At 71.7% G+C, this 92,722-nt stretch carries 76 protein-coding genes, 1 other RNA gene and 1 pseudogene; 41 read left to right on the plus strand and 37 right to left on the minus strand.

Translation table 11 applies throughout. The features are described 5' to 3' along the window. Positions 1 to 210: 210 nt before the first annotated feature. From ACIBM5_RS38475 to ACIBM5_RS38485, 3 genes are all read left to right on the plus strand, one after another. Positions 211 to 858 (plus strand): amino acid ABC transporter permease, encoded by a 648-nt coding sequence (locus ACIBM5_RS38475; RefSeq protein WP_391581609.1) that lies wholly within the window; start codon positions 211 to 213, stop codon positions 856 to 858. Then, positions 855 to 1,736, plus strand: coding sequence for an amino acid ABC transporter permease (locus ACIBM5_RS38480; protein WP_391581608.1), 882 nt, complete (start codon positions 855 to 857; stop codon positions 1,734 to 1,736). Before ACIBM5_RS38475 ends, ACIBM5_RS38480 begins: the two co-directional genes overlap by 4 nt. A 150-nt stretch (positions 1,737 to 1,886) precedes the next feature. After that, on the plus strand, positions 1,887 to 3,596 hold the full coding sequence (locus ACIBM5_RS38485; protein ID WP_396011373.1) for an FAD-dependent monooxygenase: 1,710 nt from the start codon (positions 1,887 to 1,889) through the stop codon (positions 3,594 to 3,596). Positions 3,597 to 3,680: 84 nt separating this feature from the next. Here the strand turns inward: ACIBM5_RS38485 and ACIBM5_RS38490 are convergent, their stop codons facing one another. Continuing rightward, positions 3,681 to 4,895, minus strand: coding sequence for a hypothetical protein (locus ACIBM5_RS38490; protein WP_396011374.1), 1,215 nt, complete (start codon positions 4,893 to 4,895; stop codon positions 3,681 to 3,683). A 171-nt stretch (positions 4,896 to 5,066) separates the two neighbouring features. On the opposite strand from ACIBM5_RS38490, the gene ACIBM5_RS38495 reads away from it, so the two are divergent. Further along, the gene (locus ACIBM5_RS38495) at positions 5,067 to 6,029 is read left to right on the plus strand and encodes an alpha/beta hydrolase (RefSeq protein ID WP_391581604.1); all 963 of its coding nucleotides are present in this window, start codon (positions 5,067 to 5,069) and stop codon (positions 6,027 to 6,029) included. 264 nt (positions 6,030 to 6,293) lie between these two features. On the opposite strand, the gene ACIBM5_RS38500 is transcribed toward ACIBM5_RS38495, so the two are convergent. From ACIBM5_RS38500 to ACIBM5_RS38520, 5 genes are all read right to left on the minus strand, one after another. Then, positions 6,294 to 6,671 carry an STAS domain-containing protein gene (locus ACIBM5_RS38500; protein WP_391581603.1) on the minus strand — a complete coding sequence of 126 codons (378 nt, stop codon included), beginning with the start codon at positions 6,669 to 6,671 and terminating at the stop codon, positions 6,294 to 6,296. Positions 6,672 to 6,804: 133 nt separating this feature from the next. After that, a complete protein-coding gene (locus ACIBM5_RS38505) occupies positions 6,805 to 8,172 on the minus strand; it encodes an L-serine ammonia-lyase (RefSeq protein WP_396011375.1) in 1,368 nt (455 codons plus the stop codon). A gap of 149 nt (positions 8,173 to 8,321) precedes the next feature. Continuing rightward, on the minus strand, positions 8,322 to 9,257 hold the full coding sequence (locus tag ACIBM5_RS38510) for a RecX family transcriptional regulator (protein WP_396011376.1): 936 nt from the start codon (positions 9,255 to 9,257) through the stop codon (positions 8,322 to 8,324). Positions 9,258 to 9,261: 4 nt separating this feature from the next. Next, positions 9,262 to 10,296, minus strand: a complete 1,035-nt coding sequence (recA, locus tag ACIBM5_RS38515; RefSeq protein ID WP_396011428.1) for a recombinase RecA — start codon at positions 10,294 to 10,296, stop codon at positions 9,262 to 9,264. A 206-nt stretch (positions 10,297 to 10,502) separates the two neighbouring features. Beyond that, positions 10,503 to 10,694, minus strand: coding sequence for a hypothetical protein (locus tag ACIBM5_RS38520; RefSeq protein WP_391581599.1), 192 nt, complete (start codon positions 10,692 to 10,694; stop codon positions 10,503 to 10,505). Between the two features lie 230 nt (positions 10,695 to 10,924). On the opposite strand from ACIBM5_RS38520, the gene ACIBM5_RS38525 reads away from it, so the two are divergent. Further along, complete coding sequence (locus ACIBM5_RS38525; RefSeq protein WP_396011377.1) at positions 10,925 to 11,533, plus strand: NADPH-dependent FMN reductase; 609 nt, start codon at positions 10,925 to 10,927, stop codon at positions 11,531 to 11,533. A gap of 116 nt (positions 11,534 to 11,649) precedes the next feature. Here the strand turns inward: ACIBM5_RS38525 and npdG are convergent, their stop codons facing one another. After that, on the minus strand, positions 11,650 to 12,342 hold the full coding sequence (npdG, locus tag ACIBM5_RS38530; protein ID WP_396011378.1) for an NADPH-dependent F420 reductase: 693 nt from the start codon (positions 12,340 to 12,342) through the stop codon (positions 11,650 to 11,652). A gap of 142 nt (positions 12,343 to 12,484) precedes the next feature. On the opposite strand from npdG, the gene ACIBM5_RS38535 reads away from it, so the two are divergent. Both ACIBM5_RS38535 and ACIBM5_RS38540 read left to right on the plus strand, forming a co-directional pair. Further along, the gene (locus ACIBM5_RS38535) at positions 12,485 to 13,045 is read left to right on the plus strand and encodes a DUF1508 domain-containing protein (protein WP_396011379.1); all 561 of its coding nucleotides are present in this window, start codon (positions 12,485 to 12,487) and stop codon (positions 13,043 to 13,045) included. 216 nt (positions 13,046 to 13,261) lie between these two features. Next, complete coding sequence (locus ACIBM5_RS38540; RefSeq protein ID WP_396011429.1) at positions 13,262 to 13,954, plus strand: MgtC/SapB family protein; 693 nt, start codon at positions 13,262 to 13,264, stop codon at positions 13,952 to 13,954. A gap of 78 nt (positions 13,955 to 14,032) precedes the next feature. On the opposite strand, the gene ACIBM5_RS38545 is transcribed toward ACIBM5_RS38540, so the two are convergent. Further along, positions 14,033 to 14,251: a hypothetical protein gene (locus ACIBM5_RS38545; protein ID WP_391581595.1), complete on the minus strand. Its 219-nt coding sequence runs from the start codon at positions 14,249 to 14,251 to the stop codon at positions 14,033 to 14,035. A 99-nt stretch (positions 14,252 to 14,350) separates the two neighbouring features. On the opposite strand from ACIBM5_RS38545, the gene map reads away from it, so the two are divergent. Beyond that, entirely contained in the window at positions 14,351 to 15,199 is an 849-nt protein-coding gene (gene map / locus ACIBM5_RS38550) for a type I methionyl aminopeptidase (protein ID WP_391581594.1), read from the plus strand. A 117-nt stretch (positions 15,200 to 15,316) separates the two neighbouring features. After that, the gene (locus ACIBM5_RS38555; RefSeq protein WP_396011380.1) at positions 15,317 to 16,276 is read left to right on the plus strand and encodes a hypothetical protein; all 960 of its coding nucleotides are present in this window, start codon (positions 15,317 to 15,319) and stop codon (positions 16,274 to 16,276) included. Positions 16,277 to 16,307: 31 nt separating this feature from the next. Here the strand turns inward: ACIBM5_RS38555 and ACIBM5_RS38560 are convergent, their stop codons facing one another. The 3 genes from ACIBM5_RS38560 to yaaA form a co-directional block, all read right to left on the minus strand. Beyond that, positions 16,308 to 16,997, minus strand: a complete 690-nt coding sequence (locus ACIBM5_RS38560; RefSeq protein ID WP_391581592.1) for a bifunctional DNA primase/polymerase — start codon at positions 16,995 to 16,997, stop codon at positions 16,308 to 16,310. A gap of 285 nt (positions 16,998 to 17,282) precedes the next feature. After that, positions 17,283 to 17,990: a DUF732 domain-containing protein gene (locus ACIBM5_RS38565; RefSeq protein WP_396011381.1), complete on the minus strand. Its 708-nt coding sequence runs from the start codon at positions 17,988 to 17,990 to the stop codon at positions 17,283 to 17,285. Positions 17,991 to 18,165: 175 nt separating this feature from the next. Then, positions 18,166 to 18,963 (minus strand): peroxide stress protein YaaA, encoded by a 798-nt coding sequence (gene yaaA, locus ACIBM5_RS38570; RefSeq protein WP_396011382.1) that lies wholly within the window; start codon positions 18,961 to 18,963, stop codon positions 18,166 to 18,168. Between the two features lie 285 nt (positions 18,964 to 19,248). Between yaaA and ACIBM5_RS38575 the strand changes: the two are divergent. Together ACIBM5_RS38575 and rnpB are read left to right on the plus strand one after the other, a co-directional pair. Then, positions 19,249 to 20,556, plus strand: a pseudogene (locus tag ACIBM5_RS38575) (RNB domain-containing ribonuclease); the annotation flags it as partial. 32 nt (positions 20,557 to 20,588) lie between these two features. Then, an RNA gene (gene rnpB, locus ACIBM5_RS38580) (RNase P RNA component class A) lies at positions 20,589 to 20,998 on the plus strand. 344 nt (positions 20,999 to 21,342) lie between these two features. On the opposite strand, the gene ACIBM5_RS38585 is transcribed toward rnpB, so the two are convergent. The 3 genes from ACIBM5_RS38585 to ACIBM5_RS38595 all read right to left on the minus strand — a co-directional run bounded on the left by ACIBM5_RS38585 (position 21,343) and on the right by ACIBM5_RS38595 (position 24,195). After that, a complete protein-coding gene (locus ACIBM5_RS38585) occupies positions 21,343 to 22,494 on the minus strand; it encodes a bifunctional RNase H/acid phosphatase (RefSeq protein ID WP_391581589.1) in 1,152 nt (383 codons plus the stop codon). Next, entirely contained in the window at positions 22,491 to 23,234 is a 744-nt protein-coding gene (locus ACIBM5_RS38590) for a zinc ribbon domain-containing protein (protein WP_396011430.1), read from the minus strand. Before ACIBM5_RS38590 ends, ACIBM5_RS38585 begins: the two co-directional genes overlap by 4 nt. A 133-nt stretch (positions 23,235 to 23,367) precedes the next feature. Beyond that, positions 23,368 to 24,195 carry a Nif3-like dinuclear metal center hexameric protein gene (locus ACIBM5_RS38595; protein ID WP_396011383.1) on the minus strand — a complete coding sequence of 276 codons (828 nt, stop codon included), beginning with the start codon at positions 24,193 to 24,195 and terminating at the stop codon, positions 23,368 to 23,370. A gap of 167 nt (positions 24,196 to 24,362) precedes the next feature. On the opposite strand from ACIBM5_RS38595, the gene ACIBM5_RS38600 reads away from it, so the two are divergent. The 9 genes from ACIBM5_RS38600 (at position 24,363) to ACIBM5_RS38640 (ending at position 41,761) form a co-directional block, all read left to right on the plus strand. Then, on the plus strand, positions 24,363 to 25,679 hold the full coding sequence (locus ACIBM5_RS38600) for a PASTA domain-containing protein (protein WP_396011384.1): 1,317 nt from the start codon (positions 24,363 to 24,365) through the stop codon (positions 25,677 to 25,679). A 228-nt stretch (positions 25,680 to 25,907) separates the two neighbouring features. Next, the gene (locus tag ACIBM5_RS38605) at positions 25,908 to 26,672 is read left to right on the plus strand and encodes an SDR family NAD(P)-dependent oxidoreductase (protein WP_396011385.1); all 765 of its coding nucleotides are present in this window, start codon (positions 25,908 to 25,910) and stop codon (positions 26,670 to 26,672) included. Positions 26,673 to 26,758: 86 nt separating this feature from the next. Further along, positions 26,759 to 28,021 carry a sensor histidine kinase gene (locus ACIBM5_RS38610; protein ID WP_391581585.1) on the plus strand — a complete coding sequence of 421 codons (1,263 nt, stop codon included), beginning with the start codon at positions 26,759 to 26,761 and terminating at the stop codon, positions 28,019 to 28,021. Next, positions 28,018 to 28,689: a response regulator gene (locus tag ACIBM5_RS38615; protein WP_391581584.1), complete on the plus strand. Its 672-nt coding sequence runs from the start codon at positions 28,018 to 28,020 to the stop codon at positions 28,687 to 28,689. The genes ACIBM5_RS38610 and ACIBM5_RS38615 overlap by 4 nt, the downstream gene beginning before the upstream one ends. Before the next feature lie 336 nt (positions 28,690 to 29,025). Beyond that, on the plus strand, positions 29,026 to 32,088 hold the full coding sequence (gene lanL, locus ACIBM5_RS38620) for a class IV lanthionine synthetase LanL (RefSeq protein WP_396011386.1): 3,063 nt from the start codon (positions 29,026 to 29,028) through the stop codon (positions 32,086 to 32,088). Beyond that, positions 32,085 to 33,911: an alpha/beta fold hydrolase gene (locus ACIBM5_RS38625; protein WP_396011387.1), complete on the plus strand. Its 1,827-nt coding sequence runs from the start codon at positions 32,085 to 32,087 to the stop codon at positions 33,909 to 33,911. Before lanL ends, ACIBM5_RS38625 begins: the two co-directional genes overlap by 4 nt. A gap of 79 nt (positions 33,912 to 33,990) precedes the next feature. After that, positions 33,991 to 34,128: a VenA family class IV lanthipeptide gene (locus tag ACIBM5_RS38630; protein WP_020549100.1), complete on the plus strand. Its 138-nt coding sequence runs from the start codon at positions 33,991 to 33,993 to the stop codon at positions 34,126 to 34,128. A gap of 511 nt (positions 34,129 to 34,639) precedes the next feature. Continuing rightward, the gene (locus tag ACIBM5_RS38635) at positions 34,640 to 36,409 is read left to right on the plus strand and encodes an ATP-binding cassette domain-containing protein (protein WP_396011388.1); all 1,770 of its coding nucleotides are present in this window, start codon (positions 34,640 to 34,642) and stop codon (positions 36,407 to 36,409) included. A 3,420-nt stretch (positions 36,410 to 39,829) separates the two neighbouring features. Further along, positions 39,830 to 41,761 carry an ATP-binding cassette domain-containing protein gene (locus tag ACIBM5_RS38640; protein ID WP_396011389.1) on the plus strand — a complete coding sequence of 644 codons (1,932 nt, stop codon included), beginning with the start codon at positions 39,830 to 39,832 and terminating at the stop codon, positions 41,759 to 41,761. 195 nt (positions 41,762 to 41,956) lie between these two features. Here the strand turns inward: ACIBM5_RS38640 and ACIBM5_RS38645 are convergent, their stop codons facing one another. From ACIBM5_RS38645 to ACIBM5_RS38655, 3 genes are all read right to left on the minus strand, one after another. After that, positions 41,957 to 43,105: a hypothetical protein gene (locus tag ACIBM5_RS38645; RefSeq protein WP_396011390.1), complete on the minus strand. Its 1,149-nt coding sequence runs from the start codon at positions 43,103 to 43,105 to the stop codon at positions 41,957 to 41,959. 182 nt (positions 43,106 to 43,287) lie between these two features. After that, complete coding sequence (locus ACIBM5_RS38650) at positions 43,288 to 44,217, minus strand: 3-oxoacyl-ACP reductase (protein WP_396011391.1); 930 nt, start codon at positions 44,215 to 44,217, stop codon at positions 43,288 to 43,290. Positions 44,218 to 44,367: 150 nt separating this feature from the next. Continuing rightward, the gene (locus ACIBM5_RS38655) at positions 44,368 to 45,444 is read right to left on the minus strand and encodes a Zn-dependent alcohol dehydrogenase (protein ID WP_396011392.1); all 1,077 of its coding nucleotides are present in this window, start codon (positions 45,442 to 45,444) and stop codon (positions 44,368 to 44,370) included. Positions 45,445 to 45,646: 202 nt separating this feature from the next. Between ACIBM5_RS38655 and ACIBM5_RS38660 the strand changes: the two genes are divergently transcribed. After that, entirely contained in the window at positions 45,647 to 46,246 is a 600-nt protein-coding gene (locus ACIBM5_RS38660; protein WP_396011393.1) for a sigma factor, read from the plus strand. Between the two features lie 192 nt (positions 46,247 to 46,438). Here ACIBM5_RS38660 and ACIBM5_RS38665 read toward each other — a convergent pair whose 3' ends face one another. Next, a complete protein-coding gene (locus ACIBM5_RS38665; RefSeq protein WP_396011394.1) occupies positions 46,439 to 47,299 on the minus strand; it encodes a MaoC/PaaZ C-terminal domain-containing protein in 861 nt (286 codons plus the stop codon). Positions 47,300 to 47,446: 147 nt separating this feature from the next. Between ACIBM5_RS38665 and ACIBM5_RS38670 the strand changes: the two genes are divergently transcribed. Further along, entirely contained in the window at positions 47,447 to 48,148 is a 702-nt protein-coding gene (locus ACIBM5_RS38670; RefSeq protein ID WP_396011395.1) for a PaaI family thioesterase, read from the plus strand. Between the two features lie 156 nt (positions 48,149 to 48,304). Here ACIBM5_RS38670 and ACIBM5_RS38675 read toward each other — a convergent pair whose 3' ends face one another. The 4 genes from ACIBM5_RS38675 to ACIBM5_RS38690 form a co-directional block, all read right to left on the minus strand. Next, a complete protein-coding gene (locus ACIBM5_RS38675) occupies positions 48,305 to 49,870 on the minus strand; it encodes an ABC transporter substrate-binding protein (RefSeq protein ID WP_396011396.1) in 1,566 nt (521 codons plus the stop codon). Positions 49,871 to 50,672: 802 nt separating this feature from the next. After that, the gene (locus tag ACIBM5_RS38680; protein ID WP_396011431.1) at positions 50,673 to 50,777 is read right to left on the minus strand and encodes a DUF397 domain-containing protein; all 105 of its coding nucleotides are present in this window, start codon (positions 50,775 to 50,777) and stop codon (positions 50,673 to 50,675) included. Beyond that, entirely contained in the window at positions 50,756 to 51,769 is a 1,014-nt protein-coding gene (locus ACIBM5_RS38685) for a DUF5753 domain-containing protein (RefSeq protein WP_396011397.1), read from the minus strand. The genes ACIBM5_RS38680 and ACIBM5_RS38685 overlap by 22 nt, the downstream gene beginning before the upstream one ends. Before the next feature lie 114 nt (positions 51,770 to 51,883). Continuing rightward, the gene (locus ACIBM5_RS38690; RefSeq protein ID WP_396011398.1) at positions 51,884 to 52,543 is read right to left on the minus strand and encodes a TetR/AcrR family transcriptional regulator; all 660 of its coding nucleotides are present in this window, start codon (positions 52,541 to 52,543) and stop codon (positions 51,884 to 51,886) included. Between the two features lie 148 nt (positions 52,544 to 52,691). Here ACIBM5_RS38690 and ACIBM5_RS38695 point away from each other — a divergent pair, with 148 nt between their 5' ends. From ACIBM5_RS38695 to ACIBM5_RS38715, 5 genes are all read left to right on the plus strand, one after another. Then, positions 52,692 to 52,952 carry a hypothetical protein gene (locus ACIBM5_RS38695; protein ID WP_396011399.1) on the plus strand — a complete coding sequence of 87 codons (261 nt, stop codon included), beginning with the start codon at positions 52,692 to 52,694 and terminating at the stop codon, positions 52,950 to 52,952. 124 nt (positions 52,953 to 53,076) lie between these two features. Then, the gene (locus tag ACIBM5_RS38700) at positions 53,077 to 54,036 is read left to right on the plus strand and encodes an SDR family NAD(P)-dependent oxidoreductase (protein ID WP_396011400.1); all 960 of its coding nucleotides are present in this window, start codon (positions 53,077 to 53,079) and stop codon (positions 54,034 to 54,036) included. An 87-nt stretch (positions 54,037 to 54,123) separates the two neighbouring features. After that, complete coding sequence (gene rarD, locus ACIBM5_RS38705) at positions 54,124 to 55,104, plus strand: EamA family transporter RarD (RefSeq protein WP_396011401.1); 981 nt, start codon at positions 54,124 to 54,126, stop codon at positions 55,102 to 55,104. Next, positions 55,101 to 55,751: an organomercurial lyase gene (merB, locus tag ACIBM5_RS38710; RefSeq protein WP_396011402.1), complete on the plus strand. Its 651-nt coding sequence runs from the start codon at positions 55,101 to 55,103 to the stop codon at positions 55,749 to 55,751. The genes rarD and merB overlap by 4 nt, the downstream gene beginning before the upstream one ends. A 612-nt stretch (positions 55,752 to 56,363) precedes the next feature. Further along, positions 56,364 to 57,017, plus strand: a complete 654-nt coding sequence (locus tag ACIBM5_RS38715; RefSeq protein ID WP_396011403.1) for a LysE family translocator — start codon at positions 56,364 to 56,366, stop codon at positions 57,015 to 57,017. A 34-nt stretch (positions 57,018 to 57,051) separates the two neighbouring features. On the opposite strand, the gene ACIBM5_RS38720 is transcribed toward ACIBM5_RS38715, so the two are convergent. Then, positions 57,052 to 58,728, minus strand: coding sequence for a long-chain-fatty-acid--CoA ligase (locus ACIBM5_RS38720; protein WP_396011404.1), 1,677 nt, complete (start codon positions 58,726 to 58,728; stop codon positions 57,052 to 57,054). A 193-nt stretch (positions 58,729 to 58,921) separates the two neighbouring features. Between ACIBM5_RS38720 and ACIBM5_RS38725 the strand changes: the two genes are divergently transcribed. Further along, positions 58,922 to 60,211 carry an NYN domain-containing protein gene (locus ACIBM5_RS38725; protein ID WP_396011432.1) on the plus strand — a complete coding sequence of 430 codons (1,290 nt, stop codon included), beginning with the start codon at positions 58,922 to 58,924 and terminating at the stop codon, positions 60,209 to 60,211. 158 nt (positions 60,212 to 60,369) lie between these two features. On the opposite strand, the gene ACIBM5_RS38730 is transcribed toward ACIBM5_RS38725, so the two are convergent. The 6 genes from ACIBM5_RS38730 to ACIBM5_RS38755 form a co-directional block, all read right to left on the minus strand. Continuing rightward, positions 60,370 to 60,810: a hypothetical protein gene (locus ACIBM5_RS38730; protein WP_396011405.1), complete on the minus strand. Its 441-nt coding sequence runs from the start codon at positions 60,808 to 60,810 to the stop codon at positions 60,370 to 60,372. A gap of 131 nt (positions 60,811 to 60,941) precedes the next feature. Further along, positions 60,942 to 61,379 (minus strand): hypothetical protein, encoded by a 438-nt coding sequence (locus ACIBM5_RS38735; RefSeq protein ID WP_396011406.1) that lies wholly within the window; start codon positions 61,377 to 61,379, stop codon positions 60,942 to 60,944. Between the two features lie 116 nt (positions 61,380 to 61,495). After that, complete coding sequence (locus tag ACIBM5_RS38740; RefSeq protein ID WP_396011407.1) at positions 61,496 to 63,241, minus strand: alpha/beta hydrolase; 1,746 nt, start codon at positions 63,239 to 63,241, stop codon at positions 61,496 to 61,498. A gap of 3 nt (positions 63,242 to 63,244) precedes the next feature. Beyond that, the gene (locus tag ACIBM5_RS38745; RefSeq protein ID WP_396011408.1) at positions 63,245 to 63,661 is read right to left on the minus strand and encodes a hypothetical protein; all 417 of its coding nucleotides are present in this window, start codon (positions 63,659 to 63,661) and stop codon (positions 63,245 to 63,247) included. A 316-nt stretch (positions 63,662 to 63,977) separates the two neighbouring features. Beyond that, on the minus strand, positions 63,978 to 65,180 hold the full coding sequence (locus ACIBM5_RS38750) for a lipid-transfer protein (RefSeq protein ID WP_396011409.1): 1,203 nt from the start codon (positions 65,178 to 65,180) through the stop codon (positions 63,978 to 63,980). A gap of 171 nt (positions 65,181 to 65,351) precedes the next feature. Next, complete coding sequence (locus tag ACIBM5_RS38755) at positions 65,352 to 67,556, minus strand: acyl-CoA dehydrogenase (RefSeq protein ID WP_396011410.1); 2,205 nt, start codon at positions 67,554 to 67,556, stop codon at positions 65,352 to 65,354. A gap of 281 nt (positions 67,557 to 67,837) precedes the next feature. On the opposite strand from ACIBM5_RS38755, the gene ACIBM5_RS38760 reads away from it, so the two are divergent. The 7 genes from ACIBM5_RS38760 (at position 67,838) to ACIBM5_RS38790 (ending at position 75,718) form a co-directional block, all read left to right on the plus strand. Beyond that, entirely contained in the window at positions 67,838 to 68,476 is a 639-nt protein-coding gene (locus ACIBM5_RS38760; protein WP_396011411.1) for a class I SAM-dependent methyltransferase, read from the plus strand. A gap of 198 nt (positions 68,477 to 68,674) precedes the next feature. Continuing rightward, on the plus strand, positions 68,675 to 69,931 hold the full coding sequence (locus ACIBM5_RS38765; protein ID WP_396011412.1) for a hypothetical protein: 1,257 nt from the start codon (positions 68,675 to 68,677) through the stop codon (positions 69,929 to 69,931). Then, complete coding sequence (locus ACIBM5_RS38770; protein WP_396011413.1) at positions 69,921 to 71,033, plus strand: N-acetylmuramoyl-L-alanine amidase; 1,113 nt, start codon at positions 69,921 to 69,923, stop codon at positions 71,031 to 71,033. The genes ACIBM5_RS38765 and ACIBM5_RS38770 overlap by 11 nt, the downstream gene beginning before the upstream one ends. A 243-nt stretch (positions 71,034 to 71,276) precedes the next feature. Beyond that, positions 71,277 to 72,281 (plus strand): hypothetical protein, encoded by a 1,005-nt coding sequence (locus ACIBM5_RS38775; protein WP_396011414.1) that lies wholly within the window; start codon positions 71,277 to 71,279, stop codon positions 72,279 to 72,281. A 111-nt stretch (positions 72,282 to 72,392) separates the two neighbouring features. Further along, positions 72,393 to 73,406 (plus strand): hypothetical protein, encoded by a 1,014-nt coding sequence (locus tag ACIBM5_RS38780; RefSeq protein WP_396011415.1) that lies wholly within the window; start codon positions 72,393 to 72,395, stop codon positions 73,404 to 73,406. A 180-nt stretch (positions 73,407 to 73,586) separates the two neighbouring features. After that, on the plus strand, positions 73,587 to 74,492 hold the full coding sequence (locus tag ACIBM5_RS38785) for a hypothetical protein (RefSeq protein WP_396011416.1): 906 nt from the start codon (positions 73,587 to 73,589) through the stop codon (positions 74,490 to 74,492). Positions 74,493 to 74,704: 212 nt separating this feature from the next. Next, a complete protein-coding gene (locus tag ACIBM5_RS38790) occupies positions 74,705 to 75,718 on the plus strand; it encodes an LLM class F420-dependent oxidoreductase (RefSeq protein ID WP_396011417.1) in 1,014 nt (337 codons plus the stop codon). Between the two features lie 94 nt (positions 75,719 to 75,812). On the opposite strand, the gene ACIBM5_RS38795 is transcribed toward ACIBM5_RS38790, so the two are convergent. From ACIBM5_RS38795 to ACIBM5_RS38810, 4 genes are all read right to left on the minus strand, one after another. Continuing rightward, the gene (locus tag ACIBM5_RS38795; protein ID WP_396011418.1) at positions 75,813 to 77,666 is read right to left on the minus strand and encodes a serine/threonine protein kinase; all 1,854 of its coding nucleotides are present in this window, start codon (positions 77,664 to 77,666) and stop codon (positions 75,813 to 75,815) included. Between the two features lie 668 nt (positions 77,667 to 78,334). After that, on the minus strand, positions 78,335 to 79,468 hold the full coding sequence (locus ACIBM5_RS38800) for a prenyltransferase (protein WP_396011419.1): 1,134 nt from the start codon (positions 79,466 to 79,468) through the stop codon (positions 78,335 to 78,337). Beyond that, complete coding sequence (locus tag ACIBM5_RS38805) at positions 79,465 to 80,241, minus strand: class I SAM-dependent methyltransferase (protein ID WP_391581550.1); 777 nt, start codon at positions 80,239 to 80,241, stop codon at positions 79,465 to 79,467. The genes ACIBM5_RS38800 and ACIBM5_RS38805 overlap by 4 nt, the downstream gene beginning before the upstream one ends. 65 nt (positions 80,242 to 80,306) lie before the next feature. Then, positions 80,307 to 81,722 (minus strand): glycosyltransferase family 4 protein, encoded by a 1,416-nt coding sequence (locus ACIBM5_RS38810; protein ID WP_391581549.1) that lies wholly within the window; start codon positions 81,720 to 81,722, stop codon positions 80,307 to 80,309. A gap of 197 nt (positions 81,723 to 81,919) precedes the next feature. Between ACIBM5_RS38810 and ACIBM5_RS38815 the strand changes: the two genes are divergently transcribed. Beyond that, on the plus strand, positions 81,920 to 82,525 hold the full coding sequence (locus ACIBM5_RS38815; RefSeq protein ID WP_020554687.1) for a TetR family transcriptional regulator: 606 nt from the start codon (positions 81,920 to 81,922) through the stop codon (positions 82,523 to 82,525). Positions 82,526 to 82,643: 118 nt separating this feature from the next. On the opposite strand, the gene ACIBM5_RS38820 is transcribed toward ACIBM5_RS38815, so the two are convergent. Both ACIBM5_RS38820 and ACIBM5_RS38825 read right to left on the minus strand, forming a co-directional pair. Beyond that, positions 82,644 to 82,874: a ferredoxin gene (locus ACIBM5_RS38820; RefSeq protein ID WP_396011420.1), complete on the minus strand. Its 231-nt coding sequence runs from the start codon at positions 82,872 to 82,874 to the stop codon at positions 82,644 to 82,646. A gap of 79 nt (positions 82,875 to 82,953) precedes the next feature. After that, positions 82,954 to 84,417 (minus strand): aldehyde dehydrogenase, encoded by a 1,464-nt coding sequence (locus tag ACIBM5_RS38825; protein WP_391581546.1) that lies wholly within the window; start codon positions 84,415 to 84,417, stop codon positions 82,954 to 82,956. Between the two features lie 322 nt (positions 84,418 to 84,739). Here ACIBM5_RS38825 and ACIBM5_RS38830 point away from each other — a divergent pair, with 322 nt between their 5' ends. Beyond that, positions 84,740 to 85,783 carry an MBL fold metallo-hydrolase gene (locus ACIBM5_RS38830; protein ID WP_396011421.1) on the plus strand — a complete coding sequence of 348 codons (1,044 nt, stop codon included), beginning with the start codon at positions 84,740 to 84,742 and terminating at the stop codon, positions 85,781 to 85,783. Positions 85,784 to 85,898: 115 nt separating this feature from the next. Continuing rightward, positions 85,899 to 87,215, plus strand: coding sequence for a prenyltransferase/squalene oxidase repeat-containing protein (locus tag ACIBM5_RS38835; RefSeq protein WP_396011422.1), 1,317 nt, complete (start codon positions 85,899 to 85,901; stop codon positions 87,213 to 87,215). An 84-nt stretch (positions 87,216 to 87,299) separates the two neighbouring features. Here ACIBM5_RS38835 and ACIBM5_RS38840 read toward each other — a convergent pair whose 3' ends face one another. Both ACIBM5_RS38840 and adh read right to left on the minus strand, forming a co-directional pair. Beyond that, entirely contained in the window at positions 87,300 to 87,737 is a 438-nt protein-coding gene (locus ACIBM5_RS38840) for a DUF779 domain-containing protein (protein ID WP_396011423.1), read from the minus strand. Then, on the minus strand, positions 87,737 to 89,254 hold the full coding sequence (gene adh, locus ACIBM5_RS38845) for an aldehyde dehydrogenase (RefSeq protein ID WP_396011424.1): 1,518 nt from the start codon (positions 89,252 to 89,254) through the stop codon (positions 87,737 to 87,739). Before adh ends, ACIBM5_RS38840 begins: the two co-directional genes overlap by 1 nt. Positions 89,255 to 89,679: 425 nt before the next feature. On the opposite strand from adh, the gene ACIBM5_RS38850 reads away from it, so the two are divergent. The 3 genes from ACIBM5_RS38850 (at position 89,680) to ACIBM5_RS38860 (ending at position 92,618) form a co-directional block, all read left to right on the plus strand. Next, positions 89,680 to 91,971: a collagenase gene (locus ACIBM5_RS38850; protein WP_396011425.1), complete on the plus strand. Its 2,292-nt coding sequence runs from the start codon at positions 89,680 to 89,682 to the stop codon at positions 91,969 to 91,971. An 89-nt stretch (positions 91,972 to 92,060) separates the two neighbouring features. Continuing rightward, positions 92,061 to 92,381: an antibiotic biosynthesis monooxygenase family protein gene (locus ACIBM5_RS38855; RefSeq protein ID WP_396011426.1), complete on the plus strand. Its 321-nt coding sequence runs from the start codon at positions 92,061 to 92,063 to the stop codon at positions 92,379 to 92,381. A gap of 21 nt (positions 92,382 to 92,402) precedes the next feature. Continuing rightward, positions 92,403 to 92,618 (plus strand): zinc ribbon domain-containing protein, encoded by a 216-nt coding sequence (locus tag ACIBM5_RS38860; protein ID WP_391581539.1) that lies wholly within the window; start codon positions 92,403 to 92,405, stop codon positions 92,616 to 92,618. The last annotated feature ends 104 nt before the right edge of the window (positions 92,619 to 92,722 follow it).

Below are 92,722 nucleotides of genomic sequence, written 5' to 3' on the forward strand. Positions count from 1 at the left end.
GGGCGCCCCCCCCGCCCACCGCGGCCCTGGCCCCCAACCTCCCCCCCGCCGCGGGGCCCCCGCCCCCCCCCCCCCCCGCCGCGGCGGCGCCCCGGCCCCCCGGGCCCCCCCCGGCGCTCGGCCCCTCCCGTCCCCGCCGCATGTGAGCAGGGGAACGGACTCTCGACCCACCCCTGAACCCACGATCACGGAGAGGAGGGCTCGATCACGATGCTCGAAGTGATCCAGGACAACTGGGATCTCTTGCAGGACGGCTTCGTCGGGACGCTCAAGCTGACCGTCGTCTGTGGGATCGCGTCGCTTCTGCTCGGCACGCTGATAGCCGCGTGTCGGGTCTCGCCGGTGCCGCCCCTGCGCTGGTTCGGCACCGCGTACGTCAATCTCTTCCGCAACACCCCCCTGACGCTGATCTTCTTCGCCGTCGCGCTCGGTTTCCCCAAGCTGCGGTTCAACTTCTCCTTCTTCCAGTTCGCGGTCATCGCGCTGAGCACGTACACCGCCGCCTTCATCTGCGAGGCGATCCGCTCGGGCATCAACACCGTCCCGATCGGCCAGGCCGAGGCCGCCCGCAGCCTGGGCATGTCCTTCACCCAGACGCTGGGCCAGATCGTGCTGCCGCAGGCCGGTCGGGCGGCGGTCCCGCCGATCGGCAGCCTGCTGATCGCGATGGTCCGCAACTCGGCCATCGCCAGCGCCTTCAACACCACCGAGCTCATGGGCACCAGCGCGACGATGATCGAGAACGGCTACAAGTCGTTGTGGGTCCTGGTGTGGATCGCGATCGGCTACCTGATCATCACCCTGACCATGAGCGCGCTCCTCGCCGCGCTGGAGAAGAAGCTGGCGGTGGTCCGATGAGCCGCGAAGCGAGCGTGCTGTTCGACGTCCCGGGCCCGAAGGCACGTCGGCGCAACCTGATCATCGGCGTGCTCGGCACCCTGGCCCTGGCCGCCTTCTTCGTCTTCGTGATCATGCGGTTCGAGGACACCGGTCAGTTCGAGTCGACCAAGTGGGACCCGTTCCAGTACACGGGCGTCCAGCAGTTCATCCTCGACGGCCTCAAGGCCACCTTGAAGGCGTTCGCGCTGGCCGCGGTGTTCTCGATCGTGCTCGGCGCCTTCCTGGCCGCCGGCCGGCTCTCCGATCACAAGATCGTGCGCTGGGCCTCGACCACGTTCGTGACCTTCTTCCGCGCGATGCCGCTGCTGGTGCTGATCTTCATGCTCTACCTCGTCCCGGGCAGCCAGGGCTGGTGGAAGTGGGATCCGATGTGGCCGCTGGTGGTCGGCCTGACCATCTACAACGGCACCGTGCAGGCGGAGAACATCCGCGCGGGCATCCTCGCCGTCCCCAAGGGGCAGAGCGAGGCGGCCTACGCGCTGGGCATGCGCAAGACCCAGGTGATGACGATGATCCTGGTCCCGCAGGGCATCCGCACCATGCTCCCGACGATCATCAGCCAGATCGTGGTGACCCTCAAGGACACCTCGCTCGGCTTCCTGATCACCTACCCGGAGCTGCTCGCGGCGGCCAAGCTGATCGGTGGTTACCAGGACTACCACATGCCGTTCATCCCGGTGACGATCATCGTCGGCTCGATCTACGTCGCGATGTGCATGATCCTGTCGGCCTTCGCCACGTGGCTGGAGCGCAGGCTGCGCACCTCGCGCAAGGGCAAGCCGCCGGCCGTCGAGCCGCAACCGGCCGTCCTGGCCCTGGACGGCGCCGGGGTCTGACTCGCCCGTCCCACCGCCCCACCCGCAGCACCGACGACCGACGCCCCGCGGTGAACGCCACCCGCGGGGCGTCGCTTTGTCGTGACGGGGTCCCGGTGCCGGATGATGGGCGACGAGTACGACACGTCTTGCAACACTTGGGGGGCCACGATGGCGGGCAATGCTCCGCGCGCGGACTCGGTGATCATCGCGGGCGCCGGGCCCGCCGGTTTGGCCGCCGCCCTGGCCCTGGCCGGGCGCGGGGTGCGTTCGGTGGTGGTGGACTCGGGCAACGGCACGCCGCGGGCCGGCTCGCGCGCGTGTGCGCTGGACGGCGCGACGCTGGCCTTCGTCTACGACCTGACCGGCACGCGCCTCGACGGCGCCGCCGAGCCGTGGGGCGTGCAGCGGATCCGCCGGCGCACCCGCGACGTACCGCAGCCGGTCGACGAGCCCGAGGCCCCGGTCCGCTACGGACTCTCCCAACAGCGCCTGGAACGCGCCCTGTTGGACGCCGTGCACGCCAGTCCGCTGGTGACCACCGCGTGGCGGCACCGGATCGAGGGAGTCGAACAGGACGAGACCTCGGTCACCCTGCTCGCCCGCGGCCCGGGCGGCCCGGTCAAGTGGCGCGCGCAGTGGCTGCTCGGCTGCGACGGGTCCCGCTCGGTGGTCCGGCGCGCGGTGAACGTGCGCTTTCCCGGCCGCCCGCGGGTGGACCGACTGTTGTGCGCGGACGTCAAGGTACGGCTGCCGCGCCGGATCACCGCGACGTCGCTGGTGCCCCCGGATCCCTCGCTGGCCGACGAGCCCCCGACCCCCGACACCGGCGGGCCGGCCACCCCGTGGCTGTTCGTGGACCCGCCGTTCCACAAGGGCGGCACCGTGCTCGCCCAGCCGCTGCCCGACGACGTGTGGCGACTGACCTGGCAGCTCCCGATGGCGCACGGAGTGGCCAAGGCCGCCGAGGAGACCCGGGTGATCCAGGTGACCGGCGACCTGGCCGACCCCAAGCGGGTCTCCGCCAAGGTGCGGTCGGTGCTGCGCACCCTGGACGCGCTCTCCCCCGACTCGGACTCGGCCGAGGATCCCGCGCACGACCTGTTGTGGAGCGGCGAGTACGAGGTGCACCAGCGACTCGCCCGCCGCTTCCGGGTCGGCCGGGTGCTGCTCGCCGGGGACGCCGCGCACCTGGTCCACCCGTCCGCCGCGGACGCGGTCGAACTCGGTCTCCAGGACGTCCGAAACCTGGCCTGGAAGCTGGCCTTCACACTGCGCGGCTACGCCCCGATCCGGCTCCTGGAGACCTACCACGGCGAGCGCCGGGGGGCGGCCCGGCGCCGGTTGGCGCTGGGCGAGGACGCGCTGCACTTCCTGGCGCCGGCGAGCCCGGCACAGAAGGTGGGCCGCCGGCTGACCCTGATGGGCGCACGCGGCAAGGGCACCACACTGCGCCGGCTGGACCCGCGCGGTCCGGCCGCGAGCACGTCCGGCCCCGACTACAACGGCTCGCCGCTGCTCACCCCCGGCCCCGGGGTCGGCGAGTGGATCCGGGACGTACCCGTGGTCCGCGCGGACGGCGCCGACGGGTGGCTGACCGAATGCCTGGACCGCGGGTTGGTCGTGCTGTTGATCGCCCCCGGCATAGAGGTGTGGCACGGCGACCGCTGGCGCGAGGCGGGCCTGATGCCCCGGCTGCGGGCCCGGCTGGACAAACTCGCCGCGCCGGCCGAGTTGGTGGTCACCCCCGAGTACCCCGGCGCCGGCGCGCACACGATCCTGCTGATCCGCCCGGACGGCTACATAGCGGCACACCTGCCCCCCGAGCACCTGGACATCCTCGAGGAGGCCATCGACCGCGCCCGCGGGGCGGGGCACTGACGAAGCGCCCGGAACCGCCTCGTCCTCGACCGCCCGGGTGGCCCGAAAATCGGCCCACCCGGGCGGTCGAGGACGAGGCGGACGTCAGATCCCGTAGTGCCAGGTGGTGAGCATGTACGCGCCGTACCACATGCCGAACAGGCACATCCCGCTCAGCACGAGCACCGCCGTACGCGTGCGCGCCCGCGCCAGCACCGTCGCCAGGGGGACGAAGAACAGCAGCGTGGGGATCATCAGCCGCAGCTTCGAGTGGTAGTAGTTGCTCTGGCACAGCGTCATCACCAGGATCGACAGGCCGTACACCGCCAGCGGCGGCCAGATCCGTCGGTTCAGCGCGACCAGCGAACCGATCACGGCCGCGATGATCAACACCGCCGTGCTGACCGCTATCCACTGGTCGCCGTTGCGCAGCGTGTCGGTCAGGAAGTGCCGGACCGCCTCGCCGTTGTCCCACCTGGTGCCCCAGCCGGCGTCCTGGATGGTGAACCAGGCATCGATCTCGCCGAGCCGGGTGCCCACCCACAGCAGGTAGAGCGGCATGCCCAGGCACGCGATCACACACGCCGCGATCGGGCGGTACACGAGCCGCCGGTGCTGCCACATCTCCAACAGCGCGGCCACCCCCAACGCGGCGATCGCCGCGATGCCCGCCGGCCGGGTGATGCTGGTCAGGCAGGCGAGCAGGCCCGCGGTCAGCCAGGCCCGTCGGTGCGCCGCCAGCAGCGTGCCCACCGCGAGCGCCAGGAACAGCGTCTCGCTGTAGGCCATCGAGAAGACCACGCCCATCGGCTGCGCGCCGCCCACGAGCACGGTCATCACGAGCGCCGCGCGCCGGTCGTACAGGCGCTTCATGAACACGTACAGCACACACAGTGCGGCGGCGGTGGCCAGGTGTCCGGCGATCAGGCCGGCCGTCTCGAAGTCGGTGCCGGTGAGGTAGTGCACGATCCGGACCAGGCCGGGATACAGCGGGAAGAACGCGAGCGTATTGCCGGTGAGGTCGCCCTCGGGAGTGTACGTGAAGCTGTCCGGGTAGCCGTGCGCGGCGACGTCCACATACCAGTGCGCGTCCCACTGCAGCAGCCGGTCACGCAGACTCGGGCCGCCCGGCGGGATCATCCACGAGAGCACCAGCAGTTGGAGCACCGCGGTACCGGCGTACACCGCCAGCGGCGGCCACAACAACCGGAAGCCGCGCTCCACGAACGACAGGGCCCCCGACGAGTGCTCGTCGGGGGCACCTCGGCCCGGGGTGGACGTCGGCGCGCCCGGTATCCGGGGCTCGTCGATGACGGTCAACACGTACTCCTCAGTGGGTTCCGTTTATTCAACGCCGGGGGCAACTGGCACGGTTGACGCCCTTCGCGCGCTTTCTGTGTGGTCTATGTCACGCGCTCGGAGTCTGACGCTCTGTCAACTCCGGGCGCGAAGTTCTACTGTGCTGCTTCGTAATCCGTTCGGAGGAGTCGCATGCCCGTCGCACCGCAGATCCAGCCGATCCTCGACGCTGTCGCCGCCGCGCCGCCCCTGTTGGCCGACCTGCCCTTGGCGGAGCGCCGTGCCGCGTCGAACAAAGCCCTGGAGTCGTCCATCCTCGCGTTCGCCGAGCCCGCGCCGGAAGATGTGACGACGCGGGATGTGAACATCACGGTGAAGGAGCCCGAGCCGGGCAAGATCACCGCCCGCGTGTACACGCCGGCCGGACCCGCTCCCAAGGGCGGTCGCCCAGGCTACGTGTACCTGCACGACGGCGCGTGGTGGCTCGGCGCGGTGGACCGGTTCGACGGTCACTGCGCGCACATGGCCGCCGAGAGCGGCGCCGTGGTGATCTCGGTCGAGTATCGCCTGGCGCCCGAGCTCAAGTTCCCGTGGCCCCTGGAGGACGCGTACGCCGCGTGGATCTGGGTGCAGGAGCGCGCCTTCCAGCTGGGCATCAACGCGGACAAGGTGGCCATCGGCGGCACGGGCGCCGGCGGCAACCTGGCCGCGGCCTGCTCGATCATGCTGCGTGACCGCCGCCAGCCGACCCCGCTGGCCCAGGTGCTGGACGCTCCGATCCTGGACCTGACCCTCTCCCGGCCGTCCGTGTCGGAGAACGGCGAGGGCTACCTGCTCACCCGCGAGGCGCTGGAGGAGGCCGTCCAGCTGTACCTGACCAGCCCGCGCAGCGAGCGCACCGATCCGCTCGCGTCGCCGCTGCACGCCGAGGACCTCGCCGGGCTGCCCGCCGCGCTGGTGCTCACCGGCGAGTACGACCCGCTGCGCGACGAGGGCGAGGCGTACGCGAAGCAGTTGGAGGCGGCCGGCGTCCCGGTCGAGGCCAAGCGCTGGGACGGCTTCGTACACGGCGCGGGCGAACTCACCGCGCTGCTGCCCGAGGCCCGCGAGTATCGCTCGACCATGGCGCGGTTCCTCAAGCGCACGTTGGTCTGACCGGGGCGCGGGGCCGCCTCACTCCGCCCCGCGTCACCTCGCCCGCATCGCCGCCGGACATGCGGCGGCCGTCCCGTCGGGCTTGCGCTCGGCGGGACGGCCACAGGTCCACGGCCTTCGGGCGACAGCAGAAACATCCGGCGCGCGAACGTTCCAAGTGTGGCGTGCATGATCGAATCCGGCCACCCCTGCGCCGGATTTTGATCATGATTCTTGGTGTTTTTGATCAGGCCCAGTGCTCCTGGTCCTGTCCGCCGGACCTGCCTAGTCGAGCCCGGCCGGGCTGTCCTGCGCGGCCAGCGCCTCCTGCACGGTGTCGTGCACGGCCACCATCAGGGTGAAGCCGGTCAGCCGCAGCACCCGCGCGACCGCCCGGGTCGGCGCGATCAGCTGCAGGGAACCGCCGGCCTCGCGGGCCCGCCGCTCGGCCCGGACCAGGATCCGCAGGCCGAAGGAGTCGATGAAGCCGACCGAGGACAGATCCAGCAGCAGCCGGTTCAGGCCGGCCGAGACCTGTCGGCTCAGCGCATCGTCCAGAATCGGACCGCTGTCCATGTCGATCTCGCCGTGCACGGTCACCAACGTATGACCGGCTCCGACCGCCGACACCTGCACCAGGAGGGGACCGCTCTCGTCGTTCACGGGCGCATGCCTACCCTTCGATTCCGGGAGCACACCTCACGTGTCCCGCCCAGAACATCAACGCGCCGCCGGCACGTGCGTCACCGACGTCGGTGAGTGCGCACCATCCGCCGCGCATCCCGGCGGGCGGCGCTCAGCACTCGATGATGTTGACCGCGAGGCCGCCCCGGGCGGTCTCCTTGTACTTGGTCTTCATGTCCGCGCCGGTCTCCTTCATGGTCTTGATGACCTTGTCCAGCGAGACGTGGTGCCGACCGTCGCCGCGCAGGGCCATCCGGGCGGCGGTGACCGCCTTGACGCCGGCCATGCCGTTGCGCTCGATGCACGGGATCTGCACCAGGCCGCCGACCGGGTCGCAGGTGAGCCCGAGGTTGTGCTCCATACCGATCTCGGCGGCGTTCTCCACCTGTTCCGGGGTTCCGCCCAGCACCTCCGCCAGGCCGCCGGCGGCCATCGCGCAGGCCGAACCCACCTCGCCCTGGCAGCCGACCTCGGCACCGGAGATCGACGCGTTCTCCTTGAACAACATGCCGATCGCGCCTGCGGCGAGCAGGAAGCGCACGATGCCGTCCTCGTCCGCGCCCGGGACGGTGGCCACGTAGTGGTGCAGGACGGCCGGGATGATGCCGGCGGCGCCGTTGGTGGGCGCGGTGACCACCCGACCGCCGGCGGCGTTCTCCTCGTTGACCGCCATCGCCCACAGGGTGACCCACTCCATCGCGTGCGTGGGTCGGTCTCCCTCGGCGCGCAGCGTACGGGCGGTCCGTGAGGCGCGGCGGCGCACCTTGAGCCCACCGGGCAGGATGCCCTCGGTGGCCAGGCCGCGCTCCACGCACGCGCGCATCACCTGCCAGATCTCCAGCAGTTCGGCGCGGATCTCCGGCTCGGTGCGCCACGCCTTCTCGTTCTCCAGCATCAGCGCGGACACCGACAGGCCGGTCTCCCGGGTCAGCCGCAACAACTCGTCGCCGGTGCGGAACGGGTGGCGCAGCACGGTGTCGTCGGGCTTGACCCGATCCGCCCCCACCGCGTCCTCGTCCACCACGAAGCCGCCGCCGACCGAGTAGTAGGTCTTGGTGAGCAGCTCGGTGCCGTCCTCGTCGCGCGCCCACGCGGTCATCCCGTTGGCGTGGTACGGCAGCGACTTGCGACGGTGCAGCACCAGGTCCCGGTCGCCGTCGAAGGCGATGTCCTGCACACCGAGCAGTCGCAACATCCCCGACTCGCGGATGCGCGCCAGTTCCGGCTCGACCTCCTCCGGGTCGACGGTGCGTGGCGAGTAGCCCTCCAGGCCGAGCAGCACCGCGCGCGGCGTGCCGTGTCCGTGGCCGGTCGCGCCCAGGGAGCCGTACAGCTCGACCCGGACGGAGGCGACCCGGTCCAGGACGCCCTCGCTCTTGAGGCGCTGCGCGAACATCCGCGCGGCGCGCATGGGACCCACCGTGTGGGAGCTCGACGGGCCGATCCCGATCGAGAACATGTCGAACACACTGATCGCCAAGGCGGATGGCCCTTCAAGCGGACGGCTGGGACGTGGACGCGCCGAGGGACGCGCTTGTGGCGGCCCGACGGCTCGGACAACCCTCCCAGGCTAGGCCCTGTCCGGCGGATCCTGGGACGGTCACCCCGGACCGGTCGCGAGCACCCGGCTCAGACCGGTCCGTCCCAGGCTCGCCACGGGGTCTCGTCCGCGTCGCCGGCCTCGTCGGCCGCGGCCTCGTCGTCCAGTGCGTCCCGGACCACGCGAACGGCCAGCCCCTCGCCGTATCCCTTGCGCGCGAGCATGCCCGCCAACCTGCGGATGCGCTTGTCCCGGTCCAGGCCGCGCGTGCCCGGCAACCGGCGGGCCACCAGGGCCCGAGCCGTCTCCAGCTCCTGTTCGGGGTCGAGTCGGGCGACCGCCTCGTCCACCACGACCGCGTCCACACCGCGTTGGCGCAGCTCCCGGGCCAGCGCGCGACGGGCCAGCCCCTTGCCGGTATGTCTGGTGTCGACCCACGCGCCCGCGAAGGCGGTGTCGTCGATGAGTCCCACGTCGGTGAATCGGCCCAGTACGTATTCCGCCACCTCGTCGGGCACCTCCCGGCGGCGCAGCGCGTCCGCCAGTTGGGCCCGGGTGCGCGCGCGCCCGGTCAACAGGCGCAGGCAGATCGCGCGCGCGGTGGCCTCCGGATCGGCGAGCGGTTCGGGAGCCGTGTCGGCGCCCTCGATGCCCTCGTCGTCCGTGTCCCGGCGGGCCCGGCCCCGAGTCCCGGCCCGCTCGCGCCGGTCCCGTTTGGCCCGACCACCTTCGGACCGCCGACCGGCGGCCCGCTCACGCGCTTCGTGGACGTCGGCCCCCGAGCCGTCGTCCCTCGCCTCCCGGTCGCCCGCTTCGCGCTCCTGCGCGTCGCGTCGCGTCGGGCCGGATCGGCCTGCGGTGCGGCGCCGGGCACCGCCGCGCTCGGCCCGATCGCCCGTCGCGGTTCGTGCCGCGACCGCCTCCAGCGCGGCCCGCAGTTCGGCGGGGTCGACCGGCGGGGAGACGGGTCCGGCCTCGGATCCGTCCCCCCACGTGTTCGACCACTCGCCGGCAGGGCGACCCACGAGCTCAGCCCTCCTCGGGTTCCGCTTCCGCCGGCACGTCGACCCGCGGGCCGACCCCGAGCTTCTCCTTGATCTTCTTCTCGATCTCGTCGGAGAGGTCGGGGTTGTCCTTGAGGAACTTCCGCGCGTTCTCCTTGCCCTGACCGAGCTGGTCGCCCTCGTACGTGTACCAGGCGCCGGACTTGCGCACGAAGCCGTGCTCGACGCCCATGTCGATCAGGCCGCCCTCGCGGCTGATCCCGATGCCGTAGAGGATGTCGAACTCGGCCTGCTTGAACGGCGAGGCCAGCTTGTTCTTGACCACCTTGACCCGGGTGCGGTTGCCGACCGCCTCGGTGCCGTCCTTGAGCGTCTCGATCCGCCGGATGTCCAGACGCACGGAGGCGTAGAACTTCAGCGCCCGACCACCGGTCGTGGTCTCCGGCGAGCCGAACATCACGCCGATCTTCTCGCGCAGCTGGTTGATGAACAGCGCGGTGGTGTTCGTCTGGTTGAGCGCACCGGTGATCTTGCGGAGCGCCTGGCTCATCAGTCGGGCCTGGAGGCCGACGTGCGAGTCGCCCATCTCGCCCTCGATCTCCGCACGCGGCACGAGCGCCGCCACCGAGTCGATGACGATGATGTCGACCGCGCCCGAGCGGGTCAGCATGTCGACGATCTCCAGCGCCTGCTCGCCGGTGTCCGGCTGCGAGACCAGCAGGGCGTCGGTGTCGACGCCGAGCTTCTTCGCGTAGTCGGGGTCGAGCGCGTGCTCGGCGTCGACGATCGCCGCGATGCCGCCGGCCCGCTGCACACTCGCGATCGCGTGCAGCGCGAGGCTCGTCTTGCCGGAGCCTTCCGGGCCGTAGACCTCCACGACGCGACCGCGTGGGAGGCCACCGATGCCCAGTGCCACGTCGAGCGCGATCGCGCCGGTGGGAATGACCTCGATCGGTGCACGCGCCTCGTCGCCGAGACGCATCACCGAACCCTTCCCGAACTGTCGTTCAATTTGGGCGAGGGCGTTCTCCAACGCCTTCTCGCGATCCTGTCCTGCCATGCCTGCCGCCTTGCCGGTCTGTGGTGTTCGCTTCACACCTTGAACGCTAACCCGTCGCACCGACACCGAGGCACGACCGGCGCACGCCTGTGGACAACGTCGGGTGGAAGCGTAGCCCGAACCTTTGTTCGAATTCGATGACGACACGCCACCGATCGGCGGCATCCACCCATACGGGTGACGCCCGGCGGGCGGTGAAAACGGGCTCAGGCGCGCGCGGCGAGCTCACGCGAACGGCGGATACGGTGCCGGCGCAGGTAGTAGAAAGCGATGTTGCCGTCCAGCGCGGCAAGCAACACGAACGGGACGCCGAGCCAGCTTCCGCCGACGAAGGCCACCACGGCGGCGGCGAGCGCCAGGACGCACACGATCACGGCGAGAACGACGATGCGGGGCATGACGGGGGGCTCCAGACGGGTGCGAACGGGGGACGGCCGCGGGCGATGCGGGCGCGGCGCGGCTCCATTGTCGCCCCCGCCGACCCGGCTCCCGGCACCGGCCGCAGGCGGCCCGGGGCGCCGATTTCGTCCGCGGATCCGAGGGGAAGTTGAATCCACAACAAGCGCGCGATATATTGTTAAACGTTCAACAACCTGCTTCGCCCCGTCTCGCCATCCACGGAGGACCCATGTCCCGCATCCTCGCCATCTCCGGCTCGCTGCGCGCCGCGTCGTTCAACACCGCGCTCCTGAACGCCCTCCAGCCGTTCGCGCCCGAGGGCATGCAGATCGAGGTGTACAAGGGTCTGGACGAGCTCCCGCACTTCAACCAGGACCTGGAGGCCAACCCGCCGGCGTCCGTGGTGCGCCTGCGCGAGGCGATCGCCGAGGCGGACGGCCTGATCATCGCCACCCCCGAGTACAACCGCAGCCTGCCGGGCGTGCTCAAGAACGCGCTGGACTGGGCCTCGCGCCCGTACGCCCAGGGCGTGCTGGCCGGCAAGTCGATCGTCGCGATCTCCGCCTCGCCGGGCGTCCAGGGCGGCATCCGCGCGCTGATCCAGCTCAAGACCCTGCTCCGGGACCTGAACAACTTCGTCGTCTCCGGCCCGGAGATCTCCGTCCCCGAGGTGCACACCCGGCTCGGCGTCGAGGCCGACGTGCAGCACGTGCTCACCGACCCGGCCACCGCCGGCATGGTCACCCACGTACTGGCCGGCCTGCAGGACGCGATCGACAACAACGCCGGCGAGCTGGTCGCCCGCCCGCTGGGCACCTGGGCCGCGTCGCTGGCCTGACACCGGGGCGATCCCCGCACACGGCAGGACGGCACGAGGCCCGGCGCGTCATCGGATGCGCCGGGCCTCGTGCCGTCCGGGTACTCGCGTGCGGCGTGGCCCGCACCCGAGCGGGCTCACACGTCGGTGATGCGCAGTCCGGCGTGTGCCTTGTACCGGCGGTTGGTCGAGATCAGGTTGGCGGTGAGCCCCTCCACCTGACGCGCGTTGCGCAGTCGACCGGCGTACACCCCACGCATCCCGGGGATCCGCGACGCGAGCGCCTGTACGGCGTCGGTGGCGTCGCGCTTGTCGCCGAGCACCATGATGTCGGTGTCCAGGGATTCCACGTTCGGGTCGAGCAGCAGCACCGCGGAGACGTGGTGGAAGGCGGCGGTGACGGCCGAGTCGGTGAGTACGGCGGCGGCCTGCTGCGCGGCACTGCCCTCCTCGACGTCGAGCACGAACGCGCCCTGCTTGTCGAAGCCCATCGGGTTCACGCAGTCGACGACGATCTTGCCCGCCAACTCGCCCTTGAGGGCGACGAGCAGGTCGCGGTGCCCCTCCCAGGGCACGGCGACGATCACGATGTCGCTCTCCGCCGCGCAGGTGGCGTTGTCCGCGCCGCGGACACCGGCACCGAGCTCCGCCGCGGCGGAGCCGGCCCGTTCGGCGCTGCGCGAGCCGATGATCACTTTCTGGCCGGCGACGGCCAGGCGGTACGCGAGACCGCGGCCCTGCTCGCCGGTGCCGCCGAGGACGCCCACGACCAGGTGGTCGATGTTCGGCAGGTCACGCGGGTCGCGCTTGGGGGACGAGGGGGTTGTCATGGCGTGATCCTGCCGGCCGGAACCGCAGAGAACACGGGGTCGGCACCCGGATGCAGTCGAGGTCACAGTGGTTTTCGGCTGAGCGGGTCGATTCACTCCGAAATAGCACTTATATATGACAACCGGGACAAACCGTGTTTCCGTGGAGGAGAAAACTTTCTCTTCGCTCTCCAAGGAGACGCAAGTGCCGGCCAAATTCATTGTGACCAAGGGACGCTCCGGCAAGTTCGGCTTCGTCCTGGCAGCTTCCAACGGTTCGACGATCATCAAGTCGTCGCCTTATGACACCAAGCGCGAGGCGCTTACCGCACTGCGCTACATCCAGCGCAACGGCGACACCGAGACGGTCGACGACCGCACGGTCGACGCCGCCATGCCGCGGACTCAGGCCCCGAAGTCCGGTGCCACGCAACGGCGGACCCCGACCGCCCGGACCGTCGCACGGCGCGGCGGCGCGACGCGCAAGAGCAGCACGGCGCGCAAGAGTTCACCCGCGAAGTCGACCACCGCAAAGGCGTCGCCCCGAAAGGCGCAATCGCGAAAGGTCGCCTCCAGGCCTTCGGCCACCCGAATGGCGGTATCCCGGCCGGCCGTCTCGCGCACCCGAAGGGCGGCAACAAAGCCGACCGTCTCGCGCACCCGAAAGGCCGTATCCAGGACGACCGGTTCGCGAAAGCGAATCCCGGCCCGCTCGCGCGCCTGACCCTCGCCCGCCCCTCCCTCGACCGGTTTCCGAACCGGCGCGCGTGACCACTGCTCCGAATGGAGTCGTAGCGTGCCGGGAAGGCAAGTCGGTCGAGCAGCCCCGGGACCACGGTCCCGGGGCGGAGGAGGTGGGCGCGTGGATGCCGGCACGACCCTGGCGGGCTGGTCGCAGGGGATCGCGCAGAGTCAGGGGTGGACCCAGTTCTCCGAACTGATGTTGTCCTTCGTGCTCTCCAGCGTGATCGGCGTCGAGCGCGAGGTCCGACAGAAGAGCGCGGGACTGCGCACGCACGCACTGGTCGGCGTCGGCACCACGCTGTTCATGGAGATCTCCAAGTACGGCTTCGCCGACGTGCTGCCCGCCGGCCACGTCGGCTGGGACCCGTCCCGGATCGCCGCGCAGGTGGTCTCCGGCATCGGCTTCATCGGCGGCGGCCTGATCTTCGTCCGCCGCGACACGGTGCGCGGCCTGACCACCGCCGCCGTCGTCTGGTTGACCTGTGCGATCGGCATGGCCTGCGGCGCGGGCCTGCCCTATCTCGCGATCGGCGTCACCACGCTGCACTTCGTGGTCGTGTACGGCTATCCGCCGATCATCCGCAGGATCGGCGGGGTCCGGGCTCGCGCCGCCGAGATCCGGATCACCTATCTGCCCGGACACGGCGTGCTCTCCGCGGTCCTGGTCGCCTGTACCGGCGCCGGGTTCACCGTGGTGGACGTGTCCGTGCACAATCGCGACGAGCGCGCGGAGGACCCCGGCGAGACCCCGCCCGGCGAGCCCCGGGCCGCGGCGGTGGTCCTGCTCGTGGAGGGCCCGGCCGACCCCACCGATCTGGTCTCCGGCCTGTCCGAGCTGCCCGGCGTGCTCACCGTGGGCGGCGGCCGGGTCCCCGAACCCGCCGAGTGACCCGACCGCCGCATGCCGCGCTCGTCCCGTGCCACCTCGCCGAGCGGCGACCGCCCACGGATCGGTGGCGCCGTTCGCTCAGCGGCGCCCGGGGTCGTTCCAGTTGGGGTCGTTCTCCCAGGCCTGGTTGCGGGTCTTCGCGGTCTCCAGCGCGTTCGCCGCCTCCCGGCGGGTCGAGTACGGCCCGAGCCGGTCGCGCGCCGGGCAGTCCGGACCCTCTTCGACCGTGCCGTGCCTGATGCAGTAGTACCACTCGCCGGCGCGCCCCTCGGGCTTGCGCCACAGTCTGAACTTCACGGCCCGTCCTCCACCCACTCGATCCCTGTTCGGCACGACGCGTCGTATCGGTCGTATCGATCGCCGCCCCGGTCGCGGCGCCGGCTACACTCGCTGGTTATGGCGATTCTCGTACCCGGTAAGGCGACCCCCATCCGCTCCGTTCCCGCCGACATCCCGCGGCCGGAGTATGTCGGGAAGCCCGCGCCGACCCCGTACACCGGGCCCGAGGTGCAGGACGCCGAGACGATCGAGCGGATGCGCGTCGCCGGTCGGATCGCGGCGGGCGCGATGGAGGCCGCCGCCGCGCACATCGCACCCGGAGTGACCACCGACGAGTTGGACCGGGTCGCCCACGAGTACGTGCTCGATCACCACGCCTACCCGTCCTGCCTGGGCTACCGGGGCTTCCCGAAGACCATCTGCACCTCGATCAACGAGGTGATCTGCCACGGCATCCCGGACACCACGCGCCTGAACGACGGCGACATCGTCAACATCGACGTGACCGTGTTCATCGGCGGCGTGCACGGCGACACCGACGCGACCTACCCGGTCGGCGACGTGGACGAGGAGTCGAGGCTGCTCGTCGAGCGCACCCGCGAGGCGCTGAACCGGGGCATCAAGGCGGTCAAGCCGGGTCGGCAGATCAACGTGATCGGCCGGGTCATCGAGTCCTACGCGAAGCGCTTCGGCTACGGCGTGGTCCGCGACTTCACCGGCCACGGCATCAACAGCTCGTTCCACTCCGGCCTGATCATCCCGCACTACGACGACGAGCGGGCGACCACCGTGATGGAGCCCGGGATGACCTTCACCATCGAGCCGATGCTCACCCTGGGCACCTACGACTACGACATGTGGGACGACGGCTGGACCGTGGTCACCAAGGACCGCAGGCGCACCGCGCAGTTCGAACACACCCTGGTCGTCACCGACACCGGGGCCGAGGTGCTGACCGTCGTGTAGTCCGTCCCGGCGTCGTGCGGTCCGTACCGGGCGGGCGCGGTGCCGCGCGGGGTGCGGGCAGTAAGGTTTCGCGAGATCTCCTCCTGCCCGCTCCCCCGGAAGAGTTGCCGAGTACCGATGCGCATATCCCGCGCGGTGGCCGCGACCGCCGCCCTGCTCGTGACGGCGCTCGCCGCAACCGGCTGTGTCGCCGTCCACGGCTCCACGACGCCCGTCGAGGCCCTGGACCGGCGCGAGGCCGGCAAGGTGCTGCACAACTACGAGGTGCAGAACAACCAGGCCTACGCCAACCGCGACCTGCCGCTCAACGCCCGGGTCGAGACCGGCTCGCTCGGCGCGCTGGACCAGGCCGGTCTGAAGATCCTGAGCTTCACCGACCCGCGCGGGAATCTGGGCAAGGCCCCGATCGCGCACGAGCGGCCCGAATTCCTGATCCCCAAGGTGATCGGCTGGCCCAAGTGGTTCGCCGTGCACAACACGCCGAACTTCAACAACGCCAAGCCGCAGTTGCTGGTCTTCGTCAAGGCGAACCCGGACGCGGTGTGGCAGGCCGCGTGGGGCCCCACCCTGCAGAGCCCGCTGCCCGAGTTGGCCAAGGACGCGGACGGCTATCTCGAACCGGTCGCCCCGACCGCCCCCGGGCTGGCCGCCGCGCCCGGCGAACTGGCGCCCGTCCTCACCGAGTTCCTCAAGGACGGCAAGACGCGCGCGGAGTTGTTCGGGCCCGACCCCTACACCGCGCAGCTGCGCAGGCAGCGGGACGAGCCGATCGGCGAGGGCTTCGTGCGGCAGACGGTGGACAGCGCGGCGACCCAGTTCCCGCCGCTCGCGGTGCGGACCAAGGACGGTGGCGCGCTGGTGCTCTTCGCGCTCCAGCACAGCGTCAAGCTCACCGTGCAGCCGCCGCGCCGGCTCGGCGACGTGGACCCCTCGACGCTGACCTTCCTGGCCGGCAAGCCGACCAGGTCGGTGACCGAGCACCGGCTCTCCGAGTACGTCGCGGTGGTGCCGAAGGCCGGCGGCAAGGTGCAACTCGTCGGGTGGATGTACGGCTTGGTCGGCGCGGACGGCGAATGACCCCCGGACGTGGCCGGGCCGGCCGGCTCGGCTACATCCAGCGCCCGTCGCCGGCCGTCGCCCCCACCGTGTCGCACGCGTCGGTGAGCACGTCCAGCACTCGCAGCGGGTCGGGCAGCGGTAGTTCGGGGCCCCGGATCCAGCGCACCGGCTGCCCCGAGGGGTGTTGCGAGGACGGCACCAGCACGTAGCTGCCCCGGCAGTGCCAGCGCAGGCCCGGATGGGCGTCCAGCGTCTCGGGGTGACAGTCCAACTCGCAGGGCCACCACTCGTCCTCGTCGGCGGGAGTGCCGCGGGTCGCGGTGAAGAACAGCGTGCGTTCGGGGCCGCAGGAGGCCACCGGGCCGATCTCGATGCCCTGCTCGGCGAAGACCGCGAGGGCGATCTCGCCCGCCTGCGCGGGCACGTCCAACACGTCGTGGCCGGCGCCGGTCGCGGTGACGAAGTTGGCCTCGGGATACAACTCCAGCCAGCGCGCCACCTGAACCGGGTCGGTGGACGCCTGGGTCTGCCACGCGAACGAGACGGGGTGCATGCCCGGTGACGGACAGCCCACCCGGTCACAGGAACAGCCGAAACCCACCGGGTGTGCCGCGGGACAGACGGGCCAGCCGCGCTCGACCAGGTCCATGAGCAGTCCGGCCCGCCGGTCGCGCACGGCGTCCGGATCCTCACGCGGTCGACGGCGCAGCCATCCGGCCATTCTGCCCATTCGCTCCATGGAACCCCTTCTTCCGCGTGCGTTTCGTACGCGCCCCACACGGCGCCTCTGCGTATACAACGCGGAAGACCGGCCCGGGCAATCCCCATCATCGCGGGTCGCTCGAGTCGATGTGCCGACAGGGTTCGCAGGTGATCGCAATGACACCTGTCCGGCACGGTGGACCCGCAAGAAATGTACATCGCGGATCGCTTCGGTTCGGCGCGCCGCCCGCAACGACGAGCGCCCCGTTCCCGAACGTCGGGAACGGGGCGCTCGTCGTTGCGGGCGGTCGGCGGGTCGGCCCTACCTGACCTTGCCGTTCTGGTCCGGGCAGAACGCGGCGATCGCGCCGCCCACGACCATGCCCTTCTCCTGCACCGCGCTCACCATGGTGACCTTCATCGCGGCCTCGAGCAGGGTCTTCCCGGACTTGAGGTCCGAGCAGGCCTGCTTGCCCTGGGACACCAGTTCGGCGTCCGGCTTCGACTTCGTCGCCGGGATGAGCATGTGCACCGTGGAGAGGAAGTTGTCCTCACCCAGACCGGTACCGCCGGCGCCCGGCCCGGGCGCCGAGGTCGAATCGTCGTCGGGGTCCGGCGTGGGTGTGGAACTGCGCTTGGCCGACGTCGTCGACGGCGTGGGCGACCCGGACTTCGCGCCGGTGGACGCGCTCGCCGACGAAGTCGAGGCGGCGGAGCTCTTCTTGTCGTCGTCGTCGCCGGACATGCCGATCGCACCGACCACGCCGACGATCGCGAGTACCGCGACCACGGCGACGGCGATCCACAGGCCCTTGCGGTTGCGCCCGGGCGGCGGCGGGTAGCCGGCACCCTGCGGGTAGCCACCCGGGTACTGCGGTTGCCCGTACGGGCCCGGCTGTCCCTGCGGGTATGGCGGCTGCTGGTACTGCCCCGGGTATTGGCCCTGGCCGGGGTACTGCTGCTGACCGGGGTACGGCTGCTGCCCGTACGGCTGGTTCGGGTCCTGGCCGGGCGGCGGCGGGTAACTCACTCATCCCCCATGGATGTCGGATCGTCGACTCCGCCGGACGCGACGCACGAATCATCCAAAGTAGGACGAAATGCTTTGTATTTTTCCTGCGGAGGAAGCGTCAGGATCATGAAACCCCCTTGTTTTGTCAAGGCGGGGCTTGGTTCGACCGCAATTGCTCGGACGTCGACCGCACTCAGATCGCGGCGACCACGACGTCCAGCGCCCAGGGCGTGCCGCCCTGCTTGGGCTCGGCCGTCTCCACGGTCCAGCCCAGTTCGCGCAGCACGTCGGCCAGTTCGGCCGGATTGCGCGGTTCGGCGCCGGAGACCAGCAGGTCGCGGGTCACCCGACCCTTGGTCGCCTTGTTGAAGTGGCTCACCACCGAGCGCTTGGCCACCCCGTCCACGATCCGCTCGTGCAACACCCGCACGGTGGCGGTTCGCTCGGCGACCGCGCCGGTCGGCTTCCAGGCCGCGCCGTACGCCGCCGATCGCAGGTCCAGGACCGTTTCCTCGCCCGCGAGCCTGGGCAACACCGGTGCCATCGCCGCGCGCCACTGGCCGGCGAGGGCGCCGATGCCGGGCAGCCGCACACCCATCGAGCAGCGGTACGGCGGCACCCGGTCGGTCGGCCGCAACGCTCCCCAGAGCCCGGAGAAGACCAGGATCGACCCGGCCGCGCGCGCCGCCGCCGCGCCGGTGAGCGAGGGCAGGTCCAGGGCGTCGTAGAGCACGCCGGTATACAGCGCGGCCACCGGCAGCGCGGGCGCCTCGCGCAGGTCGAGGTTGCGCAGCACCTCGCCGCGCAGTTTCGGGCCGAGACCGAGCACTTCGAGAGCCTTGACCTCGTCGCCCTCGCACAGGGTGATCAACGAATCGAGCACCTGCCGCCGCACGGAGTTCAGTTCCGGCATCGAAAGGCCCGCGAGGTCGAGCGCGGGGCCCGTCCCCGCAGCGGCCTTGCCCTCGGAGGGCGGCAACAACACGAGCACGGGCGGGACTCCAAGCGACGCGGGGGTGGAAGGGGCCGATCGAAGGGAACGATCAAGGGGGGCCGATCAAGTTTATGGGGACGAGCCGGGCCGAACACGACGCCGCGGCTCCGGGCGCGCGGGCGAAAAGCCGTGAAAGTCCTTCGCACCGCAGCGGATCTTTCCTAAGCTCGATCCGTGCCCCGTCGCCATCTCCACATCAGGTCCGCCGACGGCGACCGCCTGCGCGCCGGCTTCACCCGCCTGCGCGCGGACCTCGCACTGCCGGGCCCGTTCTCCCCGGAGGTGCTGGCCGAGGCGGACGCGGCCGCCCGGCGCGGGCCCACGCTGACCCGTCGTGATCTGACCGAGCTGCCGTTCCTGACCATCGATCCGGCCGAGTCGCTCGACCTGGACCAGGCGATGCACCTGGTCCGCACCGACACCGGCTACCGGGTGCACTACGCGATCGCGGACGTGGCGGCCTGGGTCACCCCCGGCGGTGCGCTGGACGCGGAGACCATGCGCCGGGTGGAGACCCTCTACCTGCCGGACGAGCGCATCCCGCTGCATCCGCCGACGTTGTCCGAGGCGGCCGCCAGCCTGCTCCCGGGGCAGGACCGGCCCGCGCTGGTGTGGGTGCTCGACCTGGACTCGTCCGGCGACCTGATCGGCACCGACGTCTTTCGCGCGCTGGTGCGCAGCCGGGTCCGATTCGACTATCCGCAGGTCCAGCACGCGATCGACACGGGCACGGCCGAGGAGCCGTTGGCGCTGCTCGCCGAGATCGGCCGGCTGCGCGAGATGCTCGAAAGCGATCGCGGCGGGGTGAGCCTGCCGATCCCGGAGCAGGAGATCGTCGAGCACGGCGACTCGTGGCGGCTGGAATACCGGGCGCCGATCCCGGCCGAGGGCTGGAACGCGCAGATCTCACTGCTCACCGGCATCGCCGCCGCCGACCTGATGACGTACGCGGGCGTCGGCATCCTGCGCACGCTGCCGCCCCCGCCGCCGGACGCGCTGGCCCAGGTCCGCCGGGTCGGCCGGGCGCTGGACGTGGGCTGGCCCGAGGGCAGCACGTACGGCGCGGTGATCCGCTCGCTCGATCCGGACAACCCCCGGCACGCGGCGTTCCTCCAGGAGGCCACCGGGTTGCTGCGCGGGGCGGGCTACACCGCGTTCGACGCGGGGGTGCCGGAGCAGGCCGGGCATGCGGCGGTCGCCGACGAGTACGCGCACGTGACCGCTCCGCTGCGGCGCCTGGTCGACCGGTACGCGGGCGAGATCTGCGTGTCCCTGGTCGCGGGCACCGACGTGCCCGAGTGGGTGGGAGCCCGGCTGTACGAGCTGCCGAAGGCCATGGAGACCGGCGACCGCCGGGCGCACGAGGTCGAACGCGAGGCGGTGGCCCTGGTCGAGGCGGTCGTGCTCGCCGACCACGTCGGCGACGAGTTCGACGCGGTGGTGGTGGACCTGAACGACCGCGGCGACGGCGGGACCGTACAACTCGCCGAGCCGGCCGTGCGGGCCCGCTTCGACGGCCCGGGCCTGGGTCTGGGCGAGCGGGTCCGGGTCCGGCTGACCGAAGCCGACGACACCCGGCGAAGGGTGCGGTTCGCCCCCGCTAGGATGGCCGGTACGGCGGACGAGTCGGCCGGGCGGCCGCGTCGGGATTCCTCTTCGGAGGGTTCCGCCGAGGAACGTCCGGGCTCCACAGGGCAGGGTGGTCGGTAACACCGACCCGGGGTGACCCGCGGGACAGTGCCACAGAAAACAGACCGCCGGCGTCCTCGGACGACCGGTAAGGGTGAAACGGTGGTGTAAGAGACCACCAGCGCCCGAGGTGACTCGGGCGGCTAGGTAAACCCCACCCGGAGCAAGGTCAAGAGGAGCACCGTCACACGTGCTCTGCGCGAACGTTCGAGGGCGGCCCGCCCGAGTTCGCGGGTAGACCGCTGGAGGCTGTCGGCAACGGCAGTCGTAGATGGATGGCCGCCTCCCCGGGCGCCGCAAGGCTCCCGGGAGACAGAACCCGGCGTAGAGGCCGACTCGTCCGTCGCCCATCCAAGAACGGCCTGTGGCCTGCGAACACGCAGGTCAGGGCCCCTTTCGGCGTGGCCGCCGGAAATCCGGCGGGCCGCGGGGCGCGAACACAGGGCTCGGCCGGGCCGCTTCGCCGGGCGATCCCCGGGGGGCGCCGACCCGCCGTCCCCGGCGGCTCATCGACCGGGGTGCGTCGCGGCAAGACGAAAGCCCCGGCCGGGTCGGCTCGGGGCTTTCGGAAGTTTGGTCCTCCGCGTGGTCCGCCCGGAATCCTACTGGCGGGCACGCTGAAGGCACTGCCGACTATGACACGTCGCGGCGGCGGAGTCAAACTTTTGTTCGACCGCGCCGTTCGGGTCACGTTCCGCGCAGGTGCGCGGTCTCGTTGAACACGCGCAACGACGCGTTGCCGTCCGACCACCACTGGACCGCGCTGATCGCCGCCGCGGACAACTCCATCCGGAACATCGACTCCGGCGGAGCGCCGAGCGCGATTCGCACGAGCGTCTTGATCGGCGTCACGTGGGTGACCACCAGGACGGTCTTGCCGGGGTGTCGCGCGATGGTCTTGTCCCGGGCCACCTCGACCCGGCGGGCCACCTCGGTGAAGCTCTCGCCGCCGGGCGGTGCCGCGTCCGCAGAGGTCAGCCACGCGTCCAGGGCGTCCGGCGTCTGCTCGCGCGCCTCGGCGAAGGTCAGCCCCTCCCAGGCGCCGAAGTCGGTCTCCCGGAAGCCGGGTTCCTCGCGCACCTCCAGCCCCAGCCGTCGCGCCACCGCCTCCGCCGTCTGCCGGCAGCGGCCCAGCGGCGAGGACACGATCGCCTCGATCGTGCCGCGCTCGGCGAACGCCTCGGCCGCGCGCGCGGCCTGCCATCGGCCGCGCTCGGACAGGTCCGGGTCGGCGCCGGTGCCGGAGAAGCGCTTCTGCGGGGTGAGTACGGTCTCGCCGTGCCGCAGCAGGACCAGCGTGGTCGGGCGGCCCAGGTCCGGGCCCCAGCCCGGGGCGGTCGGGCGGACCTTGGTGGTGACCGGCTCGTCCGGCACCGGCTCGGCGGCCTTGGGGGTCGCGAACGCGGTGGACTCCTGCGGGGTCCAGGCCCGGCCCTTGGCCGCCGCGTCCATCGCCTCGTTGGCCAGCCGGTCGGCGTACTTGTTCTGCTCCCGCGGGATCCAGGTGTAGGTGACCTGCCCGGGCGGATGGATGCCCCGGGCCCTGGTCGCCAGGTCGCGCATGTCGGCGTGCTTGATCTTCCAGCGGCCCGACATCTGCTCGACCACGAGCTTGGAGTCGGCCCGCACCTCGACGGTCGCGGTCGGGTCGATCGCGTGCGCCGCGGTCAGGCCCGCGATCAGGCCGCGGTACTCGGCCACGTTGTTGGTGGCCACACCGATCGCCTCGGCCACCTCGTGCAGCACCTCGCCGGTCTCGGCGTCCCGCACGAGCGCACCGTAGGCCGCCGGGCCCGGGTTGCCCCGGGAGCCGCCGTCGGCCTCGACGACGAGCCTCACAGGCCCGACTCGGCCGTGCGGACGAGGATGCGCCGGCAGTTCTCGCAGCGCACGATCGTGTCCGGCGCGGCGGCGCGGATCGCACCGAGGTCGGTGATCCCCAACTCCAGTCGGCAGCCCTCGCAACGACGCTGGAACAGCGGCGCCACGGCCACGCCGTGCGACTGCTCGCGGATCTTCTCGTACAGCTTGATCAGATCGGCCGGGATGGCCGCCGCGATCACCGCGCGCTGCTTGGTGGTGGCGGCTGCCTCGGTGTCGATCTCCGCCTCGGCGGCGGCCCGCCGGGCCTCGGCGGCGTCGCGCGCGCTCTGCGCCTCATCCCGCTCGGCGACCAGCTTGGCCAGTCGGCCCTGGATGTCCTCGCGGTGTTCCATCACCTCCAGGACGACCTCTTCCAGGTCGCCCTGGCGCTTGGCGAGCGAGGCCACCTCGCGCTGGAGGTTCTCCAGGTCCTTGGGCGAGGTGACGTGGCCCGAGTCCAGGCGCTGCTGGTCGCGTTCGGCGCGCTTGCGGACCTGGTCGACGTCCTGTTCGGCCTTGGTCTGGTCGCGGGCCGCGTCGCTCTCCTCGGTCTCGCCCGCGACCACGAGGTCGCGCAGCCGGGCGAGCCGGGAGCCGAGGCGGTCGATCTCCTCGTTCTCCGGCAGCGTGCGCTTCTTGTGGGCGAGCAGATCGATTCGCGAGTCGAGGGCCTGGAGGTCGAGCAGGCGGAGCTGGTCGGCGGGCGCGGCGTTCAGCGGGGGCTCCTTGGATGCGGCTCGGGTGGGCGGGAGGTTGCCTCCCACCCGCCCACCCGGTGCGTTTGTGGTGGGTGGGTTCGGGTTCTGCGGGCGACTGGCGGGGTCGGACCTCATGCCCCCGTCGCGGTGCTCAGGGGTGCGGAGTGTGGAACGTCCATGGGTCCGTGACTAGTTCCGACACGTGGGTTTCCACCGTAGTACCGGTTGCGGCGAGCGCACGGGTGAGTTCGTCGGCCGCGTACGCCAGCCACGGCCACTCGGTGGCCCAGTGTGGGGCATCGAGCAGCGCGGGGCCGCCGTGTTCCAGCGCCTCGGAGGCCGGGTGGTGGCGCAGGTCGGCGGTGACGTAGACGTCGGCGCCGCTGCGGCGGACCGCGTCGAACAGGCTGTCGCCCGCGCCGCCGCACACCGCCACGGTACGCACCGGGCGATCCGGGTCGCCGGCCACCCGCAGGCCGGTCGCGGTGCGGGGCAGCGCGCGGGCGGCCCGGGCGGCGAACTCGGCGAGCGTCTCGGGGACGGCCAACTCGCCGATCCGGCCGATTCCCCGACACTCGCCCGGGTCGGCGGGGGCCGGGTCGAGCGGCGCGGTCACGGTCAGCCCGAGGGCGGCGGCGAGCGCGTCCGAGACGCCCGGGGACGCCGAGTCGGCGTTGGTGTGCGCGACGTGCAGGGCGCACCCGCCGGTGATCAGCCTGTGCACGACGCGCCCCTTGAAGCCGGTCGCCGCGACCGAGTGCACCCCGCGCAGGAACAGCGGGTGGTGGGTGACCAGGAGGTCGGCGCCGCGGGCGAGCGCCTCGTCGGCGACCGCCTGGGTCGGGTCCACGGCGAACAGCACCGAGCGCACCTCGGCGTCCGGGTCGCCGCAGACCAGCCCGACCGCGTCCCAGGATTCGGCCCAACCGGGGTGGTAGATCCGTTCGAGGGCGCTGACGACGTCGGAGAGCTTGGGCACGAAGGGAGGTTACCTCTCCGGGTTGCCGCCCCGGATTCGGGCATCCCGGACGGGAGGTGACACAGTGCACCGGAGTGCCCTCGGATTGTGTGAAGTCGATCCCATCCGAAGCGTTTGTGCGGTAGGCAGGCTCGCACTGTCGTACGACGACGAGGGGGACGACGACGATGGTGCACTGTCTGCTGTGCGGTACGCCGTATCTGGAGACCGACGCGTACTGCCCGGGCGAACAATGCGGCACCGACCTGCACGGGCAGCGCATGGGCGATCCGGAGTGCGCGGTGCAGGCCTGGTGCGAACCTCGTCGGATCACCGCGGCTCCCGGCGAGACGGTGATGGTGGCGCTGACCCTGCGCAACGCGGGCAGCGCGCCGGACCGCTACGACTGCGAACTGCCCCGGGACGTCGGCCGGCGGATCGGCCTGGATCGCCCCGGGCCGCCGGACGTGTACCCGGGCGAGACGCGGGTGTGGACGATCGTCTACACGGTGCCTTCGGACATCGCCGACCAGGTCCCGCCGGGCGGGCTGTTCGGGCTCGGCGAGGTGGGCCGGGACAGCGGGGGCAGCGCCTTCGAACAGACGTCCCGGGTGGTGGAGGAGAGCGACGTCCCGGTGCGGGTGGTCTCCGCCCGGGACATGCGGGTGGCCGCCTGCGCGCCGTTCTCGGTCCGGGTGGTGTCCACCGACCGCGACGACGACTCCCCCGGGGGGCGGGCGGGCGGCGCGCCGATGAATCCGCACCACGACGACCGCGAGCGCCGGCGGGGCGGACGGCGGAGCAGGATCGTCGCCGCCGTGCTCGCGACCGTGGCCGCGATCGTGGTGGCGGTGCTGGTCGGCATGGCGATGGCGGGTTCGGACGACACGAAGCCGGCCGCCAGGACCGATCCGACCGGGGCCGCCCCCTCCGCGACCGCGACCCGGTCGGCCGCCGTGCCGACCACCGAGGCGCCGGTGACCAGCACGCCGGATCCGTCCGACTCGGCCTCGCCGAGCACGAGTACCAGTGTGCCGGGGAAGTTGACGGTGCCGAACGTGGTCGGAATGACCGAGGCGCAGGGCGTCGCGCTGCTGCGCGAGCGGGGCTTCCGCGGCACCGTCAGGGGCACCGGCGGCACCATCGCCTCCACCGACCCCGCGGCGGGGCGCAAGGTCGACCGGGACAAGGCGGAGATCGTCGTGGTGATGTCGGGGGTCAGGACGAGCCCGCCGATCACCCGGCCGTCGACCTCGACGACACCCACCGACCCGGCGTCGTCCTCGGCGCCGGCGACGACCACGGTTCCCCCGCTCTCGGGGCTGACCGTCGCCCAGGCCGGTACCGCGTTGCGGAACGCCCGGCTGGACATCGCACTGCCCACCGGGGCGTCCCGGAACGACGTGGTCACCGGCTCGGATCCCAAGTCGGGCGACGTGGTGCCGGTCGGGACGACCGTGACGGTGAGTGTGGCGACGCCGACGACCGGGGCGGGGCGCAACTGACGCCTGCTCGGCGACGGTGACGGCCGGACGGACGCGGAGGCGACGCGAGCGCGGCCGGCTGAGCGTGCGGGCACGCATGGGCGAAGGACGGGCGCAGCCGACGCTTCCGTGCCGGTGGGCGGTGCAAGGCCCGCCGGGCCCAACTGATGCTTCGTCAGATCCCCTGGTCGACCCCCCTTCCCATGCAATAGCTTGCCTCAGTCAAGAACAGGCGAGGGGAGAACGCTCATGCTGGACCTCACAGGCGCGTCCGCGATCGTCACCGGCGGAGCCTCCGGGCTCGGCGAGGCCACCGCGCGCCGGCTCGCGGCCGGCGGCACCTCGGTGGTGATCGCGGACAAGAACGAGGAGCGCGGCAAGGCCGTCGCCGCCGGGATCGGCGCCACGTTCGTCGCCACCGACGTCACGAACGAGGAGCAGGTCCAAGCCGCGGTGGACGCGGCCGTCGCGCTCGCGCCGCTGCGCGCGCTGGTCTCCTGCGCCGGTACCGGGATGGGCGCCCGCACGGTGGCCCGGGACGGCTCGCCGCACCCGCTCGCCTCCTTCGAGTTCATCGTGCGACTCAACCTGATCGGCACCTTCAACGCGATCCGACTGGCCGCCGCCGCGATGGCCTCGGCCCCGCCGCAGGCGGACGGCGAGCGCGGCGCGATCGTGTGCACCGCCTCGGTGGCCGCCTTCGACGGACAGATCGGCCAGGCCGCCTACGGTGCGTCCAAGGCCGGCGTGGCCGGCATGACACTGCCCGTGGCGCGCGACCTGTCGGCGATCGGCGTGCGGGTCAACACCATCGCACCCGGCACGATGGACACCGCGCTGTTCGCCGCCGCGCCGCAGGAGGTCAAGGACACCCTCGGCCGGCAGGTGCTCTTCCCCAAGCGCATGGGCGTGCCCGACGAGTTCGCCTCGCTCGCGTACGAACTGCTCACGAACAGTTACCTCAACGCCGAGGTGATCCGGCTCGACGGCGGGATTCGCTTTCAGCCGAAGTAGTGGGAATCATCGTGAATCAGGACGATCGGAACGTCGTTCGGCGCCGGCGGTCGGCGCGCCCGCCCCAATGATGTTGGGATGGGGGCGTGAGCGATCCGACCTCCGCGTGGCAGCGCCCCCTGCCCTTCCATCTTCCGGGCCTCGCGCCGCCGATCCGCCGCGACTGTGCGATCGGCGGCGTGGTCCTCGTGGGCGCGCTCGTCCTGCTCGTCACGAACTCCTACCTGATCTGGGGAGCGTGGGACCCGAACCGGTGGCTGCGCCTGCTGCCGCTCCTGCCGCTGACTCTCGCCGAGTGCCATCGCAGCACGTCGCCGCGCTTCGCGGTGTTCCTGGGCCTGGCCTGCGAGAGCGTGGACATCGCGCTCGGGCCCTCCATCGGCGGCCTGATCATGTGGTCCGACGTGCTCTACGCGGCGTGCCTGTACGGCACTTCGCGGCTGGCGTTCGGCCTGCTGTACGGCAATGTGGTGGTGCTGGTCCTGGGCGCGAGCACGGTCTGGGCGGTGACCGGCGAGTTCCGCCTGTTCGTCCTGTCGATCTTCTACATCGGGCTGGTCGGCATCTCCCCCGTGCTCACCGGCTTCTCGGTGCGCGAGCACCGCGAGAAGGCCGAGGTGGAACGGTTGCGCGCGACCCAGACCGCGCGGTTGGCCGAGCTCGACCACCAGGCCGCGGTGGTCGCCGAACGGGCCCGGATGGCGCGCGAATTGCACGACGTGATCGCCAACCATCTGAGCGCGGTGGCGGTCCAGTCCACCGCCGCGCTGTCCGTGAAGAGTCTGGACGAGGCCCGGCTGCGCGAGACGCTGGAGGTGATCCGGGAGAGCAGCCTCCAGGGACTCACCGAGATGCGCCGGATGATCGGCCTGCTGCGCTCGGAGAACACGCCCGAGGAACCGGTGTCGGTACCCCGCCTGGCGGAGACCGATCGCCTCGTCGAGCACGTGCGCCGGGCCGGGCTGATCGTCGAGATCGAGGTCACCGGCGTGGTGCGGGAGTTGCCCACACCCGTCGACCTGGCCGCCTACCGAGTGGTCCAGGAGACCTTGACCAACGCCCTCAAGCACGCCACACCACAGGAGTTGCGGATGGTGTTCGCCTACCGCACCGATGGCGTGGTGATCACCGGCGTCAACGGGATCGACCCCGAGCACGTCACCCGGCTGCCGGGCGCCCGTGCGGGGCTGGTGGGCATGTCGGAGCGGGTATCGCTGCTCGGCGGCGTGTTCGAGGCGGGCCCGCGCGAGGGCCGGTGGCATGTACGGGCCGAACTCCCGTGTGGCGACGATGTGGTGCGCGGTGCCGGAAACAATGCCTCGACGGGGCCGAAGGGTGGGACCGGGTGAGCGACGTCGACACGTTGCGGGTGCTGGTTGCCGAGGATCAGGCGGCGGTGCGGGCCGGGCTGGTGCTGATCCTGGACGCCGCCCCGGGCATCGAGGTGGTGGGCGAGGCCGCCGACGGCGAGGCCGCGGTGGCGCTGGCCCGGTCGTTGCGCCCGGACGTGGTGCTGATGGACGTGCGGATGCCGCGACTGGACGGGATCAGCGCCACGCGCGAGCTGACCGCGGAGGGCCTCGACGTCCTGGTCCTGACCACGTTCGACCTGGACGAGTACGTGTTCGGCGCGCTGCGCGCGGGCGCGGCCGGCTTCCTGCTCAAGACGGTGGACGCCGAACGCCTGGTCGAGGCGGTCCGGTTGGTCGCGCGCGGCGACGGCTTCGTCGCGCCGGAGGTCACCCGTCGGTTGATCCACGCGTTCGCGAGCCCGCCCCGGTCGGCCCCCGCGGACGGGCCCGAAGTGGCCGCGGAGGCGCTCGCGTCGCTCACCCCGCGCGAGGGCGACGTGCTCGCATGCCTGGGCCGGGGCATGTCGAACCAACGCATCGCCGAGCACCTGGACATGGCCGAGGCGACGGCGAAGACCCATGTGAGCCGGATCCTCACCAAACTGGGTCTGCGCAGCCGGGTCCAGGCCGCGATCCTGGCCCAGCAGCGCGGAATCGGCGAGTAGCCCGATCAGCCCATCCCCAGCCGCATGGTTGTCCCCATGCCCTCTCGTTGACCTGCACGGATATCGACGGTTCGGAAATATGCAGATCAACTGACCAATCAACCCTCAACATGGATCGCTTCACTCGAAGGGGTGAAGGCTGCCGCAACTCGTTGAGGTGGCCCGAAAGCGCTGCGTACGGTCATGCCGTCCCGCCGGGGGGAGCGATCCGAGGCGGGGCGGCCACGTCGGCGACCGGGTCGGGTCGCTCGACACCCGTTTCCGGGCACCGGTCGACGAGCGCGACGCGCACCGTCGACCGGGGCGCGCGGGCACAGTCGAGGGGGAAGTCCAGGGATGGCTACGACGACGCGTGGACACCGTGCGGAGCGCACCGGCGGCCACGGCGCGCCGGGGACGAACCTGGTCGACCGCGTCCGTGCCGCGCTCGCCCGGGCTGCGGTGGACCGCGCTCCGCTGGACCGCGGTGCATCGGACCGCGGTCCGGTCGGTGTCCGGGAACAGGGCCACGACGGGCGGCTCGTGCGGCGGGCCGACGTCGTCGGCGCATCGGGTGTGTCCGCTGCGGCTGCCGCTTCCGGCGTGGCCGGCGGGTCCGGTGCCTCCGGCACGGCCGGCGCCTTCGATACGTCGAGTGCGGACGGTGCCTCCGGCGCGGGCGGTGCGGAGGGCGAGTGGGATGTGCGCTCGGACGACTTCTGGTGCACCGTACGACCGCCCGGCCACGCGGCCCGGGCGCAGGGTTGGAAGATCCACGTCAGCGCGCGGACCGGGGATGCCCCGCACGTGCTGGGTCGGGTCTGCGACGTGTTGTTGCCGCGCCGTGTGGCGTTCAAGTTCGCCGGCGACCTGGAGCGGCTGCGAATGCTCAACTCCCGTGAGGCGGACCGGGCCTCGGCGGGCAAGTTCATCACGGTCTATCCCGACGACGACGAGCAGTTCATGGAGTTGGTGGACGCGCTCGACGAGGTGACGCGCGAGCTCACCGGACCGGGCATCCTCTCCGACCGGCCGTGCCGACCGGGCAGTGTCGTGCACTACCGCTACGGCGGCTTCGGCCGGCGCGCGGTTCTCGGCAACGACGGCGGCTACCGCGCGGTGCTCACCGACCCCGACGGGGTGGCGGTGGACGACGCCCGGGAGGCCTGGTTCACACCGCCGGCGTGGGCGCCCGATCCGCTGATGGCGCGGGCCCGTTCGGCACCCACCACGAAGCCCGCGGCGTCGTCGACACCGGGCGTGCTGATCGCGGGTCGCTTCGCGGTCACCTCGGCGCTGCGGCACTCGGCCAAGGGCGGCGTGTTCCTGGGCCGCGACACCACCGACGACACCGCCGTGGTGGTCAAGCAGGCCCGCGCGCACATCGAGGTGGACCGCTCCGGGCGGGACGCGTGCGCCGCCCTGCGGCACGAGGCGGTGGTGATGCGGCGCCTCGCGCACACCGGCCTGACCCCTCGGCACGTCGCGCTGGTCGAGGAGGCCGAGACGATCTTCCTGGCCCAGGAACGGGTGCCCGGCGAGCCGCTGCGCACCTGGGTCGGCCGGCATGCACAGAACCCGGACGTGCCCTGGACCCTGGCTCGACCCGTCGTCCTGGAACTGATCCGGGCGGTCGAGACCGTGCACGCCGAGCATCTGGTGATCCGCGACCTGTCGCCGACGAACGTGCTGGTCGCGGCGGACCACTCGGTGCGCCTGGTGGACCTGGAACTGGCCGCCGAGATCGGCTCCCGGGCCGGCGCGGCGGGCACGCCCGGATATCGCGCACCGGAGCAACGCCCGACCGCGGACGGCGGACACCGGGTGCACCCCGCCGCCGACCTGTACAGCCTGGGCGGCCTGTTCTTCCTGCTGGCCACCGGCGCCGACCCGGTCCTGCCCGAGGACGTCGGCGCGAGCCGCGACACCGTGGAACGCCTGGGCGCATGGCTGGACCTGGCCGCTCGGCACGGAGGGACCGCACGGCGCCTCGCGCCCGCGATCCGCGGCCTGTGGCACGAGGATCCGACGGAGCGTTGGTCGCTGGAGCGGGTGCGTGCGTGCGTCGCGGAGGCGGCCGACGACGAGTGTGGTGTGGCGAAGGCGGGGCCGGACTCGGGCTCGGGTGCGGATGCGAGCCTCGGTGTGGTCGCGCGGCAGGACGAGCCGGACGGGCCGCGGCCGCATCCGGACACCGAGGGCGACAAGGTGCCGCCGCATCCGCTGCCGCCCGAGGACGACGCGCTGCTCCTGGACGGGCTCGCGCACCTGGTCGCGACGATGACGCCGGGGCGGGTGGATCGGCTGTGGCCGATGACGGCCGGCGCGGCGGCGATGGATCCGTGCAGCGTGCAGTACGGCGCGGCCGGGGTGCTGGGGGTGCTGGCCCGGGCCGCGCACACCACGACGCTCGAACCGCGGCTGCGCTACGCGCTGCATCGCGCGGTCGAGGACGGCGCGGTCTGGCTGCGCGATCGGGCCGCGGCCGAAGCGGTGGTCCTGCCCGGCCTGCACTTCGGCCGGTCCGGGACCGCGTGGGCGCTGTACGACGCGGCGGCGCTGCTCGGGGACGCGGACCTCGCCGCCTCGGCGATCGAGACGGCGCTTCGGGTACCGATCGTGTGGCCCAATCCGGACGTCTGCCACGGCGCCGCCGGTGCCGGTCTGCTCCAGGCGCGAATGTGGCGGGCCACCGGCGACGAGCGGTTTCGCCAACGCACGCTCGCCTGCGCCGACGCGCTGCTGGGTGCGGCCCGGCAGGCGGGCGATCTGACCCTGTGGCCGGTCCCGAAGGACTTCGATTCGCGTCTGGCCGGCGCGGCGCACCTCGGCTTCGCGCACGGCGTCGCCGGTGTCGGCACGTTCCTGCTGGACGCGGCGCTGTCCACCGGTCGCGAGGGTTTCCTCGACGGCGCGCGAGCCGCGGCGCGCACGCTGACCCGGACCGTGCGCACCGACGGCGACACGGCGTGGTGGCCGCAGGGCCCCGGCGATCCGGCGGGCGTACGGCTGGCCCACTGGTGCAGCGGTTCGGCCGGCGTCGGCACGTTCCTGATCCGGATGTGGCAGGCGGACGGCGATCCGCAACACCGCGCCTTGGCCGAGCGCGCGGGCGCGGCGGTGCACCGCGCACGCTGGCACTCGGGCACCACCGCGTGCCATGGCCTGGCGGGCAACGGCGAGTTCCTGCTCGATCTGGCCGAGGCGCTGGACGACTCGACCCATCGCGCGCACGCCGTCGACCTCGCCGAGCAACTCCGCGCCCGGACCGCGCTGATCGACGGCCTGCGGGTGCCCGCCGACGAGAGCGCGATCGGCGTCTCGGCCTCGTACGGCACCGGCACGGCGGGTGTCCTCGGCTTCCTGTTGCGGCTCGGCCACGGCGGCGCTCGGCTCTGGTTGGACGGTGAGGACGCATGAGCACGATGGTGACGACTCGGCCGCTGCGGCGGATCAGTTGGTCGTTCGCGGCCGACGGCGGGCATGCCGCGTGCCTGGCCACCCCCGGCGACGGCACGTGGCGGGTGGAGTCCTGGTCGTTGCGGCCGGGCCGGGCCGGTGGCGCGCTGCCGGTGGGCACCGGGGCCCCCGAGCGGCTGCACAGCCAGTTGCTCGCGCTGCCGGACGGCCGGGTGCTGGTCTGCCGACACCAGCCGGGGCGGCACGAGTTGGCCCTGCTGGAGGCCGACGACGCGGGCAGCGAACGGCACTTGGCCACGGTCCGGTTGCCGGGCCTGCGGTTGTTGCCCTATCCCGGCCCGGACGCGCTCGCACTCGCGCTCGGGGCGGACACGGCCCCCTCGACCACGGTGTGGCTGGTCCGCGAGGACGGCCGGTTGGATCCCGCGGCGGAACTGTCGGCGCTGTACAGCGGTGGGGTCTGGTTGGACCCGGACGGACGGCGGCTCGCCTTGGACGAGGTGCGGGACGGCCGGATCAAGACCGTCGCACTCGACTTCGACACCGCCACGGTGCGGCCCTTCCTGGAATTGACCGAGGAGAGCAACGACCGGTTGTTGCTCGCCGATCCGGTCGGCGGTCTGCTGGTGATCGCCAGCGACGCGCCGGGCACCGATCGGCTCGGTTGGATCCGACTGCCCGCCGATCGTGGGCAGTTGCCGGGCCGGGTGCGCTTCCCCGAGCTGGTACATCCGGCCGACGCGCAGGTGCGGCCGATCGCGATCGCGCCGGACGGCCGCCGGGTGGCACTCCAGCTGGACCGCGGCGCGATCTCCCGGTTGGCGGTGTGGACCCCCGAGGACGGCACGCTGGTGGAGGCGGCCACCCCGGACGGTTGTCTGGGCGCGGTCGGCCGCTGGACCGAACAGGGCTTGCGCATCCCGTACTCCGCGCCGGACCGACCCAGTTGCCTGGCCCGAATCGACCCGGAGCAGCCCGGGTCGTGGCGCCAGGACGGCGAACCGGGTCCGTTCATCGGGTTCGACGACGCGGCCCGCCCGGTGTGGCGGCCGGCCCACCTGGAGTTGCTGGTCGGCGGCGCCGGCCCGATCGAGTCGATCGTGTACGGCGGCCCCGACTGGCGCAGCGCGCACCATGTCCTGCTCGCCCTGCACGGGGGTCCGGCGGCGGCCTGGCGGTTCGAATTCGACCCGCTCCTGCAACAGCTCGCGGCGGCGGGCATTGCGGTGGTGGCGCCCAATCAACGCGGCAGCACCGGCTACGGCGCACGCTTCGCCCGCGAGTTGCACGGCGCGTGGGGCGGCCCGGATCTCGCCGACGTAACCGCGATCGGGCGCACGATGGGCGCCGAGCGGGCCGCGTTCGGGCTCGCCCCGCCGGCCCTGTTCGGAGTCAGCTACGGCGCCTACCTGGCCCTGCTGGCCGCGTCGTTCGCGCCGAACGTGTGGTCGAGGTGTCTGGCGGTGGCGCCGTTCCTGTCCGGGCCGAGACTGATCGCCGAGGCCTCGTTGCCGATCCGCGCGCTGATGACCCGGCTCGGTGGCGACACCGAGTACGCCGACGAGCAGGGCCCGCGCGACGTGGTCGCGGTGTGCGAACGCATCGCCGTACCACTGCTGTTCGTGCACGGCGACCGGGACGACACCATCCCGGTCGGCCAGTCCCGGACCCTGCGCCACACCCTCCTCGGGCTCGGCCGGGTCGAGGGCACCGATTTTCGCTACCTGGAGCTTCCCGGTCTGGGCCACGAGGTCCTGACCGGGGATGGGGCACCCGATCTCCACGCGCGCCTGACCGGTTTCCTGCAAACCGGCCGGGTGTGACGACAGGGGGGAACCGCCCCGCAACACCCGTCCCGGGCAACCGCCCGCGACGGCAGCACCGTCCCGAAGGAGATCCACCATGGAGCACATCGAGACCGACCTCGCGGCCCTGCAGCAGCTCCCCGAGACCGAGTCGGTCGAGCTGGGCGGGCACGGCGGCAACGGGTGCCAGTTCACCTGCCTGCTGGTCACCTGCCTGATCTTCACGATCAGCTAGTTCCGGCGCCGCTCGTCCGGCCGATCGGCCGGTGGGCGCGTCGACGGACGGATGTCCGCTCCGGCGGGCCGCTGTTCGTCGCGGTGGGCCATCGCCCGGGTGGGCCGTTATCCACTTCGGTGGGCGGTTGTGCACCTCGGTGCACGGGTGGTCGACCCGGTAAGCACGAACCCGGGACCGGGAGTTCCTGCCGGAATCAGGAGCTCCCGGTCGCGGGCCGATCCTCAGCATGACAATCGCGGACGGTTCCCGGGTGGCGGCGCGCCGCCACCTCCCGTACTGCCTTCTTCGTACTGCTCCTATTCCTACCGCGTTCTTCTTCCTACCGCGTTCTTCGTCGTACCGCGTTCTTCGTCGTACTTCCTTCTTCCTTTCTTGCTTCGTCGCGGCCGGAATCCCTCGTCGTCGCGACGGGGATCCCTCTTCGTCGCAACGGGGATCCCTCTTCGTCGCAACGGCGCCGTCCGGGCGCCGCCCTGTTCAACGGTCCGCGCATCCGAGGAGTCACGCTGTGGCCGGTGTCCCGATAGCCACGCAGGCCGCCGCCCCGACCCGGGTGGATCGCACCGGCACGGGCTTGCGGGCCGCATTGCGGACCGCGCCCGGGCCGACTCTCACGCTCGCCCTGGCCGTCCCGGCCGGTTCGATCGCCGCGCTGTCGTTGCCCGCGGCCGTGGCCGGTTCGGTGGACGCGGTGGTGCGCGGCGATTCCGCGTCGGGGCCGACCCTGCGGCTGGTGGCCGTGCTCGTACTGGGGCTGCTCGCCGGGCTGGCGACCGAGGTGGCCGGGCCGGGGCTGGCCGCCGAGCTGACCGCACGGTTGCGCCGGCGGCTGGCGGTACGGGTCACCGATCTGGGCACCGGGGCGCGGAATCCTTTTGCCGCCGGCGACGTCACCTCCCGGCTGGTCGGCGCGGCGCCGGACGCGGCCGGTCTGGTCCCGGCGCTGCTGGGCACCCTCGGCGCGCTGGTCACCTCGATCGGCGGGATCGTCGCGTTGGCGCTGATCGATCCGTGGCTCGCGGTCGGCTTCCTCGGCGGGCTGCTGCCGGGCCTGTTGGTGGTGCGGCTGTTCATGACCCGTGCGACCGACCTGTTCACCCGCTATCAGGTGGTGCAGGGCGGGCTGGCCGCGCGGTTGACCGACGCGCTCGCGGGGGCCCGTACGATCCGGGCCTGCGGTACGCGAGATCGCGAGATCGCCCGGATCCTCGCCCCGCTGCCCGAGTTGTCGGCGGCGGGGTACGGCCTGTGGCGGGCCCAACGCAACGCGGTGGCCCAGGTGTTGCTGCTCGCTCCGATGGTCGAGTTGACCGTCCTGTCGACCGCGGGATGGCTGCTCGCGGAGGGCCGGATCCCGCCCGGTCAACTGGTCGCGGCGGCCGGGTACGCGGCGCTCGGGCTGGGCTTCCTGGAGCAGGTCGAGGCGCTGGTCGGGGTCGCCCACGCGCGAGCCGGGCGGGCCCGGGCGGCACAGTTGCTCGCGGTCGAGCCGGCCGCGTTCGGGACGGCACGCACCCTGCCGCCGGGGCGCGGCGAGTTGACCTTCCGGCAGGTGTGCGTACGGGTGCCGGAGCCCGGTCGGGATGCGCACCGGGTGGTCTTGGACCGGATCGACCTGACGGTGCCGGCGGGTGCGTGTGTGGCGCTGGTCGGGGCCTCCGGCTCGGGCAAGTCGACGCTGGCCGCACTGGCCGGACGGTTGCGCGAGCCGGACGAGGGCGAGGTGCTCCTGGACGGGCTGCCGGTGAGCCGGTTGGCCCGCGGCGAGTTGCGCCGCGGCGTCGCCTACGCGTTTCCCCGGCCGGTCCTGGTGGGTGCGGACCTGGCGGGGGCACTCGCGTACGGGCGGCCCGGGGCGAGTGCGCAGACGGTCACCCGGGCGGCCGAGATGGCGTTCGCGGACGACTTCGTCCGCCGGTTGCCGGCCGGCTACGCGACCCGTACCGAGGGCCTCGCGCTGTCCGGCGGCGAGGTGCAACGGCTCGGCCTGGCCCGGGCGTTGGTGCAGGACGCGCGGGTGCTGGTGCTGGACGACGCGACCAGCGGGCTGGACACGGTCACCGAACACCGCATCCACGAGGCGTTCCGCACCGGCCTCGCGGGCCGCACCCGATTGGTCGTCGCCCACCGCGCCGCCGCGGCGGCCGACGCGGACTTCGTGGTCTGGCTGGACGCCGGCCGCATCAGGGCCGTCGGCCCCCACGCGGACCTGTGGAGCGACCCGGCCTACCGCACGGTGTTCACCACGACCGACCCGACCTCGGGAGCGGGCCGATGAGGGGCACGGGGGCATGACGCACGGCGGTATTGGGGGCAAGGCGGCATGAGCGAACCGCTCGACGAGCGCGCGGCCGACGACGCGGCACGGGACGAGGCGACTGCGTGGCCGTTGCCCGGGGCTGCGGGAGGGGGCGCCGAGGACTCGGCCGCCGGGGCCGATGCGTGGCCGCTGCGCGGGACGGTGAGCAGGGACACCGCGGACGCAGGCGACGGGGCACGGGATGCCGGGGGCGAGCAGTCGACCACCCCGGCAGCGGGACCTGGCGTCGCGCGCCGCCGTGGCGACGAGGCGCCGGATGCCGCGACCGGGCAGCCGACCAGGCACCCGACGACGGGCCCGGGCGCCGGATGCGGTGACGACGGGGCACGGGATGCCGGGGGCGAGCAACCGACCACCCCGGCAGCAGGCCCGGGCGTCGCGCGCGGTGGCGACGAGGCGCCGAATGCCGCGACCGGGCAGCCGACCAGGCACACGACGGCGGGCCCGGGCGCCGGATGCGGTGACGACGGGGCACGGGATGCCGGGGGCGAGCAACCGACCATGCGGGCAACGGCGGCGGCGGACGGTGCGTGGGCGGTGCCGAGCAAGGTGCCGCCGGGTGACACGGCGGCGGTCGGCGGAGCCGCACAGGTGGGGGCCGCGGCGGAGCGGTCGGGGGTGGGGCGGGTCGCGGGAGGCGCGTCGGCCGAGCGGCCGGGGCGGGCTCCGGTGGAGGGACGTAGCGGCGAGTGGGCTTGGTGCTCGGCGGTGTCCGTCCACGCGACGCACGCACCGTTTCCGAGGGCCGGCCAACCATCGCCGACCACGGCCACCGACGGGAAGCCGCCCGGCGGGCCGACCGGGATCGAAGGGGGAAGCCGGATGACCGACGACGGACCACGGCCCGCGTCCCGCGCGGACGACCGGGCACACGACGATGGTCCGCACGGCGCGGACTCCGAGCGGGATACGGCACACGCGCAGGCGGCGGCGGACGCCCCTGCGCCGGCCGCGTCCCCCGATCGGAACGCACGGCGGTGGCGCCCCCGGAACCCGTGGGGACGCGCCGGCCGACGACAGGTGACGCGGGCGAGCGAGGCTCCGGACGCCGGCAACAACTCCCCACCCGATTCCGGCACCGATACCCCTGCCCGTGGTGAGCGGCGACCGGTGCCACGGGCGGACATGGACCCGGACGCGAGTGGTAGCCCGCCGCACCGCTCCGAGGAGGCCGGCAACACGGCGGAGGCCCCCGGCACGGGGCTGCGGCGGCACGTGGCGTGGGCCCGTACGGTCCCGGAGACGGACGAGGATTCGCCGGGCGGCCCCGAGAAGGCCCGCCGCGCGGCGGAGACGCCCGGCCGCGTCGGGCGCCTCCGCGTGTTGTGGGCAGGAACCCGCCCGCAAGCGAACGAGGATGCGCCCCGCGACCCCGAGAACACACACGGCGCAGCGGAAGCACCCGGCCGAGGCGGGCGTCGGGGTGTGCCGTGGACAGGCACCCGCCCGGGGACGAACGAGGATGCGCCCCCCGACCCCGAGAACACACACGGCGCAGCGGAAGCACCCAGCCGAGGCGGGCGTCGGGGTGTGCCGTGGACGGGCACCCGCCCGGAAGCGAATGAGGATGCGCCCCCCGACCCCGAGAACACGCACGGCGCAGCGGAAGCGCCCGGCCGCGTCAGGCGTCGGCGCGTGTTGGGGGCAGGCACCCGCCCGGAAGCGCCCGAGGGTTCGCCCCGAGACCCCGAGAACGCCCATGGTGCGGCGGAAGCGCCCGGCCCGGGCGGGCGGCGGCGCGTGATGTGGGTCGGCACGACAGCCACGAATCCCGATGGCGGGCCTCTGCCGGTCCGGGAGAGCGCGGGCGACACCGTCGCACCGCCCGGCAAGGGTGGGCGGCGGCGTGTGGCACGGCCCGGCGGAGACGCCTCACCCACCGAGGACGTCGGCGACACGACGGAGGCCCCCGGCCGGGGAGGGCGGCGGCGCCTGGTGTGGGCCGGCACCGACCCGAGCCTCGACGGCGGCTCCCCGCACGGCCACGAGGACGCCGCCGACGCCGCCGAAGTGCCCGCCAGGAGTGGGCGGCGGCACGTGGCATGGCCTGGGGCGGGACCGGAGCCGGACGGGGCCTCTGCTCGCGGCCCTGAGGACGACAAGGACACCGGAGTCGGGGCCGATGACCGGGGTGGCGAGCCGGGCCCGGCCGGGCCCCACGCCCGCCCGACGACGGAGGGAGACTCGTCGCTGCCCGCGCACGCAAAGATGCGGGACGACGACGCGGCCCCCGACCCGGGTAGGCGGCGAGTGGTCTGGGCCGGCTCGAATCCGAATCTCGATGGCGGGCCCCTGCCGGCCCGGGAGAACGTGGGCAACGCCATCGCAGCCCCCGGCGAGGGACGGCGGCGGCATCTGGCACGACCCGACGTAACCGCCGAGGACTTCGACGACGCGGAGACCCCCGGCCGGGGCGCGCGTCGGCGCGTGATGGGGACCGGCGCCGACCCGGACGCGGATCAGAACTCGTCGTCGGGCGCCCCCGAGGGCACGCGTGGTGCGGCGGAGGCTTCCGGGCGAGAGGCGTGGTGGCGGGTGGTTCGGGTGCGAGGTGAGGCGGCGGCGCGTGCGGACTTGCCGCGTGGCGAGGAGAGCGATGAGGGCGCATCGGGGGGCAGGCGTCGCCAGGGGCGTGGTCGTCGGCGGGCAACGGGGCGGGGATCAGAGGGTGTTCCGCCGGCTCGGGAGCGTACGGGTGATCCGGCTCGGGTCGCGGTGCCGACCCCGGCCGATGCGTCGGGTGGTGCGCCGGCCGGTGCACAGAGCGGTGCGTCGGGCGGTGCGTCGGAGGCCGGTGGAGGCATCCCACCGACCCGGCCTGTGACCGATTCGGCCCGGTTCGGCGTGATGTCGGCCGTGCCGTTCGCGGGCGCCCGTGCCTCGGAGGGTGACCAAGTTGCCCCTTCGGATGGGGCATTCGTGGCTGATCCGGATCGACTCGGGGTTCCGGCGACGCCGCCTCCCGCCGACGGGCCGTCGGACCGCTCGGACTGCGACGCGCCCGTCGCCGGCCCGACTCTCCCCGGCGTACCGGCCGCGCCGGCTCCCACCGACGGGGCGTCGGATCGGTCGCCCTCCGGCGCACCCGTGTCCGACCCGACCCCGCCCGGCGTGCCGGCGACATCGACTCCCGGCGACCGGCCGTCGGGTCCGCCCTCCACGGCGGTTCGGTTCGTGGGGGCGGTCGGTTCGGCGCCGACGGGTGGGGCCGGGGGGACGGGCCGGGCGCCCACTCGGCATCGGCGACGGGCTGTGGGCGGGGGCAAGGGTGCTCGCGGGGCCGGCGCGGCCCGGGGGTGGCGTGGGCGGCCACGGGCAGCGGTCGTTGACGACGCGGACGGGGCAGGGTCGGGGCGCTTCGCCGACGATCCGTCCGCCGTGCCGCGGAGGCGGCGGCACAGTGCCGGGCCGTACGGGGGTGGCCTGCGGGCCGGACAGGCCCTGTTGGTCGCGCTGTTGCGCGAGCGGCGGCAGCCGTTGGTGCACGTGTTGGGGTGGTCGGTCGCGGAGGGGATTCCCGCGCTGCTCTCGGGTGCGTTGCTCGCCGCCGCGCTCGATCGCGGGTTCCTGGCGGGCCGGCTCGGCGTCGGATTCGTCCTGCTCGGCGTGCTCGCGCTGGCCATGCTGATCCGCGCCGCCGCCACGTACGCGATGTTCCCGCACCTCGCCGCCGTCGTGGAGCCGATCCGGGACACGCTGGTACGCCGGGTGGTGTCCGAGGCGGTGCTCGACGCGACCTCCGGACGCCCGGACGCGGGGCGGCACGCGGATGCGGCGGTGGCCCGGTTGACCGAGCAGGTCGAGAGTTGCCGCAATCTGACCGCGTCGCTGTTGCGCACGCTGCGCCAACTCGGCGTGACGATCGTGGCCGCGCTGCTCGGCCTCGCCGTGCTCGCGCCGCTTCTGCTGCCGCTCGTGTTGATCCCGTTGGGACTCGCCGCGTGGTTGTTCGTCCGCCTGTTGCCCCCGCTGGCCCGACGGCGGCGTGCGTTGGTGCTGGCCGACGAGGAGATCGCCGCCCGCACCGGCCGGACCGTGGCCGGTCTGCGGGACGTGGTCGCGTGCGGAGCGCAGGACCGCGTGGTCGCCGAGCTCGGCACCGCCGTGGACGCCCAGGCACGCGCCGCCAAGCTGCTCGCCCGCGCCTCCTCGGTACGCCTGCTCGTGGTCGCCCTCGGCGGCCAACTCCCTCTGCTCGCCGTGCTGGTCACGGCGCCCTGGTTGGTCCGGCGAGGCACCCTGAGCACCGGCGAGGTGGCGGGCGCCGCGCTGTACCTGGCCCAGCACCTGGAGCCCGCCGTGCGCGCCGCGACCGCGACCGTGGGCGGCTGGTTCCTGGAACTGCTCGTGGTCGCCGGCCGCCTGGCCCGGACGGGCACGGCCGACCCCGCACCGGTGCCCGCCGCCCGTACCGCGTCCGACGCGCTCGACCCACTCGACGCGTCCGACCCCGACGACTACTCATCCACCCCGGACCCGCCGGACCCGCCGAACACCACCGGCGCGCCGCCCTGCCTGGTCCTGGACCGCGTCACCTTCGGCTACGGCCCGTTCGCCGAGCCGGTCGTGCGTGACCTGTCGATGACCATCGCCCCCGGATCACACCTGGCCGTGGTGGGCCCGAGCGGCATCGGCAAGTCCACCCTCGCCGCGCTCCTGGCCGGGCTGCTGCCTCCGGACCAGGGCACGGTCTCGCTCACCGGCGTCCCGTTCGCCGATACTGCGCTCACCGGCCGACTCGGGACCGCCCCACCCCGCGGCAGCGTCGCGGTGGTCCCGCAGGAGGCGTACGTCTTCGCCGGTTCCGTGCACGAGAACCTCGGCTACCTCGACCCGGACGTCACCCGCGCCGCGTTGGACCGCGCCGTGCGCCTGGTCGGCGCGGCCGAACTGGTCGCCCGGCTCGGTGGCTATGACGCGCGCATCGCCGACCCGGGCGCGTTGTCCGCCGGCGAGCGCCAACTGATCGCGCTGGCCCGCACGTACCTGTCCCCCGCGCGCTTCGTGGTCCTCGACGAAGCCACCTGCCACCTGGACCCGCCCACCGAGGCGCTGGCCGAGGCGGCGTTCGCCACCCGCGGGGGCGCGCTGGTGGTCATCGCGCACCGGATCGACTCGGCGCGGCGCGCGGACCGCATCCTGCTCATGGACGGCAATCGGCCGATCCTGGGCACGCACCACGAACTGCTCGCCGAATCACCGCTGTACCGCGACCTGGTGGGCGCGTGGGAGCACCGCCCGAGCGACCCGGTCGGCTGGTTCGAGCACAAGCCCGCCCGGGCCGACGCGGACACGCAGGACCTGGCCTGACCGACCGCGGACGCACCGGACCCGATCCGAACCGAACCGACCGCGAACGCGCACGGACCGATTCGAACCCACCATGGGGACGCGTGGACCGGGTCCGACCCGACCACGGACACGCATCGACCCGACCCGAACCCACTGCGAAGGCGCACGGACCGGATCCGACCGCCCCGCCCCCGCGCCTTCGCGTGGTCCGACTCACGCTCCGTCGAGGATCTCCGTGAAGCCGTACGGCTGATGCGGGCCGAAGAACAGCTGCTCGACCACGCCCACCCCGACGCGTCCGGCGCCGGTCAGTTCGGTCACCCGGATCACCTGCTGCTGGTGCTGGCGGTCGAACCGCAGTGGGTCCACCTTGTCCAACTCCCAGCTCTCGTAGCCGACCTCTAGCTCGCCCTGCCAGACCGCGTGACCCCACTCGGAGTGCAGGTAGCCCAACCCCGCGAGCAGCCCGCGGGTGCCGATCGGCTCGATCCGGTACGCGAACGGCTCGCCCGCGCCGTCGAGCATGTGGAACTCGCCGCCCTGGATCCGACGGGTGCCGGGAACCCAGGTGAGCGCGTGGCGATGCGGCGTCAACTTCTCGAACGCGGGTTCGTCCTCGGGCACCGGTACGGCCGCCGGGTCGGGCAGCACGCCCAGCGGCGCCGCCGCGACCCGCTTGCCGTCCACGTGGTACATGTGCCCGTCCGCGCGCTCGAACGAGGCCCACAGGCTGACCTCGTCCGCCCAGTGGATCGGCGTCCACAGCCACAACATCGGGTTGAACGGCTTGGGCGCGCCGCCCTCGCGCTCACCGACCGGCCGCACCCCCCACGAGCGGTCCCGGGTGCCGAGTGTGGTCGCCGGGTCGATCTCCAGGACCCGGCCGCCGGGCAGCGTCACCGTGCCCGACCACACGCCGAGTTGGGTCAGCCGGGTCGAGTCCATGATCACGTGGTGCCCGTTGCGGGTGGTCGTGCGCTCCTCCTCGATCGCGGCGGCGCGCGCGGTGAAGGTCAGGTCGCAGCCCAGTCCGTGCTCGTTCGGCTCGACGTACACCCGCAACACCTTCAGCGGCGTACGCACCTCGATGCCGACCGGCCCGACGGTCAGGTCGAAGCGGTCCAGCGGTGCCCGGCGGGACGCGTGCAGGCTGTGCTGCACGCCGTCCACGCTGATCGTGAAGTGCGCGTCGGCGACGAAACGATTCGGGTACAGGCCGTGCGAGAACGCGAAGTAGAACGCACCGTCGCGGTCGTAGCCGTTGAACCAGTAGCGGTCGTACGCGTTGCGGTCCGAGGTGGCGGGCGTGGCCACCGGCTCGGGGGTCTGGTGGATCGGGAAGTCGTCGGCGGAGGTCAGCACGGGGAACCCCTTCTTGGTGCGGTACGGGGTACGACCCCTCGTACCTGCGGCCGGCGGGCCGCGGCCCGATCACGCGATCGGCAGGAAGTCCCTGCGCGGGCCGCGTCACGACACGTGTCAACGGTGCGGGCGAAAGGCGGGGCCGGAGGTGATCCGCCACCCCCGGCCCCGCGGATCGGGAATCAGCGCGGGTCGCGCTTGAGGAAGAGCAGGTCGTCGGCGGTGTAGCCGGCGCCCAGCTTCTTGTCCGCGTAGTGCGCCGAGAGCACCTGGTCCAGCTCGTCCGGCGTGAAGGTGGCCTGCTTCGAGTCGAACTTGGCCTGGAGCGTGGGACGTTCGATGACGGCGACGAAGCCGCCGTGCACCACGAACGCCTGACCGGTGATCTGCTCGGCGGCCGGGCTGGCCAGGTAGGCGACCAGCGGCGCGACGTGCTCGGGCGCCAGCGGGTCCATCTCGCCCTCGGCGATGTTGTTCGCGCTCTCGCCGAACACGTGCGTGGTCATGCCGGTGCGCGCCCGCGGGCAGATCACGTTGGCCCGCACGCCGTACTTGACCAGCGCGTTCGCGGTGGACATGGTCAGGCCCACGATCGCCGACTTGGCCGCGGCGTAGTTGGGCTGTCCGGCGGAGCCGGCCAGCCACGCCTCGGACGCGGTGTTGATCACCCGCGCGTACACCGCGCCGCCGGTCGCCTTGGACTTCTCCCGCCAGTACTTCGAGGCGTGGTGGGTGGTGTTGAAGTGGCCCTTGGCGTGCACCGCCAGGACCGAGTCCCACTCCTGCTCCGTCATCGAGAAGATCATCCGGTCGCGCAGGATGCCCGCGTTGTTGACCACGATGTCGATCGAGCCGAAGGTGTCGATCGCGAGCTGGATCAGCTTGCCCGCCGCGTCGAAGTCGGAGACGTCGCCGCGGTGCGCGGCGGCCTTGCCGCCGGCGGCGACGATCTCGGCGACGACGTCGTCGGCCGGGTTGGGGCTGCCCTCGGGGGCGAAGTCGTTGATCACGACGGCCGCGCCCTGCTTCGCGAGTTCGAGGGCTTCGGCGCGGCCGAGGCCACGGCCGGCGCCGGTGACTACGGCAACCTTGCCATCCAGCGACGTGGTCATGCGGATACTCCCGTGGGGTCGGTGGTTCTTGCTGCGGTCGCGTGTCGGTCGGCTTGGGAGTCGGTGTTCCCACCCGCCCACCCGTTGCGTCGGGTGGGCGGACTGCGGGTTATTGCGCCGCGTGCCTTCCGGCTTTCGGGTGCTGCCCGGTCAGAGGGTGACGATGGTGCGGATCGACTCGCCGCTCTTCATCAGGTCGAACGCGTCGTTGATGTCGGCGAGGGTGAGGCGGTGGGTGATCATCGCCTCCAGGTCGAGCCGGCCGGCGCGCCACAACTTGGTGATCCGCTCGTACTCGGAGACGATGTCGCCGCCGCCGTAGATGCTGCCGATGATGCGCTTCTGGTCGAAGAACAGCTCGAACATGTTGAACGAGACGTTGTCGTCCATCGCGCCCGCGCCGACGATGATCACGTCGCCGCCGCGGCGGGTGAGGTCGTACGCGCTGCGGGCGGTGAACGACTTGCCGACCACCTCGAAGACGTAGTCGAAGCCCTGGCCGGCGGTCAGGTCGCGCTTGGCGTCCGCGGCCTGGTCCGGGGTGATCGCGTGGGTGGCGCCGAACTTCTTGGCCCACACGTGCTTGGACTCGGCCGGGTCGATGGCCACGATCTCGGCGGCACCGGCAGCGCGCAGACCCTGGATCACCGCGATGCCCACGCCGCCCGCGCCGATCACCGCGCAGGACGCGCCCGGCTCGATCCGCGCGCTGTTGAACACCGCGCCGACGCCGGTGGTGACGCCGCAGCCGATCAGCGCGGCGATCTCGTACGGCACGTCGTCGGCGACCTTGACCGCACACGGGGCGGCGACCACGACCTCCTCGGCGAAGGTGCCGGTGCCGGTGAAGCCGTACGACGGGGTTCCGCCGAAGGTGAAGTTCTGGGTGCCGGCGTTCATGAACCCGGCCAGGCACAGGTTGGACTGGCCGCCGCGGCAGTAGTTGCACACGCCACAGGGCGGCGCCCAACAGATGATCACGCGGTCGCCGACCGCGACGGTGCTCACGCCGTCGCCGACCTCGACCACCTCGCCGGCACCCTCGTGACCGGGGACGAACGGCGCGGGCTGGGGCAGAACGCCGGTCATCGCGGACAGGTCCGAGTGGCACACGCCGGTCGCGTGCAGCTTGACCCGCACGCGTCCCGGGCCCATGCCCACGGCCTCGACGTCATCGCGGACGTCGAGCTTGTCCTGGCCGGTCTCGTGCAGAACCGCTGCGCGCATGGGGGGCTCCCTCGTCGTTCCTCGAACCAATACTTGGCCCGGTCAAGAACTATAACTTGTTCTCGTTTTGACTCAAGACCAATGACACAGTCAAGGTATCCGGCCCCACTGCGGGGCGAAAGGCATGGGGCTCCCCCAACGAAACCTCACGGCTGTACGTCACATCACACGGCGGTGGGGAACGGTAGGAGAGGGAGCACGGATGCGAAGAACGTCACAGGACGACGGCGGGACGGCGCCGGCGCGGCTTTTGGCCGCGCGAGGCAATGTGCTCAAGGGCTACGCGTACCTGCTGTGCGGGGACGCCACGCTCGCCGAGGATCTCGTCCAGGAGGCGCTGCTTCGCGCCCTGGGCGTACGGGGGTCCAGGTCGATCGAGCACCTGGAGTCCTACGTCCGCAAGGCGATCCTCGACCTGGTGGTGGACGGGTCGCGGCGGCGCGGGCGGTGGTTACGAATCCGCCCGCTGTTCGCCATGCCGGCGGCACCCGCCCGGGACGAGGAATCGGATGCCGCGGCCCGCCTCACCGTCCGGGACGCGCTGCTCGGCCTGTCGCCGCGGCAGCGGGCGTGCGTCGTCGGTGCGAACGCGTTGATCAACGGCGTAATCGTGGGCGGGCCATCCGTCGCCGCTCCGCCCGACAGTCCGCCGGGCTGGGTCGGCCGGAAGAGTTTCGACCCCGCGGCGAACACACCGGGCGAGCCGATGCTCACGACCCGGGCTTGCCCAAGAGGCGGTGCGGTACGACGACGTGGTCCGCGATCCGAGCCGACCCGACGCACTACCGGATCGCCGTCGTGACGACCGCCTATGGGAAGCCCGGTCTACCGGCGCCGGACAGCCCGCTGCTGATCGCCGAGACCGAAATCGAACCGCAGCTGATCGGCGCTACCGAACTCGGGCCGAACTAGACACACCCCGGAGCTTCGCCCGACCGATGCCCCGGGCGCGACGCGGATGCGGCGGCATCCGCGTCGCGCATGGGTCCCGCCGTCAGGCGCTGTACTCCACCACCGTGTCGGACAGCACGATCGCGTCGTCGCGCTCCACGGCCGAGGTGTTGATCAGCAGCTTGCCGTCCTCTTCCCAGACCCGGATCCGCATGGTCTCGCCCGGGAAGAAGATGCCGGCGAACTTGGTGCGGTAGCGCTTGACCCGGGAGACGTCGCCGCCCAGCACGTTGTCCACGACGGCTTTCAGGGTCAGGCCGTACGAGCACAGGCCGTGCAGGATCGGGGTGTCGAAGCCGGCCGCCTTGGCGAAGTCCGGGTCGGCGTGCAGCGGGTTCCAGTCGCCGGACAGGCGGTACAGCAGCGCCTGGTCCGCGCTGGTGGGCACGTCGATGGTGTGGTCGGCGGGCCGCTCGGGCACGTCGATCTTGGTCACCGGACCGCGCTCGCCGCCGAAGCCGCCCTCGCCGCGCACGAAGATCTCGGCGCGGGAGTCGTACAGCTTGGTCCCGTCCTCGAGTTCGGCCGACGACTCCAGCACGATGACGGCGGCCTTGCCCTTGTCGTACACGTCCGCGACCCGGCTGGTGGCCTTGACGCCCTTGGCCTTGGCCGGGAGCGGGTTGTGTACGACGATCTCCTGGCCGCCGTGCAGCACCGCGCGCAGGTTGATGTCGATGCCGGGCAGGGCGGAGAGGCTGCCGCCGACCTTGGTGCCGGCCACCGTCGCGAACGTCGGCAGCACGTGCAGGTTCTTCTCGTACGTGTAGCGCAGTTCGTCCGCGCCGGTGGCCGGGGTGCCCGCGCCCAGGCCCAGGTGGTAGAGGATCACGTCCTTGTTCGACCAGGCGATCTCACCCGTGCGGGGCTCGGCTCCGGTGGCCTTCGCGGCATCGATCGGCATGACGTCTCCTCTACTGTGACTGCGATTCGGTACTACGACGGCGCCGGCCGTGCCGGCGGCCCGCCAAAACTAGAACTCGTTCTTTTTACATGCAATGATCGGCCATTCGCCCGACCGAAGCCAGGGCCACCTCACCCGGGAGCCGTCATGACCGCCGCCGCAGCCCCCGATCCCACGAGCGCCCTCGAGCCCATCGAGGTCCTCGATCCGCCGGTATCGCCCGATGTGCTGCGCGAGTTGCGGCTGACCTGGACGCCGCAGCCGGAGCCGGACAGCGCCGGACGCGCGGCGCGGCACCGGTTGGCCGAGGCGACCCGCCGCCTGATCGAGGCGGTGAAGTCGGTCGATCCGAAGGATGCCGCGAGCACGCTGGAAAGCGTAGCTGACGATGTATCAGATTTGGCGGATCGCATCGCCGTACTGGCCCGTGTGGGCGACGGCACACCCACCTCACGCGATCTCGCGCTGCACGAACGCGGCCCCCTCATCGGCGCCGCGAACCCGCTGGCGCCGCCGATGCGGATCACCGGCGACGGGCCGCTGGTACGGGCGCATGCCACGTTCGGCGCCGCGTACGAGGGACCGTACGGGCGCGTGCACGGCGGATATGTGGCCGCGGCCTTCGACGAGGTGATGGGCTGCGCACAGTCCGGCTCGGGAACGCTCGGCATGACCGGATGGCTGACCGTGCGGATGCGCCGGGCGACGCCGCTGTACACGCGCATCGACTACGAGGCGGGCGTCACGCGCATCGAAGGGCGCAAGGCGTGGGTGACCGCCCGGTCGTACGCCGACGGCGTGCTCGTCGCGGACGCCGAGGCGCTGTTCATCCGCGTGGCGCGGGCCTGACACGGCGTCAGGGACGCACGGTGCGTGCGTCCCTGACGTGGTGTCACTTCACCGGGCCGGCTCGGCCGCTCGGCGCGGTCGCTGTCGCGAATGCGAATACGGGCGCGGGCGCGGGCACGGGCGCAAGTGCAGGTGCCCCGGCCGGTGCCGTGGTGACTACTTGAGTGCGATCCGGTCGAACAGGATCAGGCCGTCCTCGAACAGCGACAGGCCCTCGATCTTGCTGTTCTTGCCCTGCACCGCCGCCGCGAAGGACTTCTCGTACGAGAAGAACGGGACGTCCTTGACGATCTCTGCCTGCACGCTCTGGTAGGCGGCCTTGCGGACCGCCTGGTCGTCGGTGTTACGGGCGTCGTCGAGCGCCTTGTCCACGACGGGGTTGTTCCACTTGGTGCGGTTCTCCGAGCCCTTGGAGTGGGTGAAGTTGTACAGCACCGGCTCCGGCTCGTCGAAGGTGACCACGAACTCCGAGGCCTGGAAGTCGTTGTTGATCATCACCTTCTGGATGTAGGCCGCGCCCTCCAGGAACTCGGTCTTCATCGTGATGTTCTTCATGCCGTTGATCTGGGTGAGCCAGTACTCGGCCGTCATCCGCGCGCTCGCACTGCTGTTGGTCGTGTAGGTGAAGCTCAGCGGCTTGCCCTCGGCGGCCAGTTCGTCGAGCAGCTTCTGTGCCTCGGGGCGGTTGTTGGTCGCGTACACCGCTGCCGGGTCGGCGAACGGCGACGCGGGCTGGAACCAGCTCTTGAGCGTCTGACCCGGCGAGCCCTGGATCGTCTGGTTGCGATCGTCCGGGTTCATGATCAACGCGAACGCGCGGCGGGCGCGCGGGTCGTTGAACGGCGGCTTGGAGGTGTCGAACATGGTCATGAAGCCGCCGCTCTTGGGGTCGAGCGTGACCGCCATGCCGTCCTTCCTGGCCTGCTCGGTCGACGGGAAGTGCGCCGTCGTCATCAGCTGGGCCTGGCCCGAGGACAGCGAGGCCAGGCGCTGCTTCTGGTCCATCACCGGCTTGAAGATCAATTCCTTGAGCGCGGGCTTGCCCTGACTCCAGTACGAGCCGTTGCGCTCGAGCGTGAGCTGCGAGTCGCGCATCCACGTCTTGAGCTTGAACGGGCCCGCGCCGACCGGCTTCTGCGCGAACAGCTTGGGGTCGGCCTTGATCGCGGTGGGCGATCCGATGAAGGCGAGGTTGTGCGCGACCACCAGGTCGAAGTGGGCGTTCGGCGCGGGCAGCGTGACCTTGACGGTCTGCGCGTCGACCGCGTCGAACTTCATCCCCTTGACGGCGGTGAACTGCACGGACTTGTTCGCCGGGTCGGCGTGCCGCTCCCAGTTGAACTTGACCGCCTCGGCGTCGAGCGCGGTGCCGTCGGAGAACTTGACGTTGGGCCTGAGCTTGATCGTCCAGACCGAGTTGCCCTCGCCGGCGGTCGCGCTCTCGGCGATCTGGGGTTCGGCCTTGCCGGTTTTCGGGTTGATCCAGAAGAGCATGTCGAACACGGCCGCGGCCTGGTTGCCGCCGGTGAGGGAGGACACCGTGGTCATGATCGGGTCGATGCCCTTCGCCTCCTGGGTGATGAGCACCGTCATCGAGCCGGAGGCTCCGCTGCCGGAGTCGTCGTCGCCACCGCACGCGGTGGCGCCGAGCGTCAGGCCGACGAGGCCCGCCAGCACGCCGGAGCGGCGCAGCAGGCGGGTTTTGAAGGGTGTGGAGTTCACGGTTCGCACGGGACGCTCCTGCATTCGGGAAGCACAAGGCACGCCGTCCCGGGAGCGGGGTGGCGTCGTTTCCTTGATCCAGACGTGGATATACGGCCACGGTAAGGAGAAATCTGACGGTCCGTCAAATAACAATTCGGCACCGTCCGTGACGGTACCGCAGCCCCAATCCCCAATATCCACCGGCCGATGTGACTCTCCGTCAGGTTCCCTGACCCCGGTGGCCTATGACGCGATTTCGACCGACTCGGCCGGGCACTTCCGAAGCCACATCACGCAGAACCGGGCCGATTCACGCGAAGTCCGAATCACGCGAACGGGGCCGGCCTGATCGCGAAAGTCACCATGCCGCGCGGACACGCGGGTCGCGTTGCGGGGGCGGATCGGGTCGGATCGGGCGGGGGTGGGGTCGAGGCCGGGACGGAGGCCGGGGTGGGCCGGGGTGGGCCGGGGTGGGCCGAGCCGGACCGGGTCGGGTTGGGTCGGGTCGGATGGGGGCGGGTCGGGACCGAGCCGAAGCTGACGCCGGGTGAGCCGAGGCCGGAGCCGGACGGGGCCGAGCGGTCGGGGCCGGGACGGGCCCAGGGGCGGGTCACGCGTGGAGTGGCACGATCCGGCGCCCGGAAGCCGCGTACCTCACACGCGGGACAAGCACGGGCCGACAAGCGCGGGATCGGGCTGCGCCTACCTCAAGCGCCCATCCGCCACGACGCACCGAGCGAACGGCTGTCCAAGGCACGGCCGTAGGTCGGCGGGACGTCTCCGTGATCGGTCACCGGAGCGCGCTTGCGCGTATCGCCGATCAGCGGCCGGCCAGCTCCGTGAGGCGTGCCCATGAGGCCGCGCTGACGGCTATCACCGGGGAATCGGCGATCTTGCTGTCCCTCACTCCGACGGCGGCGCCCAGGGACGCGACCTCGACGCAGTTGTCGTTGTCTGTGTAGGAGGAAGTACGCCAACCCGGTGCGCTGCCACCTCGACCGCCGTGCATAGTTCTCGTCTCCGCTCGTCGATGCGTTCGAGCGTCGCCACGCATGGCAGGGCCGTTGTGGACAAGCGCTCGAAGACTGCCCGGAAGGACATCACATCATCGGGGGATTCCACCAGCACAGAGCCGGTCAGTTGTTCCAGCCACGCGACCGTCCGGCCGGGCGAGACCTCCAGGAGCAGACACGGCGATGGCACCACGTACGCCGCGTCGAGTGGGAGAACCTGAACAGACACCTGAGGATGCTCGGACACGAGCGTCAACAGGTGCCCCATCTGGTCGGCCAGTACCGCGAGTCCGCCGATCGGTTGGTAGAACGCCGCCTCCGAGACGATGAACGACGCGGGTCGGCCCGATCGCATCAACCGTTCCGATCGTTGCATCCTGATACGCACGCGCTCATAGGCCGCGGAGCTCTGGATCGTCGGGTTGCGCATCTGGATTGCCGACAACGCATAGGTCGGCGACTGGAGTAGTCCGGGGATCATCAAAGTCTCGTAGGACCGCAGTGAGATCGCGTTCATCTCCAACCGGATCAGTTGCCCCAACCGCTCCGGGATGTCGTCCAGCAGGTTTCGCCACTCGTCCTCTTCCTCCCGCGTGGTGGCTCGCGCGCCGGAGGGGGCGAGCGCGGCTCGCTCGACGGAGTCGAGGTCGTACGGCGCTCTGAAACCGAGCGTCTCCAACGGAAGACCGAACATCGCGGTCAACACTCGGCGCGCATCGGGATGTGGCCAAGGCGGGCGGGCGGACTCCCACCGGCGCACTTGGCGTGGGGAGATGGAGATGCCGACGCCCTCCTCCCGAGCCACCCGCTCGTAAGCCTCGGCGAACGCCTCCTGCGAGTACCACTTGCGCTGGTGCCGGGCAGAGACGAACGCCGGGTTGCCCAGCCTGCTTGAGCGCTTCACGACACCCCCAAGGTGGTCACCGCACACACGCTAACGCCCTCGATCGACACATATGGTCGATTCGCGGGTCTTCACCCGTGGCGGACCGTGGCGGTATCCCCCGTCGCCGACGAATCAGGGGCGAAGCGCCTTGAGGGTCAGCGCCACCAGGCTGTCCGCGTACTCCTCCGTGAGCGGGCCGGAGCGCAGCAGCCAGCGTTGGTACAGCGGGGCGTAGAGCAGTTCGAGAGCCAGGTCGAGGTCGACGTCGGCGGCGATCTGCCCGGCCCGCTGGGCGCTGCGCAGGCGTTCCTTCTTCGCCTCGTCGACGGGTGCGGCCATCTTCTCGTGGTAGAGCCTGGCGAGCTTGGGGTCGTTGATGATCTCGGCGTTGAGCGCGCGGATCGGACCCTCGAACGCGGGGTCGGCGAACTCGGCGACGGTCTCGCGCATCAGGAACCGCAGATCCGTCTCGACGTCGCCCGTGTCGGGGAGCACGATGCCCTCCCCCGGGTCGCTCAGCGCCAGGAACGCCTCGAAGACGACCTCACCCTTGGAGCCCCACCACCGGTAGATGGTCTGCTTGCCGACACCCGCGCGCGCCGCGATGGCCTCGATCGTGAGCTTCGCGAAGCCCAGCTCGGCCACCAACTCGCGGGCGGCGGTGAGGATCGCGCGGCGGGACTGCTCGCTGCGTCGGGACGGATTCGGCTTGGCGGCGGCACGGCCGGTGGCGGCCTCGGCGCCCGGACCCGAGCGCGGCTCGGCGCCGCCGTTCGTGTTGTCGATGGTCATGGACGCATCCTAGCCGATCCACGAGACGAACCGTCTCGTATTGACATCGGCATTCGGGAGGTGCATGCTGGATCTCGAAGCGAGACGAACCGTCTCGTCTCGCAGATGCCCCGTTTCTTGCCCTCCGACTTCCGAGGAGTTGTCGCTCATGTTCCGCACCCCGGCCGCCGCCGCACCGATCACCGACCGCACCACCGACACGTTCTCCGTCCTCGACACCCGCCCCGCGACGCAAACCGGCCTGCGGATCACCGCCGAAGCCGCCGACGCCGCGGCTGCCATCCGGCGCGCCGCTTCGCTCCCCGAGCCGCCCCGGCCACGTCACCGCCGCGAGGCGCGAATCGCCATCCCTCGCCCCGTGCGGACCGATCACCGCACGGCGACCTCGTCCGGCTATCGGCCGAGGTAGGCCCCCTCCCAAGCGCCCCTCCCGAGCACGCCACGAACCGCCCCACCCACGCCTGCCCCGAACCCTCCTCACCCCGAATCAGCCGACCTCTTCCGGCACCGCCGAAACAAAGGAGCCCACTCCAATGACCACCGCCACCGCCGACACCCCTGCCACCACCACCCCTGCCGCCGACACCGCGAAGGAGCCCACTCCCATGAGCACCGCGACTGCCACCCCTGCCGCCGACACCGCGACCGAAACGACCACCGCCCGCAACCCCACCAACCGCGACCCCCGCGTCTGGTTCATCACCGGTGCCTCGCGAGGCTTGGGGCGAGCCTTCACCGAGGCCGCACTCGCGGCGGGTGATCGGGTCGTCGGCGCCGCGCGGGATGTCGGGCCGCTCGCCGCCCTCGCCGCCGAGCATGGCGGCCGCTTCGTCCCCATGCCCCTCGACGTCACCGATCGCGACGCGGTGTTCCGCTCCGTGGCCCGCGCCGTCACCGCCTTCGGCCGGCTCGACATCGTCGTCAACAACGCGGGCGCCAGTCTGATCGGCATGATCGAGGAGGCGACCGAGGAACAGGCCCGAGCGCACTTCGACGTCAACTTCTTCGGCGCACTGTGGGTGACCCAGGCCGTGCTCCCCTACCTGCGCGAGCAGGGCTCGGGGCACATCCTCCAGATCGGTTCGATGGGCTCCGCCGTCGGCTTCGCGTCCACGGGTCTGTACAGCGCGACCAAGGCCGCCCTCGACAGCGTGACCGGTGCCCTGGCGATGGAGGCGGCGGCCTTCGGGGTGCACGTGACCCTGGTCCAGCCCGGTGGCTACGAGACGGCGCTGTTCACCCACGGCCTGACCATGACCACCGAGAACGAGGTGTACGCCCCGCTGCGCGCCGAACTGGCCGAGATGTGGGGCGAGTCGAAGGACGCCGACCCGGCCAAGGCGGCGGCCGTGCTGCTCAAGGTCGTCGATCTGCCCGACCCACCCCGCCGGATCATCCTGGGCGGCCTGGCCTTCGACATGGTCGCCGAACTCGACCGGGCACGCCGGGAGGAGTACACCCGATGGGAGGCCTTGAGCCGCGAGGGCGACTGAGGACCGGGCACATGCCTCGGCGCAACGGATCCACCCGTCCGAAATTGGCTCCTGACGGCAGGCCACTTCGCCAGTACCGTCGGCGGCATGGGTTCAGAACGACGCGGTTTGCTCCTGGGTACGGCGGCCTATGTCATGTGGGGTCTCTTCCCGCTCTACTGGCCGCACGTCAAGCCGGCCGGCGCCGTCGAGATCCTCGCCCACCGGATGACCTGGTCACTGCTGTGCATGGTCGTCCTGCTCGCCGCGCTCCGGCAGTGGTCCTGGATCCGCGAGATCGTGCGCACGCCCGCCAAGTTGGCCACGGTCACGCTGGCCGCGGTGATGATCTCGATCAACTGGGGCGCCTACATCTACGGCGTGAACCACGACCAGGTCGTGGAGACCTCGTTGGGCTACTTCATCACGCCGTTGGTGCTCATCGGCATCGGTGTCCTGGTGCTCGGGGAGCGGTTGCGGGCGGTCCAGTGGACCGCCGTGGGGATGGGCGTCACGGCGGTGGTGGTGCTGATCGTCGCCTACGGCCGAGTCCCGTGGATCGCGCTGACCCTGGCCTCGTCGTTCGCGACATACGGCTACATCAAGAAGCGGATGAACCTGCCCGCCACCCACTCGATGACGATCGAGACGGCCGTGATGTTCCTGCCCGCTCTGGGCTACCTGACCTGGTTGGCCTGGTCCGGAGAGGGCACGTTCGGGCACGAGGGCACGCCGCAGGCGCTGATGCTGATGACGGCGGGCCTGATCACGGTGGTCCCCATGCTGTGCTTCGCGGTGGCCGCGAACACGGTGCCGCTGAGCACGATCGGCATGCTGCAATACCTGGCCCCGATCATCCAGTTCGGGATCGGCGTCGCGGTCTATCACGAGCCGATGCCGGCCGCGCGGTGGGCGGGCTTCGCCCTGGTGTGGGCGGCGCTCGCGGTGCTCACCTACGACGCGATCCGCCAGTCCCGGCGCAATCGGGTAGCCGCGATACCGGCCGCGCGGGTGCCCGGGGCCGCGGTCACCGAGCCGGACTGCGAGACTCCCGGCACGGTCGTGCCCGAGCGGGAGGTGACCTCGTGAGCGTCGAACAGTTGCGCCTGGCGATCTACCGCGGCTTCGCCGAGACCGGGCGGGCGCCCTCCGACCCGGAGTTGGCCGCGACCCTGGGGGTCTCGGAGGCGACGGTGCGGGCGGGCTTGTGGGCCCTGCACGAGCGGCGGCACATCGTGCTGCGCGACGGCGCGATCGTGATGGCACACCCGTTCAGCGCGGTTCCGCTGGGCTTCTCGGTGATGGGCCCACGCACGCTGTGGTGGGGCGGCTGTGCGTGGGACTCCTTCGCGATACCGCACCTGGTGGGCGAGGAGGTCCTGGTCGCGACCCGCTGCCCGGGCTGCGAGCAGGCCCTCGCCTGGAACGTGGGCACCGAACAGCCGCCCAAGGGCGACGAGGTGGCGCACTTCCTGGTCCCGATCACCACACTGTGGGACGACGTGGTGCACGCGTGCGGGAATCAGCGGCTGTTCTGCGACGAGGGCTGCGTGGACGGCTGGCTCGCCCGCACGGGCCAGACCCGCGGTTGCGTGCTGGACCTCACGAAGCTGTGGCGCCTGGCCGAACACTGGTACGAGGGCCGCCTGAACCGCGGCTACGAACGCCGCGACCCGGCCTCGGCAGCGGGCTACTTTGCAGCGGTGGGCCTCGAAGGCCGCTTCTGGGGCCTGTGAGAACACGCACGGCCGACACCCCCACCGCCCCCACCCACCCGAACCGATCGACACATCGGATCGGGGCTGAGCGGGACGAGGCCAAGCAAGAGGGTCGGGTCGAGCGGGACGGGATCGAGCCGAACTCCGAACCGGGCGGCGGCCGTACCAAGCCGAGCAAGTCGAGGACCGCCGGAGCCGGGCCAGGTGAAGCGGGCCGGCCGGGCGGACGAGCCGGCGCCGAGCCGGGCCGGGTGGCGGGGCTCGGCAGGGCGGCAGGGCCGGGTGAACGGGCCGGCCAGGCGAAGCCGAACCGGGTCGGGCCGGTGCGGTCCGACCCCGAGCCCACCAGGCCCGAACCGCGACTTCGCCCAGCCCCCGGCCTGCTCCCGGACGAACGGGCGGGCGAGCGGCCAGCCGCTCGGCCGGGCGGGCGAACGAGCGGCCCGCCAGCCGTCCGTCCGGAACCGGCCCCGGCCCCGGCCATGTGTGGCCCGGCCGATTGCTATGCGATGCCGGGCAAGGGGCGTGACTTTGCCCAACCCTCGGTCCTGGCCTCGTCGTGACGACGTGTCAGCAGGTCGCGCGGCCGCTCCGCGCCCGCCGTCGGGGCCCCTGGGAGGGGCCGGCAGCATGGCCCGTATGGACGTGCTGACCCACCTCGCCTCGTTCGCCCTGGTCGCCGGGCTGCTGACGATAATGCCCGGCCCGGATACCGCGATCGTGTTGCGGGCGGCGCTCGCGCGCGGGCCTCGGCACGGGTTCGCCACCGCGTTCGGCATAGGCTCCGGGACCCTGGTCTGGGGTGCCGCCGCGGCGGCCGGCGTCTCGGCCGTGCTGACCACTTCCCGGGTCGCCTATACGAGCCTGCGGATCGTCGGCGCCTGCTACCTGCTCTGGCTCGCCTACGGACTCCTGCGTGCCGCGTGGGTGAACCGGTACACCGACGTCGAGGCCGCCCCGGTGGCCGGCGCGAAGGCCGCTCCGGGGTTGTGGTCCGCGTGGGGGCGCGGCGTGCTCACGTCGCTGACCAACCCCAAGGTGGGCGTCTTCTACATGGCGATGATCCCGCAGTTCATGCCCTCCGGCGCACCGCACCTCGCCTTCGGGATACTGCTCGCGCTGGTCCACGACATCGAGGGCATGGTGTGGTTCACGGCGATCATCCTCGGCGCGAACAGCCTGCGCACGAAGCTCCGCCGCCCCCGCTTCCGCCGCACCCTCGACGCCACGACCGGCACCGTCATCGGCGCCTTCGGCATCGGCCTCGCCGCAACCGACGGCTGAGGCCGCACCGGGATCGACCCCCGACCGCCCCGACTCACCGATCCAGCAGCGCCAGCACGTGTGCCCGGCCGCGGTCGGCGAAGGCCTTCTCCAGGGTTCTGCGGTCGGCCTCGGTGAACCGTCGGTACGGGCCGTCCTTGCCGTCGCGCCACCACAGTTCGTCGGTGCCGGTGTACCAGGCCTGGCGGACCAGGACTCGGGTCAGGATCTTGTTCGTGCTGGTCTGCGGGAGCGCCGCGGCGATCCGGATGTAGCGCGGGTGCCAGGCCCGGGACAGGTCCGACTGCGCCGCCAACCAGGCCGCGAATGCGGCCGGTTCGAAGCTCGCGCCTTCGCGCAGGACCAGGGCCGCCATCGCCTGGTCGCCCGCCGCCTCGTCGGGCACGCCGTACACCGCGGCCACCGCGACGTCCGGGTGTCGGGACAGGATCCGGGTGACCGGCGCCGCGCCGAAGTTCTCCCCGGCCACGCGCAGCCATTCGCCGCTGCGGCCGGCGAAGAAGACCAGGCCGTCCTCGGTGCGGTAGGCCAGGTCGCCGCTCCAGTACCAGCCCTCGCGCATGCGCTGCGCGGTCGCCGCCGCGTTGTTGTAGTAACCCTCGAAGGCGCCCGCACCGCCGATGTTGACCAGCTCGCCGACCGCGTCCTCGAGGTTGGTCATCCGGCCCTCGGCGTCGAAGGCCGCCGGCGGGCACTCCTCGCGGGTGTCCTGGTTCAGGATCCGGATATCGCCGTTGGGCCGGCCCAGCGCGCCCGGCGGCATGTCCGGGACCGGCACGAAGGACAGGCCGCCCTCGGTCGAGCCGAACCCGTCCCGCACCGTGCAGCCGAACCGCCGGGCGAAGCGCTCGACGTCCTGCAGCCCGCCCTCGTTGCCGAACACCCGGGTGAGCGGGTTGTCCGCGTCGTCGGGACGCTCGGGTGTGGCCAGGATGTACGACAGCGGCTTGCCCACGTAGTTCGCGTAGGTGACCCCGAACCGCCGCACGTCGGGCAGGAAGCCGGACGCGGAGAACCGCGGCCGCAGCACCAGTTCGGCCCCTGCGGCGACCACCGGCGCCCAGCACGTGATGATCGCGTTGGAGTGGAAGAGCGGCATCGCGCAGTAGGCGACGTCCGCGCCGGTGAGCCGTTCCATCGCCACCACGCTGGCCCCCTGCGAGGCGACCTTGCCCTGCGAACAGATCACCGCCTTGGGGTGTCCGGTGGTCCCGGAGGTGAGGATCAGCATGAAGGTGTCGTCGGCGCTCGGCCGCTCGGCCGGCAGCTCGGCTCCCGCGTACGGCTCCAGTGCCGCCGCCCAGGACGCGTCGTCCACGCACAACAGCCGGTCCGCCGGGAAGTCCGGCGCCGCGGTGCGCAGCTGCTCCAGGTGCGCCGCGTCGGTGATCACGAGCGAGCAGTCCGTGTGATCGATGTCGCGGGCCAGTTCGGTGCCGACCCGGGTCGGGTTGAGCCCGACGATCACCGCGCCGGACAACGCCGCGGCGCCCAGGAGCAGCGGAAACTCCGGGACGTTCTCCAGCATCACCCCGATGTGCCACGGCCTGCCCTCGACCCGCAGGGCGTGCAGCAGGGCCGCCCGCCGCGCCGACTCGGCGACCACCTCGGCCCAGGACCAGGCCCGATCCTCGTGGCGGAGCCCGGGTGCGGGATCCGCGGCCCGCTCTCGCAGCAGTACGTCCAGGGTGGTGCTCCAACGTCCCGACACGGCACGACTCCTGACGGACAGACACACCTACATGGCACGATCAAGCTTTCGCTTCGCAACCTAACCCGGGTGCGCGCGGATCGGAAGACGGCCAAGATCACAAGCGGACCGTGAGTGGCCTCGCTTGCCCACACGTGACGCGTCGGACAGATTGAAGCCGTACGCATCGGGGGAGGCAGGCATGGACATGAGTATGGATTCGGGCATACCAGGCAGAATTCGCAGCGCGCTTTTTCTTGATTTTGACAACATTTACAGCGGGCTGCGCGAGACGGATCGGGCTTCGGCGGAAATTTTCGCCCGGAAGCCGTCCCAGTGGTTGGAGTGGTTGGAGAACGAGGCGATCGAGCGTGGCCTGCGCCGATCGCTGCTCGTACGCAACTGTTACCTCAACCCGGTCATGCACGACCGTTACCGGGCCTTCTTCACGCGGTCGGCCTTTCGCGTGATCGACTGCCCGCCGCTGACGGGCCGGGGCAAGAACAGTGCGGACATCCACATGGTGATGGACGTACTGGACACGCTCCAGCACTCGACCCGGTTCGACGAGGTCATCATCATGAGCGCGGACGCGGATTTCACGCCCGTGCTGCTGCGGCTGCGCAGCCACGACCGGCGCACCATGGTGATCGCCAGCGGTCCGGCCGCCCAGGCGTACGTCGCCGCGGGCGACGTGGTGATCAGCGACCAGGAGTTCATCGAACGGGCGCTGCGCGACGAGATCGACGTCGCACCGGCCGACGAGGGCGTGCGCGAGCAGGTGATGGCGCACGTGCGCGCGCAACTCGGCGGATCCGACGAGCCGATCGTGCTCGCGACGCTGGCCCACTCGGTGCTCCAGCAGGTCGGCCGGGAGCAGGTCACCCGCACCCGCTGGGGCGGCGCGACCACCTTCTCGTCCCTGCTCGAACTGATGCTGGAGCAGGGCGCCGACGAGAAGCTGCTGATCAGCCGGGTCCCGCCGGGTTACATCTACGACCGCACCCGACATCAGCCGCCCTCGGCCCGACCCAACGGTCAGGGTCGGATGGACCACGTGCGCGAACCGGTCCGCGACCTGATCGACCGGGTGGCCACGGTCACCGGAGCGCCTCGGCTCTCCCCCGAGGAGTACCAGGTGCTCTTCGAGGAACTGCACGCCGAGGTCAGCGAGAACGGCTTCCAGGGCAACCAGACCTCGGGCGCGGTCCGCGACCGCTGCGCCGAACGTATGCAGACGATCGCCCGCAAGGCCATCGCGTTCGTGACCACCGGGCTGGTCTACTCCGGCTACTGGTCCTCCACCGCCCACCCGGTCGCCTCCGCCGACGACCTCGCCGACGCCTTCCTCCGCAACGTCGAAACGCTGTGCGCCAACGCCCGCCTGTACCTCAACGACACCGAACGCACCCTCCTGGCCGAATGGCTACACGGCACGCCCGCCGCCACCCTCGTCACCCCGGACCTGGCGCCCGTCCCCGGCACCGGCACCGGCACCGGGTGACGCCCCCCGACGGGTGCGGCCCACACCGCACCCGTCGGGCCGGGCGGAATCGGCCCACCCTGCGCCGAAATCCGAGGGTGGACCGGCGAGGCACCTCGCCCACCCGAGGCCGCGCCGGCCCCGCGCACGGTGCGCCCGTCACGCGCCCGATGCGCCCGTCACGACGGTGACACGGCGGGTGCCGTCGGCGCCGGTACGAAACACGGCGAGCCGACCCAGATGGTGATCTCCGTGGGCGGGGACGTGCTGGACACCATGATCCCGTAACCGCTCTGCGGATCGGAGGCCCGCAGCCTGCCGCTGGTCCCGCCCGGACCGGACCGGTCGGAACCCACGTCGTAGCTCGTGATCTTGTAGCCGCGCGCGATCATCCCGTCCCGCACCCGCTCGAATGCCGCTTGGTGCTTCGAGCTCTCCAGAGTCACGTTGTATGCGCGGAACACGCTCTTTCGCGGATTGTCCTTGGCGCTGTCACCACACGGCGGCGTTTCCGTACTCGCGCCCTTGGGCGGATCCGGCGGATCGATCCAGCGAATGACCTCCGCGACGTACGCTGCGGTGGGCTTGAGCATCTCCTCCGTCGACCTGGTGGCCACCACGTCCCGAGAAGATCCGGGAACTTTCGCGCCTGGCGATTTCCCGGAAGAATCCGCGTCCCCTGCGCATCCACTCGCGAGCACCAGAAGCGTCGACATCACCGGAAGAATCGACCTCGTACCGATCACGCGTGTCATGACGTCCTGTTCACGGCGAGTCCGGCGGTGATCCGTGACGCGGCTGCCGGTGTCGCGAGGAAGCACGGCGAGAGAACCCAGATGGTGATCTCCTCGGCGGGCCACGTGCTGGACAGGAGCAGGTGATAACCGTCGCGCCCGGAGACGGCGTGCAACCTGCCGGTGGTGCCGCCGGGTTCGCCCGCAGTGGGGCCCACGTCGTATTTGGTGATCCGAAACTCTCGTGCCGTCAGTTCCTCCCGCACACGCTCGAACGCGGGCTGATGCCGCTGCGTGGGGATGCGCACGTTGTAGGCGCGAAACACGCTCCTGGGTCCGTGGGCCGTGGCGCCCGCGCAGGGCATCATCTCCGTCGAGGCGCCCGACTCGGTGATCGGCGCCCCGATCCAGCCGATGACAGCCCGAGCGTGCTCCTCGGCTCGCTCGATCAACATGCGGGGAGTCAGCGGCGATTCATTCTTCGGGGGCGATTCGAACGGCATACGTTTTGTCATCCCTCGACGCATTTCGTGATGTCGGCGCGACCGGATCCGGGGCATTCGTCAGTCGCTCATCCGGGCATCCGCCCGTCGATGAGCTGCGGTCGCATACGTGGTTCCGGGTTGTTGTACTCGCCCATGATCACGCGTGCCTGGTTTTCCAGGCTCACCCCGGGAGTGCGGTCCGGATTCTGATCCCAGTACGAACTGTGCGCCTCGATATCGGGGACGCTACCCGGAGCCGAACTGTTGTCGTTCGTGGTCATCCGGTTGGCGCCGAAATTGTCGCTGGTGGGCGTGACGAACTGGATCGGCGAGTCGACATCCAGGGAGATGCCGGGTCCGTGACCGCCCCAGGTCATGTCGAACCGGAAGGGGTTCTCGAACCGCACACCGCCGTGACCGGCCGCGCCCAGTTCGGGAACGGGATCGTTGGGGGCCTCCTCGGCCCACACGTGCCTGGGGTCGATCCCGAGGTCGTCGGCGCTGTCGACGTGCATACCGGGGCTGCCCAGGGCCACGATGTCATCCACCGCGATGCCGTCGCCGCGGCGCGCGGCGTCCCCGATCACCGTGGATCCATACGAGTGGCCGAGGACCGTCACGTGTCCGGTGTCGCCGTTTTGAGCCTGAAGGCCGTTGAGGAAGGAGTCGAGTATGGGCGCCCCAGCGGCGGCGTAGTCCCTGGACACCGCATCCACCGGCGTGTCCGGCGCATCGTAGTCCAGCCAGAGGATCGTGGCGACGTCGCCGGGAACGCCGGGCGTGAGCCGGTCGGCAGCCGATTGCAGGTTGTAGACACGGTCGAGATCACTGTTGTCGGAGGACGCCTTCGTCCCCGGCACGAAGACGGCCACATGAGGCGCTACGTCCGGGTCGCCCACTGCCAGGATCACCCGCCCTTCGCCCTCGGCTGCGAACTTCAGCAGCCGCAACTGCTGTTCAGCGGGCCTGATCTGTCCGTCGACCAGCTTCTTGTCGATGTCCAAGAGTCTGGCGAGTTCCGAGTCGTGCTTGTCCTTGTCGCCGGGAGGCGGTGTCTGTCCCTGCATGATCTCGATCTGTTGGGCCAAAGCAATCCGGTTGGCCTCGTCGCGGACCTTCGACGGAAGCCCGTCGGTACTGCCGATGGCACCCGGATACGCCTCCACGAATGTCTCGCGTTGCTCGTCGGTCAGCGCCGCCCACCACTTGGCGGCCTCGGCGGGATTCTTGGGGATCTGGTCCGCTCGGGTGCCCACCATTCCCGCGGCGCTGTCGGCATCTCCCAGGACGTTCTGCCACGCGTTCGGGCCGGCCAGGTCCGCCGGGTGAAGCCGGTCGGCCTCCCCCGCGAATTTGGCGTCCGCGGCGGTTGCTCGCTGCACGATTCGCTGGAACTCTTCCTGGAATCCGGCCATCTGCCGGTTGCGTGCGGCCTGATCCTCGGGGCTCGTGGCCGGGCGACCGTCGGGCATCTCCTGCCACGCGAGGGACCCGCCGGGACCGACGGTGAAGCGTTGCGCGTTCGCCCGCTCAATGACGTCGCGCAGCTCGGTCTGACAACTGGTCAACTCGCCGATCGCAGCGCGTATGGTGTTCACCATCGCGGAAGCCTCGATCGAGGCCATCGACAATCGTTTCCCGATGCCATCCGACGCCAGGAACGCACCGTTGGCCGCATCCCCCTTCCATTCGGAGTGCCGTAGCCCTTGCGACAGTTGTGTCGCGGTGGCTTGCTGGGCCTGTTCCAGTGCCTGGTTCGCGTTCACCCACGCGGCGAGTGGATGGATCAACCACTCGAGTCGGGCGTTTCTCAGCTCGTCGAAACCGACCATGGCTCAGCTGCCGGGTGTGAACGAGCCGCGGACGAGGTTCTCATTCTGCTCATACGCTGCGGCAGCATCCGTGATCAGGCCCGAGAACGCGAGGATCTCATCGGCAAACGCGCCGACCCACTCGGCCCACTCCGTGGATACTGCGGCGATCCGGCCCGACAGCGCGAAGCCGGGCAGCGCTCCACCGGAGTCCCGGCATTCGCTCTCAAGTCCTGTGACGACCTGCTTCAGGCGGTCGGAGATCTCTCCTGCAGCCGAACCACACGTCCTGATCCGACTGGTTTCGACGCCGAAGGCGCCGCCTCCCTCGGCACCACTCGCTGACAACAGCGCCGTCTCGGCGGGCCGTTCGGCCGGCATCGCCGGTTTGTCGCCCTGGGTGTAGGCCCAGGGATTGACTATCTCGTCGAGCGATGCCATCGGTCCCCCCAGTACACGGTCGTCGACGACCCGCGACAGCGGCCACCCACGTCGTTCACCCCGCGCGGTGCGGTCGGCATTGTTGCGCGAGGGTCAGGTCGAACAGGCTTTTTGCCGGTCCCAGGTCCGCGTCGCCACGCGCGACGCCCGTACAACCGTTCGTCCATCGGTCGAAGGACATTGATACACAGGCAATCGACGAAGCGCAAACATCGATTCACGTACAGTCACGGCCATCACGTGCAAGGAACCGGGCGTCGGAAAGCGTGTATGAGTGCCCCGGGCGGCCCGATCGGGCCGCCCGGGGGTGCGTCGGCTAGAACTGGCCGCGGCGGTACAGGCCGACCACGGCTGCGCCGCCGAGGCCGATGTTGTGGGTGAGGCCGACCTTGGCGTCGGCGACCTGGCGGGCGTCGGCCAGACCGCGCAGTTGCCAGCTGATCTCCGCGGCCTGGGCCAGGCCGGTGGCGCCGAGCGGGTGGCCCTTGGAGATCAGGCCGCCGGAGGGGTTGACGACCCAGCGACCGCCGTAGGTGGTGGCGCCCTCGGCGACCAGCTTGCCGCCCTCGCCCTCGCCGCACATGCCCAGCGCCTCGTAGGTGAGGATCTCGTTGATCGAGAAGCAGTCGTGCAGCTCGATCACGTCGACGTCCTCGATGCCCAGGCCGGACTGCTCGAAGACCTGCCGACCGGCCGCGGCCGACATCGGCTTGCCGACCACGTCGATGCACGTCTTCGAGGCGAAGCTTTCCTCGGTGTCGGTGGTCATCGACTGCGCCACGATCTCGATCGCCTGGTCCTGGAGGCCGTGTTCGCGCACGAAGCGCTCGCTGACCACGAGCGCCGCGGCGGCGCCGTCCGAGGTGGGCGAGCACTGGAGCCGGGTGAGCGGCGCGTGGATCTCCTTGGCGCCGAGCACCTCTTCGAGCGAGTACTCGACCTGGAACTGCGCGTACGGGTTGTTCACCGAGTGCCGGTGGTTCTTCACGCCCACGTGCGCGATCTGCTCGGCGGTGGTGCCGTAGCGGGCCATGTGCTCGCGGGCCGCGTTGCCGAAGATCTGCGCGGTCGGCGGCGCGGTCATCGAGAACCCGTGCGCGTCGCCCATGATCTTGTAGTGCGCGGCGACCGGCGACGTGGAGAAGTCGCCCTCGCCGCCCCCACCCAGCGAACCGCGCTTCATCTTCTCGAAGCCGATCGCGAGCACGCAGTCGTTCAGCCCGCCCGCGACGAACTGGCGGGCCATCATCAGCGCGGACGAGCCGGTCGCGCAGTTGTTGTTGACGTTGTAGACCGGGATCCCGGTCAGGCCCAGCTCGTACACCGCGCGCTGGCCGGCGGTGGATGCTTGGAAGCAGTAGCCGACCGGCGCCTGCTCGACCAGGTCGTAGCCGACGCCCGCGTCCGCCAGGGCCTTGTCGCCGGCCTCCTTGACCATGTCCCAGTACTGCCAGTCGCGGCTCTCCGGCTTCTCGAACTTGGTCATGCCCACACCGACGATGAACGCCTTTTGTGCCATGTCGCGAACTCCCACTGAACAGATGAGGAAAGGAACCGAACGAACCAAGGAACCGAACGGACCAAGGAACCGAACGAACGGATCGAATCGAACGAAACGAACGAAGCAATCGAAACGAACCGAGCGAACGAAGGAAACGAACGAAGGAAACGAACCGAGCGAAGGAACGGACTACTTCTCCGTGGGCTGTGGGTCCCGCGGCAGCCCGAGGATGCGTTCGCCGACCACGTTGAGCTGGACCTGCGTGGTACCGCCGGCGATGGTCAGGCAGCGGCTCATCAGGAACCCGAACGCGGCCTTCTGCCCGTCCCCCTCGTCCACCGCGCCCAGCGGGCCGAGCAGTTCGAGGGACAGTTCGGACTCGCGCTGCTGATGCGGAGTGCCGACCAGCTTGCGCACCGAGGCACCGGCGCCGGGCTCCAGACCGGACAACCGGGCCAGCGTGGTGCGCAGTTCGATCAGGGCGAGCGAGGACGCCTCGGCCACCAGCGCGCCCAGCCGCTCGCGGAAGCCGCCGTCCACGAACTCGCCCGCCGGGCCGTTCACCGCCGCGACCAGGTTGGCGATGCCGGCGCCGAACGAGCTGCCCGCGCCCATGTGCACGCGCTCGTTGCCGAGCGTGTTGCGGGCCACCTGCCAGCCCTCGTCGACCTTGCCGACCACCATCTCGTCCGGCACGAAGAGGTCTTCGAGGAAGATCTCGTTGAACATCGCCAGGCCGCTGATCTCCTTGAGCGGCCGGATGTCCAGACCCGCGGCGGCCATGTCCACGATGAAGTAGGTCAGCCCCTCGTGCTTGGGCTTGTCCGGCGAGGTGCGCGCGAGCAGGATGCCCCACTGCGACTCGCGGGCCCGCGAGGTCCACACCTTCTGGCCGTTGATCAGCCAGCCGCCCTCGGTCTTGGTCGCGCGGGTGCTGATCGCCGCCAGGTCCGAGCCCGCGCCCGGCTCGGAGAACAACTGGCACCACTGGATCTCGCCGCGCAGCGTCGGCGGCGCGAACCGCTCCTGCTGGGCCGCGGTGCCGTACGCGATCAGCGACGGGATCACCCAGTTGCCCATGGTGATGTCCGGCAGCCGCACGCCGAGCGACTTCATCTCCTGCTGGATCACCAGTTGCTCGACCGGGCCGGCGCCGATGCCGTACGGCTTGGGCAGGTACGGCGCGGCATAGCCCAGCGGGGCCAGCCGGGCGCGCTGCTCGGCGCCGGACTCGCCGGCCACCTCGGTCAGGATCGCCCGCGCGGTGTCGCGCAGGTTCTCCGCCTCCGGGGGCAGGTCCAGGACCAGCTCGCGGCGCGCCCCGGCGCTCGCCAGCTCGGTCACCCGCAACCGCCAGAACGCGGCGGGCCCGGCGTACTGCCGCAGGGTCAGACCCCGGCGCAGGTAGATGTGCGCGTCGTGCTCCCAGGTGAAGCCGATCCCGCCGAGGATCTGCACGCAGTCCTTGGTGGTCGTGAAGGCCGCCTCGATCGCGTAGGTCGCCGCGATCGCCGCGGTCAGCGACCGGGTGGGCGCGTCCGAGCCCGCGTCGATCGCGCGCGCCGCGTCCCAGGTGACCGCGCGCGACTGCTCGACCCGCACCAGCATGTCCGCACACAGGTGCTTGATCGCCTGGAACTGACCGATCGGCCGGCCGAACTGCTCGCGCACCTTGGCGTATTCGGTCGCCGTGGTGAGCGCCCAGGCGGCCACTCCGCACGCCTCGGCGGACAGCAGTACGGCCGCGAGGTCGCGCGCCAGGTCCTCGTCCACGCCGCCGAGCACGCGCCCGGCCGGGACCACGGTGTCCACCGTGATCTCGGCGCTGCGCCGGGTCGGGTCCACGCTCTTGAGTGCCCGGACGCTCACCTGCGCGGCGTCCACGACCACGTACGCGGGCGTGCCGTCGGCCCGGCGCGCGGCCAGCACCAGCACGTCGGCGAGCGCGCCGCCCAGGATCGGCGTGGCCACCCCGCTCACCCGCAGGCCGCCCGCCTCCTCGGCCGCCACCACGGTGCCCGGGTTCGGCGCGACGGCGCCGATCAGGGTGCCGTCCGCGAGGCCCGGCAGCAGTTCCTTGGCCGCGTCGCCGCCGTCGGCCTGGATCAGCGCCGAGGCCAGCACGGTGGGCAGGAACGGGCCGGGCAGCATGCCCTGACCGGCCTGCTCCAGCGCCACGGCACTTTCCACCAGGCCGTAGCCCGCACCGCCGAACTCCTCCGCGACGTGCATGCCGAGCAGGCCCTGTTCGGCCAGGCCGGCCCAGTGGCCGGGCCGTTCCTCGGCCTCCGCCTCCAGCACCCGGCGCACCTCTCCGATGGGTGCAACACGTTGCACCCATCCGCGTACCGATTCCGCCAGGGAGCGGTGCTCCTCCGTGATGCCGATGGCCATATCGCGCCTTCCGTGACTTCCGTGACTCGGTCCAGTACTTGCGATAGTAGAACCCGTTTCAATTAATCGGGAGACCGAAGTCGGTTCCGGGGCGCCGATGTGGCCCCCGACACGGTGCCGCGAAGCCGGCTGCGGCAGCATGGCGGCCCGGGGTCGCACCGACCCGGTGCGACCGGCCCGGTCCGGCGGATGCTTGGTGGCCCCACGAGGACCGGATGCCGGTGGTCCACGAGCATCCGCCGAACGGACCGAGCGCGGCCTCGATCAAGGAGAACCCCAGGATGAGCACCATCGACCCCGCCGTGCGGGCCGCGTTCGAGGCCGCCACCGGATTCATGCCCGCGAACGAGGGCGACGCGCTGTACGCGGCGGCGACCGAGGCCGCCGAGGTCGGCCCGCTGGTCGAACTCGGCACCTACTGCGGGCGCTCGACGATCCTGCTCGCCGCGGCCGCCCGCGACGCGGGCACCGTGGTGGTCACCCTCGACCACCACCGGGGCTCCGAAGAGCAGCAGCCCGGCTGGGAGTACCACGATCCGACCCTGGTCGACCCCGAGGTCGGCGTGATGGACACGCTGCCGCGCTTTCGGCGCACGCTGTACCGCAGCGGCCTGGAGCCGTACGTGGTGGCCCTGGTCGGGCACAGCCGGGTGATCGCGCCGCTGTGGAACACCCCGGTGGGCCTGGTGTTCATCGACGGCGGGCACACCGACGAGCACGCCCAGGGCGACTACGAGGGCTGGGCACCGCACGTGGCGGTCGGCGGACTGCTGTTGATCCACGACGTGTTCCCGGATCCGGCCGACGGCGGCCAGGCGCCGTACCGGGTCTACCTGCGCGCGCTGGCGTCGGGCGCCTTCGAGGAACTGCCCGGCGACGGGTCGCTGCGGGTGCTGCGGCGGATCGCGCCGGGCATCTGAGCGGTGCGGCGGCCGAGCGGCGCCCCGGTCCGGGCCGAGCGTCCCGGCGGTCGCGCCGCCGTGTCCGTCACGCGGTGGCACATCCGGTCAAGAGTGATTCGAGCCTGATTCGATTCCCGAAAGCAATCGGATCCGGTCCCGCGCGGGTCCCATTTGCTGGGACAATGCCGATCCGGGGAAGGACGCGGGGGGATCTTGATGTCCGATCGACACGAGCACGACGACCGGCCCGGTGGACCCGCGGCGGACGGTGAACGGTTCGAGACCGTCTGGGACCGGGCGGCCAACGGCGGCGTGGGCGGCTGGGTGCGCCGCCGGGTCACCGCGGCGCCGACCGTGGTGAATCCGGACGTGCCGCCGCGCCCGCACCACCAGCCGACCGCCCACCTTCCGGCCGCCGGCCCGCCGCGACCGCCCGGGCAGCCCCGGCCGCCCGAGGACCAGGACACGGTGGACAATCCGGCCGCCCGCGGCGCGCCGGCCGGTCCGCCGCCGCCGGCGTGGCCGGTTCCCGCTCCGCCACCGACGCCCCGCCCGGACGTGCCGCCGAACGAATCGACGCCGCCCGCCGACTGGTTCCAGCACGAGCGCGGCCCCTCGCCGCTGCCCTCGGGCGGCACCTTCGCCGACGCGGCGCACACGCCCGTGCACGGCTACGGCATGCCGCCGGCGCGCGACGTGCCCGCCGCGCCGGACTGGTACCGCGGCGCCACCCCGCCGCCGCCCGGACCGCTGTCGCCGGCCCCGCCCGGTCCCTCGTTCGAGCGCACGCTGCTGTTCATCGTGGTCGCCGTGGTGTTCGTCGCCGCGCTGGGCACGCTGTTCGCGTTGCGACCGTGGGAGGACGACAAGAAGACGCCGGCCGCGCACGGTTCGGAGAGCGCCGGGCAGTCCTCGACCGGCACGCCCACCCCCTCCGGGACCGGCCCGGGCGAGCAGTCGGGCCTGCCCCCGGCCACGCCCCCGTCGCAGGGCTCGGCGGTGACCACCCCGCCGCCGACCACCGCCGCACCGGACGCCCGCGCGCAGGCCGCCGCGCTGGACTCGCTGCTCTCGCGCAGCGGTTCGTCCCGGCAGTCGGTGATCGACGCGGTGAACAACGTCGGCTCCTGCTCGGCGCTGGCCGCGTCCCGCTCCGCGCTGCTCGACGCCGCCGCGCAACGCGATCAACTGGTCACCCAACTCGACGCGATGCGCTTCGACGGCGTCCCCGAACTGCAATCCGCCGCACCGACGTTGCGCACCGCGTGGACCGCGTCGGCCCGCGCCGACCGGGCCTTCGCCGCGTGGGCGCAGTCGGCCGCCGACTCGGGCTGTCCGGGCACCCGGTCGTTGTACGACGACGGCGCCACGATCAGCGCCGAGGCGTCCAGCGCGAAGAAGTCGTTCGTCGACACCTGGAACACCGTCGCGTCGCGCTACGGCCTCACGTCCAGGAGTGAACTTGACCTCTGACCGCCGCGACGACCGCGGCCGTCCCGACGACTCCGGCTATGCGTACTCCCGCTCCGGAGCCGGCTTCTTCGGCCACTCCGCCTCGCACGAGGAGCGGTTGGAGGCCGCGCGCGAGCGGTTGCGCCGGCGCCGTCGGGTCACCCTGACCGTGCTCGCCCTCGCGCTCGCCGCCACCGGGATCACCACGATCGCGGTGGCCTGGCCGGACGGACACGACACCGGCCGCACGGCGGCGGCGCATCCGCCGGCGAGCCCGACGACCACCGCCGCGCCGGAGGCCACACCCGATCCCGCGGCGGCCGGCGGGGTGCCGGCCCCGGCGTCGAGCAGCCCACCGGATGGACAACAGCCTTCCACCGCACCGCCGATCACCGCACCCGTCACGTCGCCCGGCCCGCCCGCGCCGCGCGCCGGGACCACCGGGCTTCCGCTGTCCGGTCGGGTGGTGATGATCGATCCGGGCCACAATCCGGGCAACGGCGGCCACTCCCGCGAGATCAACAAGCAGGTGTACGCGGGCGGGTTGACCAAGGAGTGCGACACCACCGGGACCGAGACCGACAAGGGCTACACCGAGGCCGAGTTCACCCTCGACGTGGCGCACCGGGCCAAACGCCTCCTGGAGGCCCAGGGCGCGACGGTGCTCTACACATGGGAGACCGAGGCGTGGGGTCCGTGCGTGAACGAGCGGGCAGCCCGCGGCAACACGGCCCGGGCGGACGCCGTCGTGTCCATCCACGCGGACGGCGGACCGGCGAGCGGGCGCGGCTTCCACGTCATCCTGCCCGCCTCGGTCAAGGACGCGAACGTCGACACCACCCCGATCCTGGCCCCCTCGCGCGCGCTGGGCAGCACCCTGGCCGCCGCCTTCCGGGCGGCCACCGGCGCGAGCCCCGCGACCTACCTCGGCACCCAGGACGGCCTGGTCACCCGCACCGACCTCGGCGGGTTGAACCTGTCCACCCGACCCAAGGTGTTCATCGAATGCGGCAACATGCGCAACGCCACGGACGCCGCGCAGTTCACCGACCCGAACTGGCGCGAACGCGCCGCGTCCGGGATCGCGACGGGGATCACGGCCTATCTCCTGAAGGGGACGTGAGCCGCGGGTCGGCTGTCCCCTAGGGTCTTTCCGACCGTCCTCGTCGCGCACGCGCCGGTGACGGTCCCCGGTTCGCGGCGTCCACGCGCGCCATGCACCACCGGACGGTTCCCGGTCGGGCCACCGACCGCCGTGAGCCGCACGATCGGGCCCGGCGCGAGCCGTCCACGCACCGCACGTCGTCCGGCGCGCCCCGCGCCGTCGTCGACGTCACGTCCCCTCCGTACCTGTTAAGGAGAAACGTTGAACCGGAAAGGGATCACGAGGGGCGACGCGATCGTCATTCTCGCGATCGTCCTGATCTTCATCTTCTCGTTCTTCGATTACTACGAAGTCAGCGAATCGCTGCGCGGCAGCAGCGACGACGACAGCCTGTTCGACAGCGGCGGGCGCAGTCGAAGCCAGGGCTGGAACGCCTGGACGGTCAACTTCTATCCGCTGATGCCGGCCGTGGTACTGGTGCCGCTGCTGGCCGCGCTGCTCCTGGTGATCGGCCGCTTCGTGGCCCAGCCGGACAGGCAGGCGCTCGGTCTGGCCCCGCGCCAGTGGGCGATCGCGTTCGGCGTCACCGGTGCGATCAGCGGCTTCTTCGCCCCGTTCGGGGCGGGCGGCGTGATCGGCGACATCGTCAAGGGTTCGGACTCGATCGACGCCGGACCCACCATCTTCGCCTGGCTGATGATGGTGGCCGGGCTCGTCGCGGCGCTCTTCCTGATCATCGGGGATCGCATCCCCAGCCTGGCCGCACCGCTGTTCAGCCCGGTCCCGCAGCAGCCGTGGGGCTACCCGCCGCCGGGCGGCACCGGGGGCTACCCGGCCCCGGTCGACCCGAACACCGGCTACCCGCTGCCGAACGCCACCGGCGCCTACCCGCCGCCCGCCTACCCGGTTCCGGGCACAGGCACGGGCACGGGCACGGGCGCGCCGATGGCCGGGGTGCCGGCCCACATGCCACCCCCGGACGTCACCGGCGCGGGGACCGGCACCGGCACCGGCGGCGCATCGGTCGCCGGCGCGCAGCCGGCCGCGCCGGTTCGGGACGCGCAGGAGTTCGCGCAGTTCTGGTTCGCCGTTCCGGAGGCCCGGCCGCTGGCACCCGCCGAGGGCCTGTCCAAGGAGCCGGTGGCCACGCTGCAGACCGGCCAGTGGTACCTCGCGGTCGCCCCGCACCCGGGCGGCGTCCTGGTCGAGGCGGACGGCGTTCGAGGGGTCCTGAGCGATGTCTCCGGGATCCAGCGCGGAGAATGACGGTACGTCAGGCTCCGGTGCCGGTGCGGGCGACCGCACCGGCACCGGGCCGGGCCCAGCAGACGCACGGCAATTCCGAGCAGTACGAAAGCCCCGTCAGGGAGGAGCACGATGCCACGCAAAGGCGTCACCCGAGGTGATCTGATCGTCGCGGCGGCGGCGATCGGAGTTCTGGTCTTCTCGTTTCTCCCCTGGTACACGGTGACCGCCAAGGGCAAACAGATCACCGAGGGAAGCAAGGACTATTCGGCGTGGATCGGCGACTTCTCGCCGCTGGCGCCCGCCGTTGTCCTGCTGTCCTCGATCTCGCTGGTGCTGCTGCTGATCGGCCGGTTCACCTTCCGGCCCGGATCGCCGCAGCCGACCGAGATCCAGTTCTGCGGACTCGCCTTTCGGCAGTGGGGCGTCGCGCTGGGCATCGCGGCGGCGTGGAGCGCGGTGTGGGCCGTGTTCGGCGCGGACGGCGGCTACGAGAAGTTGGCGCGCTTCGCGGAGAACTACGCCCGCACCAACGGCGACACGCAGGCGACCGTGGAGGCCGGACACGGTTGGGGCGCATGGGGGTTGGCGGGCTTCGCCGTGCTCCAGGCGCTGCTGCTGTTGACGGTCGACCGGATCGGCGGGCTGAACGCCCCGCTGGTGCGCCCGCGCGAGAACAATTGGCAGGGCTACCCCGGCGGTGGCTTCCCCGGCGCTCCCGGCGGGTACCCGCCCGGCCCTCCCGGCACCGGTGGTTTCCCGATCCCGCCGCCCGTCGCACCGCCGGTCTACGGGCCATCGGGCAACACTCCCCCGCCGCAGACGCCGCCGATGCAGCCGCCCGCGGTCCAGCCGCCGGTGCTGCTGTTCAAGCAGGACGACGCCCCGGAGCCGGCCGCACCCGTCGGGGAGCCGGCCCCCGCCGCGCCGGAGTCCGGCGATCCGGGCACGTTCGAGCAGTACTGGCTGGCCGTGCCCGAACCGAGGCCGCTGCACCCGCTGGACCACGCCGGTGACGCGGTGGCCACCCTGCACCCCGGTGTGTGGTATCTCGCAGTGGGCGTGCGAGACGGCGGCATCGTCGTCGATATCGACGGTCTACAGGGCGTGTTGGCCGATCTGACGGGTATTCAGCGGGGCGAATAGACATCTTCGAAAAAATGCCCCCATACGGCGCGTCGCGTGGGGTCGGGGCACAGATCGTTCCCCCGTCTGGCACAGTGTCCCCGGACCAATGCACCGGGGACGCGCGGGGGCGACGTCGGTGGCACGACTTGGGTCGCCCCCGTACGCTGTCGGCGCCCATCCCCCTCGGGAGGAGTATTAGTGGACGTCAGAAAGCTTTCGCGTGGCGACGCGGTCATCGGGGTCGCCGCCGTGCTCATCTTCATCTTCTCGTTCTTCGACTACATCGGCGTCAAGGGCGAGGTGCCTCGGGGCTTCGACGGCAGCTGGAGCGCGTGGTCGGGCACCATGGCACCGGTCATCTTCGCAGTCGTGCTGACCCCGATCATCGCCGCCGCGCTGTTCATCCTCGGCGGTCTGCTGCCGCAGCTGCGCGACCGGCAGATCCTCGGTCTGACCGCTCGCCAGTGGGCGTTGCCGCTCGCGGTGGTCTCGCCGATCAACGCCCTGTGGTCGATCGGCCGCGCCTCCGACGGCCTGGAGATGAAGGCCGGCGGCATCCTCATCGTCCTGCTGGTCCTCGTGCTCAGCGGTGCCCTGATCGCCACCTCGCTGGTGCCCGCTCTCCAGGCGCCGCTGCTCGGCGCCGGTGGTCCGAGCGCGGCCCCGCAGGGGCAGTACGGCGGCCCGCAGGGTCAGCAGCAGTTCGGCGGCGCGCCCTACGGCGGCCCGCAGGGTCCGCAGGCCGGCCAGGGTCCGCAGTCGTACGGCGGCGCCCCGCAGCCGGGCGGCTTCGGCGGCCCGGCTCCGCAGGGTCCGCAGGGCGGCTTCGGCGGTCCCGGCCCGCAGGGTCCGCAGGGTCCCGGCGGCATGCAGCAGCCCGCCCCGGGCGGTGCGCCCGGTGGCGCCCGCGCGCCGTTCCAGCCCTTCTGGTTCTCGGTGCCGGACTCGCGCCCGATGCTGGACGAGCACACCAACCAGGAGAAGGGCGTCCTGAACACGGGCGTCTGGTACCTGGCGGTGGCCGAGCACCCCAACGGCCTGCTGGTCGAGGTCGACAACGTGCGCGGCGTGCTTCAGAACACGATCGGTATCCAGCGCTCGTGACACCGGTGCTCCCGAGGAACCGGTAGTACCGAGACACCGCGACTCGGCAACACGACAGGGCGTCGTCCACCCGGACGGCGCCCTTTCGCGTACCCGGAAAGCGGTTCGGGCCGGCGCCACGGCCGGGTCCCGGGGAGTCGGCCTCCCAAGAAAGTAAAACGTGTTCTAGTCTGCGGAGGCGATTCGCCGTGCTACTCCGTGGAGGTAACGCCATGAGGCTGGGTCTGACGTTCGGGTACTGGGGCCGAGGCCCGTCCGCCGACTTCGTCGAGTTGGCGCAAAAGGCCGAGCAGCTCGGGTTCGACGCGGTGTGGACCGCCGAGTCCTGGGGGTCGGACGCCTTCACGCCGCTGACCTGGATCGCCGCCCACACCTCGCGGATCAAGCTGGGCACCGCGGTGACCCAGATGACCGCGCGCACGCCCACCGCGACCGCGATGCACGCGCTGACCCTGGACCACCTCTCCGCGGGCCGGATGATCCTGGGCCTGGGGCTCTCCGGCCCGCAGGTGGTCGAGGGCTGGTACGGGCGGCCGTTCCCGAAGAGCCCGCTGACCTTCACCCGCGAATACGTGGACGTCATCCGCCAGGTGTTGCGCCGCGAGGGACCGGTGGTCGCCGAGGGCCGATACGCCCGACACCCGTACACGGGCGAGGACGGCAGCGGACTGGGCAAGCCGCTCAAGTCGATCACCCACCCGCTGCGCGCCGACCTGCCGATCTTCCTCGGCGCGGAGGGGCCCAAGAACGTACACCTGACCACGCGGATCGCGGACGGATGGTTGCCGCTGCACTGGGCGCCGACCCGGCCCGAGGTGTATGCGGACGCGCTGCGCGACAAGCCGGCCGGCTTCCGGATCGCGCCGATGGTGCAGGTGGCCCTCGGCGACGACGTGGAGCAGGCGATGTACCCGATCAAGGCGGCGATGGGCTTCTACGTCGGCGGGATGGGCGCGAAGAACAAGAACTTCCACGCGGACCTGATGCGCCGGTTCGGCTACGCCGACGAGGCGGACCGCATCCAGGAGTTGTTCATGGCCGGCAAGCGGGACGAGGCGATCGCCGCCGTTCCGAGCGCCTTCGTCGACGAGATCGCCCTGGTCGGGCCGGCCGCGCGCATCCGTGAGCGGTTCGCCGTCTGGGCCGCCGACCCGCACGTCACCGACATGATCGTCACCACCCGCAACCACGCCGCCCTCGAACTGCTCGCCGAACTCGCGAGTTGACGTCGACCGGCGACCCGGCCGGCACCGACCGGGTCGGCCGGCCGGGCGCCGGCCCCGCCGGTTCGTCGTGGCGGGTCCCGCCGCGCGGGCGGCGCTACGGCAGCGGGGCCATGCACAGTTCCTGGTTGCGGGAGGGCAGCGGGTAGTAGACCGGGGACCGGCCGGGGCAACTGGTGGCGTTCGCGGCGGCCAACGGGTGCACCTCGTCGATCCGCAGGCGGGCCGGGCGATCCTGCGGCAGCGGGCCCTCGCACGGCACCAGCGAGGCCAGGAAGGCCCATTGCCGGCCGTCGCGCGTCTCCGCGGGCACACACTCGCCCGGCCGGAAGATCCGTTCCAGACACAGCGCGGCCACGCCGGGGGTCACCGGCCAGCGACTGCGCCCGTCGGTGTTCATGCAGTCCGTCGTACCGCCGCCGGCCGAGGTGCGCGCCAACACCCGCTGCCGGGCGGCCGGATCCTCACAGGGCAGCGTGCGGAGCGCGGCGGGCCGCCACCCGGGCGTGCCGTCGCTCGCGAAGTCCACGCAGCCGCCCACCTGTGTGCTCGCCACGAAGGCCGCGGTCGGGTCGGCGGGCGCGCCGGACGCACGGGTGTCCTCGGCCGCGCCCGCCTTGCCCCGATCCCGGTCCCCGCGCCCGCGTTCGTAGGCGACGCCCCCGAACAGGCCGCCCACCAGAGCGATCACCACGAGCGCGGCGACCAGCAGCCAACCGGCCCCGCCGGCCTCGTGCGGCTCGCGCGGGACGGGGAGGTCGTACCTGTCCGGCCGATCGTCGCTGTCGTCGATGCGCGGCACCATCGCCTCGACGATCCGGGCCAGCTGCATCGTCTCGGCGGCGGCCGACGGCTCTGCGGCGGCGGAGCCGCCCGAGTCGGCCCGGTTCGGCCCGGGCTTGGCCGGCTCGGCCGGGTGCGCCTCGGCCCTCGCAGGTCCGGCCGGGTCCGGCCGGCGGCTCGCATCCGCCGCCGGCTCGATCGCCGCCGCGGGTCCGGTCGGTTTCACCGGGCCGACCTTGTCACCGAGCGAACCACCGTGCGCGGAGCCGCCCTTCGCGGAGCCGCCGCCGGCCGGATCGCCGAATCGATCGGCGAGCGGCACGGTGGGCGGGTCACCGACCAGGCGCCCACGCCGGTGGTACGCGTCGATCAGCTCCATCGCGGGTGCCGGCAGCCAGGCGGCGGCGCCGTACGCCCCCCGGCGATCGGCCGAGTCCGCGGCCACCTCGTCGAGCAGCGCACGCGGCGTCGGCCGATCCTCCGGTTCCCGGGTCAGACAGGAGCGGATCAGCTCGATCAACTCGTCCGGCACATCCGTCAGTTCCGGCTCACCCGCGGCCACGCTGCGCCGGGTCTCCGCCTCGCCCGTACCGGAGTGCGGCGGCCGTCCGGTCGCCGCGAAGCACAGCAGCGCGCCGAGTGCGTAGACATCGGACGCCGGCCCCGACTCCTCGCCGCGGGCCTGCTCCGGGGCGAGGTATCCGGGCGCGGCGAGCGGGTTGCCCGCGCCCTCGATCCCGAATCCGGTCACCCGCGGGCCGTCCGAGGCGACCACGATCTGGGCGGGGCGCAGATCGCCGTGCACGAGCGAGGCCTGATGGATCGTCACCAGCCCCTCGGCGATCCCGCCGGCGAGCCACCGCACCGCATCCGGGGGCAGCGGACCGCACGAGATCACCAGGTCCGCGAGCGACGGCGCGGGCACGTACACCGAGGCCACCCACGGATTGCGGGTCGCACCACCGGCGGAGATCACCTCGACCACGCCCGGCCCGCGCACCTTCTGCGCGCGCTTGATGCCCCGCTGCTCGCCGTACAACATCCGCACGGCCATCGGCCGCCCGGCACCGGTGCGCGCGAGATACACCCAACCGGGGCTGCCGGCGCCCAGCAATCCCACCACCGTATAAGGACCTATTCGATCCCCCGGCTCCAACCCAGCCGCCATGCCCACCCTCGTCACGCGAGTCGCCCAGCCCCCCACGCGAACCCTATTGCCGCCACAACCACCACCGAAAACCGAGTACACGCCCCCCGATCACCAGCCCAATTGACCCCACCCACACCTACCCGACAATCCCGAACCAACTCCCCCACCCCACCCGCCCCAAGCCCTTCAACCCACCAGACCCAAGCCCTTCAGCCCACCCGAACCAAGTGCTTCAACCCGCCCGACCCAGCCCTTCGACCCGCCCAGGCCAACTCCCCCAGCCCGTCCGGCGTTTGAGGACAAGCAGGAAATCCGACCCAAAGCACCCAGGGCACCCGAAACCTCAGCCCGTCCGGCGCTTGAGGACAACCCGCCCAGCCCGTCCGGCGCTTGAGGACAACCGGCCCAGCCCACCCGGCACGTGAGACCCGCGCTTGAGGACACCCCCGGCCGGGCCCGGCCCAATCAACACCGCAACGCCCCCACCCGGGCAACCCAATTCAGCCCGTCCGGCGCTTGAGGACAACCCTCACAGCCCACCCGGCACGTGAGACCCGCGCTTGAGGACAACCCCCACAGCCCACCCGGCACGTGAGACCCGCGCTTGAGGACAACCCCCACAGCCCACCCGGCACGTGAGACCCGCGATTGAGGACAAGCCCGTCCGACGACTGAGGACCCCAGGCTCAAACCCCGTCCACACACAGCTCCGAACCACACCGCACCTGCGCCGGATCCAGCCCGACCGGCAACCCGTCGCCCTCGAACGCCGAGACCGCACCGCCGAACACCGCCGTCGTGGCCGGCTCCCCACCCAGCACGGCGGTGGCCAGGATCATCGCGCCCGCCGTCCACGCGGTCCGCTCCACCGGCCAGATCGCGTCGTCCTCGAACACGTACCCGGTCCAGTACAGACCGTCCTCGTGCCGCAGCCGCTGGATCCACGAGACGATCTCGACCGCCCGGTCGCTCTGCCCCAACGCCCACAACGCGATGGCCAGTTCGCAGCTCTCCGCACCGGTCACCCAGGGCCGGTCCGAGACGCACCGCACGCCCAGGTCCGGCACCACGAAGGTGTCCCAGCCGTCCTTGATCCGCTCGTCCGCCGCCGGCCCGCGCAGCGCGGTGCCCAGGATCGGGTAGTACCAGTCCATCGAATAGCGGTTCTTGTCCAGGAACCGTTCGGGGTGCGACAACACCGCATGGCCCAACCGGCCCGCGGCCAACTCCCAGTCCGGCTGCGGCTCGCCGAGGTGCTCGGCGATCGCCAGCGCACAACGCAGCGCCTGGTACATGCTCGCCGACCCGGTGAGCAGCGCGTCCGGCACCGCCACCCCACGCTCGTCACGCTTCCAGCGGATCTCCCCGCCGGGCGCCTGCAGGTCCAGGATGAAGCCCATCGCCGCGCGCAGCTGCGGCCACATCCGGACCAGGAACTCCTCGTCCCCGGTGAGCAGATGGTGGTGCCACAGGCCGACCGCGAGGTAGGCCGTGAAGTTGGCCTCCTTGTTGCGGTCGGTCACCGCACCGTCCACGTAGGCGGCGTACCACGAGCCGTCCGGCTCCTGCCGACTCGCCAGCCAGCGATACGCCCGCTCGGCCTCGTCGTGCCGGCCGGCCACGTCGAGCGCCATCGCGGCCTCGGTGTGGTCCCACGGGTCCAGGTGTCCGCCGACGAACCACGGGATCGACCCGTCCGGCCGCTGCACGGCGGCGATCCCGTCGATCGTCTCGGCCACCTGATCGAGCGTCAACACGCCTTCCAGGGCCAGCAGTTCGAGCGCGGGCTCGGAGCCGCGCCGGCGGCCCGCGAGGCTCATGCGCTCGCCCCGGCGAGGTCCGTGTCCGCGCCGTCGGCACCGGCCGCGGTCTCCCCGGTCGGCCGGGGCTTGGTCGCGTAGACCACCAGGCTCTTCCCGATCAGCGGGTCCAGCGCCTTCTCGGCGAGGCGGGTGGCCAGCGGGCGCTTCATGATGTCCCACACCAGGAGCTTGTGCCAGGCCCGGACCGGAAGCGCCTTGTCGTTGTCCACGCCCACCGCACACTTGATCCACCAGTACGGCGAGTGCAGCGCGTGCGTGTGGTGGGTCCCGTACGGCCGGAGCCCGGCCTCGCGGATCCGGGCCTCGAACTCGTCGCCCTTGTAGATCCGGATGTGTCCACCCTCGACCTCGTGGTACGCGTCCGACAGCGCCCAGCAGATCTTCTCCGGCCCGTAGCGCGGCACGGTCATCGCGGCCAGGCCGCCGGGCTTGAGCACCCGGAACAGCTCGTTCAGCACACCCTTGTCGTCCGGGATGTGTTCGAGCACCTCGGAGATGATCACCCGGTCGAAGCTGTCGTCCGGGAACGGCAGCGCGAGCGCGTCCCCGACCAGCGCCTCGGCCCGCGCGCCCTCGGGCACCTCGCCGGCGGCCAGCATCGAGGCGAACATCGCGTCCACCTCGGCGATGTCCTTGGCGTTCCGGTCGAGCGCGACCACGTCGGCGCCGCGCCGGTATGCCTCGAAGGCGTGCCGGCCGCCACCACAACCCATGTCCAGGACCCGATCCCCCGGGGCCAGGGGAAAGCGGGAGAAATCCACGGTGAGCAAGTCGGCGACTCCGTCTCGTATTGCGCGAACCGGTTGCGGGGGCGGCCGGCGAGGGTGGGCTGGGGTCAGCGGGTTCCGGGTCCGCCGCCGTGCGAGGCGGGCGGCGGCAACCGGCGGCCGAACGGCGAGCGGCCCAGCAGGACGTCGCTCGCGCGCTCGGTGACCCCGCGTCTGCCGGCGCCGGCCGTGGTCGGCGCGGTGGGACCGGCCGCGAGTGCGGCCCGGTAGCGCTCCACGGTACGCACCGCGGTGTTGCGCCAGGTGAACCGCTCCAGCACCCTGGCGCGGCCCGCCTCGGCCAGGCGGGCGCGCAGTTCGGGATCCTCCAGCAGGCGGGTGAGCGCGGCGCGCAGGGCCTCCGGGTCGCCCGGCGGCACCGCGAGGCAGGTCTCCCCGTCCGGACCGGCGACCTCCGGGATCGCACCGCCCGTGGTCGCCACGAGCGCGGTCCCGCAGGCCATCGCCTCGGCGGCGGGCAGCGAGAAGCCCTCGTAGAGCGAGGGCACACAGGCGATCTCGGCGCTGCGGATGAGGTCGACCAGTTCGTCGTCGCTGAGTCCGGACACGAACCGGATCGCCGAGGTCAGGCCCAGCCGGTCGATCGCGCGCAGCACCGGCCCGTCGCCCTTGGGCCGGCCGACCACCACGAGTTCGACGTGGTCGTGGTCGGCGCGCAGCTTGGCGAGCGCCTCGACCAGGTGGATCAGGCCCTTGAGCGGCACGTCCGCGCTCGCGGTGGTGACGATCCGGCCGGGCACCTTCGCCACCGAGGGATCCGGCGCGAACCGGTCGGTGTCGGCGCCCACCGGGACCACGGTGACCCGGCTCGGCGACACGCCGAGGTGGTCGATGATCTGGGCCTTGGACGAGCCGGACACGGTCAGCACGTCGCTCAGCCGCGCGGACACCCGCTTCTGCATGGTGGTGAACCCGTACCAGCGGTGCAGTGTGGCCTTGCGCCGCAGTGTGGTGGCCTCGCCGATCTCCAGCGCGCGGTCGACCGTGATCGGGTGGTGGATCGTGGTCACCAGCGGAAACCCGAGTCGGGGCAGCGCGAGTTGGCCGTAGCCCAGCGTCTGGTTGTCGTGCACGATGTCGAACTCGCCGCGCCGGGCCGCCAGGTGCCGCCACGCGCGCAGCGAGAAGGTGAGCGGCTCGGGGAAGCCGGCGGTCAGCATGCCGCCGACCTCCAGGACGTCGATCCAGTCCCGGTATTCCTTCAGCCGGGGCAGCCGGAACGGGTCCGGGTCGCGGTACAGGTCCAGGCTGGGCAGTGTGGTGAGCTTCACGCCCTCGTCCACGACCGCGTACGGCGGGCCGGAGATCACCTCGACCTCGTGGCCGAGCCGGGTGAGTTCGCGGGACAGGTGGCGGACGTAGACTCCCTGTCCGCCGCAGTACGGGTCGCCGCGATACGCCAACAGGGCGATGCGCAAGGGTCGCTCCGGGGAGGTCCGCGCCGGGCCCACCTGGGTATCCACAGCGGTTGCGGTCTCCCGTATCACGAATGGCCCCCTATCGCTGCCCTCGTCGGAGCATAGTAGTCGCGTAATCTAGAACAAGTTTCAGTATCTGCTCGTCGGAGAGCAGCCAAGATACCGCCGGGTACCCACTGCGACGAGCACCGCGTGACCCGTAACACACCGGCCGGCGAACCGCCGCGCACCGAGAGGCTGACATGACGACGTATACGAAGGCCGACCGGGCGCCGCTGACCGAGCGGCAGGAGGCGCGGCGCCGGCGGATCCTGCGCGCGACCACCCAACTGGCCGCCCGCGGCGGCTACGAATCGGTCCAGATGCGCGAGGTCGCCGAGCTGTCCGAGGTCGCACTGGGCACGCTGTACCGCTACTTCCCGTCCAAGGTGCACCTGCTCGTGGCGACCATGTACGACCAGCTGGATCAGCTGCACGCGCAGCTGCGCCGGCGCCCGCCGCGGAGCGCGGGCTCGCGCGAGCGGGTGGTGGACACGCTGCTGCGCGCGTTCAAGGGCATGCAGCGCGAGCCGCACCTGACCGAGGCGATGATGCGCGCGCTCCAGTTCGCGGACCGCTCGGTCGGCGCGGAGGTGGACACGGTCAGCCGGGAGACCACCACGATGATCCTGGAGGCGATCAGCGGCGACGAGCCGGCCGGCGAGCCGACCGCCGAGGACCTCGCGGTGATCCGGGTGATCACCCACACGTGGCACTCGTCGCTGATCGCGTGGCTGAACGGCCGAGCCTCCATCGCCCAGGTCCGCACCGACATCGAAACGGTCTGCCGGCTGATCCCGGAGGATTGAGCCGCACCCGCCGCGCTGCGGTCACCGACACGAACCGGTCCGGCGGGGCGGCGGCCCGACCCGGCGTCGGCGCCGCCTCGACAGCACGCCGCCGCCCGCCGGCCTCGTCGGACACGGCCTAGTCCGGCGGGAACACCGGCTTGCCCGAGGCGATCTCGATGATCGAGATCGCCTCGACCGGGCAGCTCTCGGCCGCCTCCAGGATCGCGTCCGAGGCGTCCATCTCCTCGGCCCTGGGGTGCGACTGCCGACCCGCGTCCAGCTTGAAATCGGTCGGGGCGCTGCCGATGCACATGCCCGAACCGATGCAGACGCCCCTGTCGACCTCGACGCGCCAGCGATCACCCATCAGAACACCTCTTCTTCGCTCGGCCTCGCGAGGCCTGGAGCCGCCGACCCGCCCGCGCGGAGCGGGCCGGCGGCGACGGTCAGATCTGCGCGTCGTAGCCCGCGGGCAACGCGATCGACTTGGCCTCGGTGTACGCGCCCAGGCCCTCGATCCCGAACTCGCGGCCGATGCCCGAGTTCTTGAAGCCGCCGAACGGGCCGAAGAAGTCCAGGCCGAACGTGTTCACAGAGTAGGTGCCGGTGCGGATCCGCCGGGCGACGTCGATGCCCTTCTCGATGTCGTTGGTCCACACGCTGCCGGACAACCCGAAGTCCGAGTCGTTGGCCAGCGCGATCGCCTGCTCCTCGTCGTCGTAGGGGATCAGCGCGACGACCGGGCCGAAGATCTCCTCCTGCGCGATCCGCATCGCGTTGTCCACGTCGCCGAACAGCGTGGGCTCGACGTACCAGCCCTTCTCCAGCGCCTCGGGACGGCCGCCGCCGGCGAGCAGCTTGGCGCCCTCCTCCTGGCCGATCCGGATGTAGTCGAAGGAGCGCTGCTGCTGCCGCTTGGCCACCAGCGGGCCGACCTGGGTGTCGGCCGCCATCGGGTCGCCGACCTTGAGCTCGCCGACCCACGCGGTGAACCGCTCGGCGATCTCGTCGTAGCGGCTGCGCGGCGCCAGGATCCGGGTCTGCGCCACGCACGCCTGGCCGTTGTTCATGTACGAGTTGGGCAGCAGCGTCGTGGCGGTGTGCTCCAGGTCGGCGTCGGGCAGGATGATCGCCGCCGACTTGCCGCCCAGTTCCAGGGTGACCCGGGTGAGGTTGCGCGCGGCGACCTCCATGATGCGCTTGCCCGCGCCGACCGAGCCGGTGAAGGCGACCTTGTCGATGCCGGGGTGGGCCACCAGGTATTCGCTGACCTCGCGGTCGGCGGCGACGATGCTCAGCACGCCGTCGGGCAGGCCCGCCTCACGACAGATCTCGGCCAGGATGTACGAGTCGAGCGGGGTCTCCGGGGACGGCTTGAGCACGATCGTGCAGCCGGCCGCGATCGCCGGCGCCAGCTTGGCGGCGGTGACGAACTGCGGGACGTTCCAGGGCACCACGGCGGCCACCACGCCGACCGCCTCGCGGCGGATCAGCAGCGGGTTGAGCAGGCCGGTCCGCTTCTCCTCCCACTGGTAGTCGCGGGCGATCTTGGCCACCGTGTCGTAGATCATCCCGGCGCCGATGGCCTGCGCGAACAGGCCCCAGCCGACCGGCGAGCCGTTCTGCGAGGCGACCACCTCGGCGATCTCCTGCGAACGCGTCATGAAGCCGTCGCGGATCTTCTCCAGGATGGCGATCCGCTCGTCCAACGACATCCGCGGCCACGGGCCCTCTTCGAATGCCTTGCGCGCGGCGGCGACCGCGGCGTCCACGTCCGCGGTCGAGGCGTGCGGAACGCGCGCGATGACCTCTTCGGTGTGGGGCGAGACGACCTCGATCGTGTCCTTGCCAATCGGGTCCACCAGCTGTCCGCCGATGACCAGTTGGCTGTGCTCCACGATATCCGTCATCACGGTCCTCCTCGGTGCGGGCGTGCACACACGCTGCGCGATACAGGGGCTTGCGGGCTATGAGCAGAACTCTGACTGAACGCTGACTAGAACAGATATCAGTTTGCCGCCGAGGGAACAACGCATTCCGGGCTCGAATGAGACTGGAGTCTCATCGGCTGACAGGTAAGGATCGTACGTGCCGGATCTCGATCTGACGACCCCTCAAGTCACCGGCTCGGTGGTGTATGAGAGAACGTGTTCTATGGTGATCACCGAAGCCGGACGGGCATCCGGCGTTCGACTGGCGCCACTTCGAGAACCGTCGAGAAGGAGGCCGCCCGTGACCACCGCACCCGATAGCCCCACCCCACCCGCTCCCCGTGTCGCCGATCTGGGCAACGGCGTGTGGACCGTCCCGGTTCCGATCCCGAACAATCCGCTCGGTTGCACCCTCGTCTACGTACTCGAAACCGACGCGGGGCCGGTCCTGGTCGACTCGGGCTGGGACGACCCGATCTCCTACCGGGCCCTGGTCGACGGCCTGGTCGAGGTCGGCACCTCGATCGAGGACGTGCACGGCGTCCTGGTCACCCACGCACACCCCGACCACCACGGACTGTCCGAGAAGGTGCGCGAGGTCTCCGGCGCGTGGATCGCGCTGCATGCGGCGGACGCCGAACAGGTCGAGCAGATCAACAGCGCGCCGCGCGCCGCGTGGTTGCGGCACCACCTGGAGGTGCTCACTCTCGCGGGCGCCCCGCAGGAGGCCCTGGACGCGCTCACCGGCCTGCGCACCGCCGCGGCCGGGAGCAACCGACCGCGCCTGCGCTACGCGGTGCCCGACCGCGAGTTGGTGCACGGCGAACTCGCCCCCGCGCCCGGCCGCACGGTCCGCACGGTGTGGACGCCGGGCCACACACCCGGCCATGTCTGCCTGCACCTGGAGGGCGACGACGGTCGGCTGCTCTCCGGCGACCACCTGTTGCCCTCGATCACGCCGCACATCGGGCTGTACGACGAGGCCGAGGAGGCCGACCCGCTCGGCGACTTCCTGGCCTCCCTGACACGTGTCGCACGGTTGCCGATCACCGGCGTGCTGCCCGCGCACGAGCACGCCTTCACGGACGCGGCGGGCCGGGCCGCGGAGGTGGCCGGGCTGCACGAGGTGCGGCTCGCGGCGCTGCACACCCGGCTGCGCGCGGCATCGCTGACCCTGTGGCAGATCGCCGAGGGCATGGACTGGAACCGGCCGTGGGCGCAGTTGGGCGCGCAGAATCGGCAACTGGCCCTGAGCGAGGCCGCCGCTCACCTGCGCCACCTGGTCAAGCGCGGACGGGCGACGGCCGAGTCCGGCGGCGACCCGGTGCGCTATACGGCCCTGTGACGCTCGGGGCTCGGGGGGCACCCGGGTAGGGTGACGAGAACTCTCGACAGTGGCCCCCACAGTCCGATCCGTGCAGCGCGGTCCGATCCGCACAGCGTTCAGCGAAAGGCCATGCATGCCCTCCCCCCGACGCCGCGGACGCGCCGCGGCGGCCTCCGTGCTCACGACGGCGCTGTTGTGCCCGGTCTGGACGGGGGGTGCGGCCGGCGCCGCACCGACGCCGCCGCCTCCCGGCGGTGCGCTCGGCGTGGCCGTGGGCACGGCGACACCGCGCACGACCGTCCCCGTGTCGGTGGTCGCACGCGTCTCCGCCGGTGGAAAGGCGCAGAGCGCCCCGGTACCGCCCGCGCTGTACGGGAAGAGCGATCCGAGCACGGACGGGGTGTACCGGCAGTCGCTGGCGGTCCTGGCCTTGGCCTCGACCGACAGCACGCCGGCTCCGACCGCGATCGAGTGGCTGCTCGGGCAGCAGTGCGCGGACGGCGGCTTCACCGCGTACCGCGCCGATCCCGCGACGCCATGCGACGCCGACCGTGAGGACACCGTAGCCACGGCGACCGCGATCGAGGCGCTGCGGGCGCTGCGTACGTACGACACGCGGGTCGCCCGCGGGGTCGACTGGCTCCGGTCCAAGCAGCTCGCGGACGGCTCGTTCGCGGCCGTACCCGGCCCGAACGCGATCGGCGACCCGACCGCGACGGCGGCCGCGATCAGCGCGATCGTCACGTCCGGCATCTCGCCGGAACTGCTCAGGTCACCGCAGGGCCGTACCCCGACCGACGCGCTCGCGGCGGCCCAGTTGCGCTGCGCGGTGCCGGAGCCGGACCGGGGCGCGTTCGCGGCCGGCCCGGGCGCGCCGGTCGACCCGCTGCTGACCGCGCGCTCGGTGCTCGCGCTCGGATACGGCACCCAACCGGCCGTCCCGGCGCCCTCCATCGCGGTCACGCCCATCGTCTGCCCCGGCGCCGAGCCGAACCGGCAGGCGGCCGCGCAGGGCGGTGCGGCGTGGTTGATCGCCAAGCTGAAGGCCGGTGGCAACCATCTCGGCGGGCCGACCGACTTCGATGCCACCGCGGCCGCGGTCCAGGCGCTGTCGGCGACCGGACACCCGGCCGAGGCGGGCGCGGCGGTCGACTGGCTGGCCGCGGGTGCCAAGACCATGGCGGGCAACGACCCGGTGCGGCTCGCGTCGCTGATTCTGGCGGCCGTGGCGACGAACCGCACGGTCACCACGTTCGGCGGCCTGGACCTGCCCAACCTGCTCGCGGCCACCGGCCCGGCGACGACGCCGACCGCGGACATGACCAACCAGAGCAACCTGATCGACGGCCCGGAGGACCACACGCTGCGGGATACGGTGAGCGCGGTGATCGCGGTGTTGCTGGCCGCCACCCTGATCCTGGGCATGCGGCACAGCCGCCGCGAGGACTGAGTACCCGACCGGCCGCGGGCGGGCGCCGGACGGGTTCGAACCCCTCCGGCGCCCGCCCGTTTCGGCTTCCGGTGCCCGGCCCGCTCAGTGCCGGCGGCCCGGCGGCACCTCGTGCGTTTCCAACCGGCGTGCCTCCTCGTCGGTGAACACCCGGGAACGGATCAGGAATCGTTTGCCGGTGGGCGCCTCGACCGAGAACCCACCGCCGCGGCCGGGCACCACGTCCACGGTCAGGTGGGTGTGCCGCCAGTACTCGTACTGCGCGGCGGACATGTAGAACGGCTGGTCCGCGACCCAGCCGAGCAACACGTCCGCGTCGCCGACCAGGAACTCCCCGCGCGGGTAGCACATCGGTGACGACCCGTCGCAACAACCACCCGACTGATGGAACAGCAACGGCCCGTGCTCGGCCGCGAGTTCGGCCACGAGGTCGGCGGCGGCCGCGGTGATCGCGACCTTCTCGACCTCGGCCGGGGTGCCCGGCCCGGCAGGTCCGCCCGGCGTTGGGGCCGGCTCGTCCATCAGAAGAATCCGAGCTTCTTCGCCGAGTAACTGACCAGCATGTTCTTGGTGTTCTGGTAGTGGCCGAGCATCATCCGGTGGTTCTCCCGGCCCATGCCGGAGGCCTTGTAGCCGCCGAACGCCGCGTGTGCGGGATAGGCGTGGTAGCAGTTGGTCCACACCCGGCCGGCCTTGATCTCCCGGCCGAACCGGTACGCCCGCGTCGCGTCCCGGGTCCACACGCCCGCGCCCAGGCCGTACAGCGTGTCGTTGGCGATCCGCAGCGCCTCGGCGTCGTCGCGGAAGGTGGTCACCGAGACCACCGGGCCGAAGATCTCCTCCTGGAAGATCCGCATGTCGTTGGTGCCCTTGAAGATGGTCGGCTCGACGTAGTAACCGTCCTCGAAGCCCTCGACCACCTTGCGCGCGCCGCCGATCAGGACCTCGGCGCCCTCCTGCCGGCCGATGTCCAGGTAGGACAGGATCTTCTCCAACTGGTCGTTGGACGCCTGCGCGCCGACCATGGTCGCCGGATCGAGCGGGTTGCCCTGCACGATCGCCCGGGTGCGCGCCAACGCGCGCTCCATGAAGCGGTCGTGGATCGACTCGTGGATCAGTGCCCGGGACGGACACGTACAGACCTCACCCTGGTTGAGGGCGAACATCACGAAGCCCTCGACCGACTTGTCGAAGAAGTCGTCGTCCTCGTCGGCCACGTCGGCGAAGAAGATGTTCGGGCTCTTGCCGCCGAGTTCGACGGTCACCGGGATGATGTTCGCCGACGCGTACTGGAGGATGAGCCGACCGGTGGTGGTCTCGCCGGTGAAGGCGACCTTGGCCACCCGGCTGCTGCTCGCGAGCGGCTTGCCGGCCTCGAAGCCGAAGCCGTTGACCACGTTGACCACGCCGGGCGGAAGCAGGTCGGCGATCAGTTCGATCAGCACCAGGATGCTCACCGGCGTCTGCTCGGCGGGCTTGAGCACGACGCAGTTCCCGGCCGCGAGCGCCGGCGCGAGCTTCCACGTGGCCATCAGCAGCGGGAAGTTCCACGGAATGATCTGCGCGACCACGCCGAGCGGCTCGTGGAAGTGGTAGGCGACGGTGTCCTCGTCGAGCTGCGAGATGGAGCCTTCCTGGGCCCGGATCACGCCGGCGAAGTAGCGGAAGTGGTCCACGGCAAGCGGCAGATCGGCGGCCAGGGTCTCGCGGACCGGCTTGCCGTTCTCCCACGTCTCGGTGACCGCGAGGCGTTCGAGGTTCTGCTCGATGCGATCGGCGATCCGCAGCAGGATCAGCGATCGCTCGGTGACGCTGGTCCGTCCCCATGCGTCGGCCGCGGCGTGTGCGGCGTCCAGTGCGAGTTCGACATCCTCGGCGGTGGAGCGGGCCACCTCACAGAACGGCTGTCCGGTCACGGGGGTGATGTCCTCGAAGTACCGGCCCTGCACGGGCGGTACCCACTTGCCCCCGATGTAGTTGTCGTACCGGGGTTCGAAGTTGACGATGCTGTCCGGTTGGCCGGGCTGACTGTAGACCACGCGAGCCTCCGCTTCCCTTGCCGTGCGCTGGGCATGACGGACCATCGGCGGCACCCGCCCGGGCCGTGCCGCGGCTCGGGGCGCCTGCGGCCGACGCTAGTCGCTCGGGCGGCGATGGTCACGGGTTCGCCGGCGGGAAATGCCCGTCCGCGGCCTTCGCCACGAGCCGCGCGCCCGTCGTCCGCCGGCCGTCGCTCACGGGGTCCGCGGCTTCGCCGAGGCCTTCCGTCAATGCCCCCGACCGGCGCGGGAGTTGGTCGCCGATTCGGCGCGAATCCATCTGGATGTCACGTGTGACATGTGCAATTGTACTCGGCGTCGTGTTCTCACCGTGGACCGCCGATCGTGGTCCACCCGTGCCCGAAGGGCCGTACATGAGTGCTCACGTACGCCGTAGGAAGTGGTTTGCCACAAGCGTTCCCCTCTTGGCACTGGCCGTTGGAGTACTGCCGATCGCAGTGGCTCCGCCGGCCTCGGCCGGCCCGGTCCCGCGTACGAACTCGCAGGTCGGGCAAGCGAACACGGCGACGGCGGCCGATCCGGGCGACGAGGTCGACCGGATCGGCTCGCCGCTCTCGCCCGACCCCGACCGCGGTCCGGGTCCGGTCGACGGGAGCAACGCGAAGGCACCCGGGCGGGGTCCGTCCCCGTCCGACCTCCCGCTCGGCCTTCCCGCCCAACCGCGGGCCACGGCCGCCCCGGTGCCCGGCTGCACCCTTGCCGAGTTCTCCACGCTGTCGCCGCAGGCACTGGCCGACTTCCTCACCCGTGCCGACGTCGGGCCCGACTGCCTGCGCGGCTTCCTGTGGACCTACACCCCCGAGCTGGGCCGGGTGCTGACGCCGGCTCACCTCCAGGCGGTGCTGGCCCGGATCACCGCGCTGGCCCCCGGCTACGACGGCAGCAACGCGTCGCACATGTACGAACTCTGGTACTTCACGCATGCCGCGCTCTATCTCGACTGGGACAACCCGGCGATCGACCTGCGCGGACCGGCCACGGTGGCCGCGATCAGCGCCGCCGCCGACGCGTTCCGCACCGGGCCGCACGCGTTCGACCTCACCCCCACCTCGGGCGCGCTGCTGCGCGAAGTGCTGATCAGCGTCGACGTCGACGGCGTGCGCCAACACCAACTCCCGTTGCTGACACGAATGTTCCGTGATCTGGACGGCAGCACTACGGCGTGGCAGAACGCGGCCCGACGGGAGGCGGTGCTCTCCGCGCAGACCCTGGCCTATCACGGCATCTACAACGGCGACGCGGGCTTCATCGCCGCCGTACAGGCCGATCCCGCCTACCGCGCCGGGCTCGAGGCGTTCGTCGGCTATCGACACCTGAACACGCCGAGCACCTCCGGGCTGTTGCGCAACGGCGTGTACGAGTACGGCCGGCTGGGCCGGATCCCGAGCCTGACCGCCGAGACGGTGACCGGGCTCGGCACCATGCTCACCGCCACCGACGGCTGGTACGGCCGCTTCTCGGTGCCGTGGAGCGAGGTCGCCCACTGGCTGGAGACCTACGGTCGATGTCACGCGGCGGGGGTGTGTCGGGCCGACGTCGAGGCCACGGTCTTCCCCGACACATACACCTTCGACCAGGGCGACATCGAGGTGCACACGTCCCTCGACCGCGCCACCGTCGAGCAGTTGTACTACGCGTCCAAGCAGGTCAAGGAGCAGTTCTTCCGCACGGTGGGGGTCGATCAGCCGCTCGCGGGCGACCCGAACCACAAGCTGACCGTCCGGCTCTACGCGAGCATGGCCGACTACCACACCTACCAGCCGTTCCTGTACGGCTACGCGACCAACAACGGCGGGTTGTACATCGAGGAGGGCGCGACCTTCTACACGTACCAGCGCGTCGTGCCGCGCGATTCCCTGCTCCAATTGGAGGAGTTGTTCCGGCACGAGTACACCCACTACCTCAACGGCCGCTATGCGGTGCCCGGTTCGTTCGGCCAGGGACCGTGGTACGCGGAGAACCGGACGACGGCCTTCGACGAGGGCATGGCCGAGTACCTGGCGGGCGCCACCCGCGATCAGGGGGTGAAGCTGCGCAAGTCGCTGGTCACCAAGGTGATCTCGGACGTGCAGAAGTACGGCAGCCGCCCGTCGGTCCGCGAGACGCTGCACTTCAAGTACGACGACGACGGCTACTTCTTCCGCTACTACGCCTACGCCGGATCGTTCTTCTCGATGCTCGGCCGGGACCACCCCGACCTGCTCGCCGAGATGTACACGCACCTGCGCACCAATGACGTGGCCGGCTACGACGCCTTCCTGAACCGGGTGAGCGGGCCGACCTTCCAGGCCGAGTTCGACGCCTATCTCGACCAACAGATCGCCGACGTGAACAACCTGATCGTGCCGGTGGCGACCTACACCCCGACCGGGCAGCTCTCGGCGACCGGACCGGACTACGTGCGCCAGGTCTTCCGCCGGGCCACCGCCAACGACCCGACGTCGTGCACCGCGACCCGCGAAGCGCTGCCGCGCTTCACCTGCAAGGGCTCGATCACCGCGAACATCGGCTCGACCGACCCCGGCCGGATGCACACCGACATGGCGGCCACGGTCGACTACTTCATCCTCACCCGTGCCGGCGCGGCGCTCGACAACCTCGCCGACATGAACTGCCACTTCGCCCCGCCCGTGCCCTGGTCCAACGGCCGCGCCGCCACCTCCACCTACTCCTGCGAGGGCCCCCTCCGCCCCTGACCCCCGGAACGACGGCCCCCGAGCGCTGCCCACCCCGCGCCCGGGGGCCGTCCAGATGCCCCGCCCGCCCCGTCGGGCACACTGGTCCCATGTCTGTGGTGAAGATCAACGCGCTGACCGTGCCCGCCGAGATGCGAGAGACCCTGGAGCAGCGATTCGCGTCGCGCGGCGGGATGGTGGACTCGCAGGACGGCTTCGAGTGGTTCGAACTGTTGCGCCCGGTGGCAGGGACCGATCAGTACCTCGTGTACACCCGCTGGCGCAGCGAGGCCGACTTCCAGGCGTGGATGGACGGAAACATGAGGGCCGCCCACGCACAGGGCGACGGCACCGAGCGGCCGAAGCCGGCGTCCACCGACTCGGCCCTGTGGTCCTTCGAGGTCGTGCAGAGCACCGGCCCGAAGCCGTGACGTCCGACTAACCTGAGCACCATGCCTCGCTACGACTACCGCTGCCGCGCCTGCGGACTCACCTTCGAACTCAACCGCCCGATGTCCGCGGCAAACGACCCGGCCACCTGCCCCCAGGGCCACGCCGACACCACAAAGCTGCTCTCCACAGTCGCGGTAACCGGCGCCGCCACCACCCCCCGCCCCTCCACCGCCGGCGGAGGCGGGGGCTGCTGCGGCGGCGGCTGCTGCAACTGACCCCACAAACCAAAGCCACCCAGCCCGGCCGGCGCTTGAGGCCACCCAGCCCGGCCGGCGCTTGAGGCCACCCAGCCCGGCCGGCGCTTGAGGCCACCCAGCCC

The sequence above is a fragment of the Embleya sp. NPDC050493 genome (genome assembly GCF_044458105.1).
Classification (GTDB): domain Bacteria; phylum Actinomycetota; class Actinomycetes; order Streptomycetales; family Streptomycetaceae; genus Embleya.

What these genes read in the sequence shown, in the direction of transcription:
- ACIBM5_RS38475 (WP_391581609.1), top strand. Translation starts at nt 211, where the DNA reads ATGCTCGAAGTGATCCAGGACAACTGGGATCTCTTGCAGGACGGCTTC.
- ACIBM5_RS38480 (WP_391581608.1), top strand. Translation starts at nt 855, where the DNA reads ATGAGCCGCGAAGCGAGCGTGCTGTTCGACGTCCCGGGCCCGAAGGCA.
- ACIBM5_RS38485 (WP_396011373.1), top strand. Translation starts at nt 1,887, where the DNA reads ATGGCGGGCAATGCTCCGCGCGCGGACTCGGTGATCATCGCGGGCGCC.
- ACIBM5_RS38495 (WP_391581604.1), top strand. Translation starts at nt 5,067, where the DNA reads ATGCCCGTCGCACCGCAGATCCAGCCGATCCTCGACGCTGTCGCCGCC.
- recA (WP_396011428.1), bottom strand. Translation starts at nt 10,296, where the DNA reads ATGGCAGGACAGGATCGCGAGAAGGCGTTGGAGAACGCCCTCGCCCAA.
- ACIBM5_RS38520 (WP_391581599.1), bottom strand. Translation starts at nt 10,694, where the DNA reads ATGCCCCGCATCGTCGTTCTCGCCGTGATCGTGTGCGTCCTGGCGCTC.
- ACIBM5_RS38525 (WP_396011377.1), top strand. Translation starts at nt 10,925, where the DNA reads ATGTCCCGCATCCTCGCCATCTCCGGCTCGCTGCGCGCCGCGTCGTTC.
- npdG (WP_396011378.1), bottom strand. Translation starts at nt 12,342, where the DNA reads ATGACAACCCCCTCGTCCCCCAAGCGCGACCCGCGTGACCTGCCGAAC.
- ACIBM5_RS38540 (WP_396011429.1), top strand. Translation starts at nt 13,262, where the DNA reads ATGTTGTCCTTCGTGCTCTCCAGCGTGATCGGCGTCGAGCGCGAGGTC.
- map (WP_391581594.1), top strand. Translation starts at nt 14,351, where the DNA reads ATGGCGATTCTCGTACCCGGTAAGGCGACCCCCATCCGCTCCGTTCCC.
- ACIBM5_RS38555 (WP_396011380.1), top strand. Translation starts at nt 15,317, where the DNA reads ATGCGCATATCCCGCGCGGTGGCCGCGACCGCCGCCCTGCTCGTGACG.
- ACIBM5_RS38560 (WP_391581592.1), bottom strand. Translation starts at nt 16,997, where the DNA reads ATGGAGCGAATGGGCAGAATGGCCGGATGGCTGCGCCGTCGACCGCGT.
- ACIBM5_RS38600 (WP_396011384.1), top strand. Translation starts at nt 24,363, where the DNA reads ATGGTGCACTGTCTGCTGTGCGGTACGCCGTATCTGGAGACCGACGCG.
- ACIBM5_RS38605 (WP_396011385.1), top strand. Translation starts at nt 25,908, where the DNA reads ATGCTGGACCTCACAGGCGCGTCCGCGATCGTCACCGGCGGAGCCTCC.
- lanL (WP_396011386.1), top strand. Translation starts at nt 29,026, where the DNA reads ATGGCTACGACGACGCGTGGACACCGTGCGGAGCGCACCGGCGGCCAC.
- ACIBM5_RS38625 (WP_396011387.1), top strand. Translation starts at nt 32,085, where the DNA reads ATGAGCACGATGGTGACGACTCGGCCGCTGCGGCGGATCAGTTGGTCG.
- ACIBM5_RS38630 (WP_020549100.1), top strand. Translation starts at nt 33,991, where the DNA reads ATGGAGCACATCGAGACCGACCTCGCGGCCCTGCAGCAGCTCCCCGAG.
- ACIBM5_RS38650 (WP_396011391.1), bottom strand. Translation starts at nt 44,217, where the DNA reads ATGACCACGTCGCTGGATGGCAAGGTTGCCGTAGTCACCGGCGCCGGC.
- ACIBM5_RS38655 (WP_396011392.1), bottom strand. Translation starts at nt 45,444, where the DNA reads ATGCGCGCAGCGGTTCTGCACGAGACCGGCCAGGACAAGCTCGACGTC.
- ACIBM5_RS38660 (WP_396011393.1), top strand. Translation starts at nt 45,647, where the DNA reads ATGCGAAGAACGTCACAGGACGACGGCGGGACGGCGCCGGCGCGGCTT.
- ACIBM5_RS38665 (WP_396011394.1), bottom strand. Translation starts at nt 47,299, where the DNA reads ATGCCGATCGATGCCGCGAAGGCCACCGGAGCCGAGCCCCGCACGGGT.
- ACIBM5_RS38670 (WP_396011395.1), top strand. Translation starts at nt 47,447, where the DNA reads ATGACCGCCGCCGCAGCCCCCGATCCCACGAGCGCCCTCGAGCCCATC.
- ACIBM5_RS38690 (WP_396011398.1), bottom strand. Translation starts at nt 52,543, where the DNA reads ATGACCATCGACAACACGAACGGCGGCGCCGAGCCGCGCTCGGGTCCG.
- ACIBM5_RS38695 (WP_396011399.1), top strand. Translation starts at nt 52,692, where the DNA reads ATGTTCCGCACCCCGGCCGCCGCCGCACCGATCACCGACCGCACCACC.
- ACIBM5_RS38700 (WP_396011400.1), top strand. Translation starts at nt 53,077, where the DNA reads ATGACCACCGCCACCGCCGACACCCCTGCCACCACCACCCCTGCCGCC.
- rarD (WP_396011401.1), top strand. Translation starts at nt 54,124, where the DNA reads ATGGGTTCAGAACGACGCGGTTTGCTCCTGGGTACGGCGGCCTATGTC.
- ACIBM5_RS38715 (WP_396011403.1), top strand. Translation starts at nt 56,364, where the DNA reads ATGGCCCGTATGGACGTGCTGACCCACCTCGCCTCGTTCGCCCTGGTC.
- ACIBM5_RS38725 (WP_396011432.1), top strand. Translation starts at nt 58,922, where the DNA reads ATGGATTCGGGCATACCAGGCAGAATTCGCAGCGCGCTTTTTCTTGAT.
- ACIBM5_RS38735 (WP_396011406.1), bottom strand. Translation starts at nt 61,379, where the DNA reads ATGTTGATCGAGCGAGCCGAGGAGCACGCTCGGGCTGTCATCGGCTGG.
- ACIBM5_RS38740 (WP_396011407.1), bottom strand. Translation starts at nt 63,241, where the DNA reads ATGGTCGGTTTCGACGAGCTGAGAAACGCCCGACTCGAGTGGTTGATC.
- ACIBM5_RS38745 (WP_396011408.1), bottom strand. Translation starts at nt 63,661, where the DNA reads ATGGCATCGCTCGACGAGATAGTCAATCCCTGGGCCTACACCCAGGGC.
- ACIBM5_RS38750 (WP_396011409.1), bottom strand. Translation starts at nt 65,180, where the DNA reads ATGGCACAAAAGGCGTTCATCGTCGGTGTGGGCATGACCAAGTTCGAG.
- ACIBM5_RS38755 (WP_396011410.1), bottom strand. Translation starts at nt 67,556, where the DNA reads ATGGCCATCGGCATCACGGAGGAGCACCGCTCCCTGGCGGAATCGGTA.
- ACIBM5_RS38760 (WP_396011411.1), top strand. Translation starts at nt 67,838, where the DNA reads ATGAGCACCATCGACCCCGCCGTGCGGGCCGCGTTCGAGGCCGCCACC.
- ACIBM5_RS38765 (WP_396011412.1), top strand. Translation starts at nt 68,675, where the DNA reads ATGTCCGATCGACACGAGCACGACGACCGGCCCGGTGGACCCGCGGCG.
- ACIBM5_RS38780 (WP_396011415.1), top strand. Translation starts at nt 72,393, where the DNA reads ATGCCACGCAAAGGCGTCACCCGAGGTGATCTGATCGTCGCGGCGGCG.
- ACIBM5_RS38790 (WP_396011417.1), top strand. Translation starts at nt 74,705, where the DNA reads ATGAGGCTGGGTCTGACGTTCGGGTACTGGGGCCGAGGCCCGTCCGCC.
- ACIBM5_RS38795 (WP_396011418.1), bottom strand. Translation starts at nt 77,666, where the DNA reads ATGGCGGCTGGGTTGGAGCCGGGGGATCGAATAGGTCCTTATACGGTG.
- ACIBM5_RS38800 (WP_396011419.1), bottom strand. Translation starts at nt 79,468, where the DNA reads ATGAGCCTCGCGGGCCGCCGGCGCGGCTCCGAGCCCGCGCTCGAACTG.
- ACIBM5_RS38815 (WP_020554687.1), top strand. Translation starts at nt 81,920, where the DNA reads ATGACGACGTATACGAAGGCCGACCGGGCGCCGCTGACCGAGCGGCAG.
- ACIBM5_RS38820 (WP_396011420.1), bottom strand. Translation starts at nt 82,874, where the DNA reads ATGGGTGATCGCTGGCGCGTCGAGGTCGACAGGGGCGTCTGCATCGGT.
- ACIBM5_RS38825 (WP_391581546.1), bottom strand. Translation starts at nt 84,417, where the DNA reads ATGACGGATATCGTGGAGCACAGCCAACTGGTCATCGGCGGACAGCTG.
- ACIBM5_RS38835 (WP_396011422.1), top strand. Translation starts at nt 85,899, where the DNA reads ATGCCCTCCCCCCGACGCCGCGGACGCGCCGCGGCGGCCTCCGTGCTC.
- ACIBM5_RS38840 (WP_396011423.1), bottom strand. Translation starts at nt 87,737, where the DNA reads ATGGACGAGCCGGCCCCAACGCCGGGCGGACCTGCCGGGCCGGGCACC.
- ACIBM5_RS38855 (WP_396011426.1), top strand. Translation starts at nt 92,061, where the DNA reads ATGTCTGTGGTGAAGATCAACGCGCTGACCGTGCCCGCCGAGATGCGA.
- ACIBM5_RS38860 (WP_391581539.1), top strand. Translation starts at nt 92,403, where the DNA reads ATGCCTCGCTACGACTACCGCTGCCGCGCCTGCGGACTCACCTTCGAA.